The sequence below is a fragment of the Macrococcoides goetzii genome, from assembly GCF_002742385.2.
Lineage (GTDB): Bacteria > Bacillota > Bacilli > Staphylococcales > Staphylococcaceae > Macrococcoides > Macrococcoides goetzii.
The window spans coordinates 1-115343 of sequence record NZ_MJBI02000004.1 but is presented as its reverse complement, the minus strand read 5'-3'; the positions used below and the strand labels follow the sequence as shown (position 1 = coordinate 115343).

Annotated in this window: 124 protein-coding genes (1 of these 124 running past the window's edge); 82 read left to right on the top strand and 42 right to left on the bottom strand. The window is 34.8% G+C overall.

The features are described from left to right. The 5 genes from BFS35_RS10110 to BFS35_RS10090 all read left to right on the top strand — a co-directional run. Positions 1-444: the 3' portion of a heavy metal translocating P-type ATPase gene (locus tag BFS35_RS10110; RefSeq protein ID WP_099580910.1), read on the top strand. It extends 1632 nt beyond the left edge of the window; only the last 444 of its 2076 coding nucleotides appear in the window; its start codon lies off the left edge, out of view; the stop codon is at positions 442-444. 66 nt (positions 445-510) lie between these two features. After that, the gene (locus tag BFS35_RS10105) at positions 511-783 is read left to right on the top strand and encodes a hypothetical protein (protein WP_099580912.1); all 273 of its coding nucleotides are present in this window, start codon (positions 511-513) and stop codon (positions 781-783) included. Positions 784-813: 30 nt separating this feature from the next. Next, positions 814-1545 carry a membrane protein insertase YidC gene (gene yidC, locus BFS35_RS10100; RefSeq protein ID WP_099580914.1) on the top strand — a complete coding sequence of 244 codons (732 nt, stop codon included), beginning with the start codon at positions 814-816 and terminating at the stop codon, positions 1543-1545. A gap of 84 nt (positions 1546-1629) precedes the next feature. After that, positions 1630-2244, top strand: a complete 615-nt coding sequence (locus BFS35_RS10095) for a cyclase family protein (RefSeq protein ID WP_099580916.1) — start codon at positions 1630-1632, stop codon at positions 2242-2244. A 15-nt stretch (positions 2245-2259) separates the two neighbouring features. Next, on the top strand, positions 2260-3375 hold the full coding sequence (locus BFS35_RS10090; protein WP_099580918.1) for an FAD-dependent monooxygenase: 1116 nt from the start codon (positions 2260-2262) through the stop codon (positions 3373-3375). A 31-nt stretch (positions 3376-3406) separates the two neighbouring features. On the opposite strand, the gene BFS35_RS10085 is transcribed toward BFS35_RS10090, so the two are convergent. Beyond that, entirely contained in the window at positions 3407-3841 is a 435-nt protein-coding gene (locus BFS35_RS10085) for a DinB family protein (protein ID WP_099580920.1), read from the bottom strand. A gap of 72 nt (positions 3842-3913) precedes the next feature. On the opposite strand from BFS35_RS10085, the gene BFS35_RS10080 reads away from it, so the two are divergent. Genes BFS35_RS10080 through BFS35_RS10070 form a run of 3 tightly spaced genes read left to right on the top strand, consistent with a single transcriptional unit; the run spans position 3914 to position 6961 of the window. Beyond that, positions 3914-4423: a hypothetical protein gene (locus BFS35_RS10080; RefSeq protein ID WP_099580922.1), complete on the top strand. Its 510-nt coding sequence runs from the start codon at positions 3914-3916 to the stop codon at positions 4421-4423. Continuing rightward, positions 4420-6492 (top strand): HelD family protein, encoded by a 2073-nt coding sequence (locus tag BFS35_RS10075; protein ID WP_099580924.1) that lies wholly within the window; start codon positions 4420-4422, stop codon positions 6490-6492. The genes BFS35_RS10080 and BFS35_RS10075 overlap by 4 nt, the downstream gene beginning before the upstream one ends. Continuing rightward, positions 6485-6961 (top strand): DinB family protein, encoded by a 477-nt coding sequence (locus BFS35_RS10070; RefSeq protein ID WP_099580925.1) that lies wholly within the window; start codon positions 6485-6487, stop codon positions 6959-6961. Before BFS35_RS10075 ends, BFS35_RS10070 begins: the two co-directional genes overlap by 8 nt. An 11-nt stretch (positions 6962-6972) precedes the next feature. On the opposite strand, the gene BFS35_RS10065 is transcribed toward BFS35_RS10070, so the two are convergent. Next, on the bottom strand, positions 6973-7524 hold the full coding sequence (locus BFS35_RS10065) for a thioredoxin family protein (RefSeq protein ID WP_099580927.1): 552 nt from the start codon (positions 7522-7524) through the stop codon (positions 6973-6975). Positions 7525-7806: 282 nt separating this feature from the next. On the opposite strand from BFS35_RS10065, the gene BFS35_RS10060 reads away from it, so the two are divergent. Together BFS35_RS10060 and BFS35_RS10055 are read left to right on the top strand one after the other, a co-directional pair. Next, entirely contained in the window at positions 7807-8289 is a 483-nt protein-coding gene (locus tag BFS35_RS10060; RefSeq protein WP_099580929.1) for a hypothetical protein, read from the top strand. A 91-nt stretch (positions 8290-8380) separates the two neighbouring features. Then, the gene (locus BFS35_RS10055) at positions 8381-9610 is read left to right on the top strand and encodes an aminopeptidase (protein WP_099580931.1); all 1230 of its coding nucleotides are present in this window, start codon (positions 8381-8383) and stop codon (positions 9608-9610) included. Positions 9611-9721: 111 nt separating this feature from the next. Here BFS35_RS10055 and BFS35_RS10050 read toward each other — a convergent pair whose 3' ends face one another. The 4 genes from BFS35_RS10050 to BFS35_RS10035 form a co-directional block, all read right to left on the bottom strand. Then, on the bottom strand, positions 9722-10756 hold the full coding sequence (locus tag BFS35_RS10050) for a S66 family peptidase (RefSeq protein ID WP_099580933.1): 1035 nt from the start codon (positions 10754-10756) through the stop codon (positions 9722-9724). 117 nt (positions 10757-10873) lie between these two features. After that, on the bottom strand, positions 10874-11320 hold the full coding sequence (locus BFS35_RS10045) for an Hsp20/alpha crystallin family protein (RefSeq protein ID WP_158554298.1): 447 nt from the start codon (positions 11318-11320) through the stop codon (positions 10874-10876). A gap of 60 nt (positions 11321-11380) precedes the next feature. Beyond that, positions 11381-12034, bottom strand: a complete 654-nt coding sequence (locus BFS35_RS10040; RefSeq protein WP_099580937.1) for an HAD family hydrolase — start codon at positions 12032-12034, stop codon at positions 11381-11383. Then, positions 12034-13074: an NADH:flavin oxidoreductase/NADH oxidase gene (locus BFS35_RS10035; protein ID WP_099580939.1), complete on the bottom strand. Its 1041-nt coding sequence runs from the start codon at positions 13072-13074 to the stop codon at positions 12034-12036. Before BFS35_RS10035 ends, BFS35_RS10040 begins: the two co-directional genes overlap by 1 nt. A gap of 188 nt (positions 13075-13262) precedes the next feature. On the opposite strand from BFS35_RS10035, the gene BFS35_RS10030 reads away from it, so the two are divergent. Beyond that, the gene (locus tag BFS35_RS10030; protein WP_099580941.1) at positions 13263-14021 is read left to right on the top strand and encodes an NUDIX hydrolase; all 759 of its coding nucleotides are present in this window, start codon (positions 13263-13265) and stop codon (positions 14019-14021) included. A gap of 31 nt (positions 14022-14052) precedes the next feature. Here BFS35_RS10030 and BFS35_RS10025 read toward each other — a convergent pair whose 3' ends face one another. Then, positions 14053-15090 (bottom strand): C45 family autoproteolytic acyltransferase/hydolase, encoded by a 1038-nt coding sequence (locus BFS35_RS10025; RefSeq protein ID WP_099580943.1) that lies wholly within the window; start codon positions 15088-15090, stop codon positions 14053-14055. 120 nt (positions 15091-15210) lie between these two features. On the opposite strand from BFS35_RS10025, the gene BFS35_RS10020 reads away from it, so the two are divergent. Together BFS35_RS10020 and BFS35_RS10015 are read left to right on the top strand one after the other, a co-directional pair. Further along, positions 15211-15417 carry a helix-turn-helix transcriptional regulator gene (locus tag BFS35_RS10020; RefSeq protein ID WP_099580945.1) on the top strand — a complete coding sequence of 69 codons (207 nt, stop codon included), beginning with the start codon at positions 15211-15213 and terminating at the stop codon, positions 15415-15417. A gap of 11 nt (positions 15418-15428) precedes the next feature. After that, positions 15429-15803: a hypothetical protein gene (locus tag BFS35_RS10015; protein ID WP_099580947.1), complete on the top strand. Its 375-nt coding sequence runs from the start codon at positions 15429-15431 to the stop codon at positions 15801-15803. A gap of 226 nt (positions 15804-16029) precedes the next feature. Here BFS35_RS10015 and BFS35_RS10010 read toward each other — a convergent pair whose 3' ends face one another. Further along, positions 16030-17553 (bottom strand): M4 family metallopeptidase, encoded by a 1524-nt coding sequence (locus BFS35_RS10010; protein WP_099580949.1) that lies wholly within the window; start codon positions 17551-17553, stop codon positions 16030-16032. A gap of 248 nt (positions 17554-17801) precedes the next feature. Further along, entirely contained in the window at positions 17802-18179 is a 378-nt protein-coding gene (locus BFS35_RS10005; RefSeq protein WP_099580951.1) for a hypothetical protein, read from the bottom strand. Between the two features lie 131 nt (positions 18180-18310). On the opposite strand from BFS35_RS10005, the gene BFS35_RS13900 reads away from it, so the two are divergent. Both BFS35_RS13900 and BFS35_RS10000 read left to right on the top strand, forming a co-directional pair. Beyond that, a complete protein-coding gene (locus BFS35_RS13900) occupies positions 18311-18481 on the top strand; it encodes a hypothetical protein (RefSeq protein ID WP_099580953.1) in 171 nt (56 codons plus the stop codon). Positions 18482-18540: 59 nt separating this feature from the next. After that, positions 18541-19062 carry a type 1 periplasmic-binding domain-containing protein gene (locus BFS35_RS10000; RefSeq protein ID WP_099580955.1) on the top strand — a complete coding sequence of 174 codons (522 nt, stop codon included), beginning with the start codon at positions 18541-18543 and terminating at the stop codon, positions 19060-19062. Between the two features lie 37 nt (positions 19063-19099). Here BFS35_RS10000 and BFS35_RS09995 read toward each other — a convergent pair whose 3' ends face one another. Beyond that, positions 19100-20374: an LPXTG cell wall anchor domain-containing protein gene (locus BFS35_RS09995; protein ID WP_099580957.1), complete on the bottom strand. Its 1275-nt coding sequence runs from the start codon at positions 20372-20374 to the stop codon at positions 19100-19102. Between the two features lie 311 nt (positions 20375-20685). Here BFS35_RS09995 and BFS35_RS09990 point away from each other — a divergent pair, with 311 nt between their 5' ends. The 5 genes from BFS35_RS09990 to BFS35_RS09970 all read left to right on the top strand — a co-directional run bounded on the left by BFS35_RS09990 (position 20686) and on the right by BFS35_RS09970 (position 24257). Next, a complete protein-coding gene (locus tag BFS35_RS09990; RefSeq protein ID WP_096075873.1) occupies positions 20686-20865 on the top strand; it encodes a hypothetical protein in 180 nt (59 codons plus the stop codon). 1 nt (position 20866) lies between these two features. Continuing rightward, positions 20867-21679 (top strand): class 1 isoprenoid biosynthesis enzyme, encoded by an 813-nt coding sequence (locus tag BFS35_RS09985; RefSeq protein ID WP_099580959.1) that lies wholly within the window; start codon positions 20867-20869, stop codon positions 21677-21679. A 538-nt stretch (positions 21680-22217) separates the two neighbouring features. After that, on the top strand, positions 22218-22799 hold the full coding sequence (locus tag BFS35_RS13765) for a hypothetical protein (RefSeq protein WP_158554297.1): 582 nt from the start codon (positions 22218-22220) through the stop codon (positions 22797-22799). Then, on the top strand, positions 22796-23635 hold the full coding sequence (locus BFS35_RS09975; protein WP_099580962.1) for a sensor histidine kinase: 840 nt from the start codon (positions 22796-22798) through the stop codon (positions 23633-23635). The genes BFS35_RS13765 and BFS35_RS09975 overlap by 4 nt, the downstream gene beginning before the upstream one ends. A 10-nt stretch (positions 23636-23645) precedes the next feature. Next, positions 23646-24257: a response regulator transcription factor gene (locus tag BFS35_RS09970; RefSeq protein ID WP_099580964.1), complete on the top strand. Its 612-nt coding sequence runs from the start codon at positions 23646-23648 to the stop codon at positions 24255-24257. Between the two features lie 163 nt (positions 24258-24420). On the opposite strand, the gene BFS35_RS09965 is transcribed toward BFS35_RS09970, so the two are convergent. The 6 genes from BFS35_RS09965 to BFS35_RS09940 form a co-directional block, all read right to left on the bottom strand. Then, positions 24421-24822, bottom strand: coding sequence for a YolD-like family protein (locus BFS35_RS09965; protein WP_099580966.1), 402 nt, complete (start codon positions 24820-24822; stop codon positions 24421-24423). Between the two features lie 85 nt (positions 24823-24907). Further along, positions 24908-26149, bottom strand: coding sequence for an MFS transporter (locus BFS35_RS09960; RefSeq protein ID WP_099580968.1), 1242 nt, complete (start codon positions 26147-26149; stop codon positions 24908-24910). Positions 26150-26241: 92 nt separating this feature from the next. Further along, complete coding sequence (gene speB / locus BFS35_RS09955; RefSeq protein ID WP_099580970.1) at positions 26242-27093, bottom strand: agmatinase; 852 nt, start codon at positions 27091-27093, stop codon at positions 26242-26244. Next, positions 27077-27937 carry a polyamine aminopropyltransferase gene (speE, locus tag BFS35_RS09950; protein WP_099580972.1) on the bottom strand — a complete coding sequence of 287 codons (861 nt, stop codon included), beginning with the start codon at positions 27935-27937 and terminating at the stop codon, positions 27077-27079. The genes speB and speE overlap by 17 nt, the downstream gene beginning before the upstream one ends. A 13-nt stretch (positions 27938-27950) precedes the next feature. Next, entirely contained in the window at positions 27951-28376 is a 426-nt protein-coding gene (speD, locus tag BFS35_RS09945) for an adenosylmethionine decarboxylase (RefSeq protein WP_099580974.1), read from the bottom strand. A 2-nt stretch (positions 28377-28378) separates the two neighbouring features. Beyond that, positions 28379-29887, bottom strand: a complete 1509-nt coding sequence (locus tag BFS35_RS09940) for an aminotransferase class I/II-fold pyridoxal phosphate-dependent enzyme (RefSeq protein ID WP_099580976.1) — start codon at positions 29885-29887, stop codon at positions 28379-28381. A 207-nt stretch (positions 29888-30094) separates the two neighbouring features. Between BFS35_RS09940 and pglS the strand changes: the two genes are divergently transcribed. Then, entirely contained in the window at positions 30095-31126 is a 1032-nt protein-coding gene (gene pglS / locus BFS35_RS09935; RefSeq protein ID WP_099580978.1) for a 6-phosphogluconolactonase, read from the top strand. A 183-nt stretch (positions 31127-31309) separates the two neighbouring features. On the opposite strand, the gene BFS35_RS09930 is transcribed toward pglS, so the two are convergent. Together BFS35_RS09930 and BFS35_RS09925 are read right to left on the bottom strand one after the other, a co-directional pair. Continuing rightward, positions 31310-31579 carry a hypothetical protein gene (locus tag BFS35_RS09930; protein WP_099580980.1) on the bottom strand — a complete coding sequence of 90 codons (270 nt, stop codon included), beginning with the start codon at positions 31577-31579 and terminating at the stop codon, positions 31310-31312. A 171-nt stretch (positions 31580-31750) separates the two neighbouring features. Further along, positions 31751-32209 (bottom strand): nuclease-related domain-containing protein, encoded by a 459-nt coding sequence (locus BFS35_RS09925; protein ID WP_099580981.1) that lies wholly within the window; start codon positions 32207-32209, stop codon positions 31751-31753. Between the two features lie 93 nt (positions 32210-32302). Between BFS35_RS09925 and BFS35_RS09920 the strand changes: the two genes are divergently transcribed. Beyond that, positions 32303-33073, top strand: coding sequence for a carbon-nitrogen family hydrolase (locus BFS35_RS09920; RefSeq protein ID WP_099580983.1), 771 nt, complete (start codon positions 32303-32305; stop codon positions 33071-33073). A 455-nt stretch (positions 33074-33528) separates the two neighbouring features. Beyond that, positions 33529-36441, top strand: a complete 2913-nt coding sequence (locus BFS35_RS09915) for an SdrD B-like domain-containing protein (protein ID WP_099580985.1) — start codon at positions 33529-33531, stop codon at positions 36439-36441. Between the two features lie 57 nt (positions 36442-36498). Here the strand turns inward: BFS35_RS09915 and BFS35_RS09910 are convergent, their stop codons facing one another. Beyond that, a complete protein-coding gene (locus tag BFS35_RS09910; protein ID WP_099580987.1) occupies positions 36499-37869 on the bottom strand; it encodes an aldehyde dehydrogenase in 1371 nt (456 codons plus the stop codon). Between the two features lie 76 nt (positions 37870-37945). Between BFS35_RS09910 and BFS35_RS09905 the strand changes: the two genes are divergently transcribed. Then, entirely contained in the window at positions 37946-38908 is a 963-nt protein-coding gene (locus BFS35_RS09905) for a Gfo/Idh/MocA family protein (RefSeq protein ID WP_099580989.1), read from the top strand. A 99-nt stretch (positions 38909-39007) separates the two neighbouring features. Here BFS35_RS09905 and BFS35_RS09900 read toward each other — a convergent pair whose 3' ends face one another. Genes BFS35_RS09900 through BFS35_RS09890 form a run of 3 tightly spaced genes read right to left on the bottom strand, consistent with a single transcriptional unit; the run spans position 39008 to position 40813 of the window. Then, positions 39008-39277, bottom strand: a complete 270-nt coding sequence (locus BFS35_RS09900) for a GNAT family N-acetyltransferase (protein ID WP_099580991.1) — start codon at positions 39275-39277, stop codon at positions 39008-39010. Positions 39278-39295: 18 nt separating this feature from the next. Further along, the gene (locus tag BFS35_RS09895; protein ID WP_205757158.1) at positions 39296-40216 is read right to left on the bottom strand and encodes a manganese-dependent inorganic pyrophosphatase; all 921 of its coding nucleotides are present in this window, start codon (positions 40214-40216) and stop codon (positions 39296-39298) included. 39 nt (positions 40217-40255) lie between these two features. Continuing rightward, positions 40256-40813, bottom strand: coding sequence for a cysteine hydrolase family protein (locus BFS35_RS09890; RefSeq protein ID WP_099580995.1), 558 nt, complete (start codon positions 40811-40813; stop codon positions 40256-40258). Between the two features lie 102 nt (positions 40814-40915). Between BFS35_RS09890 and BFS35_RS09885 the strand changes: the two genes are divergently transcribed. After that, complete coding sequence (locus BFS35_RS09885) at positions 40916-42052, top strand: glycosyl hydrolase family 28-related protein (protein WP_099580997.1); 1137 nt, start codon at positions 40916-40918, stop codon at positions 42050-42052. Between the two features lie 12 nt (positions 42053-42064). Here the strand turns inward: BFS35_RS09885 and BFS35_RS09880 are convergent, their stop codons facing one another. Further along, positions 42065-43108 carry a nitric oxide synthase oxygenase gene (locus BFS35_RS09880; RefSeq protein WP_099580998.1) on the bottom strand — a complete coding sequence of 348 codons (1044 nt, stop codon included), beginning with the start codon at positions 43106-43108 and terminating at the stop codon, positions 42065-42067. 74 nt (positions 43109-43182) lie between these two features. After that, positions 43183-44346 (bottom strand): MFS transporter, encoded by a 1164-nt coding sequence (locus BFS35_RS09875; RefSeq protein WP_099581000.1) that lies wholly within the window; start codon positions 44344-44346, stop codon positions 43183-43185. Between the two features lie 145 nt (positions 44347-44491). Between BFS35_RS09875 and BFS35_RS09870 the strand changes: the two genes are divergently transcribed. The 12 genes from BFS35_RS09870 to BFS35_RS09815 all read left to right on the top strand — a co-directional run bounded on the left by BFS35_RS09870 (position 44492) and on the right by BFS35_RS09815 (position 57400). Then, complete coding sequence (locus tag BFS35_RS09870) at positions 44492-45949, top strand: nicotinate phosphoribosyltransferase (RefSeq protein WP_099581002.1); 1458 nt, start codon at positions 44492-44494, stop codon at positions 45947-45949. After that, complete coding sequence (gene nadE / locus BFS35_RS09865) at positions 45950-46774, top strand: ammonia-dependent NAD(+) synthetase (protein ID WP_099581004.1); 825 nt, start codon at positions 45950-45952, stop codon at positions 46772-46774. A 41-nt stretch (positions 46775-46815) separates the two neighbouring features. Further along, positions 46816-47382: a DUF2179 domain-containing protein gene (locus BFS35_RS09860; protein WP_099581006.1), complete on the top strand. Its 567-nt coding sequence runs from the start codon at positions 46816-46818 to the stop codon at positions 47380-47382. Continuing rightward, the gene (locus tag BFS35_RS09855; RefSeq protein WP_099581008.1) at positions 47372-47548 is read left to right on the top strand and encodes an NETI motif-containing protein; all 177 of its coding nucleotides are present in this window, start codon (positions 47372-47374) and stop codon (positions 47546-47548) included. Before BFS35_RS09860 ends, BFS35_RS09855 begins: the two co-directional genes overlap by 11 nt. A 193-nt stretch (positions 47549-47741) precedes the next feature. Further along, positions 47742-49037: an adenylosuccinate lyase gene (gene purB, locus BFS35_RS09850; protein WP_099581010.1), complete on the top strand. Its 1296-nt coding sequence runs from the start codon at positions 47742-47744 to the stop codon at positions 49035-49037. A 226-nt stretch (positions 49038-49263) separates the two neighbouring features. Further along, positions 49264-49566, top strand: a complete 303-nt coding sequence (locus tag BFS35_RS09845; RefSeq protein WP_099581011.1) for a YerC/YecD family TrpR-related protein — start codon at positions 49264-49266, stop codon at positions 49564-49566. 73 nt (positions 49567-49639) lie between these two features. Next, positions 49640-50347, top strand: a complete 708-nt coding sequence (locus tag BFS35_RS09840; protein WP_099581013.1) for a M15 family metallopeptidase — start codon at positions 49640-49642, stop codon at positions 50345-50347. 21 nt (positions 50348-50368) lie between these two features. Continuing rightward, the gene (locus BFS35_RS09835) at positions 50369-51265 is read left to right on the top strand and encodes a M15 family metallopeptidase (RefSeq protein WP_099581015.1); all 897 of its coding nucleotides are present in this window, start codon (positions 50369-50371) and stop codon (positions 51263-51265) included. 94 nt (positions 51266-51359) lie between these two features. Continuing rightward, positions 51360-52043: a heptaprenylglyceryl phosphate synthase gene (pcrB, locus tag BFS35_RS09830; RefSeq protein ID WP_099581017.1), complete on the top strand. Its 684-nt coding sequence runs from the start codon at positions 51360-51362 to the stop codon at positions 52041-52043. Between the two features lie 4 nt (positions 52044-52047). Then, complete coding sequence (pcrA, locus tag BFS35_RS09825) at positions 52048-54216, top strand: DNA helicase PcrA (protein ID WP_099581019.1); 2169 nt, start codon at positions 52048-52050, stop codon at positions 54214-54216. Between the two features lie 3 nt (positions 54217-54219). Next, entirely contained in the window at positions 54220-56202 is a 1983-nt protein-coding gene (gene ligA, locus BFS35_RS09820; protein ID WP_099581021.1) for an NAD-dependent DNA ligase LigA, read from the top strand. Positions 56203-56221: 19 nt separating this feature from the next. Then, positions 56222-57400, top strand: coding sequence for a CamS family sex pheromone protein (locus tag BFS35_RS09815; protein WP_099581023.1), 1179 nt, complete (start codon positions 56222-56224; stop codon positions 57398-57400). A gap of 424 nt (positions 57401-57824) precedes the next feature. On the opposite strand, the gene putP is transcribed toward BFS35_RS09815, so the two are convergent. Continuing rightward, entirely contained in the window at positions 57825-59354 is a 1530-nt protein-coding gene (putP, locus tag BFS35_RS09810) for a sodium/proline symporter PutP (protein WP_099581024.1), read from the bottom strand. Positions 59355-59528: 174 nt separating this feature from the next. Between putP and gatC the strand changes: the two genes are divergently transcribed. From gatC to BFS35_RS09790, 4 genes are all read left to right on the top strand, one after another. Beyond that, positions 59529-59828 (top strand): Asp-tRNA(Asn)/Glu-tRNA(Gln) amidotransferase subunit GatC, encoded by a 300-nt coding sequence (gene gatC / locus BFS35_RS09805; RefSeq protein WP_099581026.1) that lies wholly within the window; start codon positions 59529-59531, stop codon positions 59826-59828. Positions 59829-59831: 3 nt separating this feature from the next. Then, the gene (gene gatA / locus BFS35_RS09800) at positions 59832-61277 is read left to right on the top strand and encodes an Asp-tRNA(Asn)/Glu-tRNA(Gln) amidotransferase subunit GatA (protein ID WP_099581028.1); all 1446 of its coding nucleotides are present in this window, start codon (positions 59832-59834) and stop codon (positions 61275-61277) included. A 12-nt stretch (positions 61278-61289) separates the two neighbouring features. Beyond that, positions 61290-62717 carry an Asp-tRNA(Asn)/Glu-tRNA(Gln) amidotransferase subunit GatB gene (gene gatB, locus BFS35_RS09795; protein WP_099581030.1) on the top strand — a complete coding sequence of 476 codons (1428 nt, stop codon included), beginning with the start codon at positions 61290-61292 and terminating at the stop codon, positions 62715-62717. 165 nt (positions 62718-62882) lie between these two features. Beyond that, positions 62883-63686 (top strand): tyrosine-protein phosphatase, encoded by an 804-nt coding sequence (locus tag BFS35_RS09790; protein ID WP_099581032.1) that lies wholly within the window; start codon positions 62883-62885, stop codon positions 63684-63686. 46 nt (positions 63687-63732) lie between these two features. On the opposite strand, the gene BFS35_RS09785 is transcribed toward BFS35_RS09790, so the two are convergent. Next, complete coding sequence (locus BFS35_RS09785; protein ID WP_099581034.1) at positions 63733-64527, bottom strand: hypothetical protein; 795 nt, start codon at positions 64525-64527, stop codon at positions 63733-63735. Positions 64528-64851: 324 nt separating this feature from the next. Between BFS35_RS09785 and BFS35_RS09780 the strand changes: the two genes are divergently transcribed. From BFS35_RS09780 to BFS35_RS09765, 4 genes are all read left to right on the top strand, one after another. After that, positions 64852-65379, top strand: a complete 528-nt coding sequence (locus tag BFS35_RS09780) for a GrpB family protein (RefSeq protein ID WP_099581036.1) — start codon at positions 64852-64854, stop codon at positions 65377-65379. Between the two features lie 98 nt (positions 65380-65477). Further along, positions 65478-66929, top strand: coding sequence for a helicase HerA-like domain-containing protein (locus tag BFS35_RS09775; RefSeq protein ID WP_099581038.1), 1452 nt, complete (start codon positions 65478-65480; stop codon positions 66927-66929). Further along, entirely contained in the window at positions 66929-67117 is a 189-nt protein-coding gene (locus BFS35_RS09770) for a hypothetical protein (RefSeq protein WP_099581040.1), read from the top strand. The genes BFS35_RS09775 and BFS35_RS09770 overlap by 1 nt, the downstream gene beginning before the upstream one ends. A 12-nt stretch (positions 67118-67129) precedes the next feature. After that, complete coding sequence (locus BFS35_RS09765) at positions 67130-68086, top strand: diacylglycerol kinase (protein ID WP_099581042.1); 957 nt, start codon at positions 67130-67132, stop codon at positions 68084-68086. Between the two features lie 40 nt (positions 68087-68126). On the opposite strand, the gene BFS35_RS09760 is transcribed toward BFS35_RS09765, so the two are convergent. After that, complete coding sequence (locus BFS35_RS09760) at positions 68127-68945, bottom strand: glucose 1-dehydrogenase (protein WP_099581044.1); 819 nt, start codon at positions 68943-68945, stop codon at positions 68127-68129. Between the two features lie 112 nt (positions 68946-69057). Here BFS35_RS09760 and BFS35_RS09755 point away from each other — a divergent pair, with 112 nt between their 5' ends. From BFS35_RS09755 to BFS35_RS09720, 8 genes are all read left to right on the top strand, one after another. Next, complete coding sequence (locus BFS35_RS09755; RefSeq protein WP_158554296.1) at positions 69058-70869, top strand: 5'-nucleotidase C-terminal domain-containing protein; 1812 nt, start codon at positions 69058-69060, stop codon at positions 70867-70869. 79 nt (positions 70870-70948) lie between these two features. Beyond that, the gene (rlmD, locus tag BFS35_RS09750; protein WP_099581048.1) at positions 70949-72313 is read left to right on the top strand and encodes a 23S rRNA (uracil(1939)-C(5))-methyltransferase RlmD; all 1365 of its coding nucleotides are present in this window, start codon (positions 70949-70951) and stop codon (positions 72311-72313) included. A gap of 135 nt (positions 72314-72448) precedes the next feature. Then, positions 72449-72946 (top strand): hypothetical protein, encoded by a 498-nt coding sequence (locus tag BFS35_RS09745; protein WP_099581050.1) that lies wholly within the window; start codon positions 72449-72451, stop codon positions 72944-72946. A gap of 181 nt (positions 72947-73127) precedes the next feature. Continuing rightward, positions 73128-74459 (top strand): NtaA/DmoA family FMN-dependent monooxygenase, encoded by a 1332-nt coding sequence (locus BFS35_RS09740; protein WP_099581052.1) that lies wholly within the window; start codon positions 73128-73130, stop codon positions 74457-74459. A 149-nt stretch (positions 74460-74608) separates the two neighbouring features. Then, entirely contained in the window at positions 74609-74878 is a 270-nt protein-coding gene (locus BFS35_RS09735; protein WP_099581054.1) for a type II toxin-antitoxin system Phd/YefM family antitoxin, read from the top strand. Beyond that, positions 74859-75176: a type II toxin-antitoxin system RelE/ParE family toxin gene (locus BFS35_RS09730; protein WP_099581056.1), complete on the top strand. Its 318-nt coding sequence runs from the start codon at positions 74859-74861 to the stop codon at positions 75174-75176. The genes BFS35_RS09735 and BFS35_RS09730 overlap by 20 nt, the downstream gene beginning before the upstream one ends. 76 nt (positions 75177-75252) lie before the next feature. Beyond that, entirely contained in the window at positions 75253-76320 is a 1068-nt protein-coding gene (dinB, locus tag BFS35_RS09725; protein WP_099581058.1) for a DNA polymerase IV, read from the top strand. 15 nt (positions 76321-76335) lie between these two features. Next, complete coding sequence (locus BFS35_RS09720; protein ID WP_099581060.1) at positions 76336-76551, top strand: hypothetical protein; 216 nt, start codon at positions 76336-76338, stop codon at positions 76549-76551. A gap of 8 nt (positions 76552-76559) precedes the next feature. On the opposite strand, the gene BFS35_RS14135 is transcribed toward BFS35_RS09720, so the two are convergent. The 5 genes from BFS35_RS14135 to BFS35_RS09695 all read right to left on the bottom strand — a co-directional run bounded on the left by BFS35_RS14135 (position 76560) and on the right by BFS35_RS09695 (position 80595). Continuing rightward, positions 76560-77459, bottom strand: a complete 900-nt coding sequence (locus tag BFS35_RS14135; protein WP_099581062.1) for an exonuclease domain-containing protein — start codon at positions 77457-77459, stop codon at positions 76560-76562. Positions 77460-77543: 84 nt separating this feature from the next. After that, positions 77544-77717 (bottom strand): FeoB-associated Cys-rich membrane protein, encoded by a 174-nt coding sequence (locus tag BFS35_RS09710; protein ID WP_099581064.1) that lies wholly within the window; start codon positions 77715-77717, stop codon positions 77544-77546. Between the two features lie 11 nt (positions 77718-77728). Further along, entirely contained in the window at positions 77729-79723 is a 1995-nt protein-coding gene (gene feoB / locus BFS35_RS09705) for a ferrous iron transport protein B (RefSeq protein WP_099581066.1), read from the bottom strand. Continuing rightward, positions 79716-80027: a FeoA family protein gene (locus tag BFS35_RS09700; RefSeq protein WP_313017682.1), complete on the bottom strand. Its 312-nt coding sequence runs from the start codon at positions 80025-80027 to the stop codon at positions 79716-79718. Before BFS35_RS09700 ends, feoB begins: the two co-directional genes overlap by 8 nt. A gap of 64 nt (positions 80028-80091) precedes the next feature. Beyond that, positions 80092-80595: a ferritin gene (locus BFS35_RS09695; RefSeq protein ID WP_099581068.1), complete on the bottom strand. Its 504-nt coding sequence runs from the start codon at positions 80593-80595 to the stop codon at positions 80092-80094. A 175-nt stretch (positions 80596-80770) separates the two neighbouring features. Here BFS35_RS09695 and murT point away from each other — a divergent pair, with 175 nt between their 5' ends. The 4 genes from murT (at position 80771) to scdA (ending at position 84872) form a co-directional block, all read left to right on the top strand. Continuing rightward, entirely contained in the window at positions 80771-82090 is a 1320-nt protein-coding gene (murT, locus tag BFS35_RS09690) for a lipid II isoglutaminyl synthase subunit MurT (RefSeq protein WP_099581070.1), read from the top strand. After that, positions 82083-82811, top strand: a complete 729-nt coding sequence (gene gatD, locus BFS35_RS09685; RefSeq protein ID WP_099581072.1) for a lipid II isoglutaminyl synthase subunit GatD — start codon at positions 82083-82085, stop codon at positions 82809-82811. The genes murT and gatD overlap by 8 nt, the downstream gene beginning before the upstream one ends. Before the next feature lie 175 nt (positions 82812-82986). Further along, positions 82987-84126: a TIGR04053 family radical SAM/SPASM domain-containing protein gene (locus BFS35_RS09680; protein WP_099581074.1), complete on the top strand. Its 1140-nt coding sequence runs from the start codon at positions 82987-82989 to the stop codon at positions 84124-84126. A gap of 68 nt (positions 84127-84194) precedes the next feature. Beyond that, the gene (gene scdA / locus BFS35_RS09675; RefSeq protein ID WP_099581076.1) at positions 84195-84872 is read left to right on the top strand and encodes an iron-sulfur cluster repair di-iron protein ScdA; all 678 of its coding nucleotides are present in this window, start codon (positions 84195-84197) and stop codon (positions 84870-84872) included. Between the two features lie 29 nt (positions 84873-84901). On the opposite strand, the gene BFS35_RS09670 is transcribed toward scdA, so the two are convergent. Continuing rightward, positions 84902-85897, bottom strand: a complete 996-nt coding sequence (locus tag BFS35_RS09670) for an FUSC family protein (protein WP_099581078.1) — start codon at positions 85895-85897, stop codon at positions 84902-84904. Between the two features lie 167 nt (positions 85898-86064). Between BFS35_RS09670 and map the strand changes: the two genes are divergently transcribed. The 5 genes from map (at position 86065) to BFS35_RS09645 (ending at position 89628) form a co-directional block, all read left to right on the top strand. Then, complete coding sequence (map, locus tag BFS35_RS09665; protein WP_117946012.1) at positions 86065-86820, top strand: type I methionyl aminopeptidase; 756 nt, start codon at positions 86065-86067, stop codon at positions 86818-86820. 102 nt (positions 86821-86922) lie between these two features. Continuing rightward, on the top strand, positions 86923-87273 hold the full coding sequence (locus tag BFS35_RS09660) for a hypothetical protein (protein ID WP_099581080.1): 351 nt from the start codon (positions 86923-86925) through the stop codon (positions 87271-87273). Positions 87274-87288: 15 nt separating this feature from the next. Then, positions 87289-87984 carry a cell wall-active antibiotics response protein LiaF gene (liaF, locus tag BFS35_RS09655; RefSeq protein WP_099581082.1) on the top strand — a complete coding sequence of 232 codons (696 nt, stop codon included), beginning with the start codon at positions 87289-87291 and terminating at the stop codon, positions 87982-87984. Then, positions 87981-89003, top strand: coding sequence for a sensor histidine kinase (locus BFS35_RS09650; RefSeq protein WP_099581084.1), 1023 nt, complete (start codon positions 87981-87983; stop codon positions 89001-89003). The genes liaF and BFS35_RS09650 overlap by 4 nt, the downstream gene beginning before the upstream one ends. 1 nt (position 89004) lies before the next feature. Beyond that, positions 89005-89628 carry a response regulator transcription factor gene (locus BFS35_RS09645; protein WP_099581086.1) on the top strand — a complete coding sequence of 208 codons (624 nt, stop codon included), beginning with the start codon at positions 89005-89007 and terminating at the stop codon, positions 89626-89628. Positions 89629-89674: 46 nt separating this feature from the next. On the opposite strand, the gene BFS35_RS09640 is transcribed toward BFS35_RS09645, so the two are convergent. Genes BFS35_RS09640 through BFS35_RS09630 form a run of 3 tightly spaced genes read right to left on the bottom strand, consistent with a single transcriptional unit; the run spans position 89675 to position 91634 of the window. After that, on the bottom strand, positions 89675-90247 hold the full coding sequence (locus BFS35_RS09640) for a beta-class carbonic anhydrase (RefSeq protein WP_099581088.1): 573 nt from the start codon (positions 90245-90247) through the stop codon (positions 89675-89677). A gap of 19 nt (positions 90248-90266) precedes the next feature. Then, positions 90267-91295, bottom strand: coding sequence for a YihY/virulence factor BrkB family protein (locus BFS35_RS09635; RefSeq protein ID WP_099581090.1), 1029 nt, complete (start codon positions 91293-91295; stop codon positions 90267-90269). Between the two features lie 33 nt (positions 91296-91328). Then, entirely contained in the window at positions 91329-91634 is a 306-nt protein-coding gene (locus BFS35_RS09630) for a YtxH domain-containing protein (RefSeq protein WP_096075937.1), read from the bottom strand. A 180-nt stretch (positions 91635-91814) separates the two neighbouring features. Between BFS35_RS09630 and BFS35_RS09625 the strand changes: the two genes are divergently transcribed. The 4 genes from BFS35_RS09625 (at position 91815) to BFS35_RS09615 (ending at position 94171) form a co-directional block, all read left to right on the top strand. Then, complete coding sequence (locus BFS35_RS09625) at positions 91815-92012, top strand: DUF1128 domain-containing protein (RefSeq protein WP_099581092.1); 198 nt, start codon at positions 91815-91817, stop codon at positions 92010-92012. Positions 92013-92038: 26 nt separating this feature from the next. Next, positions 92039-93274, top strand: a complete 1236-nt coding sequence (locus BFS35_RS09620; RefSeq protein ID WP_099581094.1) for an aminopeptidase — start codon at positions 92039-92041, stop codon at positions 93272-93274. 55 nt (positions 93275-93329) lie between these two features. Continuing rightward, entirely contained in the window at positions 93330-93503 is a 174-nt protein-coding gene (locus BFS35_RS13895; protein WP_165983398.1) for a hypothetical protein, read from the top strand. 149 nt (positions 93504-93652) lie between these two features. Further along, a complete protein-coding gene (locus tag BFS35_RS09615; protein ID WP_099581096.1) occupies positions 93653-94171 on the top strand; it encodes an acyl-CoA thioesterase in 519 nt (172 codons plus the stop codon). A gap of 33 nt (positions 94172-94204) precedes the next feature. On the opposite strand, the gene BFS35_RS09610 is transcribed toward BFS35_RS09615, so the two are convergent. Together BFS35_RS09610 and yfkAB are read right to left on the bottom strand one after the other, a co-directional pair. Next, positions 94205-94723 carry a helix-turn-helix domain-containing protein gene (locus tag BFS35_RS09610; protein ID WP_158554295.1) on the bottom strand — a complete coding sequence of 173 codons (519 nt, stop codon included), beginning with the start codon at positions 94721-94723 and terminating at the stop codon, positions 94205-94207. 126 nt (positions 94724-94849) lie between these two features. Then, positions 94850-95974, bottom strand: coding sequence for a radical SAM/CxCxxxxC motif protein YfkAB (yfkAB, locus tag BFS35_RS09605; protein WP_099581100.1), 1125 nt, complete (start codon positions 95972-95974; stop codon positions 94850-94852). 134 nt (positions 95975-96108) lie between these two features. Between yfkAB and BFS35_RS13890 the strand changes: the two genes are divergently transcribed. From BFS35_RS13890 to BFS35_RS09570, 8 genes are all read left to right on the top strand, one after another. Continuing rightward, entirely contained in the window at positions 96109-96267 is a 159-nt protein-coding gene (locus BFS35_RS13890) for an SE1561 family protein (RefSeq protein WP_096075943.1), read from the top strand. Positions 96268-96278: 11 nt separating this feature from the next. Next, positions 96279-97658, top strand: coding sequence for a 23S rRNA (uracil(1939)-C(5))-methyltransferase RlmD (gene rlmD, locus BFS35_RS09600; protein WP_099581102.1), 1380 nt, complete (start codon positions 96279-96281; stop codon positions 97656-97658). 90 nt (positions 97659-97748) lie between these two features. Continuing rightward, a complete protein-coding gene (locus BFS35_RS09595) occupies positions 97749-98267 on the top strand; it encodes a type 1 glutamine amidotransferase domain-containing protein (RefSeq protein ID WP_099581104.1) in 519 nt (172 codons plus the stop codon). A 441-nt stretch (positions 98268-98708) separates the two neighbouring features. Beyond that, positions 98709-99428 (top strand): glycosyltransferase, encoded by a 720-nt coding sequence (locus tag BFS35_RS09590; protein ID WP_099581106.1) that lies wholly within the window; start codon positions 98709-98711, stop codon positions 99426-99428. Between the two features lie 57 nt (positions 99429-99485). Beyond that, a complete protein-coding gene (recX, locus tag BFS35_RS09585; RefSeq protein WP_099581108.1) occupies positions 99486-100280 on the top strand; it encodes a recombination regulator RecX in 795 nt (264 codons plus the stop codon). Beyond that, positions 100277-100597 carry a YfhH family protein gene (locus tag BFS35_RS09580; protein WP_165983397.1) on the top strand — a complete coding sequence of 107 codons (321 nt, stop codon included), beginning with the start codon at positions 100277-100279 and terminating at the stop codon, positions 100595-100597. Before recX ends, BFS35_RS09580 begins: the two co-directional genes overlap by 4 nt. An 11-nt stretch (positions 100598-100608) precedes the next feature. Then, on the top strand, positions 100609-102141 hold the full coding sequence (locus BFS35_RS09575) for an ATP-binding cassette domain-containing protein (protein ID WP_099581110.1): 1533 nt from the start codon (positions 100609-100611) through the stop codon (positions 102139-102141). A 9-nt stretch (positions 102142-102150) separates the two neighbouring features. Beyond that, on the top strand, positions 102151-103014 hold the full coding sequence (locus BFS35_RS09570) for a hypothetical protein (RefSeq protein WP_099581112.1): 864 nt from the start codon (positions 102151-102153) through the stop codon (positions 103012-103014). Positions 103015-103045: 31 nt separating this feature from the next. On the opposite strand, the gene BFS35_RS09565 is transcribed toward BFS35_RS09570, so the two are convergent. After that, positions 103046-104038: a metal-dependent hydrolase gene (locus BFS35_RS09565; RefSeq protein WP_099581113.1), complete on the bottom strand. Its 993-nt coding sequence runs from the start codon at positions 104036-104038 to the stop codon at positions 103046-103048. A 96-nt stretch (positions 104039-104134) separates the two neighbouring features. On the opposite strand from BFS35_RS09565, the gene mutY reads away from it, so the two are divergent. From mutY to BFS35_RS09540, 5 genes are all read left to right on the top strand, one after another. Further along, entirely contained in the window at positions 104135-105178 is a 1044-nt protein-coding gene (gene mutY / locus BFS35_RS09560) for an A/G-specific adenine glycosylase (RefSeq protein WP_099581115.1), read from the top strand. A gap of 72 nt (positions 105179-105250) precedes the next feature. Further along, positions 105251-105799: a nucleoside tri-diphosphate phosphatase gene (ntdP, locus tag BFS35_RS09555; RefSeq protein ID WP_096075953.1), complete on the top strand. Its 549-nt coding sequence runs from the start codon at positions 105251-105253 to the stop codon at positions 105797-105799. Positions 105800-105847: 48 nt separating this feature from the next. Continuing rightward, positions 105848-107593, top strand: a complete 1746-nt coding sequence (locus BFS35_RS09550; RefSeq protein WP_099581116.1) for an ABC transporter ATP-binding protein — start codon at positions 105848-105850, stop codon at positions 107591-107593. 60 nt (positions 107594-107653) lie between these two features. Continuing rightward, positions 107654-109252: an FMN-binding glutamate synthase family protein gene (locus tag BFS35_RS09545; protein ID WP_099581118.1), complete on the top strand. Its 1599-nt coding sequence runs from the start codon at positions 107654-107656 to the stop codon at positions 109250-109252. Between the two features lie 130 nt (positions 109253-109382). After that, positions 109383-109988: a DNA-3-methyladenine glycosylase gene (locus BFS35_RS09540; protein WP_099581120.1), complete on the top strand. Its 606-nt coding sequence runs from the start codon at positions 109383-109385 to the stop codon at positions 109986-109988. A gap of 28 nt (positions 109989-110016) precedes the next feature. Here the strand turns inward: BFS35_RS09540 and BFS35_RS09535 are convergent, their stop codons facing one another. Continuing rightward, a complete protein-coding gene (locus BFS35_RS09535; RefSeq protein ID WP_099581122.1) occupies positions 110017-111102 on the bottom strand; it encodes an FUSC family protein in 1086 nt (361 codons plus the stop codon). A 54-nt stretch (positions 111103-111156) separates the two neighbouring features. Beyond that, positions 111157-112455: a glutamate-1-semialdehyde 2,1-aminomutase gene (locus BFS35_RS09530; RefSeq protein ID WP_099581124.1), complete on the bottom strand. Its 1299-nt coding sequence runs from the start codon at positions 112453-112455 to the stop codon at positions 111157-111159. Between the two features lie 80 nt (positions 112456-112535). Between BFS35_RS09530 and BFS35_RS09525 the strand changes: the two genes are divergently transcribed. The 3 genes from BFS35_RS09525 to perR all read left to right on the top strand — a co-directional run bounded on the left by BFS35_RS09525 (position 112536) and on the right by perR (position 114543). Further along, positions 112536-112991 (top strand): peroxiredoxin, encoded by a 456-nt coding sequence (locus BFS35_RS09525; RefSeq protein WP_099581126.1) that lies wholly within the window; start codon positions 112536-112538, stop codon positions 112989-112991. Positions 112992-113003: 12 nt separating this feature from the next. After that, positions 113004-113954 carry an NAD(P)-dependent oxidoreductase gene (locus BFS35_RS09520; protein ID WP_099581128.1) on the top strand — a complete coding sequence of 317 codons (951 nt, stop codon included), beginning with the start codon at positions 113004-113006 and terminating at the stop codon, positions 113952-113954. Between the two features lie 130 nt (positions 113955-114084). Then, on the top strand, positions 114085-114543 hold the full coding sequence (gene perR, locus BFS35_RS09515; protein ID WP_099581130.1) for a peroxide-responsive transcriptional repressor PerR: 459 nt from the start codon (positions 114085-114087) through the stop codon (positions 114541-114543). Between the two features lie 27 nt (positions 114544-114570). Here the strand turns inward: perR and BFS35_RS09510 are convergent, their stop codons facing one another. Beyond that, a complete protein-coding gene (locus BFS35_RS09510) occupies positions 114571-114993 on the bottom strand; it encodes a YgzB family protein (RefSeq protein WP_099581132.1) in 423 nt (140 codons plus the stop codon). Positions 114994-115343 lie beyond the last annotated feature (350 nt).

The window sequence follows — 115343 nt, the reverse complement described above, 5'->3', positions numbered from 1 at the left end:
GCCGATGCAATTGGAAATACGTTATCCATCACACGTGTGCATTCAGAGTTGTTACCTGAAGATAAGTTGAAATTAATTAAAGACTATCAACAAAAGGGAAGTCACATTGCAATGATTGGAGATGGTGTGAATGATGCACCGGCACTCGCTCAGGCAGACGTAGGTTTTTCTATGGGTGGTGCAGCAACTGATACTGCGATAGAGACAGCTGATATTACATTTATGAAAGATGATTTAAGCGATTTACCGAAAGTGATTCGCCTCAGCAAACGTACATTAAATATTATCAAACAGAATATCGGATTTGCGTTAGGACTTAAATTAATCGCGATATTACTCGTTATTCCAGGCTGGTTAACGTTATGGATTGCGATATTTGCTGATATGGGTGCTACATTACTTGTGACTTTAAACAGCTTAAGATTACTAAGACATAAAGAATAGCTGATTATCATTTGCTTACAACGGCACTTATCATTATAATAAGTTTACTAATAGAAGGAGGTGGCTATGTTGGAACTGTTACTCAGTTTATTGAGTGAAGCATTATTGCTCAAATATATTACATTTCGTTTGTTGTATCTGGTACCATACATTGCTGCCTTCTTATTCGTATTATTACATTTAAAGCTGCAGTTACAAGTGGGTCAGAAATGGTCTTTAACTGAATGTGCTGGAAATGTTCTAGAACAAACAATTATTATTTTCTCACCTGTACTGAGATGGCGTATAAAGTGTTTATCTAAGATGAGCGATGAAGTAGAGGCTGCGCCTATATATTAATCAAACATTAATATATAGGAGGAGAAATATTTGAAAAGATTTTTTAGTGTACTTATCGTATTAACTTTGATTTTAAGTGGTTGCGGGGCACAAGATGACGGTTTGTTTCATAACGGCATCGTTCAACCATTTACGGATTTAATTACTTTCTTTGCTGGTTTCTTTGATGGCAGTTACGGTATGGGGATCGTACTAGTAACGTTATGTGTACGCTTTATGATGATGCCGATGATGCTGAGCACTGTTAAACAACAAAAGAAGATGCAGGCAAATATGAAAGTTGCCGGTCCAAAAATAAAAGAGATACAAGATAAGATGAAACTAGCGAAAGACCCAGAAGAAAAAAGCGTATTATCACAAGAACTTATGAAAATATACGGTGAACATCATATTAACCCAATGAACATGGGTTGCTTACCAATTATCGTTCAGATGCCGATATTGACCGGTTTATACTTTGCGATCATACACAGTAAATCAATTGCAGCACAAAGCTTTCTGTGGTTTAATCTTGGTAGTCCTGACCTAATGATGATGCTCATTGCAGGTGGACTATATTTTCTCCAGTCATGGATTTCTATACAATACATGCCGGAAGAAAGCCGTAAACAGATGTGGCCGATGGCGATAATGAGTCCATTGATGATTATATTCATCAGTTTCCACTCGCCAGCAGCATTACCGCTTTACTGGTCGGTTGGCGCAATTGTGTTAATCTTCCAGCAATTTATTTCTAATAAACTATTTAGTGATATTAAATAATGCATCCCTCACCTTAAAACTGTAAAAAGGCCGCGCCTACGTTATAATGTAAGTAAAGCAGACAGTTGAAGGTGAGGGTTTTTTATGTGGATTGATATTTCTCAGACATTAAAGCAGGATATTGCAACATGGCCAGGGGATCAGCCTTTTGTGTATCAGATGGATAGTCAGTTAGATGGTGAAACTGGTGCCAATGTAGGCAGTATTAAAATGAGCTTACATACTGGTACACATTTAGATGCACCTTTTCACTATGACCATGAAGGCGTAACGATTGATGAGATTGATATTAATCGCTTAATCGGTGAAGCGCAGGTGATCGAGTTAATCGATGAGGAAATTGTTACTCAGAAATTATTAGAGGACTTTGTGATCGATAAGCCAATTGTATTGTTTAAATCTGTATATAGTAAAGATCAAAGTGTATTTTTGGGAGACTTCATGACCTTTGAAAGTGCTGCCATACATTATCTGGGACACCTTGGTGTTGAAGTAATCGGCACGGATATGCCTAGTATAGATACAGTAGATAATGAAACCCTCGATGCACACAAAGCATGTTTAGAAAATCAAATATTGATTATAGAAAATTTAGAATTAAATAAAGTGAGAGTAGGGTATTATGATTTTATTGGGTTGCCACTAAAGATAGAAGCTGATGCCAGTCCAATTCGTGCAGTTGTAAGAAAGAAATTATAAGATGAGGTGAGTTACATGCGCATAGGTATTATAGGGGCAGGTATTGGCGGTTTAACAGCTGCGATTGCTCTAAAGTCTGCAGGACATGAGGTGGACATATTAGAAAAGCGCCATGTATTGAAACAGCTCGGTGTCGGTTTAGGTGTTGGCGGTAATGCTATACGTGCTTTGAAACAGTATGGAATAGACAAAGATATCCGTGCAGCGGGAAACCCGTTAATTGAATGCCAGTTTAGAACAGATAGAGATGAGTTATTAAATACACTGATACTCTCATTATCAGAAGAAGAAAATATAACGGTTCAGCGTGAGCAACTCCATGCTATTTTATTGCAGCATAATGATGCTGATATCCATTTAATAAAAGATGTTGTACGTATTAAAGACTTTAATAAACCAACTTTAATATTGCAGGATGGTGCCAAATATCAGTATGATTTAATTGTCGCAGCTGACGGCGTACATTCTAATATTAGACGACAGATGTTTAAAGACAGTGAAGCGATCTATCAAGGTTACACGTGTTTTAGAGGAACGAGTAAAGATGTAGCTGTTGATCATAATGTTGCGCTTGAGTACTGGGGAGAAACAGGTAGGTTTGGTATCGTACCATTGAAAGATAATCAAGTGTACTGGTTCTGCTGTATGAATGCCGAAGAAAGAGATACAGAATTTAGAAATTATAATAAGAAGAAACTGTTGCAATATTTTCAAGCATTTCCCGATACTGTGTTAGAAACGCTTGAAAAGACTGTCGGAGACCCTATTCAACATGATATTTATGATATCAATCCATTGAAGACATTTTATAAAGGTCGCGTTGTATTGTTAGGAGATGCAGCACATGCAACAACACCTAACATGGGACAGGGCGCATCACTCGCTATGGAAGATGCGGTGTGTCTAGCGAACCAACTCAAAAAGTATCCGATTGATGAAGCATTAAAAGCATATGATAAATTAAGTGTAAATCACACGAAAAAGGTGATTTTAAAATCACGTCAAATCGGTAAATCAGCACAACTTGAAAATAAAACACTTATTAAAGCAAGAAACAAAGCGTTAAAATTAGTACCATTATCATTTTTAGAAAAACAAACTTTCTTCTTAAGTCATCGTCATATCAATTGATACAAAATAAAAAAGCTCATCATGAGCTTTTTTATTTAAGTCTAGTTACTTTTAAATTTTGAATTTCCTGATCAAGATTGTTATCAAGCACTTCAAAGAAAGTCATTAAGAAACGAATTTTACCACGTAACTCATATTCATTGAAGATAAGTGGCATCACATCGTTAGGATGTACTGGATTTTGTTCGATTGCATAATCAATGTTATCGAAATAATTTTCTACATCAAAGAAATTTAACGTAGGTCCTTTTTCTTTGAATAGATCAAAATCACCGATTTGGTCTTTATGTTGATTTAAACCTTCATGATATGCGTAAGCGATTTGCAGTAAATTGTATTTGATGCTTTTAAACTTTGATCCAAAGTTATAGTTAAATTGAGACGCGCTTAATTTTTGGATTTGACTGAGTAGTTCATCTCTTGAAGATTTTACTTCTGTATAAATTTGATTATTATTATTGTTCATTCGGTTCACCTCACAGTTTGATAGTTACTTATACCCTGAAAGCATATATTTATGACATGAAAAGGAGAAACAATGCAAAATTCATTGATCAAAGAATTGAAAAGTTTATACACAGGTGAAGGTTTTTCAAGTGTGATGTTCTTTCTAATCTGGTTGTACTGTTGTTTCAATCATGAGTATCAGGCAATAGCAGTTAGTTTCCATGTTGCTTTTCCGCTCATAACGTTATGTTTTATGCTTGCTGTTGGTGCGTTCTTCTGGAAATTGATGTACGACGTAGTAAAGAAGCGTGGTAAGATGCATATGACGATTGAGCAGCAACGTTTGTTCATATTATTTAAGCGTGTATCTATTGTACTCATCATGATTTGTAGTATGCTATTTATCTATGCATTGATGGCAGGTGAGCAATATTTTATGATAAGTGCTTTTTTACTTTGCTTTGCGATTGTTGAATATATCAATTATTTTCATATACGATTATCCTATTTGACACCACGAGAATTTGGAGCGTTGCTTAAACATAGAAGGTTGAGACGGTCGCACTTAAATCGCATCATGCATGAGGAGGTTATAGATTGAACTTAAAACAAGTTGAAACGAAACATTTAGCAGCAGTACATGCTTTGATTGATATCATACAGAATAAATTAACCGGAGAGCTCACACAATCTACGAGTGAACTCATCGAAGAACGTCGCTTTGCGTTTGAAGAGCTTGGTACAGAAATTTCTGATGATGCACAGATAGAATATTCACAAGTTCTACCTTCTTTAAAATTACAGGAAGAAATTCAGGTTAACCGAAACAAGGCTACACAGCAGATCAATAAGATGAAAGACCGTCCTTATTTTGGTGCTGTAACATTAAATGATGATGCGCATGAAACAGAAAAGTTTTATATCGGATTAAATAGTTTGAAGGACCCTTCAACAGGAGATCTCATTATCTATGACTGGAGAACACCGATTGCCAGTACTTATTATGAGAACCAGCTTGGTGAAGTAAGCTATAATGTACCGACTGTCGGTACACAAGTCGTAGATGTGTTGTCACGTATTCAGATTGTAATTGAACATGGGCGCCTGTTAGATGTCTTCGATTCAGAAATATATATTGGTGATGACGCGTTGCAACATCTACTCGTTGATAGTGCAAAAGACAAGATGAAGTCTATCGTGACAACGATTCAGCAGGATCAGAATGCAATTATTCGTATGACTTCAAACCAAGATATTTTAGTATTAGGACCCCCGGGATCTGGTAAAACTTCGATTGCAATGCAGCGTATAGCATATTTAATTTATTTACACAGAAATAAAATGACAGCAGAACATATGCTGTTTATTACACCAAATGAGATGTTCGGTGATTATATATCTGATGTATTACCGGAGTTAGGTGAAGCACCGATTAATGCGACGAGCTTTTTCAGATTAAAAGATAAAATGAATCGTCGTCACTTTCATGTCGAATCATTATTTCAAAATATTGAACGTATGCGTCATGCAGATAATCACGCACGAGCGTTATTTAAAATTAAAAATAGTAAGTTACTGTTACAAAAGATGGATCAAAAGATTGCATCGATTGCAGTGAAAAATATTAAATTTAATATATTAACGATTGAAGGCACACCTTTTGTGACGAAAGAGCATCTCGCTTATTTATTTTATGATAAATTTGGTGAGTCTCCGATTGATGCACGCCTTAAAAAAATTCAGGTAGAATTACAGCCGATCTACGAAGAACACTTACAACAAGCTATAAAAGACAGAACGAAAGCATTAAAGAAAGTAACGCGATATATCGGTACAGACGAAGAAATCGAGATGCGTGCTAAACGTGAAAAGACGAAACAATATAAAGTGCTGAAACAATATATTAAAGATATACAGTTTATCAATATTGAACGTATTTATCTCAATATATTAAAGTCGATAGATCAGAAAGCATACGAAGCAACACATAATCAATTTAGAAACAAACAAATGTATTATGAAGATATAGCGCCATTGCTTTATTTATCAATTAAGATAAAGGGATTGCACAGAGAAAGTATGATGCAGCACATCATTATTGATGAGGTGCAGGATTATTCAGTCGTTCAATTAGCAGCAATTAGTGCAGTCTATCCTAATGCACGAAAGACAATGCTCGGAGATAGTAATCAAATTGTACATCCTGCAGTGACATTTGAATTACCAGATGACATTAATGTCATTCATTTAACAAAATCTTATCGCTCTACAGTTCAAATTACTGAATTTACGAAACGTTTAATAGGTAACAATGATACAGAGTCTTTAGGTGTTCAGGGAGACGATGTAATAGAACTGGATTACGAAGCGTTTGTTAATACTGTAGAAGCGTTACAATCTGAAAGTGTCGCCATTATCGCACGTGACGTTCAACATGCTAATAAGATAGCCCAGACTTTAAAGAGATGTACTTTATTAACACACGATCAATATACATTCACTAAAGGAAAAGTTATTATGCCGAATTACATGGCTAAAGGATTTGAATTCTCGCATGTATTTATTATCGGATTTAATCAATATGATCTGGAGCATGAACAGTTGCTGTTATATACAATCGCCAGTAGAGCGACACGTCATCTTTATTTAGTAGGTGATATCAATGATTAGTATTATAGAACCGATATTTAAGCAAATTGAATTTCAGGTAGAAAGTATAAAAATGCTTGCAAACAAAGTAGATATATTTATGTTAGAACAGGAAATCTATCCTGGAGGCAGAACTTGCTTTGAATTGCTGACACATATTGCATTGATACCTGAAGCTGATGTAATGATCATCAAAGGTGCAGGGAAGTCTGAAATGGATGATTATTATCATTACTGGCAAAAAGAAGTAACGTCAATTGAAGTATTTGAAGCGAGACTCGAACTCAGCATGAATATTCTGCATGATTTTTATAATCAACTGGAAGAAGATGAAATGCTTAATATGAAAATGACCTATTGGCAGACGCGTCAAACTTATTTAGACTGGTTGCTCGTTATTTTGACGCATTTAACGCATCATAGAGCTCAGCTGTATAGTTCGATTAAACAATTTGGTGATGATGAAGGATTAAGTAATTTATTTGAATAAAAAACAGCTGACTATTTTGTCAGCTGTTCCATAATTGATTCGTAAACTTCATTCCAGAATTCAGGTGTATTTTTATATTTTTCATGAATTTGATGGTGTACTTCTTTTTGTTTAGATTCAAAATGTTTATCATCTTTAGCAGGTAAATCTTTACGTAAATCCATAACAAAATTTTGAACTTTCTCAGCGCGTGGCCCCCAGTTTGTATATTCATTACCCGATTCATCCAGGAAGATAAATTTTGGAATAGAACGTCCACCATTCGTTAAATACTGATCCATTAAATCTAAGTTTGAATCACGTAAACTAATGCTTAACGGCATATCTGTCGCTTCCGCAATTTTCATCAGCACAGGTAAGTTCATCATCGCGTCACCACACCAATCTTCAGTAATAACGATGGCTTTTAAATGTTTGTCTTTTACAAATTGTAAACGTGGATCATCTACTGGTAATTCAAAAGTTTCATAGATTTTATGCATTTCTGCTTTATTTACTTCCATTTGGTTAATATATTGCTCTAAAGATAAGCCTTGATTAAAATATTCGATTAAAGTCGTCATGAGTGCCTCCTGTAAGCTTTAATAATATAAATGTATTATAACAATATCAGAATAATCAAACAAAAGATATTATTTTCATCAATTATATGAACGAAAGTTCATAAATATTACGGTATATACGGATGTTTACCATGATGTGAAGTGATACACTTACCTTAGCTAATAATTTTTCATACATGTAAGTCTTCTCTATGGGTAGTTTAACTACCCATCTTTTTTTATTTTCATCATTTGTAATTTTATGGTATATTGGTAGAGATAAAATAGGAAAGTGTGTGAAGTATGAAAAAATACGTAACAATTATTATCGTGCTCATACTAAGTGTTAGCATCGCATTATGGTTATATAACTATTGTACTACACCTGACAATGATTTAAGTGAAGAACGATTAGGTGATGTTAAAATAGGTGAAAAGTATGAAGAAAAAAATGAAGATTTTGTAAAAGACGTACGTATTCAGTTAGAAGGTAAAACATTTTATCGATCTGTTAAACATAGAGGATTTATCATAAGAAAAGATAACAAAAACAATCAAATCACAGCAGTTTCTTTATTTAAGAACCCTGCTGTTAAAACGAGTCGTGATATTACTATCGATAGCACGAAACAAGATGTTATCGATGCATACGGAGATACTTATAAAAAGTCGTTATTACCGAAACAACAGACACAGTTTCATTTTAAAGATAAAGAGCATCATATCGGCATGAAATTTGTATTTAGAAATGATTTGGTAAAAAGAATAGAAATATTTGCAGAGTAAGAGGCGACATGAGCGCCTCATCTTTTTTTGTTTCCATTTACTTCGGTTTCCGATATAATAGTATCAATAATGAGATTGAGGAGGAAATTATATGAACTATAAAGAAATTGTAAAAAAATATGCCGAGACTGTCGTAAGCGTAGGTTTAAATGTACAACCAGATCAAACAGTTGTGGTAACCGCTGATATTGATGCAATTGATTTTGTGCGTGAGGTGACAAAAGCGGCTTACGAAAAAGGTGCAAGAGAAGTTATTCAGAAACTAACTGATGGTCCATCATCTCAATTGAAATTTGAATATGCGCCAATTGAAGTGTTTGAACATATTCCGCAATATAGAATTGATGAAACGAATGATTTTGTACAGAATAAAGTAGCACATTTACGTGTCTATTCACAAACACCTGAGTTATTGAAAGATGCAGATCCGAACAAAATTGCTGCACAGGCAAAAGCGTTAGGTGAAGCGAATAAAGATTTCTCAAGAGCGGTTGGTCGTTATGACTTCTCATGGTGTATTGTAGGTTTCCCGAATGATAAATGGGGTGAACTTGTATTCCCAGAGCTCAAAGGAGAAGATGCAAAGTTAAAGTTGCTTGAAGCGATGATAAAAGCAGTACGTGTCGATCAGGATGATCCTGTCGCTGCATGGAAAGCACATAACGAAAACTTAAATAAAAAAGCACAGCAGTTAAATGAAAAAGCTTATGATAAATTACATTATAAATCATCTACAACTGACGTTGAAATTGGTTTAACGAAAGGACATGTGTGGTTAGGAGCGAGTGCGATAAACTCTGATGGCGTCGAGATTCAAGTCAATATGCCAACTGAAGAAGTGTTTACTTCACCAGATTATCGTCGCGTTAATGGTGTTATCGGTAATACACGTCCGCTTGCTTATCAGGGCGCAATTATCGATGACTTTAAATTAACATTTAAAGATGGTGTTGTAACTGACTTTGAAGCGGGTGTCGGTTATGACGTACTGAAGAATATGTTAAACAATGATGAAGGTGCACGTCGTCTAGGTGAAATTGCATTAGTACCAGATGATTCTCCGATTTCTAACTCGGGCATTCTTTATTACAATACGTTATATGATGAGAATGCATCTTGTCACGTTGCATTAGGACGTTCATTCCCGAATGCGATTAAAGATGGTAAATCTTTATCGAAAGAAGAGCTGATGGATAAAGGGTTAAATCAATCGATGATTCACGTTGACTTTATGATGGGTGGTAGTGATCTATCAATAGACGGAATTAAAGAAGATGGAACAGTTGAACCTGTATTTAGAGATGGTAACTGGGTAATTTAATTTTTAGTGGTTGAGTGGTCGAAATAAGTTATAATTCGCCCACTCAAGCAGATTTTAACTTCTAAATAATAGATGAGTGGGCGAAAAACAGTATTTTTCGCCCACTCATTTTTATTCTACCGCACTTTCAGTAATAGTAAATGTTCTATTATCGGCATCAATTACCGCATTCCGTCCATACGGCACAATACATTTCGGTTCATTATGTCCAAATGAAGCATTAAATAATACCGGTTTATCCTCATGTCCCCATTCTTTCATAATCTTCTGAACGACTTCTTTATATTCATCATATAAATGACCATTTTGAGGACGTCCAAATATAATCCCGTTAATACGGTCTAATGTACCTAACGCACCTAAACTACGCATAAAGTCTTCCATCAACCATTGTGGCATCAATACTTCAGAGGTTTCTAAAAATAATATCGCACCATCAAAGTCAGTTTCATCAGGATAGACATCAGTGCCACGTAAAGAGATCATTAACTCCAGACAACCACCGATTAACGGTCCGCTTGCCTGTCCTTTTCCATTTACTACTTCATATCCGGTATTATCAATTTTTTCACGGTCTATGAGTTCATTTTCTTTATCCCAGCGTAATCCGTGTTTGTATACAAAGTCTGATGTCGGAATGTCACCGATGATTTCATTCTGGGTTAGCGTCTTATTAAAATGATTTCGTGAATACTCTGGAAAAGCATTATTTTCAGCAAAATCTGTAAGTAATGACAAACCATAAAAACTTGAAAAACCAGCTTTTAAACAGACGAAATGTGTAAACGTTGAGTCAGAGTAACCCATAAAGATTTTAGGATGCTGACTGATAATCTCAAAATCCAGGTAAGGTAGTAACCGTACACTATCATCCCCACCAAGCGTAGAGATAATCGCCTTAACTTCAGGATCTAGAAATGCTGCCATTAACTCTTCAGCACGTGCTTTTGGATTTTCATAGTTAAATGCGAGCCCTTTTAACGCGTTAGGCATAACTTTTACTTTGTAGCCCATCTCTTCAATTCGTTTAATGCCAAGCGTTGTACGATGTTTCATCGTTGGTTCACCTGCTAAACCTGAAGATGAAGAAACTAGCGCAATCGTATCTCCTTTATTAAGACGTGCGGGTTTCTTAAGTTGAAGCATAATATCACCACTTTCGATAAAATTATCTCAATTATATCAGAAAATTTAGAATATAAAACGGAATATAAAAAATGAGTGACTGGAAAAGATTCATTTCCGGCCACTCATGCTATGATTTTATATTTCACTGTCTATTTTAATAGATTGTTTCGGTGCTTCCGTAACATGTAGCTTTGGTAACACGATATCTAACGTACCATCTTTTTTATAGGTAGCTTTAATTGCTTCCACCTGAACATCTGGTAAGTATAAAGAACGATGCATTGAACCAAATGAGCGTTCACGTTTAATATAGTTGTGTTCATTGTTCTCAACAACCGATTCTTCAAGACGTTTCGCTGTAATACTTAATGCATCATTTTGATAGTCTAATTGAATATCTTCCTGTTTAATACCTGGTAAATCTACATGAACTGTATAATCGTTATTTGTTTCCTTAATATCTAATTTAAAACTATGATTATATGCGTTATCTGCAAATTGACTGACAGATTTCGTTAACATTTCGTTTGCTACATCAAATACATTTTGTCCGCGAGAAAAGATACTATATTTGTTATCCATGTGCATCACTCCTATTGATTTGATATATTCATCATAACATTAAGGTCAAATATAGTCAAATTATTGAGTGTCATTTGTAATTGCATCTAATAAATAATCGACTGTTGCAATGGTATAGGTTGGTTGTGCCTGTTTAATCTCATCTGCATCTCCATAACCATAAAGCACACCAATTGTATCGATATTATTTTTTTGACCACCGATGATATCGTGCTTGCGATCACCGATCATGATGCAATCATCTCTATCGAGTCCGTGTGTATCAATGACATGCTGGATGACTTCTGCTTTATTAGTACGTGTGCCATCTAATTCACTACCGGTAATAGACTCAAAGTAATGTGCAAGGTTAAAATGTTCTAAAATCGGTACTGCAAAATGTGTCGGTTTACTTGTTGCGACGTACAGTTTTCTATCCATCGATTTTAATGCTTGTAATAGTAATGGAATGCTTGGATAAACTTCATTTTCAAACATTCCTTTATCGCTGAAATATTCTCGGTAAAGTTTAATTGCTTCTACATTATTGTCACCCGATAATTGATAGAAAGTCTCATAACTTTCATGCAGTGGTGGACCGATAAACGGAATGAGTGCTTCATTGTCCGGAGCTTCAATATTTAATTTTTTAAGTGAGTAGATAATACTATTCGTAATGCCGATATAAGGATCAGTTAACGTGCCATCTAAATCAAAAAGGATATGTTGATACATTAACGGATACCTCGTTCATATTGCATAGGCACATTAATATCATCGCGTAATGCTTTCACAGCATGCATTGCCCAGTATGGATCGTTAAGCATTCCGCGACCGACTGCAACTAGATCGGCGTCATTGTTTCGAAGTGTCATTTCAGCTGTTTCAGGTGCGTCTAAAATACCTACAGCGATTACAGGTACATCAAACTTTTCCTTGAAACGTTTTGCAAACGGGACTTGATATCCAGGATAGTTACCTGGTTTATCATTACCAGCGGGTGCTTCACCACCTGTAGAAATATGGAACATATCGACACCAGCGTTTAAATATTTCTCTGAAATTGTTAAAGCATGTTCTATATCATAGCCCCCATCCATATACTCTCGTGCAGAAATTCTAAAGATTAAAGGCATATCTTCCGGCATCACCGATTTCGCTGCTTTTATTACTTCAACACCGAACAATGAAAGATCTTTGCCATATTCATCGTCACGTTTATTGATACCAGGAGAATGGAATTGATGAATTAAGTAACCGTGTGCTCCGTGTATTTCAATTGCATCAAATCCAGCTTCAACAGCACGACGTACACTTTCTTTATATTTACCTACCATCGCTTTAACTTCCTCGTTTGAAAGTTCACGTGGATAACGCATTGGACCGAAGTCTGTAGGTTCTTCAACTGGTGTTGTAGATGATGAAACCGGTGTTTCAACGTCGCGTGCTTTTCGACCGGCATGTGCAATTTGAATAGCGGCTTTTGCGCCATTATTATGAATACCTTCTACGATATGTTTATAAGCTGGGATTTGTGCATCATCCCATAAACCGAGACAGTTTTTCGTAATACGACCTTCTGGTTCAACATTTGTCATTTCTACAATAATAAGCCCCGTTTGACCAACAGCACGTGATGCATAATGTACGTAATGCCATTCAGTAGGTGTTCCATCCTCTTTTGCTACAGAATATTGACACATCGGTGGCATGACGATTCTGTTTTTTAGTTCCAGGCCTTTAAATGAATAAGGGGTGTTTAATAAAGTTTTCATAATGATGCTCCTTTAGTTTTTTTATTTATTATAAAACTTCTAACGTGAGAATGATAAACATCTGTTTGAATAACTTTGCTGAATCGTATCATTAATTAAATATTAATTAAATTTACATTTTAGTTAAATGAAATATCATTTTAAATAACGTATAATGAAAGTAAGTGAAGGTAAAGGGTGTGTATGAGATGTTTGAAGTGAAAACAGAGATAAAAATAATTCCGGATGGCTACGAATCTACAAACCGCTATTTCCATAGACATGTATTAAACAATTATTTAGAGTTAGGTGTAACATTGGTCGGTCGATGGGTGAATGAGGACAGAACAATTATTACAGAGATTTGGGGATATTTAGACGAAAAGCATTATCGTGATTTCTTTGAACTCCGTAAAAAGACGAAACATTATCAAAATTCGTTACCGGATAAGCTCGCAAATGACAAGTGGATTATTTCAAAGAAAGATATGATTATAACACCGACTGGTGACTATAAGATGGACTTACATATCGTTTCTACAAATGTTCTCGTACAAAATGAAGAAGATGAAATATTGTTGGTTAGAAGTTTACATCGCAGTGATACGTTAGAATTACCTGGTGGTCGCTTAGATAAAGACGAAGATATGATCAGTGGTGCTGTGCGAGAAGTAAAAGAAGAAACTGGATTAGATGTTGCAATTAAAGGTTTATTATACAGTTCGCATAATAAAACAAGTGGGGTAGTCAACTTTACATTTCTAGGTGAAGTGATTGGTGGCACGTTACAAAATGGCGATGAAGAGACGACTGATGTTGGATTTTATGCTATCAATTCAGACAATATTTCGAAGTTTGTCACACGTAAAATTTCAGAAGACCGTATACTTAATGCGTTAGAGAAAAAAGCACAGAAATTTGATTTGTATGAGAATAATCCTTATAAAATAATTCAATCATTTAAATAAACCCTGAATCCAGCTGGATTCAGGGTTTTCATTATTCACTGGCAAAAGTAATATTGCTGTTGATTTGTCCAGTAAATGATTGTACAGGTAGCGGTTTACCATCTAACCAATCCTGGAAGTTTAACGTTGTTGGTGTGTTGTTGCCACCGAGTGCAAATTGGACGCTTAAATCTTTAGGAAAGTAACAACTTGTATGAATCGTACCGCTCCAGCTGGAATATAGTTCGCTGAATACACCAGCTTCAGGGTCATTCATTATTTTAAATGCATTAGCGGCATCCGTAGTGCGATTTGTCTGCGCCTTTAAGTTATGCATACGCATCTCTGAATCTGTTAGTACACGTCGATTCTCATGGGTTAATACCTCGAAATGATTTGTACAGTAATGATGTTCACGTACAATGATGTCGCGTGGTGTAGCTTCGACGATTTGCGTAATACCTTTTTTATCCAGCAGAATATAGCTGAAACTTGAACGATGGGGAATTTCCTTTAAGAACTGCACAGCGTCATCAACCGACTGACAACATTCAAGGATCATACGACCGATCATGTAGCATACGAAACCATCTCCGGGTACTTTGCGATGCATGAAATTATATCCCATCGTAAGACCGTGTTCGTTCATCCCGTCCATTCTACCTGTGATGCGAGAAACGGGTGCCATAGTCGCATAGCCGGAATCATTTGGCTGGAAAAAGGTGAAGCGACCATCATAAGTAGCAGGATGATAATCATAGTTTCTCACTAAATAATCTTCGGTGGTGAATACACTACATCCGCTAGGTTTAGCATATACTCGGTAATGACCGAAGTTCTGTATGATTTGCGTCATATCCATTTTGAGTTCAGCTTGTAAACCGAGCAGTTCCTCCCAAATACCAGGGGCGAAACGTTTAAATGCAGCTTTTGTTTCCTGAATATCTATATCGAAACGTGGGCGACGAATACGCCATTCACGCTCGCGATTCTCCATCATTAATGTTGTTTGAAGCCACTTTCCCTGTTCTAACCCGAAATCGAAATGACTCCCACGAAACTCTGTGATTACACTTTTAACTTGTTGCATTGATACACCTCCGTAAACACTATAGAGAAAGTATAACAAAGAATAAATAGAATGGATAATGTAAAGTTTACTTTACGTAAAGGAAACTTTACACTATAATAATATTGAAGAGGTGAGTGTATGAAGAATAAATTAGCTGAATTTAGAAAGTTACATGGATACTCACAGGAAACATTAGCAAAACAACTGAAGGTATCAAGACAAACAATTATTTCAATTGAAAAAGGGAAGTATAATCCATCATTACCACTTGGATTGATGATTGCTGAAGTTTTTAATGTAAGTGTTGAAGCAATTTTTATATTAGAAGAAAGTGACTATGAGTGAGGAGGATGCGTATGTTTAATCATTTAGAAGGCAATAGACCAATGTTATATTTTCTTGGTGCTGGTTTGTTACTGATGTCGTTATTTTTTATGGTTGTGATATTCGAGAAACCGGAATTTTATGCAATACAGTTAGTACTTGGCATTCATATGATTTTAATGGGAATACAAAATCGAGATGAATTGTTAGATGAACGCGTTGTCGCATTAAGCAATAGAGCATTTAAAACATCTTATATGGTGACACTATTTACAGGGATGATATTTTTTACACTTTATACGTTTGGATTAATCACTTTAAAAGCAGAAAGTGCAATTGTGATAATTTTGGCTGTAATGTCTTTATCTTTTTCAGTGAGTAATTTCATGCTATGGCGAAAATACTAGGAGGATGCGTATGTTTAGTAGAAGAAAGCTTAGTAGAGGAGAGTTGATTTAATGGCCCGATTCCAAGAGGGAACCGTGCCAAAACAAGTGAAATGGCCCGATTGCAAGAGCGAACCGTGCCAAAACAAGCAGAATGGCCCGATTGCAAGAGCGAACCGTGCCAAAACAAGCAAAATGGCCCGATTCCAAGTAAGAATCGGGCCATTATAATTTCTAAAATCAACTACTAGTAAACACCAACTGCATCCCAAGCTGCTTTAATAGTATTTGCTTCTGTTTGACCGTATAAGTCTAAAGCTGATTGGATTAATGCTTCTTTAGTATCTTTAAAGTTAGATGTTGATGTTAAGTAGTAAGATAATGCACGGTAATAAATTTGTTCTGCTTTTGATTTATCCATTTTTGTTACAGTATTGTAGAATGCTTTGTTAGGGATTCCTGAGTTGATGTGTACGCCACCCCAGTCACCGCTCTTAGTGTTAGGTAAGTATTGGAAGTCATCCATGTGTGATGGTTGATCATAAAGTTCTGGTTGAGAGAAACTACGTAATGCATCTCCAGCTCTACCTGGTGTATAAACATCTTCACCCATCAAGAAGTCTGGGTCTACAAAATAACCAAATACGTCAGACATAGATTCGTTGATTGCACCTGGTTCATTTTCATAAACAAGTCCTGCTGTGTGCTCAGTTACAGCATGTGTTAATTCATGTGCGATAATATCGTTAGCACCTGATAATGAAGTGAAAGTAACACCATCTCCATCACCATATACCATAGCTTCACCATTCCAGAAAGCATTGTTGTAATTTGAACCATAGTGAACTACTGAGTAGATTGGAGCTCCGTTTCCGTCATAAGAGTCACGATTGTGAGTATTTTTAAAGTAATCGTATACTACATCGCCATAATAATGTGCATCAACTGCTGCTTTTTGGCGTGAAGAAGTGAAGTATTTATCTGTATCTCTTACAATGTCAAAATTTGTTTGTGTGTTATATGCATCATAAGTTTCAATATTTCCAGTATGTGTTGTATCAGCGAGATAGAAGTAACTACCTTCCTGAAAGATATTTAAATTTTTAAATCTGTTATCGACACCGTATCCATAACCTGTTGTTGCAGCATCGAATAACATATTTTGTTTTTTGATAACTTCGCCTGTTTCAGCATCAATTTGTACGTGCCAGTTTGCTGCTTCAGGAGAAACGTAGATTAATTGAATATTGTATACATATTTATTTTTATCTGCATTAATTGCTACTTCAGCTTTTTTAACGACTTTGCGATTATCAAGATTTTTCACTTTATCTTTATCAGCACCGACAGCTTTGAATGCTAAATCAACCGCTTGATCTTGAGATAATTTTTGTGTGTTTGTTGGGTTCACTTCTTTTTGGTCAAGTTCACCATTTACATGAACGACTTGATTTTTATCGTTAACATGAATTTTAATTTCTTTATTTAGAGCTTTTTTACCGTTATTATGAGGCTTTAATGTATAGTGTGTGAATCCTTTATCGTCTTTTTCTACTTTTGTAATTTCATATTGTTTATAAAATTTCTTTGCAGCTTTGTCACCTGGTAAAGATTTTAAGAAGTTTTTTGCATCGATTTTAGATTGTACTTTTTGAAGGTGGTGAAGTGATTTGCTTGTTTCTGTTTTAGCAAAAGCTGTTTCGCCTTGAGTTAAACTTGCGAGTAAAGTCGATGATAATACGACAGCAGGTAAAATGTACTTTTTATTCATTGATAACACTCCTCATTCATCTAAAATTTAATTACAAGATTTATTATAAGGATTATCAATTTTAATACACTCGTATACACCGCAATTATTTTTACTCAAAAAAGTTAACATGAAAATATTGTACGCATCATATGGCTATTTCATAACAAAATTTATAATTTATATTGAACAAAACCCTTTATTTTTAAGAGATTTAACAAAATTAACAATTTATTAGATGTTAATTTTAAAAATTAAAAAAGATGCAGCTAATTATTAGCTACACCTTTTTCAACATATGCTCGGATCAATTTACGCTCTTTTTCTCCAACTGTATCAAATGTAAATATACATAATGCTGCTTTGTCTGAAACATTATAATGTTCATCACCACGAGATATTTTAATAATAACTACATTAGCTGCACCACGCTCAGTTTTATGCATTACATCAAATTGCCATTCCAAATTTAATCTTTCGGTTTCATCGAGATAACACTGTATACCTGCGATGAATTCATCATATCCTTTTTCATATTCAACACCGTCATCATAGATGATATTCGTTTGAACATTTTTATCGACGATTTCTTTGATTTTTTCAATATTGTTGTTCTGCCATGCAGCTAATAAATGTACGTGTGGCATTTGTCTCATCCTATCTTCTTTTTCTTATTTACACTATATCATAATCTTGAATATATAATGTTAATTATTTCATTCCATTTTATTCATGTGGTAAAATAAATTCAAAGAATTAGTAGAGGAGTGAAACACCGATGGAATTTGTTAAATCTCTATTCAAAGCAATCTTTATTACATTTTTAGTATTATCTGTTATTGTTACTGCTGGTGCAGCTTTATTTGTTATCAGCTTTAAGAAAGATTTTGAAGATATCGAACGTCGTACGAAAGAAATCGTTGCTAAAATTGAATCAGAAAATGTTTAAGACTCTGTAAATTGGAGTCTTTTTATTTTGTATAAAATAAATTTATCTGGGGTGTTCAATTGAGTCCATTACAATCTATTTCACAAGAAGAATTACATGGTTTAGAAAATATTCATTCAGAGAAGGAAATGTCACAGCTGATCCAATTGATGAGAAAACAAAGACCAGTTATTCATGATATCGTAATAGGGTGTAGTAGGAATAATCTTGATTTGATAAAAGCATATCAGTTTAAATTATTGTGGGAACAATTTGGAGGTTTAGATGGTACAGGCGGAACTGTGCTTGCAATTGTAAGCTGGAACCCACACTCATCTTCTTTTAATAAATATGTTAAACGTATCGCTAGGCACATACCAGATGGTTTCGTAGCAATCGGAGAAACTAGAGGTTTTGAACAAATTATGAGAAGGTTGCATCGTTTTACAGATGTAAAAGCAGATAGAACATTTGTATTTTCTTCTTTAGAATCTCAGCAGATGATTAATAGTGGTGGTATCTTTATCTTTGAAGGTATGCAAGGCACTTCAAAACTTGGTACTTATTTTTCAGTTCGTGATGGACTAATTCAAATTACATAAATTAAAACGCACATGCCATAAACATGTGCGTTTCTCATTAAATAATATCATCATCACGCTTTTTACGTGTGAAGTACAATAATGCAACACCTGCTGTAACTGTCATAAGACCAGCTAACGGTAATAATAAGCTCATTGCTTCACCAGTATGCGGTAAATATTGTTCTTCGTTGTTTGTGGAAGTATTATCATATGAACTTTTTTCAAAACGATTATCAGAAGCGTTATCAGATTGATCACTAGAATGGTTAGTATTGCTATTATTACGATAGTCTTTATAATTGCTGTCCGAAGCATAGCTGCTATCAGATGCATAGTCATCACTTGAAGTGTTTTGTTGTGATGTATCGTCCGATGTAAATGATGGACGTGTGTTTTCTTGACTTGTTGTCGTGCTGGAATAATTATTTGATGAAACATTATTATTACTTTCAGTGCTATAAGAACCATTTTCGTTACTTGTTGTACCAGACGTGACAGAAGCCTCACTATTACGTTTCATAGGATTTACTGTCGGTTGTTTTACTGGAAGCTGTGGTTTTACGTTACTACTATTAGTTGAATTATGTGTACGGTTTGACGCTCTATGTGTTGCCTCATTAGAGCTATCTTCTTTCTTACTTCTTGCAAGTAATGGTGGTATATCATCAGGAGATTTGCGAATCGTATCTTTTAATTGTGAATTTTTAGTTGTCGATTCAACAGAACGCTCTCGTTTAATCGGCTTTGTTTGTGCTTCAAAGATTAAAAATTTCTCTTCACCAGGTTCAATCTTTACATTATCTGTTTCCGTAGTTTTGTTGTAACTTACTTCATAGATCTTGTTTGGCTCAGTTGTATTAAAAGTTACGCTTCCGTTTGATACGTCAGCTTGATCAACAAGCTCTCCATCATATTTTAAATATACAGTGGTACCATCTTCTAGATTTGAAAATGAACGATCTACTGCATGAACTTTAATCGTTAGATTATCTTCTGGAAGAGGCGTTTCAGTCACCGGTATCTCTTCTGAAGAAGGTATAACTTCCTCGGGATTAACAACTTCGATATTATTCAGTTCACCAGGATTAATTTCATATTTTTGTCCGGCTATTTCAATCACTTTGATATCTTCAGCAATCACTGAATAACCATCATCTAAAGCAGTAAGAGGTTGTTCTTCTTCGTTTATATTGATACTAAAAGGAAAGTCTTTAATAGGTTCATCGTCTTTATCATGAAAATAAAGTACTGTTGGGGTTGCTTCGGCATGTGCTGGTGAAACTGTCGTGAGGGAAGCCATAATAGCAAATGATAAAAGTATTTTTTTCATATGGAACTCCTTTTTGCTTGTTGAATATATTATGACATAATTCAAATGCAAGTGCTATAGAGTATCCAATAATTCACAATTGATTTAGTAAGTTAAAACGTAATTTAAATTGTTTAATATATTGTCATATAAAGGGTGATTTTTCTTTGTTAATACCCATTAAATGGTTATAAAGTGAAAAAAGTAAATTGATTACAATGAAATAATATTGTAATTATTTTATATTTTTTTGAAAATTCTATCGAATTTTTTGAATATTTCGTGTATTATTATATTTGCAATATATCATTTAGTGAATGGAGGAAATTATTATGAGAGAAGAGTTAGAACAAGTTGTTTTAAAAATGAAAGAAATGAACTTATCTCTAGAAGAATTGTTAAACCAAAACAAAAATTTAGGATTTAGCGAAGACGTAGTAACAGTAATTGACTCTGCTGCCCAAAAACCACTTAAGTTCCAATCTTCAAAGTATTGGACTGGCGATTTCTAAAGTGATCGATCAATACATTTCGGAATTAATAAAGAAGTTAAATCTTTCTAGAGATTCCGAAGAGCAATTATTAGTTTATGTAACTAATAAAATCCAGCGAGATAGCTGGGGAAGTTATTACGAAACAATCAACAAATTATTTAATAAGGGAACACAAGCTGATATGCAAAGAAATTCGGTTGCTATTCAGCTTGTTTTTTGGGCTTTTGATTTAGTCGATGATGTTGTTGATGGAGATTACTTGTTAGAGTGGATATCTAGAGAGCAACAAATTCTTTTGTCTCATATTACTATGCTTCAAGCTATTCGTTTGTTTAATCAGGAAATTCAAGATGAGGTAATGGCACTTATTGTTGATGCAGGATATGCTGAATTTTTTGATGTAACATTTGATTTTAATGAAAATCCAAATATTTCTGAAGATGAATATATCAATTTAGTTACGCAAAAGTCAGGAAACTTAATGCGTTTGATTGGCTTAATCATTGATAAAGATAATGAACCGTTACAATATTTTATGCAAAATGTGGGAATAGCTGCCCAAATTAAGAATGATATTGATAGTATCTTATCTGAACACAAGAATGATTTTAATCAGAGAAAAATGTATCTACCATTGATTAAATATATCTTTTTTTCCGGGGATAAAAACCTTCAGTACTATTCACGAGAAAATATTTTACAATCGGGTTCACTAGACTACTGCAGATTGTTGTATAATTATTACGTTGAAAAAGCATACAGTATACTTTTAGATGCTTTTCCCGATAAAACTGAAGGAATAAGGAAATTAAAAGATGAATTCAATTTTTAGATTAAAACGTATGTCATTAACAGTCTATATATCTTTAATTGTTATATCATATATATTTCATTTAAAGTTTTTCTATGCTATCAAATATTCTATATTAACTGTACAGAATACTGATGATATGACAATTTTAATAATTTGTTCAGCTTGTTTTAACTTTTTCATAAGTATTGTCGTACTTCAAATATTTAATAAATTTGATTCATATGTACTTAAACATTTTTTTATACTTTGCATATTATTAGCTAACACTATATCTTTTTCATTTTATGATCCTTTGCTTAAAGGATTCGGAACAACCATGGAAATATTTTTACTGTTTTCTGTATTAGCTATGTTATCGAAGTTATTTAGTATCTATCCAGTATTCTCAAGGTCAAATAAACTAAATACATTTTTAAAACTCAATAATTATTTAATTTTTATCCTTTTCATTATTGCAATGATACTGAATGTTACACTTCAGAGAAGTGACTTTGTGTTATTTTCGTTTATTATGCTTATCACAGTTTGCATCATTTTATTGCTGAGTGTATTTTATGTGATTTTCTCAATCATTCGTAACTCACATGGTATGATTCGTCGTGAATTGTATTTTATTCTTGCTTCGCTGTTACTTAGTATCTTACCGATGTTTACGCTTAATTTATTTTTACATTTCTTTAATAGCAGTATTCCTTACTACTATTTATTACCGACACTCATTATTTTCCCATTGTATTTACTTTATTCATTCTGTAAATTCAAGATAATCGTTTCAGAATCATTTTTATCTATTGTCTTTGGATTGTTTCAGATATGGAATGTGTTAATGCTATGTTCAATGATTGTATTCTATGTATTTTTCCTTGAGCATCCAATGCTCATCACTGCAATTATCATCCATAGCTTATTGTTGGTTGGATGTGTTGCATTATATTACTTCCGTAACCGTTATGCTGTAAAATATCGTGCTGCAAATATTACAAACAATATCAACGAGAATATTTATGATACTTTAATTCAGAACAATATTCAGTTATCTAATTATTATTTATTTATTGAAACGCAGGACCAATCTGAACAGTATAAGTTCCAGCTGGGACGTTTAATTATGATGATATCATCTCTAAGACGCATATGATTTATGAGCGTTCAACGATTGCGATTAACCAGTTGCAGGATATTACCGTATATGTTCATCGTACTGCCGTAAATAATGCATTTATTGCCTTTCATACTTCAGAGGTTGAAAAGTTTAAATATCATGAATTTGTTCATTTATTAGAACAGTTTGAGTTCTTTATGAAAAACTATTCTACGAAGTTAATGGATGAAGATTATAAGAATCGTATTTATTTATCACATGCTGCACTTGAAGAAGAACGCGAACGTTTATCGCTTTTTTTACATGATGATATTTTACAGAATATTATTCTCGCATTGAATGAGACGAAGACTTTAGACAAAGATGGAAGTCGTGCGCATATTGAAGAGATTCTGGATGAATCAATCTATGCGATTCGTGAAGCATGTGAAGATCTATTTCCGGCAGATTTAGACGACTTTGGGTTAAATGAGAGTTTAAACAGTTTAATTCGTCGTCATCTGTATGAATCAATCATTGATATTCAGCTGGATTATCAGGAAAGCAACGTTATAATTGATAAACTCATAAAAATCAGCAGTTATCGTATGATTAAAGAATTGATCAACAATGCGATAAAACATGCCGATGCTAAACATATTAAAGTTGAAGTGGTTGAATCAATCTCATCTTTATCATTTAAAGTTTCGGATGATGGTAAAGGTATCCCGTATCATAACGTATCAGATATTTTAGTAAGAGGATCTAACAATGGGTTAAAGTACTTGATAAACCAGGTCAACTTGTTTGATGGCTCTGTAGAATTTTCGGTGTTTGACGAAAATGCATACAGACAAGGTCTTATTGTAAGTGTTACATTGCCGTTAGAATAGAGGTGGTTTCATGGTAAAAATTATTATACTTGATGACCATGAATTATTCGGTCACGGGGTTGCTAAGATTATTGAGGCGGAAGACGATTTGTCAGTGCTAAAAGTATTTACAGATCCGAATCTGCTTACACATTATATTAAAACGTTACAGCCTAATATTGTGCTGTGTGATATTAAAATAAAAGATGTGAATGGCTTAAACATCGTAAAGACGTATTCTAAAAAATATCCGAAAGTAAAGTTTATTATGCTCAGTGGGTACAACTTAGAAGAGTATAAGATTAAAGCTTATGAAAATGGCGCGGTTGGATTCATTTTAAAGGATGAATCTACGGATAAACTTGTAGATGGTATCCGTGCAGTGTATTATTTTAATCAAAATCTGAAGCATGACATGGTTTTAGCGAAACCTTTATTGAGTGATCAGGAGAAAGAGATTTTGCGTATGATTGCTAAAGATATGAAAAATCAGGAAATCAGTGAAGCTTTATTTATCAGTAAGCGTACAGTTGAATATCACATTACGAAGCTGATTCGAAAGCTTGGTGTGGAATCAAGGTTAGGTGCTGTAATTAAAGGGATAAAGCTGGGGATTATTGAAGAAAGTGAAACGAAAATTTAGAGGCTGGGACAGTAGTGTACTGCCACAAAGAAAAACCGGACAAAACTAATAAATCGCGCTTTGATTTATAGTTTTTGTTCGGTTTTTGTCGTAGGGGCAACTGCTGTTCTGCCGTTTAAGCTGTTAAACAGAAGAAGGCTAAGACTTCTGTATCACCTTCTTTTTAATGGGTGTAAATATTGATGATATCCATAAATGAAATAAAGAAAGTCTGATGATTACTTGTCACAGAACCGATGATAATGGCCGCCCATTGATCTATTTTCTCAATCGTCATATCGACAGACTGAATATAACCATCCATATAGTATTCGATTGTCACATCCTGATGTTTAGCAAGTGCGATGTGCAATGTTTCATTGATTTCCTGCATACGGTCTTCAGAAAGCTCTGGGCGTTCAACTTTATTTTGATTTTCTATTTGTCGTCGTACATCGGCGAATTGTTGTGGCATCGTAGCAAATGGTGCCCATTTAATCATACCGCGTCCTTTAGGAATGTTGCGATTCAGTTGCTCCGGTTCAACTTTTCTGTAATCAGTTTCGCCATAGATAGGGTGGATCATTGCCTCACATCCTTGTTCTTTTCTTTTATTATACGAACGTACGTTCTGTTTTTCAACAAAAATAAGCAGTGGAATTTTCCACTGCTTATTTGTTCGTTTTAAATTGATGTTTACCAGGAAGATTAAGCGCAGTGACAATCAGCGTCACACCCACAATGCCAAGCAGTGCGACATATACACTCATCATTACACTGTTTAACACAACACCCACGATTAAACCGGAACTTGCCACAAGTCCTGCACCGCTATAACCGAGCGAACTAAATGCAACATAGCTTGCGCGTGCATCATCAGGCATCAGTTTCGCCATATACACAGAATAAATCGGACTTTGAATCAATTCACCGATAGTTGCAAATAATATACATAGCATGAGCATCCACCACACTGTAATTGTATGCGTTAATGCATACCCGAATGTGTACATTAGTCCACCAATGACAAGCATTGTACGCTGATTAAATGGTTCGACGAGTTTGTTGACAAGAAAAGTAATCGTTACAACAAGTACTGTATTTTCAATGAGCATTAAACTCATCATGCGTACACCATCAATGTGTATACCGAACAAATCAATAGGTTTAAATACTTCATGTAAACGTACGCCAATATAATTGGTTAAAGCAAATTCAGCAGAGAAGATAAATACGGCAGCAGCAGTGAAAAGCACGAAGCGCGTATCCTTTAAAGCTATTTTATATTTACCGAATAGATCGCGCATCCAGTGCATATCAACGATGACTTTCTCTTTCTCGGTCGTTGGATCTTTTAGAAATTTGTAGAAAATAAACGTATTGATTAACATGATTGCAATGATAATGATAAAGAGTAGGAAACGATGTTCTTTATAAAATAGTCCACCAATTGCTGTTCCTATAGCAGTAGCGAGGTTATTAGACCAGTATGTCGTCACATAAACTGATTTTCTGCTAACTTCATCGGTAGAATCAATAATCAATGCTTCAAGTGCCGGGAAGATCATGGCACTTGGAATAGCGAGACACATAAAGATAATTGCCACAAACCAGGCAAGATTAATATCGGGATGAATGAAAATTGCCATCACAGTAAAAAGAATCGCAAATATAGTTTGTCCCCAGATGAGCTGTCCTTTACGACTGAAGCGGTCTGCAAAGTAGCCACCGACAAGATTACAAAGCAATCCGAAAATGACATTCAGTGACATGAGGATACCCGAAGTGACTTTGCCGAGTTCATCAGCAATATATAAAACCATGAAAGGCATAACACTCATTGACGCAGCGTGATCAAAAAAACCACAAATAATTCGCAGTTTAACATTAGATGGAAAGTCTTTAAACTTCATTATGGGATACCTCTAGTTGTTTTTATTCTTATTATATTTCATAATAATCTGAAAATATATATAAAAAAATAAGCTAGAACAAAAGTTCTAACTTAATTCGTAATTGAAAGCAATAGTTCACGTGCAACTTTCGCTGCAACAGCATTAGAAACGCCACTGTGGTCATATGGTGGTGACAATTCTACGATATCAGCTGCAACAACGTTCAGTTGTTCGAATACTTTAAATGCAGGTTCAAGTTCTTTATAAGTTAATCCACCAGGTTCAGGTGTTCCTGTACCAGGGAAGATTGATGGATCTAAACAATCCAGATCAATTGTGACGTATACTGGCGCATTACCGATAATGCCTGGTAAATCCTTTAATGTATCGATTGAGAATTTCTCAAGTACGGTATGTGTTTCGCTCCAGTCGAACTCTTCTTTTGTGCCTGAACGAATACCGTACTGATAAATTCTGTTATCGCCGACAAGGTCATGTATACGACGTACGACTGTCGCGTGGGATAATGGCTCTCCCATATAGTCATCACGTAAGTCTGTATGAGCATCAAGCTGCACAAAGATCGCATCCGGATACTTTTCAAGAACAGCACGCATAGGGCCAAGCGTTACTAAATGTTCGCCACCAATCATAAATGGCAGTTTCCCTGCATTTAAAATCGTGCGTGCCGTCTCTTCAAGTTCTTCTAATACTTTCACTTTGTTACCGATTGTAATATCGACGTCTCCTGAATCCATAATACGGACATCTTCCAGATCCTTGTTTAAGAATGGGCTATATGTTTCAAGACCGTAGGATTCAGACCGGATTGCATCAGCTGCAAAGCGTGTACCAGGACGGTTTGAAACCGTACCGTCAAATGGTGCACCATATATCACTGTTGTTGCTTCTTCAAATGAAGCTTCGCAACTCATATACACGTGTTTATTCGGTTGCATCATCGAGCATCTCCTTAACGAATGTTGGAAGAGCGAATGCACCAGTATGAATATCAGTGTTATAGTATTTAGTTTTTAAGCCAAGCGCGTTCCAGGCATCTAAGTCAGCATCTTTTAAAGGATCGAACTTCTTAGAAGCAAATCCGAATAACCAGTGACCAGATGGATAAGTCGGCATATGGAACTGGTACACACGTGTAATCGGGAATAAACCTTTGATTTTAGAGTGTGCACGTTTCATTTCATGTGCGTAACTTGGGTAGTAAGGTGATTCATGCTGATTAATTAATATACCGTCATCTGTTAATACACGGAAACAGTTGTTGTAGAAATCATGTGAGAATAAACCTTCACCAGGACCGATTGGATCCGTAGAGTCCACTAAGATAAGATCATAGTAACCATCTTCTTTGTTCTTCACGTATGCTAAACCGTCTTCAAATAATAAAGTGACACGTGGATCTTCTAGTTTCCCTGCAGTAATTGGAAGATATTCTTGAGATAAACGTACAACACGCTCATCAATTTCTACCATATCAATTTGTTCGATAGATGTGTAACGTGTTAACTCACGTACAGTACCACCGTCACCACCACCGATAACAAGCACTTTCTTGATGTTAGGATTTGTTGCCATTGCAACGTGTGTAATCATATCGTGATACACGAATTCATCTTTTTCGTTAACCATCATTAAACCATCTAAAGTGAAGAAAGTACCGAATTCTTCAGACTTGAAGAAATCAATTTGCTGGAATGGTGTTTTTTCAGTTAAGATATGTTCATTTGTTTTAATAGAGAACTTCACGTTATCCGTGTGATTTTCTGTATACCATAAATCTAACATGTACAATTCCTCCTTATTTAACTTCTACTTCAACAGGTTTGAATGATTCTACGATGATTTCACCTTTAGAATATTTGTGAATTTTATCAGCCATACCACGACCGATTTCATATGAATCAGAAAGTTCAGCTTTTAAAGCTTTTTGTAAGTAATCTTCTGCACGCCATGGGTCTACAGTATCACCACAAGTGAATACGTCAACTGAAGCGTAGCCATATTCTGGCCATGTGTGAATTGTTAAATGTGATTCTGAGATGATAACAGCACCACTTACACCGTATGGGTTGAAAGTATGGAAACAGCTTTCAACGATTGTTGCACCACTTACGCGGGCAGCTTCATTCATGATTTCTTCAACTTTATCATGGTCCTTTAAAATATCTTTGTCGCAGTTATAGTATTCAATTAAAACGTGTCTTCCAAGTGTAGTTAATTTCATTATTAAATATCTCCCTTATTATCAATTATAAATACTTCATTTTTGTTTTCTGCGCCAATCTTAATAATTGGCTGGTCGTTAATAAATTTCCAGTAGTCGATGACTTCCTGGGTGATCATTTCACCTGCCATCAGTATCGGAATACCCGGCGGATAGATCATTAAACTTTCTGCACAAACTTCGTTTAGTGCATCTTCAATCTGAACGACTTTCGTCTCAGAGTAAAAGACATCTCTTAAGCCCATTTTCTGCATCGGAATCGACATCTGCTTCAGAATCGGTGGAACGAAAGGTTTGTCTGGGTTAAAATGTTTAGCGCTAATATCTGAGAGTGCATCAAAGAGTTGATTCAATTCACTTTCATTATCCATAAATGACACAATTCCCATGACGATATTAGGTTCTGCAAGTTCCATCTGTATATCGTAGTCGCTACGCAACAAGTGATACACTTCAAAACCAGATAAATCAAGACGATGATCAATATAGATTGTCAGTTTAGTTTCGTCTAGCTGCTGGTGATATTTCCTGTTAAACTTTTCTGGTTCTAACATGTAGAATCCAGGAATTTTGTTGATGCTTTGTCGAAATGACTGAACGAGTGATAAGACATTGTTGATTTTCTCTTCGCCGTGCAGTGCTAAATGATGACGTGCGATATCAAGTGATGACATCAGCAGGAATGAAGCAGAGGTTGATGTCAGCATATTGATAATACTCTTTACTTTATGCTTATCAATGAGTTTGCTGTTAAACAAAAGAACACTCGTTTGAGTAAAAGAGCCACCTGTTTTGTGTAAGCTCGTTGCTGCCATATCGGCACCAGCTTCCATACTGGAAAGTGGAAGTTCATCTGAAAAGCGATAATGTGCACCATGTGCTTCGTCCACGAGAACAGGAATGCCGGCATTGTGCGCGATTGAAACAATTTCTTTTAAATCACTTACTGCCCCGAAATATGTTGGGTTCATGATGAACAATGCTTTCGCATCTGGATGTGCTGCAATCGTTTCGCGTACAGTTTCTACACTGATATTATGTGCAATTCCGTATTCTGTGTCGAATTCAGGTACCATATAAACGGGTGTAACATCAGCGAGAGCCATCGCATTTAAAACAGATTTGTGAACATTTCTTGGAAGTAACAGTTTATCTTTTGGCTTGAGTGTAGACAGAATCATTGCCTGTATACCAGACGTCGTACCATTTAATAAAAAGTGTGCTTCCTCTGCTAGAAACAAATCAGCCATCAAAGCTTGTGATTTCTGAATGACACTTGTTGGATGATCAAAGTTATCTAACGTTGGCATCGAATTTACGTCATGACGTAAAGTGCGCATGCCGTAATAGTTCAATTTATAGTCAGGGTCCAGTCCACGTTTATGTCCTGGAACATCAAAACTTGTAACGTGTTGTTCTTCGTACTCTTTTAAGGCCGTAAATAAAGGAGTCAATGCATGCTTTGCTTTATCGATATTATGAAAAGCCTTGGAGTAATATGTTTGAGTCATTGGCCACTCCTTAAAATTGGTAAAGATTTAAATATTAGTCTTACTTAACTATTAGTAATGTAAAACTGTCATTTATTAATACCAAACAAATTGTAATGTATTACTAAACTATAAGCAACAAAAACTTTTTTATTTTGATAAATTATTTTCAACTTTTCGCAATCTGAAAGTGATTTTGTTAAAATGAAATTAACAGGAGGCGATACAATGAGTGAAGTAAAAGGATTTATTGGATCATATACAAAACAAGACGGTAAAGGGATTTATAGTTTTACATTGGATACAGAAGAAAAGACGATTAAGACGGTAGAAACAGGATACGAAGTGTCTGGCTCAACATATATTCAACAACATGGTGATAAATTGTATGGTATTAAAAAAGCAGACAGCAATGCAGGTATACAGAGTTATCAAATTAATGAAGATGGGACATTAACAGTAATTAATGACAATTTATCATCTACAGATTCAGGGTGTCATATATGGATTTCTGAAAATGGGAAATATTTATTAGAAGCGGTTTATGGACCAGGTGTTGTAAGATTATATAAATTAGATGAAACGACTGGTGAAGTATTAGAATTAATTGATATTGCACAGCAAGAAGGAACGGGACCAAATAAAGAGCGTCAGGATCACGCACATACGCATTATATCCAGGAAACACCAGATGGCAAATATGCAGTTGCTGTTGATTTAGGAACTGATGAAGTGATTACATTTACTTTTGGCGATCATGGATTTAAACGTGTTGAAACGTTAAATGTAGAACCAGGTATGGGGCCAAGACATTTAATATTTAATGATAATGGCAAATATGCATATTTATTTACGGAGTTGAGCAATGAAGTCGTTGTATTGAAATATGAAGATGGGAAATTTGAAATGCTGGATAAATTATCATCTATTCCAAGTGACTTTACAGAAAACTCACAAGGAGCAGCAATTCGTTTAAGTCATGACGGTAAATATTTATATGCTTCCAACCGTGGACATCAATCTATTGCTGTATTCAAAGTATTAGGTGACGGTGAGAAGATTGAACTAGTTGAAATTGTAGGAACGGGTGGAGACTGGCCACGTGACTTTAATATCGATCCAAGTGATACTTTCCTTGTGTGTGCACATGAAGCTGATGGCGTATTGACGCTATTTGAAAGAGATAAGGAAACAGGAAGATTAACAATGTTAGAAAATGATAAACGTGCACCAGAAGGCGTATGTGTTCAATTTTTATAGAGATAATGATAATTCCTACCTCGAATTGAGGTAGGAATTTTTTTTGTATGGATTAGGATTCGAAATTGCTGAACCCCCAATTTCGAGGGTGGAGTTGATGCTGAAATTGGTGAATCCCCAATTTCGAGAGAGAAATTGATGCTGAAATTGGTGAACCCCCAATTTCACCATCAATTAAAGTTATTAACGATAAAATGTTAAAGGCCCATTCTTAAATATTTTATGATGTGTATTCAAATATGTACGTATCTTTTCGCTACTAATATGATTTTCTGTCCATTTTTTGACCAGATTCACGGTTAATCGCTCCATTGGATAAATTAAATGGATGTCTTCGATTGCTTTTTGTAGATAGTCATTACAGTTAACTTCTTTTTTACAAGCTAGACACTTAAATTTTCGATTCGAAACTTTTTCGTACTTTGCAACATGACAATGACATACAACGCCCATGCCTAAATCTTCAATATTAATACGCTTTCTAAAATTGAATTTTTCATCAGTGTATTGCAAATCTATTAATTTTTTAGCAATATGTTGATCGTATTTTCCAAAAGCATGGTGACTATTTTCTTTAATAACTCTAAAAATATCAAAATATTCTAATATATTATCATGAACTTGTTAACCATAAACTTTATAATCGGGATTAACAAATGTAGTGTAGTAGTTGAAGGGTAGGTCAATGTGGTTTTGTGTAAGAAGTATTTTAAATAATTTAGGTGTTCTAATTCTTTGTTCGTTTAATTTATCAATAGGTGTACCATTTAGAAAGTAGAATAGATTGTCTTTATAGCAGACATCACAGTACATATTTTTGATTTCAAATATAAATATTTGTCCGTTCATAATAATGAGCGCATCAATTTGAAAGTATTGTTTATTAACTAAAAATCTTAAATTGTTTAGTACTAGTCCATATTTGAGATTTTGCTTCACTATAGCATCAAAACTTCGTTCACCGTTAATTCCTTTTATCCGTGTATCAATCTCTTCATTATCTTCATAAGAAAGTTGAGCCCGAATACTTAGCTGCAGTAAATAGGATAATTCCATATCAAATTTTCTTTCTTTAATAATCATTAAAAATCTCCTTTATAACATTTCAATGATAAAATTATGGTATCAAAATAGTATTAAACACATGTAAAATAATTGTAAAAATGGAGTGATAATATGAAAATTGCGATTTATCAAATGGAGATTCTTCCTGGTGAACCCGAGAAAAATATTGAGAAAGTTGCAAATTGGTTATCGACACTCGATGACGTTGATATTGCTGTATTACCAGAGATGTGGAACACCTCATATACATTAGAGGAATTAGTAAATATAACATCTGAAGAAGGACAGCGAGAAATCGAAAAATTAAGTGAACTTGCAAAACAATATCAGATAAATATTGTTGGAGGATCAATTGCTGTGAAAGTCGAAGATAAGATTTACAATCGAGCAATTGTTATAAATAAAAATGGTGAACATATACATCAGTACGATAAATTACATTTAGTACCGATGCTGGATGAACCAAATTATTTAACACAAGGGAATAATATTTCAATTTTTGAAATAGATAATGTAAAGATGGGCGTTATAATTTGTTATGATCTGCGATTCCCTGAAATATCGAGGAAATTAGCTTTAGAAGGAATTGAAGTACTATTTGTTGTAGCAGAGTGGCCGATAGAACGCATCAGTCAATTTGAAAAATTACTCTATGCTAGAGCAATTGAAAACCAGGTTTATGTCATTGCAAGCAACAGTATCGGAAAGTGTGATGATACGGTATTTGGTGGTAAATCGATGGTGATAAATCCATTAGGAGAAGCCACTACAAAAATAATATTAGGGGAAGGGACAATTCAAGCAACTGTTAATATAGAAGAAATTAGAAATATAAGAACTAAAATACCTTTATTAAAAACACGCAGAGCAGATATATATTAGCACTTAATGTAAAAAAATTTCGGAAGATATAAAATGTCACAATTTAGACACATTTGAAGTAAATAATTCTACACAGAAATGATTATTTTTAACATATTTAATAATAAAGTGAATTAATCTGAAAAATATTATAAGAATATATTATTAAAATTAAATTTTATTCTTTAATATTTCATAATGATTGGTTTAACTGTTAAATTTCTATTTAATTGTTCTATAAATATGCAGTAATAATTAAAATGTTATTAAAATAAAGTTTAATGTAAAAATTTTCAAAATAAATAACTTGGTTTTGTAAATATAATACTTTTTCAAGAATACTGAAAATTATATTAATTTTAATCTTAAGCGATTTAATAAGGGTTTACTTAAGAAAATAAAGTCTATAGAATTAAAGTGTATAATGTGTTCATTGTAGCATTATTGCATGTTTTTATTTTAAAGGAGGATTTTGTATGAAAAAATCAAACAAAAGTAAATTAGATTTCCTTCCTAACAGATTAAATAAATTTTCAATCAGAAAATTTTCATCTGTGGGTACAGCTTCAATTTTAATTGGATCTTTAGTGTTTACAGGAAGCCAAGCAAGTGCAGCAACAGATGATACAACAACGACTGAAGCAGCATCAGAAGCGACATATACTATTGGAGATAAAACTTGGTATGATTTTAACTTAAATAATATGTATGATGCCGGCGAAGATAAAGGAATTGGTAACATTACTGTTATAGTTTCAGAATATGGTGGAGCTGAAGTAGCAAGAACTGTATCTGATGCAAATGGTAACTGGAGCATTTCAGGTTTGAAAGACGGAAAATATAAAATTAACTTTGTGGCACCTGATTTAACTTATCAGGGAGTACGTCAAAATGAACACGTTGGAACTGGTCAAAACTCAGTAGGTCCAACAGATGCATTATTTGAAATCAATGGAGCAGACAACTTTAATTTAGATCAAGGATATATCGTTCCTGGTTATAACGTTAATGACGATAGTAAAATAGATCCACCAACAACAGAAGCGCCAACAACAGAAGCGCCAACAACAGAAGCACCAACAACAGAAACGCCGACAACAGAAGCGCCGACAACAGAAGCGCCGACAACAGAAGCACCAGTTGAGGACACTGGCAACCATAAAATTGCTGGTCGTATCTTTGACGATCTTTTAGGCGCTAACGGTGAAGCGAACAACAACTTACGTGATGAAAATGAAAGTTTAGTGTTAGCTACTCCAGAAGAGTTAGCGGCTTTCAAAGTTGAATTACGTGATGAAGCTGGTAATATCGTTGCGGAAAAATCTTTAGATGCAACTGGTTACTATGAGTTTACTGGTTTAAAAAATGGTACTTATAATGTAACATTTAAAAACCCATTAACTTGGTCACCTGTTATCGCTAACGTTGATTTTGATGCAAGTGATGATAGAGACTCAGATGGTCCAACAGATGTACGTGTTGTAATTAACAACAATGATTCATTACATGTAGACCAAGGATATAAAAAAGGTGCAGGACATTCAGTAAATGATTTACCGGGTAACCCTGAACCACCAACAACAGAAGAACCACCAACAGTGGAACAACCACCAGCTACAACAGAAGAACCACCAACAACAGAAAAACCTGATACTGGTAAATATTCTTTAGGTGACAAAGTTTGGGAAGATAAATTAGAAGAAGATACTAAAGCACCAAATAATGTTCAGGATGCTGACGAAAAAGGTATCGAAGGTATTAAAGTAACTTTACATGACTATGCTGGTAACTTTGTAGGTGAAACTTACACAGATGCAAACGGTCAATACAGATTTGATAATTTAGCAAATGGTACTTACCGTGTTGATTTTGATACACCACTTGGCTGGTCACCAGTTATTGCTAACTTAGGAGACGAAGTTATTGATTCAGACGGTCCTGTAGCAGTTTTAGCTGATATCAATGGTAAAGACAATCTGGATGTAGACCAAGGTTATGTAAATAATGGTGGAGGCGGAGTAGTTACTCCAGTTCCAACGCCAGATCCAGGCAAACCGGAACCAACGCCAGAACCAACGCCAGACCCAGTTAGACCTGAAGGTAAATACTCTATCGGAGATAAAGTATGGTGGGATGATCAAGATAAAGAAGGCAACTTAGATAACTTACAAGATCCAAATGAAGCACCTGTTAAAGATTTAAAAGTTACAATTCGTGATGAAGCAGGTAACTTAATCGGTACAACTTATACAGATGCAAATGGTCATTATCAATTTGATAACTTACCAAACGGAACTTATATCGTTAACTTCCACAATCCATTAGATTGGTCACCAGTTATCGCTAACTTAGAAGCTGATTTACATGATGTAATCGATTCAGATGGACCAACAGATGTACGTGTAGTAATTAATGGTGCAAGCAACTTTGATGTAGACCAAGGTTATGTATTAAAAACTGGTTCTCCAGTTATCGTACCTCCAGGTGGCGGTGGAGAAGTAACACCACCAGTAACGCCTCCAGGTGGCGGTGGAGAAGTAACACCTCCAACAAAATTACCATTACCTCCAGAAGTATGTTCTGTCGTTTCTATCGGCGAAGGTACAGCTGGTAACTTATCTATCGGAAACAAAGTATGGTGGGATGCTAACCGTAACAACATGCAAGACGCGGGAGAAAACCCAGTTGTAGGATTACGTGTAACACTACGTGACTACTCTGGTAATACAATTGGTGAAACTTATACTAATGCTTGGGGAGAATATGCGTTCCACGGTTTAGCTGAAGGAACTTACCTCGTAAACTTCCACAATCCATTAGACTGGTCACCAGTTATTGCTAATATCGAAGCAGACTTACATGATGAAGTTGATTCAGATGGTCCAATCGATGTTATCGTAAACTTAAAAGATAAATCTAATGCTAATGTAGACCAAGGTTACTATGGTACTGGCGAAGCTGGACCAAGTTGTGATACTGGTATTACACCTCCTGGCGACAACGGTGGTGGAGATGATAAAACTCCAGTAACACCTCCAACAGATGGTGGTGGAGATGACAAAACTCCAGTAACACCTCCAACAGATGGTGGTGGAGATGACAAAACTCCAGTAACACCACCAACAGACGGTGGTGGAGATGACAAAACTCCAGTAACACCTCCAACAGATGGTGGTGGAGATGATAAAACTCCAGTAACACCACCAGCAGAAGGTGGTCAATTACCTGATGTTAAAGATTCAGAGAAAGCTACTGTAACTCCAGATAGCAATTTACCGGATACAGGTGAAGCGAACAATGCAGCAATTGCAACAGGTGCAGCAGCAGCATTATTAGCTGGTGGCGCATTAATCGCAGCTTCTCGTAAAAGAAGAGACGAAGAAATTTAATAAATAAACCTAAAAAGGAAGATCTCAAATTTGAGATCTTCCTTTTTCATTCATATATCATTTAAATATTTGTTTGACGTATCTGAATTTTCCTTTGTAAGGTGGAAACATAATACCGGATTCCAACTTCGTACTTTTTGTCATATATGCTTTTTGATGACTGAATAATTCAAATGTATATTTTCCATGGTAATGTCCCATACCTGAATGTCCCACACCGCCAAAAGGTAAATAAGGATTAGCGACATGCATGATTGTATCATTTACACATCCACCGCCAAATGATACACGTGTGAATACGTCTCTAATAAAATCATGATCATCGCTAAATATATATAATGCCAATGGTTTTTCATATTGCTGAATTGTTTCAAAAATTTCTTCTTTGTTATTGTAACCGATGATCGGTAAGATAGGCCCGAATATTTCTTCCTGCATCGATAAGTCGTTTAATCGAGCATCAATAATCGTCGGTGCTATATGCAATACATCTGCTTTTGAAGTGCCTCCAATAAGAATACGGTCATGTGCTTCATCAATCATTGCTGTTAAGCGATTGAAGTGCTGGTCGTTGATAATGTGACCATAGTCTTCACTTTCTAATGCATTTTTTCCATAAAACTCATTCAAGGTAGATTGCATCGCTTTAAGAAATTTGTCTTTCACTTTATTGTCAATCAATACATAATCAGGTGCAATACACGTTTGACCGGCATTCATGAATTTACCGAATGCAATACGTTCAGCTGCAACTTTAATATTAGCAGTATCATCTATGATAGTAGGGCTCTTTCCACCGAGTTCCAGCGTAACTGGTGTAAGGTGTTTACTTGCTTTTTCATAGACGATTTGTCCTACTTTTGTACTGCCCGTAAAGAAGATATAATCAAAGCGAACGTCCAGTAGAGCTGACGTTATTTCTTTTTCTCCTTGAATCACTTTTACGTATTCAGGTTCAAAGACTTCTTTCAAAATTTGTTCGATAACAATGCTTGTTTGAGGTGTATGTTCTGACGGTTTTACAACTACACAGTTCCCAGCTGCGATAGCACCGATTAATGGCGACATCACGAGTTGGAAAGGATAGTTGAATGGTCCGATGATAAGCACAGTACCATAAGGTTCATACATTAAATAACTTTTACCTGGAAATTGCATCATCGGCGTATTGATTGATTTCACCTTACTCCAGTTTTTGATTTCTTTGATATATGTAGAAAGTTCTTTTAACACGATGCCGATTTCAGTGGCGTACGCTTCAACTTTTCCTTTACCAAGATCGCTGTTTAAAGCATCGATAATATCCGTTTCATACGATTTTATAGCTTTTTTTAACGCTTTTAATTTTTTTCTTCTTACTTTAATCTGCTTTGTTTCGTGCGTTGCAAAATAGTCTTTCATCTTTTTGATATCTTCGTGAATATTCATGAAAATTCCTCCATTTAGCATTGTTAAGGTGTATACTAATTAATAAATAAACGATAAAAATTCCGGGGTGAAATAAATGAAATTTGGTCTTATCGGAACAAATTGGATTACTGATCGATTTATCGAGGCAGGTAAAACTGTTCCAGAATTTGAACTACATAGCGTCTATTCCAGAACGATTGAACGTGCGCAAAGTTTTGCAGAAAAACATCATATTCCTAACTTTACAGATGATATGGATAAATTGTTGAATGATGAAGCAGTGGATATCATTTATATAGCTACTCCAAATATATTACATCATCAACAGGCAATACAAGCAATGAATCACGGTAAACATGTTTTATGTGAGAAACCAATTGCCACAAGTGAAAAAAACTTTAATTTAATGTATCAGGCGATGGAAAATAATGATGTGTTCTTCATGGAAGCGATGAAAAGTATTTACTCACCATCTTTTATCAAACTTCATGAATGGATTAAAGAAATCGGAATCATTCGTCGTGCCAACTTCCACTATAATCAATATTCCTCTCGCTATGATAAATATAAAGATGGTATAGTAGAAAATGCTTTTAAACCTGAACTGGGAAACGGAGCATTAATGGACTTAGGTGTCTACACTATTAGTCCTTTAGTTAATTTATTTGGAATGCCTAAAACAATTCAAGCGACTGGCAAACTGTTGTCAACTGGCGCTGATGGGCAAGGTACGATTATTTGTAATCATCATTATATGACATCTGTACTCAGCTATTCAAAAATTATTGATAGCCATTTACCATCAGAGATTGTTGGTGAAGAAGGTATTATATTAATTGATAAAATCTCTGCACCAAATAAAGTTCAGAAGTTGAATCGCCATGGAGAAGTTATTGAAGAAATAGTGAGTGATGCACCACCTATGTCATATGAAATAGCGCATTTCATAGAAGCGATTAAAAATAAAGATTTTAAGGCGCTTAATTTAGAGACTTCACATCAAACAATGAAAGTAATTGATGAAGTAAAAAAACAAATTGGCATTTTAATAAAATAAGTTATTGATTATTCAGAAAATTTAAATTATAATAAAGCCATACCATTTTTTCATTCTTTCAAATATAACAAAAAGAGACGCACCCCGCGTCTCTTTTTGTTATTTAATCAGTTGTCTTAAGGCATCGTCACGTTCCATAACGATACGTGCATATGAACATAAAGGAATAATCTTTAAATTATTTGCCTTAGCATAATCTGTAACTTTTAATACTAATGCTTTAGCGATACCTTGACCACGTAATTTTGGATCTGTATATGTGTGGTCGATTACGATTGTGTCTTGTCCTGAAGGCTTAAAAGTGATTTCTGCTTCTGGTTGTGCTTCATCACCAATATAAAATTTATTATTTCCTTGAATAATTTCCATGACAAACACCTCTTCTATTTATGATAATACATCTGTAAGTTGAGGAACAACTTGTTTCTTACGAGATACAACACCTTCAAGTACAGCTGTGTTTTTATCTAATACTACATTGAATGCTTTTTCAACTGCTGCTTGTTGTTGTCCTAATGCTAACACTTTAGAGTTAGAATTTAAGATATCAGTAACAACAAGTACAAATAATGCATATCCTTCTTGTGCTGTTTCAGCATTGATAGCATTTTCTAATTCTTCCTGACGGCTTAATACTTCATCGATATCAACAGTATTCACTTGCGCGACACGAACTTCGTGCTCACCCATAGAGAATGATTTAGCATCGATGTTTAATAATTCTTCAGCTGTCTTATCAGCAGTCTTTGCACCAGCTTTTAACATATCTAATCCGTAAGATTGAATATCAACGTTAGCAATAGCAGCTAATTCTTCAGCAGCTTTAACATCTTCATCTGTACAAGTTGGAGATTTAAATAATAATGAATCTGAAATAATAGCAGATACCATTAAACCTGCAATTTCAGGTTTAATTTCAATACCATGTTCTTTATACATCTTGTTTAAGATCGTTGCTGTACAACCAACTGGTTCTGCACGGTAGTATAAAGGTCCTGCTGTTTCAAAGTTAGCAATACGGTGATGATCTACTACCATTAAGATATTCGCATCTTCAATGCCGTCAGCTGACTGTTGAAACTCGTTATGGTCGACTAAGATAACATCTTCACCATGTAAACGTTCGATTACACGTGGGGCATTTACATTGAAGTGTTTTAAAGCATATTCTGTTTCGCCATTTAAGTCACCTAAACGAACTGCTTCAATGTCTTTTCCTAAAGCTTTTTGTAAATCTTCCATTACTAAAGCTGATGTTACTGTGTCTGTATCTGGGTTTTTATGTCCGAAAGTTAAAATTTTCATAATAGTCTCCTTTTAGTATTATTCTTATCTATTTTATCATGATTAATTAATCTCTTCTACAGTCATGCCTAATACGTTCTTGAAGTGTTGGAGTGCATAACGATGACCTTCATCATTGAATGAAGCAACCGCGCGTTCATCGACTGACATTTCAAAGCCTAAATTATAACCTTCGACTGCTGTATGAAGTACGCAAATATCAGTGCATACTCCAGTAAGTTCGATCTTTTTTATATTTCTTTCGCGTAAAAGTTGTAATAAAGGTGTACCACTAAACGCACTATATCGCATTTTATCAATCCAGAATACGTTGTTATCATCTTTATCACGCAAATAGAGTTCGTGCAACTTACCATAAAGATGTCTGCCATCCGTATCTTTAATATTGTGCGGTGGGAATAATTTTGTTTCAGGATGGTAAGTATCATTTTCAAAATGTAGATCCATCAATACAAAAATCGGTTTATTGTTATCTTTATAGTCGTTCCATTTTTTAACCATTGCATCTTCAAGTGCAATCGCAGGTTCTCCGCACGTCAGTTTGCCGTCAAGTGCTACAAAGTCATTAGAATAATCAATAATTAATAAAGCTTCACTCATCTTCAGCGCTCCTTTAAACGTAAGTTTTAAATTTAGAGTATACAGCTGATTAAAACAGGGTATAATCGTAATTACATTATAAATGATTTGAAGGTGTTATAGATGAAAAAGATTAATATTAAAGATTTTGGTGCGAAAGGTCGCCATGTTCTTTTTGATACGATTGGCTTACAGCGTGCACTTAATCAGGCAAAAAAAGAGCCTGTAGAAGTATATATTCCGGAAGGGACATATTACATCGGTAAAGAATTAGTGATTTATGCACACACTTATTTACATTTGCATCCTGATGCCATATTGCGTCGTATGAGTCCTTTTGCAATGCTTAAAAACGGTAAGAAAAGTGAAGGATATAAAGGATACGATGGTAATGGCTATATTAAGATTGAAGGTGGAACGTTTGATCAATATGGTCATGTCCTAAATTTTAATAATAGTATTATGTCGCTTGGTCATGCGCGTGAAATTGAAATTAAAGATGTAACCTTTAAAAATGTTGTACAAGGGCATGCGATTGATGCGTGTGGTATCGACGGTTTTAAAGTGACGGGATGTAAGTTCCTCGGGTTTCGAGATGATAGTGGAGAACGTGCTTTTAGTGAAGCGATTCAACTAGATCTACAACTGAAAGACTCTTTCCCAAAGTTCGGTGAATATGATGGCACAGTGACAAAGAATGTCATCATTGAAGGTTGTTATTTCGGTAATTCTAATGAACCGATGATGAAACCTTGGAACAGAGCGATTGGTAGTCATGCCAGCACATATGAAATTTATTATGAGAATATCACTGTAAAAAATAATACTTTTGACAAGATGGGAGATTATGCACTTACTTTCCTAAAATCAAAAGTATTGCATGTATATGATAATACCTTTAATGACTGTAATGGTGGTATACGTTATTTAGCAACGAAGAAGGGGAAATATTCACTTGATTTATACGGGAGAGACCATGGTGCGCAAGCGGGGGAAATGACTGTTATACGTAACAATCATTTTCACTCTATCAATGATAAATACGCAATATTGTTTCAGAGTTACGATGGTAAGAAGAATAAAGATATCTATATCATCGATAATCAATTCAGTGAAGATAATACGTGTACTATTAAAATAGGTGCTGCGAAAAATGTCGTGTGTATGCAAAATAAAAACTTAAAGAAGATTAAAAAGATAGAAGTAGATGATTTTTATGCAGAAACGATAGCTAAAGATGAATCAATGGGTGAATTATAAAAGCAACGTGTCCTAATGAAACGGACACGTTGCTTTTTTCTTTTTATAATAAAAATTCGGTTCGTGATAAGTATTGTCGTAACCTTTGTGCCAATTATGAACAAGAGAAGGAGAAATCGGCGGAATAAGCCACGTCCAGTCTCCGGTTACTTTTCTATTATTTTCCGCTTCATTCTCTTCAAATTTTAGAAATTGTCTGCTGGCGTTGTAATGATCAACGATGGAATAGCCTTGCTGTTTATATGAGTGATAAACTGCATAGTTTAACTCAACGACGACTTTATCTCGCCAGTAACTCGTCGTTCTGCTTATATCTAAATCCATACTGCGGGCGATAGGCTCCAGTAAGTTATAACGATAATCATCTAGAAAATTACGACTTGCAATCTCACTTTCCATATACCAGCCATTAAAAGGACACAATGGGTAAGTAATACCGCCGATAGATAAATCCATGCCGGATATAATCGGTACAGCATACCAATGGAGGTCTAGCGCATTAAACTTCGGGAAATCAGGATGTTCAATACGTACTTCTTTTATAAGGTCGGGATGAATATCATATGTTTTGTATTGATTATTATAGCGATAGAGTAACGGTAGAAATTTTCCGAAATGTTTATAACCGGTATGTTCGATTAATTTTTTTGTATCACTAACAATTGGATCATCAGCATATCGAATAAGCTGATCGTTTAGCAGTTCGAAGTTAATGTTAGCCTGCTGATTAAAGATTGTGATCGTCGGAATAATTTTTCCGTTATTTGTTGCACGCTCGATATGTGTTTCAAGTGCTGTGAGATAGTCTTTTTCATCTCCTACATGGCGCATATCAACGACATTTAACTTATCCCATATAAGGCGACCGATACAGCGATTACTATTGCGCCAGGCAAGACGTGCACCATACGTCAATTCTTCTGTTGTATGTATATAAGAGCCGGTACGCTCGATTTCTTGTTGAATTGACAGTAATCTTTTATTAATCGTATCTTCTTCAATATTTAATTCATTGCCCATCTGTTTTATAAATGATTTAGCTTTTTCGAATAACAATTGTGTCACCTCACTTTTATTTATTCCTATTATTTCTATTCTACAATAAAAAAAGCCCGATTTGAGCTTTTTGATTAATCTGTTTGTAGTTGTTGTCGCTTTTTATAATCGTAAAGTGTAGCGCAGCTTATTGCGAGTAATATAAAAGCGATATAGCTAAAAAATTGTGTGTTATGAGATATTTGAATCACTAGTCCTCCTAATATCGGACCTAATATACTGCCGATGCTGAATATGAGACCACACATTAAATTCCCTGCAGGTAACAAATATTTTGGAGTGATCTCCGTCATAAATGTTACACCTAAAGAATACATTGAGCCGACAAAGATACCAGTAATAAAAAAGAGTCCGACTAACACATAGCCTGAGTGACTGAAGATCTGGCACATCATAAATAACAGCGCACCGATGAAAGTCACGATAGTAAGTAAGATATTACGATTCATATTATCAGAAATCATACCAAGGGGTACCTGAAAGATAATCGCGCCTAAACTAAACGCAGGTAAGATAATAATAATCAGATTAACAGGAATATCCTGCTTCATCGCATAAACAGGGAAGTTGCTATTGAGACATGCTTCCAATATGCCGTACATCATCGGAAATAAGAATGCAACCCAGCTCGTTTTCATTACTTTACCAAAATTGATGGTTGTTGATTTAAACGATATTTTTGAATGATTATCTTCTGGGAATTCATTTTTTAGCATAAATACAAGAGCACTCGCTGTAAGTGTGAATACGGCACTTAATAGAAACGGAAGGCTTGTATGTACTTCGTATAATTTAGCAAGTAATGGTCCTGCCATAAAGCCAAGTGAAAAGCTTAAGCCATAAAAAGAGATGATACGGCCGAGTTTATGCTTTGGTGTTGTTTCAGTAAGCCATGATTGTGTAGCAAAGTGGAGCATATTATCGCCGACACCAACAAGCAGTCGTAATATAAACCAGAATGTCATTGCTTTATACACTGGAAAAAGTGACATCGATATTGCAATAATGATTGCGCCAATGACGACAAGATTTTTGTAACCTACTTTTCTTAGCAGACCTTCTAAAAATAATGACGCTAAAAAAACACCGATATATAAAGATGATGCATGTAATCCATTGATAAAACTAGGGACATCATCACGTTCAAAGATGATGGCGATAAGAGGTAATAACATACCTTGTGTTAAACCTGAAATTGATACAATGATGGTAAGTATAATGAAATTTTTCTTAAACATAACGGCCTCCTTATTTTTGATTGTATCAGAATGCGTTGGCAATGCCTAAATGTAAGCGGTATGTTAATATGAATTTAATATATCAGTTCAAAGTGTAAAATAAATCATTAATAGATAATTATAAAATTGTTGAGGAGATGAAGCAATGTACAACTATGCTGACGATAGTCTAATGTTACATACAGATTTATACCAGATTAATATGGGTGAAACTTACTGGAACGATGGTATCCACGAGCAAACAGCAGTCTTTGATGTTTATTTCAGAAGTATGCCATTCGATGGTGGTTATGCAGTGTTTGCGGGTTTGGAACGTGTTATTAATTACGTTAAAGGATTCAAATTTTCTGAAACGGATATGGAATATTTAAAGACTTTAGGATATCAGGATGATTATCTCGCTTATTTAAAAGATTTAAGATTTACAGGTAATATCCGTTCGATGCAGGAAGGGGAAATCTGCTTTAATAACGAGCCATTATTACGTATAGAGGCACCATTAATTCAAGCACAGTTGCTGGAGACTGCAATATTAAATATTGTGAACTTCCAGGTGCTTATTGCAACGAAAGCAAGTCGTATTAAACAAGTTGTTGGTGATGAAATTGTAATGGAATTTGGAACACGACGTGCGCAGGAAATGGATGCTGCAATTTGGGGTACGCGTGCAGCATATATTGCTGGATTTGATTCAACAAGTAACGTTCGTGCAGGTAAGATATTCGGCATTCCAGTGTCAGGAACTCATGCGCATGCGATGGTACAAGCGTATGATGATGAATATATTGCGTTTAAAAAATATGCAGAACGTCATAAAAACTGTGTCTTCCTTGTAGATACCTTCCATACGTTAAAGTCTGGCGTCCCGAACGCAATTCGTGTGGCACAAGAATTAGGTGATAAGATTAATTTTGTCGGCATCCGCTTAGATTCCGGAGATTTAGCATACTTGTCAAAAGAAGCGCGTCGTATGTTAGATGAAGCGGGATTCCCGGATGCAAAAATATTTGCATCAAATGACTTAGATGAAGAAACAATTACTAATCTGAAGTTACAAGGTGCAAAGATAACTGCCTGGGGTATCGGTACAAAATTAATTACAGCCTTTGATCAACCCGCATTAGGTGCAGTTTATAAACTTGTTGCTATTGAAAATAAAGCAGGGCAATTAGAAGATCGTATTAAAATATCAAATAATGCTGAAAAAGTAACGACACCGGGTAAAAAGAATGTATATCGTATTATAAATAATCAGACGAAGAAATCTGAAGGTGATTATATTACATTAGATTTCGAAGACCCAGCTAAAGAAAAGCCGTTAAAAATGTTCCATCCGATCCATACATATAAACAAAAATGGATCAATGATTTCACAGCGAAAGATCTTCATGCAGACATCTTTGTTGATGGAAAGTTAGTCTACGATGTACCTACTTTAGAACAGTCACGTGAATATTTAAAAGAGAATCTGGCATTATTATGGGAAGAAACAACGCGCTATTTAAATCCTGAAGAATATCCTGTAGATTTAAGTACGCTATGTTGGGAAAAGAAAAATCAGGAAATTTATGAAGTATCTAAAAAAGTGAAAGAAGTGAAATAAATGACATTACAACAAGATATTATAAAGTCACTTTATGTTCAGCCCGAGATTAATCCCGAAGAGACTTATAGAGCTATCGTAGACTTCATAAAAGACTACGTTAAACAAAATCCATTTATCAAATCTCTAGTACTAGGCATTTCAGGCGGACAAGACTCTACTTTAGGGGGTAAACTATCACAAATTGCAGCAACTGAACTACAAAGTGAAGGATTAGATGTGAAGTTTGTTGCTGTTCGACTACCTTATGGTGTGCAAAAAGATGAACAAGATTGTCAGGATGCGCTTGATTATATCAATCCCGATAAAATTTATACAATAAATATTAAAGATGCCGTTGATGCGAGCATTGCGACATTAAATGCACAAGGAGTTACTTTAACGGATTTTCAAAAAGGCAATGAAAAAGCACGTGAGCGTATGAAAGCACAATATTCTATCGCAGCATTTCATAGTGGTATTGTTATCGGTACGGATCATGCAGCAGAAAGTATTACTGGTTTTTACACGAAGTTTGGTGATGGTGGCGCAGATATCTTTCCGCTTGCAGGCTTAAATAAACGTCAAGGTAAATCAATGCTTCAACTTCTTGATTGTCCAGAGCATCTTTATAATAAGGTACCTACTGCAGATCTTGAAGAAGATAAACCACAATTACCAGATGAAGTAGCACTGGGTGTAACATATACGCAAATTGATGATTATTTAGAAGGCAAATCAATCGATGCTGAAGCTGTTAAGAAAATAGAACAGCATTATTTAAGAACGCAACATAAACGTATGTTACCGATTACACGATTTTCTGTCCATGAAATTATTCAATAAAAATGGTATAGTGTGTTTGTAATAAAGCCAGGAGGATTGAAATGGATATATTAAGTAATCAATGGGCAGTTGTGGCACTAATATTTATTATTAATATTTTTTATGTCACATTTTTAACGATGCGTATGATATTAACTTTAAAAGGTTATCGTTATTTAGCAGCTGCCGTATCAGTAGTGGAAGTTATTATTTATGTAGTAGGACTAGGACTTGTCATGAACAGTCTAGATAAAATCGAGAATATTATTGCTTATGCACTAGGATTTGGTGTAGGGATTATTGTCGGAATGAAAATTGAAGAGATGATAGCTTTAGGTTATATTGTTGTCAATGTTACGACAGCAGAATATGATAAAGAAATCCCTCGTACGTTACGTGACTTAGGTTATGGTGTAACGCATTATGCTGCACAAGGTCGTGACGGAGAACGTTTAGTCATGCAAATCTTAACACCACGTAAATATGAATTAAAATTAATGGATACAGTAAAGAATCTTGATCCGAAAGCGTTTATTATCGCATATGAACCTAAGAATATCCATGGTGGATTCTGGGTGAAAGGTGTAAGAAGTAAACGATTACAGGCGTATGATGCAGATGAAATTTGAAGTAAGAGATAACGAGACGATTGCTGAATGTTTAGAACGTATGAAAGAAGCTGGATATACGCCGGTAAAAAGATTTCAGAAACCGATTTTCAGGGAAAATGACAAAGGTGAAATCGAAGTATATAAAGAACAGATTATCTTTACCGGCAAGAAGATAACCGAATGAATGAAATGGCAGACTGAAACACATGTTTCAGTCTGTTTTTATAAGCAAATATGAATGGGACATGGTAAAATATATATAATAAATGACTAGCTGTTACGTTTTACGAACTTTTTTGGTGCTCAAAATAATAATGTACGGATTTTGATTTTTTTGTTATACTACTATTGACTTTAAAAAACGGAGGAATTTATTCATGATTGAACGTTATTCAAGAGAAGTAATGTCTAATATCTGGACGGAGCAAAACAGATTTGAAGCGTGGTTGGAAGTTGAAATTTTGGCAAGTGAAGCTTGGGCAGAGCTTGGATATATCCCGAAAGAAGATGTTAAATTAATCCGTCAAAATGCACGTGTTGATGTAGAACGTGCGAAAGAAATAGAACTAGAAACGCGTCATGATGTCGTTGCATTTACACGCCAGGTTTCTGAAACATTAGGCGAAGAAAAGAAATGGGTTCATTATGGCTTAACAAGTACAGACGTTGTTGATACTGCATTAAGCTATATGATCAAGCAGGCAAATGATATTATTGAGGAAGATCTTGAGAAATTCATCGAAGTATTAAAACAAAAAGCTTTAAAGCATAAAACAACTTTAATGATGGGTAGAACACACGGTGTGCATGCAGAGCCTACTACTTTTGGTTTAAAGATGGCATTATGGTACATGGAAATGCAACGTAACTTAAAACGTTTTAAAGAAGTGCGTAAAGAAATCGAAGTAGGTAAGATGAGTGGTGCTGTTGGAACATTTGCGAACATCCCACCTGAAATTGAAGCTTACGTATGTGAGAAATTAGGATTAGGATGTGCTGAAATCTCTACACAGACATTACAACGTGACCGTCATGCATACTACATTGCAACATTAAGTTTAATTGCTACATCAATCGAAAAGTTTGCTGTTGAAGTACGTGGGCTTCAAAAGACTGAAACGCGTGAAGTTGAAGAAGCATTCGCTAAAGGTCAAAAAGGTTCATCAGCAATGCCACATAAACGTAATCCGATTGGTTCAGAGAACGTTACTGGTATCGCGCGTGTCATTCGTGGCTACTTAACAACAGCTTATGAAAACGTACCATTATGGCACGAACGTGATATTTCACATTCATCTGCTGAACGTATTATGTTACCAGACGTAACAATTGCGTTAGATTACATGTTAAATCGTTTCACGAACATCATCGATAACTTAACAGTTTACGAAGAAAATATGAAAGCGAACATGGAAAAAACTTTCGGCTTAATCTATTCACAACGTGTAATGTTAACATTGATCGATAAAGGTATGGTACGTGAGGAAGCGTATGATACTGTTCAACCGAAAGCGATGGAATCATGGGCAACGAAGACACCATTCCGTGAGTTAGTTGAACAGGATAGCAAGATTACTGATTTATTAACAAAAGAAGAATTAGATGAGTGTTTCAATGAAAATCATCATTTAAATCAAATCGATACATTATTCAAACGTGCTGGATTAGAATAACGTTTAAAAAAGAATCTCTTGAATCTCTTCGGAGATTCTTTTTTTAGTTCTTTTAAACTTTTTTTAACAATATTAAATTAAAAAGTAATTTACATTTTTTTAAAATTTGAATAAAATTATATTATACGTTTTTTTGTTAAATGATATAGAGTGATATACTGTATTGCTGTACTTTAACAATGTAATGCATTAAACTATAAGTACTAAAGTTTAAGGGGTGTTGATATTGCAAATCGAGAAAATTAAGGGGAAACAACTAGATGAATTGTTCGATGCAATTCTAACGCTGGAATCTCGTGAAGAATGTTATCAGTTTTTTGATGATCTTTGCACAGTGAATGAAATTCAATCTTTATCACAACGTCTACTTGTTGCTAAGATGATTAAACAAGGATATACATACGCTGCAATTGAAAAAGAATCAGGTGCATCAACAGCTACTATCTCAAGAGTGAAACGCTCTTTACAATGGGGAAACGATGCCTATACGATGGTTTTAGACAGAATGAATATCGAAACAAAATCTTAATTTCCAAGTACTGGGTCATAATTGATTCAGTACTTTTTTTGTCATATAATAGTAAATGAAATGAGGAGAAAATATGAAAAAATCGTTACTTGCTTTGTCAGCTATCTCACTAGCTGCCTGTAATCAAGGTGAAATCAATCAACAAACACATAAGCATTCAACACAGCAGACTGAAACGTCTTCAGAAAAAGAGACTACTACTTCTGATGGTTCTACTACAACACCATCAGACCATAAAAAACATCAAAAAGAAGTAAAAGATGGTATAACTTATATTGATAATATATTAATTGTGAATAAAGATATTGCCTTACCTGAGTCATACGCACCAGGCGAAATACAAGAAGCAAGACAAGCGATTGATCAGTTGATACAGCAGGGTAACACACAAGGTCTAAACCTAGTGTTACGTAGTGGATTTAGAAGTTATGCGACGCAAACTGAATTATATAACAATTATGTAGCACGTGACGGTCAAAGTAAAGCGGATACGTATAGTGCGCGTCCAGGGCATTCTGAACATCAGACAGGACTGGCTTTTGATTTAGGCAATACTGCCGGAATAGATGATTTTAAGGTTTCTTTTGAAAATACTGCTGAAGGTAAATGGATAAAGGAAAATGCTCAGGATTATGGTTTTATTATAAGATATCCGAAAGGGAAAGCAGATATTACCGGTTATCAATATGAACCTTGGCATTTGAGATATTTAGGTAAAGACACAGCTCAGAAAGTCAAATCAAGTGGATTAACATTAGAAGAATACCTTGGTTTGAAGTAGTTCGATATTAAGGAGAAACAAATGAAGAAAATATTATTAGCATCAGTGTTATTACTTACAAGCTGTAGTCTTCCGGAATCTATAGTTAAGCCTGAAAAAAGCGAAGAAAAAGCTGCTGACACAAAAGATACACAACAGAAAAATAAAGTAGTACAACAGAAAAAAGAAACATTGCAGAAAAAAAAGGTGCCAAAATACAATAAAGAAGTTAAAAATGGCGTGACATATATTAACGGGATTCTTATTGTAAATAAAAAAATTAGTTTACCACCAACATATAATCCTGGAGAAAATAAAAGTGTCAGAAAGATATTAAATAAGATGATCGTGGATGCTCAAAAAGATAATATGCATCTTGTTGTACGTAGTGCATATCGCAGTTATGCAGCACAGAAAGCATTGTACGATAAATTTGTTGCATTAGATGGTCAGCAAATTGCTGAATCATATAGTGCCAAACCTGGGCAATCAGAGCATCAGACAGGTCTTGCATATGATATCGGTTCACGCGAATCAGTAGCTAACATGAGTATTCAGTTTGGACAAACACCCGAAGGAAACTGGTTAAAAGAAAATGCACATAAATATGGCTTTATTATCCGTTATGGCAAAGATAAAACGCATATTACCGGCTACCGCTATGAACCTTGGCATATTCGCTATGTTGGGAAAGTTCATGCAGCAAAGTTATACCGCTCTGGTCAAACTTTAGAAGAATATTTAGGTGTATACAAAAAGCCGGTTGCGAAAAAAATCTCTCGAAAAGTAGCAACAACGGAACAACCAACAACTGAAGACACAACATCAGAAATATTAACCATAGAACAACCAATATCAGAACAACTTACGATAGAACAATCCATAACAGAACGACCATTAACAGAACAACCAACAATAGAAATTAACACCTCACAGTAGGTGTTATTTTTATGCAAACATATGTTTCGTTTTGCATTAAAAAATAACAAAAAAATGATATAATATTCATTATTATTATAAAAGGAGACACCTTATGTACGAGATTCAAGACTGGCAACATGTATTCAAGTTAGATCCTGCAAAAGAAATCAGCGATATTGATTTAGAACGTATTTGTGAATCGGGTACAGATGCAATTTTTATCGGTGGCTCAGATAATGTGACGATGGAAAATGTATTAGATTTAATGAGTCGCGTCCGCCGCTATCCTGTACCATGTGTATTAGAAATTTCAAATATCGAAAGTGCGATTCCAGGATTTGATCATTATTTAATTCCTTCAGTGTTAAATAGTGATAACGTTCATTTTCATAATGGTATGCTACACGAAGCGATTAAACAGATGGGGCATATGATGGATTATGACTTATTTACTATGGAAGGATATGTAGTGTTAAATCCGGAAAGTAAAGTAGCGAAGTTAACGCGTAGTAATACAGATTTAAATCACGACGATATTGCTGCTTATGCAGATATGATTGAGCAGTTGTATGGGTTGAAAGCGATGTATATCGAATATAGTGGCACATATGGAGATGTCAGTATGGTTAAGGCAGCCAAAGAAAGACTGATTCAAACGCGACTTATCTATGGAGGCGGTATTGATTCATTACAGAAAGCGCGTGAGATGTTCGAAGTAGCAGATACGATCGTAGTAGGAAATGTAATTTATACAGATATCAAAAGTGCATTACAAACAGTAAAGGTTAGGGGTTAATATTGTGAATGATTTATTAAAGAACATGAATGAAGAGCAACAGAATGCAGTGAAGACGACAGAAGGACCACTCCTTATCATGGCAGGAGCAGGTTCCGGTAAAACACGTGTTCTAACACACCGCATTGCTTATTTAATCGATGAAAAAGATGTATCACCTTATAAAATATTAGCAATAACATTCACAAATAAAGCAGCCAAAGAGATGAAAGAGCGTGTGAAGAATATTATCGGCGACGCATCAGACGTAATATGGATTTCAACGTTTCACTCGATGTGTGTGAGAATTTTAAGACGAGATATCGATAGAATAGGTATCGAACGCAATTTTACAATACTTGATCCGACTGATCAGCGTTCGGTCGTAAAAGATATACTGAAAAAAGAGAATATTGATCCGAAAAAATATGATCCAAGAATGTTTGTCGGTGAGATTTCTAATTTAAAAAATGAACTGAAAACACCTGATGAGGCTGAAGCGGATGCAAATGATTTTATGAGTGTCATGGTTGCAAAAGTGTATAAACAATATCAGGAGAAATTACTTAAAAACCATGCGCTCGACTTTGATGATTTAATTATGATGACATTAAAGCTATTTGAACGTGTACCGGATGTATTAGATTATTACCAGAATAAATTTCAATATATTCACGTCGATGAATATCAAGATACAAATAGGGCGCAATATATGCTTGTTAAGATGCTTGCTGACAAGTTTAAAAATTTATGTGTCGTAGGTGATTCAGATCAATCTATCTATGGGTGGCGTGGTGCAGATATTTATAATATTTTAAGTTTTGAAAAAGATTATAAAGATGCTAAGACAATATTTTTAGAACGAAACTATCGTTCAACGAAAAATATATTATTTGCTGCCAATGAAGTGATAAAAAATAACACAGAACGTAAGCCTAAAGCATTATGGACAGATAATGATCACGGTTCTAAAATTAATTATTATAAAGCACAGTCAGAACGTTCTGAAGCAGAATATATTGTATCTGAAATATTGAAGAAAAAGCGTGAAGGTTATGCTTTAAAAGATATGGCAATTCTATATCGTACGAATGCACAATCTCGTGTACTGGAAGAAACTTTGATGAAATCAAATGTTAACTATACGATGGTTGGCGGAACAAAATTCTACGATAGAAAAGAGATTAAAGATATTTTAAGTTATTTGAGATTAATCGCAAATAGTAATGAAGATATTAGTTTTACACGTATTATTAATACGCCTAAACGAGGCATTGGACCATCTGCATTAGATAAAATTGTAGCCTATGCTGAGAATAATGGTTTGAGTTATTTTGATGCTTTAGCTGAAGTTGACTTTATCGGTTTACCGAAAAAGACGACTGAAAAGCTTGTCCAGTTCTATAATATGTTAGATAACATTATGAAACAGCAGGAATTCTTGTCTGTTTCTGAACTTGCGGAAGAAGTACTTGAACAAACAGGTTATATGCGTATGTTAGAAGCAGAGAACACATTAGAATCTCAGTCTCGTATTGAAAATATTCAGGAGTTTATGAGTGTACCGAAAGATTATGAAAAAGAAACACCAGACGAAGAACAGTCACTGATTAATTTCCTGACGGACTTACAACTTGTTGCAGATGTTGATAATGCAGATTTAGAAGCAGGTATTACATTGATGACGATGCACTCAGCAAAAGGTCTGGAGTTTAAAGTGGTATTTATTGCAGGACTTGAAGAAACGATCTTCCCACATTCAAGAAGCTTGAATAGTGACAGTGAGATGGAAGAAGAACGTAGATTAATGTACGTTGCAATTACACGTGCTGAAGAACATCTCTATTTAACGCATGCAGATATGCGCAGTTTATTTGGGAGAACCCAGGCAAATAGAAAGTCAAGATTTATTACTGAAATTCCTGACGACATTTTAAATACACCGGCTAGACCAACGTACCCTAAAGGTGTGAAACGAGGACCCGCAAGACGTATGACGAGTACAGCGACTCAGCAAAATTCAGCACCGAGTGACTATAAAGTTGGTGATAAAGTTATGCATAAAGCCTGGGGAGAAGGTTTAGTAAGTAACGTTAGTGAAAAGAATGGTTCAACAGAACTTGATATTATATTTAAATCAGTTGGTATGAAACGTCTATTAAGTCAATTTGCACCGATTGAAAAAAAGGAGTAACCAATGGAAAAAAGAGTCCAGGAATTACATCAACTTTTACATCGATATAATTATGAATATCACGTATTAGATAATCCAACCGTACCGGATGCAGAATATGATAAGTTATTACACGAATTAATTGCTATAGAAGAGAAGCATCCTGAACTGAAAACTCAGGATTCACCAACGGTTCGTGTCGGAGCTGAACCTTTATCTAAGTTTGATAAAGTAAATCATGATACACCGATGTTAAGTCTAGGTAATGCTTTTAGCGAAGAGGATTTAATTGCATTTGATACACGTGTAAGAAATGAAGTAGGTAACGTAGAATATATGGTAGAGCTAAAAATAGATGGACTAGCTGTTTCGCTAAAATATGTGGATGGCGTCTTTGTTCAGGGATTAACACGTGGTGATGGAACGACCGGTGAGAATATCACTGAAAATTTAAGAACAATCTATGCGATACCATTAACGATTAAAGAACCGTTAACGTTTGAAGTACGTGGAGAAGCTTATATGCCGAAAAAATCATTTATCGCATTAAATGAACAACGCGCTGCAAATGGTGAACAATTGGCAGCAAATCCACGAAATGCTGCTGCAGGTTCATTACGTCAGCTTGATTCGAGGCTTGCCGCTAAACGTAAGCTTGATATCTTCTTATACAGTGTGAATGATCTGCGTGAGATCAATGCATCAAGTCAAAGCGAAGCATTAGATCGGCTTGATGAAATTGGATTTAAGACAAATCCTGAACGCAGATTATGTAAAGATATGCAGGAAGTTTTTGAGTATATAAAGCTCTGGACAGAAAAACGTGAAAATTTAGCATATGATATTGATGGTATCGTTATTAAAGTTAATAATTTAGCGAAACAGGATGAATTAGGATTTACCGCTAAATCACCGAAATGGGCAATTGCATATAAATTTCCGGCAGAAGAAGTTGTAACGACCCTAAACGATATTGAACTATCTATCGGAAGGACGGGTGTAGTAACGCCAACTGCGATTTTAGAACCCGTTAATGTTGCAGGTACGACTGTTGGACGTGCATCACTTCATAATGAAGATCTGATTCACGAAAAAGATATTCGTATCGGAGATTCTGTCGTTATTCGCAAAGCTGGTGAAATTATTCCTGAAGTTGTCCGTGTCGTACTTGACCGTAGACCTGAAAGTGCAACAACTTATCACATGCCTGAAGAATGTCCGTCATGTGGTCATGAACTTGTACGTATTGAAGGAGAAGTGGCATTACGTTGTATTAATCCGAAATGTGATGCGAAACTTGTAGAAGGAGTCATACACTTCGTTTCAAGAACCGCGATGAATATCGATGGACTTGGTGAACGCATTGTACAAAGCTTATATCAGGAAGGTATTATTCATGATGTTGCAGATATTTATAATTTAACACGTGAACAACTTCTACCGCTTGAACGCATGGGTGAGAAGAAAGTAGATAAATTACTCAGCGCAATAGAGGCTTCGAAATCCAATTCGCTTGAACGATTATTATTCGGTTTAGGCATTCGTCATCTAGGTGCTAAAGCAAGTCAAATATTAGCACAGGAATATCATACGATGGATCGATTAAAATCTGCTACAATAGAAGAGCTAACTGAAATAGATGATATTGGTCATAAAATGGCACAGTCACTTGTTACTTATTTGCAAAATGAAGATATTATTAATTTAATCGATAAACTGGCTGCGAGTGGCGTTAATATGACGTATAATGGACAGAAAAAAGAAGATATCGAAATTCATCCGGTATTCGGTAATAAAACCATTGTACTGACAGGTAAATTAAATATAATGTCACGTGGTGATGCAACGAAAGCACTTACTAATCTGGGTGCTAAAGTGACAAGTTCTGTAACGAAGAAAACAGATTTAGTCATTGCAGGTGAAGACGCTGGAAGCAAGCTTGAAAAAGCACAAACTTTAGGTATTGAAGTCTGGAATGAAACAATGATGATAGAAGCACTTAAGTAATAATAGTTAGGAGAAAAAGATGAAACGTTTAGGCTATTTAGTATTATCGACACTTATATTAGCAAGTTGTTCGAATTCTGAAACGACGACGAATGAGCAGAATAAAGAAAAAGAAGAAAAGCAAATTGCTACTGATATCCAAATTTCAAATGACTATTTTAGAACGTTATTACCGTTTAAAGAAAGTCAGGCACGTGGATTAACAAGTACAAATATGTCTAGCAGCTATAATGGAGAAGCATTTGAAACAGGTTTATTACGTATCAGTAAGAACGTTTTTTCTCCTGATGAATATTTGTATCGCGATGGCCAATTACTGACAAAAAGTGCTGTAGAAAGTTATCTGGAACCACAATATACAAAAGCTGAAATAGATAAGATGGACAAGGATGAACGTATTGAAAAAAATGCGTATGCCAACTTCGGTTTGAATCCTTCGCATAAAGGTGAAACAGATCCAACGAAGATTGCAAAAGAATCGCCAGCTTATTTATCGCATATTATTGAACAGGACTTCTTTACGGAATCAGACGCAAAACGTAAGAAAATTTCCGGAATGACAATCGGCCTTGCGATGAATAGTGTTTACTACTATCAAAAAGAAGCATATGGTGAAGTGTATAGTGAAAATTTAGATAAAAAAGAAGTTGAGAAAAAAGGGAAAGCAATGGCAGATGAGATACTATCTCGCTTACGTGTGAAACAGGAATTAAAAGATATTCCGATTACATTTGCAATCTTTATACAATCATCATCAGAAAGTATTACTCCAGGGAATTTTGTCTCTTACGCTGTAAGTGAGGAAAGCAGTAAGAAGATTGGAAAATGGAAGTCAGTAAATGAGAAGTATGTATTGCTACCTTCAGCTGATGCAGATAAATTAAATGAGAAATTAAATAATGATTATAAACAATTTAACGATCAGCTACAAACGTACTTTCCGAACTTTACACAATCAATAGGAACAGGTTATTTTGTAAACGATTCGATTAAAGAATTGAATATTAATGTGCCGCTTGATTACTTTGGTAAAGCAGAAGTAGTAGGGGTTACACAATATATTGCAGACTTAGCAATGAAGAATTTCAGTCAAGTCGATAATTTAGAAATCTCTATTGTAGATAACGATAAACCACTTGCGTTAATCGTGAAAAATAAAGGTGATAAAGAACCGACAATTCATGTATATCGTCAGTAAATTATAAAAAAGCCATTCAATGCGAAATTGTATTGAATGGCTTTTTTGTGTGAAATGAATTTAGGAAGGGTAAGTGTCTTCAAAAAAGATTTGAGGTCACTTCCTTAAAGGTGGTAGTGAAAATTATTGAGTAAGTGTCTTCAAAATAAATCTGAAGTCACTTCCTCAATAGTCAGCGATAAAAATAACGAGAAAGTGTCTTCAAAAAAGGTTTGAGGTCACTTCCTTAAAGGTGGTAGTGAAAATTAGTGAGGAAGTGTCTTCAAAATAAATCTGAAGTCACTTCCTCAATAGTCAGCGATAAAAATAACGAGAAAGTGTCTTCAAAATAGATTTGAAGCCACTTCCGCACCATATCATCTTACGAAAAGAAAAAGTGACCTCAAAATTAATCTGAGGTCACTTTCATATAAAAATATAATGATTAACTTCTAACAATACGTTTCATTTCATCAAATTCATCAATAATACGTTGTTCTGGCTTTGGTGTCATCAGAGATACTAATACAGTAGAAACGAAGCTGATGATAAATCCAGGAATAATTTCATAATATTCGAAGATGCCGCCATGAGATTTCATGAAGATCCAGAAGATTACTGTAATTGATCCTAATACCATGCCTGTAATTGCACCGTGCTTTGTTAAACCTTTCCAGTATAATGATAACAATACAAGTGGCCCGAATGCAGCACCGAATCCAGCCCATGCATTTCCGACTAAGTTTAAGATTGTATCATTTGGGCTCCATGCAATCGCACCGGCAACGACTGCTACAACAAATACTGAAATTCTTCCTACCATTACGAATTCTTTCTCACGACTTGTATCCTGTAAGCTAGATTTCGTAAATAACATGTAGAAGTCTTGTGTTAATGCTGAACTTGTTACAAGTAGCTGAGAAGATATTGTACTCATAATTGCTGCTAAAATAGCTGCTAAGAAGAATCCAGCAATTAGCGGGTGGAAGAGTACTTGACTCATTACAACGAAAATTGTTTCTGGATTATCTAATTTTGTGCCAGATTCATGAATAAAAGCAATACCTACTAATCCAGTTACAACAGCACCGATTAGTGAGGTTGCCATCCATGAGATACCGATACGGCGTGCTGCTGGTAACATTCTATGCGATTTAATTGACATAAATCGTACGATAATATGTGGTTGTCCAAAATATCCTAGTCCCCATGCTAGTAATGAAATGATTCCTACAGTTGTCGTTCCTTTGAAGATATCTAAGTTTGTTGGTTTTAATTCAACCACAGTGTCAAACACTTCTAAACCATTCAATTTCATAATCGCTACGATTGGTACTAATACTAACGCGATTAACATAATAACACCTTGGAAGAAGTCAGTTAACGATACTGCTAAATATCCACCGAACAAAGTATACAGAATAACGATACCTGCCGTTAAAATTAATCCGACATGATAATTTAATCCGAATGCACTTTCAAATAATACACCACCTGATACCATTCCGGCATGTGTATATAATGTGAAGAACACGACGATTACTAAACCTGAAATAATTTTTAAGATACGTGTATGATCACTCACACGCTTTTCAAAGAAATCCGGAATAGTAATTGCATTGTCTGCAAGCTCTGTGTATACGCGAAGACGTGGTGCAACTAATATGTAGTTAAGCCATGCACCGAACGTTAATCCAATTGCAATCCATGCTGCTGAAATACCTGCTGAGTATACTGATCCAGGTAATCCCATTAACATCCATCCACTCATATCAGCAGCACCTGCTGATAATGCTGTAACTAAAGCACCAAGATTACGACCGCCAAGCATATACTCATCTAGTGTGCTTGTTGATTGCTTATAGGCGTAATATCCGATGCCAAGCAATATCAGGAAGTAGACAGCAATCATGACATATGTCATCCATGTTGCTTCGATTTTTACGTTTTGAAACGTATTACCTAATAAAAACATTATTATCCCCCTTTATACCTTTTATCCCTTTAATACATTAAATCAGAATATTTTGTACACTTTATTATAAGTCCTTTTAAAGCGTTTTCATAGATAATTTTTAATAATTTTAGATTTTTCTTAAAAAATTTGATAAAATTTAAGGATGATATAAAGTTCAGGAGGAATACATTCATGTCAAAAGTAACAAACGAGCAGGTAAAGCACGTTGCACATTTAGCACGTCTTGAAATTACTGAAGAAGAAGCAGCAAAGTTCAGCTCTCAATTAGAAGCAATTCTTAACTTTGCAGATCAATTAGAAGAGGTTGATACAGACAATGTTGAACCAACATTCCATGTGTTAGATCTTCAAAATGTATTGCGTGAAGATGTTGCAGAAAAGAGTTTAACACAAGAAGAAATCTTAAAGAATGCGCGTAGTACTGAAGCGGGTCAATTTAAAGTACCATCGATTTTAGACGGAGGAGAATAACAAATGTCATTAAGATATGAATCTATAGAAAATTTAACGAAATTGATTCAAGAGAAAAAAGTAAAACCTTCTGAATTAATTGAAGAAACATTTAAAAATATTAAACAAACTGATGCAACAATCAATTCTTTCTTAGCATTAGATGAAGCTGTCGCTATGGATAAAGCGAAGGCGATGGACAATCAGGAACCTACGGGCAAACTATTCGGTATTCCGATGGGGATTAAAGATAACATCGTGACAAAAGATTTAGAAACGACTTGTGCATCAAAAATTTTAACAGGTTTTAATCCTGTATATAATGCGACGGTTATGAATAAGTTAAATGCGGAAAACGGTATTGTTGTCGGAAAATTAAATATGGATGAATTTGCAATGGGTGGATCAACTGAAAACTCATTCTATAAGAAAACTGTCAATCCGTTTGATCATTCTGCAGTACCTGGTGGTTCTTCAGGTGGATCTGCCGCTGCTGTTGCAGCTAGTCTAGTACCATTTTCTTTAGGTAGTGATACTGGTGGATCAATTCGTCAGCCAGCGTCATACTGTGGTGTTGTCGGTATGAAGCCAACATATGGTCGCGTATCGCGTTATGGTTTAGTTGCATTTGCATCTTCTCTAGATCAAATCGGTCCGATTACAAGAAATGTTAAGGATAATGCAAAAGTATTAGAAATTATCTCTGGACACGACAATATGGACTCTACAAGTGCGCCGGTAGAAGATGTTGACTTTTCTTCTAATATTGAAAAGGACATTAAAGGTTTACGCGTTGCAGTACCTAAAGAATATTTAGGTGAAGGTGTGTCTGAAGAGGTGCGTACTTCAGTGCAGAATGCGATTAAAGAACTAGAAAAAATGGGTGCTGAAATTTCAGAAGTTTCGTTACCAAATTCTAAATATGGTGTAGCAACGTATTATATTCTTTCTTCAAGTGAAGCTTCAGCGAACTTAGCACGTTTCGATGGTATTCGCTACGGTTTTCAGGCAGAAGGTGCTAAAAACTTAGAAGAGTTATACAAAAAGACGCGTCAGGAAGGTTTCGGCGATGAAGTGAAACGTCGTATTATGCTGGGGACGTATGCTTTAAGTTCTGGTTACTACGATGCTTATTATAAAAAAGCTCAAAAAGTCCGCACGTTAATTAAACAAGACTTCGAACGCGTATTTGAAGCATACGATGTTATTGTTGGACCTACTGCACCAACTGTTGCATTTGATATCGGTGCTCAAATCAATGATCCTTTAACAATGTATGCGAATGATATTTTAACAATTCCAATTAACTTAGCAGGATTACCATCAATTTCAGTACCTTGTGGAGAAGCAAATGGACGTCCAATTGGTTTACAGTTAATCGGTAAGCCGTTCGATGAGAAAACATTATACAACGTTGCATATAACTACGAGCAAGTATTTAATATGTCTGAACGTTATCAATCATTATAAGGAGAATATACTATGCATTTTGAAACAGTAATCGGACTTGAGGTCCATGTAGAACTTAAAACAGAATCAAAAATGTTTTCGGCTTCTCCTGCACATTTCGGAGCAGAACCGAACACAAATGTTAACGTGATTGACTTAGGATATCCAGGTGTATTACCTGTTGTGAATAAAACTGCTGTAGACTGGGCGATGAGAGCTGCTATGGCATTAAACATGGATATTAGAACATCTACGAAATTCGACCGTAAAAACTACTTCTATCCAGATAATCCAAAAGCTTATCAAATCTCACAATTTGATGAGCCGATTGGTGAGAATGGATATATTGATATCGAAGTCAACGGTGAAACGAAACGTATCGGTATTACACGTCTTCATATGGAAGAAGATGCTGGTAAACTCAGCCACAAAGACGGTTATTCATTAGTCGATTTAAACCGTCAGGGAACGCCTTTAGTAGAAATCGTATCTGAACCAGATATCCGTACACCAGAAGAGGCATATGCTTACTTAGAGAAATTAAAAGCAATCATCCAATACACTGGTGTATCTGACGTACGTATGGAAGAAGGATCACTAAGATGTGATGCCAACATTTCACTTCGTCCAGTTGGTCAAGAGAAGTTTGGTACGAAAGCAGAGCTAAAAAACTTAAACTCATTCTCTTATGTTAAAAAAGGGTTAGAGCATGAAGTGAAACGTCAGGAAGAAGTTTTACTAAATGGAGGAGAAATTCTTCAGGAAACACGTCGTTTTGACGAATCTACTGGTAAAACAATTCTGATGCGTGTTAAAGAAGGTTCAGATGATTATCGTTACTTCCCTGAACCGGATTTAGTACCTTTATTCATTGATGAAGCATGGAAAGAGCGCGTGCGTGCTTCTATTCCTGAACTTCCCGATGTACGTAAAGCGAAATATGTTTCAGAATACGGATTACCTGCATATGACGCACACGTATTAACATTAACGAAAGAAATGTCAGATTTCTTCGAAGCTATGATTGCTTTAGATGCAGATGCTAAACTTTCTTCAAACTGGTTAATGGGTGGCGTAAATGAATATTTAAACAAAAATCAAAAGGATTTACATGATACGAAATTAACACCAGAGAATTTAGCTGAAATGGTTAAATTACTTTCAGACGGTACAATTTCTTCTAAAATTGCGAAGAAAGTATTCGCCGAAACGGTTGAAAGTGGTAAAGCACCGAAAGTGATTATGGAAGAACAAGGATTAGTTCAAATTTCTGATCCTGAGCAATTAAAAGCATTCGTTACGGAAGCTTTAGATAACAATCCACAATCAATCGAAGACTTTAAGAATGGTAAAGGCAAAGCGACAGGATTCTTAGTTGGTCAGATCATGAAGATTTCTAAAGGACAAGCTAATCCGCAAATGGTTAATAAAATTCTTAAAGAAGAATTAGAAAAACGTTAATATATTTATTTTCAGCTCTAAAAATAGGACAATATGTGCCTATTTTTAGAGCTTTTATAATACAATGATAGTTAAGCGTAATAATAAATAGTTAAAAAATAATTGACAATTATTATCAAATTGATACTATTATTTTAATGAACTTAGGACGAGGAGAGAAATAGAATGATTGATATTCATAACCATATATTATTTAGCATCGATGATGGTGCACAAACAAAGGAAGATATGCTTGATATGGCAAGAGCAGCACATGCAGAAGGCATAACTGATATTATAGCGACACCCCATCATAAAATTGGTGTATACGAAAATTTTGGTCCGAAAATTAAGGCTTTGACAGAAGAAGTGAATACAATCATTGCTTCTGAAGGTATACCAGTAAAAGTACATCCTAGTCAGGAAGTAAGAATTTATGGAGATGTTGTTGAAGATTTAAAAAATGGCCAGGCTTTAACTTTATCTGAAGATAGTCCTTATGTGTTAATTGAATTTCCTTCGCATGAAGTACCAATATTTACAGAGCAATTATTTACGAAGATGGCTTTAGAAGGATATATTCCAATTATTGCGCATCCTGAACGTAATGCTGAGTTGCAGAAGAATCCAAATAAATTGGCTGAACTTATAGAACTTGGTGCGCTAGCTCAAGTTACAGCAGGTGTAGTATGTGGTCAATTAGGTGAATTTAGTAAGCAGTGTGCTGAAATGATGATGGATCATCGTTTAATCCATATCGTAGCGAGTGATGCGCATAATGTAACATCTAGAAACTATTATATGAATGAAGCGTATGAAGCAATTGCCGAGAGATATGGCGATGAAGCCGTTAATAAGTATAAAGAAAATGCCCAAAAAGTGTTGAAGGGTGAAACGATTCGTTATGTCAGTCCAATTGAAGTAGAGAAAGAAGATAAAATTGAGAAACCTGTAAAGAAAAAGAAAAAGAAATTTCTGGGATTATTTTAAATACAAAAAAGCTTGTCTCCAAAATTATTGGAGACAAGCTTTTTAACTATTCAACTTTATCATTAAATAAATAATCTGAAATTGATGTTACCCATCTTGCTACACCACGATCTGTCAATAACCCATCATCTACGTTATAATAATCTTCAATTGCCTTATTATTCGGCCATTTACTAGATTGATTCACATAGAAAAATTCGTTATTTTGACTACCGAAATAATCTGCTTCTGCTTTTTGATATTTAGCAAAATTAGAATCATTATATTCAGGTCTTGTACCAATGATTACGACAGGCGTATCATCGTTACCTGCTGCAGAATAGATACTTTCAACCGTTGCGATGTGATCGTTTGAAGATACATCTTCAGAGAAATCGTTTAAAGTTAATGCATCTAATATGACTAAGTCAGGTTTCGTTTTATTAATTTTATCGATACTTACTGTTGAAGAAGAACCAGATACTTCTACTTCATTCACTTTAATATGATCATCAGAAGCATATGCTAATTCATCTTTGACGGTCGTGTTCTCGTCAGAAGTTTGATACGGTGTAGAAACCAGCGTGATATTCATAACTTTCTTATCTTTAACTGCATTGTTATAGATAGACTGGAAAGTTTTATTTTTGAATAGATTTGTGTTCGGTTTCTTGCTTGTATCTTTTTTTACTTCTTTTTTCGTCGTGTTATCTTGTTCAGCATAGTAATCTTTACCGCTTTGCTCAGAGATTGCTTTTTCTCTAGCATCAGAGTCAGTTACACGTGTTTCCCAGAATGTATAACCTACTGCAATTAGAATAACTGCTGCAACGATATAAATCCAAAATAATAAATTCTTCATTGCGAATTGTTCCTCCATCTTTATTCAATACTAATATAGTAACAAAAAACTGAGAAAATTTATACATACAAGTACTATTTGATAAATTTTTCTTTAAGATATATACCCTAAACATATACAGTTAAGACATAAAAAAAATAAAATTTTAAGTTTAATACTACTTTTTTAGGATAATATAAGTAAATATATTTCACATCTGCAAGTTAAGTTGTGAACATTACAAATTGGAAAATGATTAAAATGAGATAGTAATACTACAATTAATATGGTAAAATATCTCTATATAAGTGTCGATAGTATCATTTCCCGAATCGGAGGATATTTATGATTGATTATACGCCATGGAATGAAAAAGATTATCATCAGATTTTTATCCATGAGGCAAAAGAACTGATAGAAATTTTCAGAAATGAAATCGTTGAACTTCATCATTTTGGAAGCACTTCAGTGAAAGATTTACCTGGTAATCAGACGATAGATATATTACCAATCGTAAAAACTTTATCACAAGTGAGTTTATATAAAGATAAGATGGAGGCTATCGGTTATAAAGAAGTTGAAGTAAAAGAGATGACTGATGAACAGTGCAGGCTCTTTGTAGCAAAGAAAAATCAACTGACGTTCTATGTAACGATGATTGAAAGAACAAACTTTAATGCAATTACAAGAAGACTCGCATTAAGAGACTATTTACGTGAACATAAACTTGAACGTCTGGCATATGCCAAATTTAAGATGAAACAAGCAGTGCAATATAGAAATGACTTCAACACTTATAATGTAACGAAGAATGACTATATTTTGAAATTAGAAGCAAAAGCACTTCGCTGGTATGAAGCGAAAAGAGGTTAAGCATTATGCTTAGCCTTTTTTTATGTCAAAATTGCATAATATATAGATTATTGTAAAATAAAAAGTAACGATGCAAAACAAAAAGGGTAGGGATATGGATGACGTCAGTAAATATTGCGAAAAATACGAATGATATAACTTTACAATTACAAATGGCAAATCGTCACGGATTGATAGCCGGTGCAACGGGTACAGGTAAAACCGTCACATTAAAAGTTTTAGCAGAACAATTTTCAAAGTCAGGTGTACCGGTATTTTTGGCAGATATTAAAGGGGACCTGGCAAGTATTGCTGAACCGATGACGATAAATGAAAAAATTGAACAACGATTAAAAGACTTAAATATTACAGATTACCAACCGAGAAGTTATCCTGTTCGTTTGTGGGATATATTTGGCGTTGATGGCGCACCAGTTAGAGCTACGATCTCTGAAATGGGACCGATGCTTTTAGCGCGTTTATTAGAATTAAACGATACGCAATCTGGTATTTTAGATATAGCCTTTAAAATTAGTGATGATAATGGATTATTGCTATTAGACTTAAAAGACTTGCAATCTTTACTGAAAGAAATGGCAGATAATGCATCTGTTTATAGCAGCAAATATGGAAATATTACAAAACAATCAGTAGGAGCGATTCAACGCAAACTGTTATCATTTGAATCACAAGGTGCTGAGAACTTCTTCGGTGAACCTGCGTTAAATTTAACTGATTTTATGGAAGTAAGTGCTAACGGTGAAGGTATTATCAATGTGCTTATGGCGAATAACTTATTTACAAAACCCGTACTTTATTCAACTTTTCTTTTATGGTTATTAACAGAATTGTTTGAGGAATTACCTGAAGTGGGTGATCTTGATAAACCGAAACTTGTATTTTTCTTTGATGAAGCACATTTATTATTTAAAGATGCACCAACGTCATTTATTACGCAAGTAGAACAGGTTGTTCGCCTTGTCCGTTCAAAAGGTGTTGGCGTGTATTTCATTACCCAAAATCCGATAGATTTACCTGATGAAGTTTTAGGACAACTTGGTAACCGTATACAGCATGCGTTACGTTCATTTACACCTAGAGATCAAAAAGCAGTGAAAAGTGCTTCTGAAACGTTCAGACAAAATCCAGACCTGGATGTTGCAGCTGTTATCGGGGAATTAAAGACAGGTGAAGCATTAATATCATGTTTAAATGAAGAGGGTCAACCTAGCATTGTAGAACGTGCCTTTATTCGACCACCTGAAAGTAAGATAGGTGTTATCGATAGTACCGTTAAACAAACTGTCCTCGCAGAAAATCCTTATCAAACGAAATATGGCACAGCAATTGACCGAGAAAGTGCGTATGAAATGTTACAGGAAAAGTTTACACAAATAGAAGCAGAAAAAGAAAAAGCAGCAGAAGCTAAATTACAAGCTAAAACGGTTAAAGCTGAAAAAAGAAAACCAAAATCAGAATTACAAAAAGTTGCGACAAGTGTACTTACTAGTGTTGGCAGACAAATCGGTCGTGAAATTGTACGAAATATATTCGGCGGGAGAAGAAGATAATGAAAAGTGGATGGATTTATATTATACTCATCGCAATCAATATTTCATTGGTAATAGTATTGATGACACCTACTGTTCAGAATAACGAAATATTTATTAAAGGTGTACAAGTATGTATCGTGATTGTGACATTTATTTTATTTAGAATGTATCTGAGAGAACGTGGATTTTTAAAAGAGAAGAAATAGGTGGTGTGCTTTTTGAGAAAAAGAGCGAGAATTATTTACAATCCTACATCTGGACGAGAATTATTTAAGAAGTCATTAGCAGATGTGTTAATTAAACTTGAAGATGCAGGATATGAGACGAGTGCCTACGCAACAAAAGCAGAAGGTGATGCGATACAAGCAGCACGACAAGCTGTAGAAGATCGCTTTGATCTTATTATTGCGTCGGGTGGTGACGGGACGATTAATGAAGTAATAAACGGTATTGCTGAACAGGAATACCGCCCGAATATCGGTGTAATACCGATGGGTACAGTAAATGATTTCGGTAGAGCATTACTCATTCCGAAAGATATTTTACAAGCTGTAGATGTAATTATAGAAGGAAACACCGTACCGGTTGATGTAGGTAAGATGAACAATCGTTATTTTATCAACATTGCAGGGGGCGGAAAGATTACCGAAGTAAGTTATGAAGCACCAAGTAAACTTAAAACTGTCCTTGGACCTTTAGCATATTATATTAAAGGGTTAGAGATGCTGCCGGAAATAAAAGCGACGGATATTCGTATTGAATATGATGGTAAAGTCTTCAGTGGAGAAGTCATGTTATTTTTAATCGGTTTGACAAACTCAGTAGGTGGCTTTGAAAAGTTAGTACCGAATGCATCGATAAATGATGGCTACTTTACATTATTATTTTTAGAAAAAGTAAATTTTGCTGAATTTGGACATGTCTTCTCACTTGCTTCACGTGGTGATCACATTAAACATCCGAAAGTACATTATATAAAAGCGAAAGATATTAAAGTATCATCTTTTGAAAAAGTACAGCTCAATGTTGATGGTGAGTTTGGCGGTATACTACCGGCTCATTTTGTAAATTTAGAGCGACATATCAATGTATATAGTCAGTTAGATAAGATTCATCCGGATAAAGAAAATGAGATTATCATTCAATATAAACAAGACCTTGAAAAAGAAGAATAAAGTAAAGACTGCTCTCTCAATTAGAGAAAGCAGTCTTTATTTAAATTTCATCTGTAAAGGATTCTAATAATGCATCATATTCGAAATTACGATGTGAAGGATAAAGGCTGAGTCCACCATCTGCCACAATCGTTTGACCTGTAATATATTTACTTTCTTTGCTGGCTAAAAATGCAGCCACACTAGCAATTTCCTCTGGTTCGGCAACATAACCCATAGGAACAAATAAATCAGCATCTCGTTTTGCTTCAGGTGTTTTAAAGTTCTCGGCATTGATCGGTGTATTGATACTGCCAGGAGCAATATTATTAATACGAATTTGAACGCGCGCATATTCTAACGCTAAACTTTGCGTCATTAATTTTACCCCACCCTTACTAGCGCTATAGTGAGCGTAATGTGGCCATGGAATGATTTCATGAACACTTGAAATATTAATGATACTGCCTTTAAATTTGCGATCCATAAAATGCTCTAATGCCAGTTGACAACCGATAAATGTACCACGAAGATTAACAGCAATTACTTTATCAAACTCATCAATTGGCATCGTATGGCTCGGTATATCAGACTGAATACCTGCATTATTTACCATAATGTGAAATGCACCGAAATGATCTATGGTCTGTTTCACTAAACTTTCCATTTCGTTTTTGTTTGTAGTATCTGCTCTTATTGCAAGTGCATCGACACCAATCTCTTTTACAATATCGACAAGTGCATTTGCTTCATCCTCACGAGAACGATAGTTGATAACTACGTTGATGCCTTCTTTTGCAAAGCGAATTGCTGTTGCTCTTCCAATACCTGATGCTCCACCTGTAATAATAGCCACTTTTCCTGTTAAATCGTTATACATGAAGTCACTCCCTTTTTGTTTCAATACCCGTAAATTAAAAGATTAATCTATGATAGAAAAAATGACAATCTATTCAATTTCTAATAAAATAAATGTGAAAGGTGGCGCACATATGTATAGATTATCGATTTTAGCAACGACAGATACGCATAGTCATATTAGTTTATATGATTATTTTTTAGAAAGTGATCTGAAAATTAATGGATTAATACTTGCCGGCAGTAAGATTGAAGCGATAAAAGCAGCTAATGAAAAGGCTGATGTTGCAACAGTTGTTGTAGATAATGGTGATATACTGCAAGGAAATATTATGGCAGATTACGCCGCAGAAATGCGTCCTGACATTCATCCGGCAATTAATATGATGAATGAGATTGGCTATGATGCCGGTACATTAGGTAACCATGAATTTAATTATGGACTAGAGTATTTAGATAAAGCCAATCAGCAGGCATTGTTTCCATTAGTCAATTGTAATGTGAAATATATCAATGGTGACTTCGTTGTTGCGCCTTTCCATATCGTTGAAAAGTCATATAAAGATGGTACGACGGTAAAGATCGGTATAACAGGCGTCGTACCTGAACAAATTATGAAATGGGACGAAGACCATTTATCGGATCGAGTAATTGTTGAAGACATGTATGACGCATTGTATCAATATAGCAATCAGTTAAAAGCATTTGGTTGTGATATTGTTATTGCATTGATGCATACTGGATTAGATCAGGAGCAATTAGAAAATATGAAAGGGATTGAAAATCAGGTATATCGTCTGGCACAGATTGAAGCAGTTGATACTTTTGTGTTTGGTCATACACATCAGCAATTCCCTGGACCTGATTATGTAAATATTCCGGAAGTCGATAATGAGAGTGGACGTGTATTTCATGCTTATGGCGTCCAACCTGTATGTTTTGCAAGCCATCTTGGAAGAATAGACCTTGCGCTTGAGAAAACAGAACAAGGCTTTAAGATTGTGAACGGTAAAAGTAGCGTCATCGAATTAAAATCAAGTGATGTGGAGATTAATACACATTTTATAGATGTGAATCAAACTGCGCATCAGGGTGTGTTAGATTACGTAAAACAACCCATTGGCATGACTAAGCGCCATCACGATAGCTATTTTGCGCAAGTTGGTACGAGCACTGTTGTAGAAGTCATAGCTAAAGCAGGTAAATATGCAATTGAACAAATGATTAATAATCATCAGCTCAAACTAGCAAGTACAAATATTATATCAACAAGTGCACCGATAAAAGCCGGAAGAGATGGCGTAAATGATTATATTGAAATTGACAGTGGTGAATTAACACTTAAAGATGCAATTAATATTTATCGCTTTCCAAATAAGATGTCAGCAGTAAATGTCTCTGGTCGCGTCTTACGAGAGTGGGTTGAATGGAGCGTATCATGCTTCAATACAATAGATAGTGAATATATGCTTAAAGATAATAAATCAACATCACCTGGATTTCCAAGTTACAACATGGATATCTTCTATGAATTAAACTATTGTATAGACTTATCACGTGAAGCACGGTACAGTAGTGTAGGTGAGAAAATAAATGACACGTATCGTATAAAAGATTTAACCTATTTAAATCAACCTGTAACGGATGATCAGCAATTTACAGTACTAACGACTGATTATCGTACAAATTTTTGTCCAATATTAAATGATGCATCAGTGACGAAGATACAGTTGGAAGATATTGAAATTAGACAAATTATTATTGAATATATCAAAAGATTTGGGGTTGATTTCCAACCAACAAGACCATTTACGTTTTTACAGGATGGGATATATAAATTTAAATCAAGTCCAAAAGGATCAGCATATTTGCAACCAGGGATTACACCAACAGAAACATACGACGATGACTATTTAATTTACGAACTTAATACAGCATTAACCTAAGGATAGGACGATACCTTAGTAACACATTCGAAATCATTGTGTCTTATCAATATTTTGAAATAAAACAATAGGAGAAAATATGAAACAAATTAAATTTAACAAAAATGACGAATTACAAGGGACAGTAGTAGACTTAACGCATGAAGGATCTGGTGTTGTTAAGATTGACGATTATCCATTTTTCGTTGAAGGCGCATTACCAGGAGAAGACGTGACGATTAAAGTGATGAAAGTCGGTAAGACATTTGGATTTGCACGTCTTGTGTCAGTTCAAAATGAAAGCCCAGACCGTGTTGCAGAGAAAGATATCGTTGGCCGACAAATTGGAACGATGACATTGCAGCATTTATCGTATCCAGCGCAATTAAAGTTCAAACAACATTTAGTAGAAAGCGCGTTTGAGAGATTAGGCAAGTTTAAGGGCGTAAAAGTTGCTGAGACTGTAGGGATGGAAGTGCCTTATGAATACCGAAATAAAGCGCAGATTCCTGTAAGAAACGTTAACGGCATGCTTGAGACAGGATTCTTCAGAAAGAACAGTCATCAACTTGTGCCAGTTGAGAATTTCTATATTCAGCATAAAGCAATCGATGCAGCGATTGTGAAAGTAAGAGATATATTACGTAAATATGATATTGTACCTTATAACGAGCGTAACCATAACGGTGAAATCCGTCATATCGTCGTTAAACGTGGCCATTATACAGGACAATTAATGATCATATTAGTGACGAATAAAAAACGCCTGCAAAATATCGAATCAATTACACATGATATTGTAAACGAAATCGAAAATGTTGAAAGTGTTGTATTAAACTTTAATAACCAGGAAGGTAACGTGATTTTAGGACGTAACAATACAGTACTACACGGTACGCCGTATTACACTGATAAGATGTTAGGACTAGAATTCAGAGTATCACCAAACTCATTCTTCCAGGTCAATACACCACAAGCTGAAGCGTTGTATCAATTAGCTTTAGAAGCAGCAGATTTAAATGGTACTGAAACAGTACTAGATGCGTATTGTGGCATTGGGACGATTTCTTTAGCATTAGCACAGCAGGCGAAACAGGTCTATGCGATGGAAATTGTGCATGAATCAATTAAGATGGCGAAACAGAACGCTAAGATGAATGGCATTGATAATGTACATTTTGAGACAGGTGCAGCAGATGAAATCCTGCCGAAGTGGAGCGAAGAAGGCGTTAAGTTTGATGTAGCGGTTGTTGATCCACCACGAAAAGGATTAGACGATGACTTTATTCAGACATTAATTGCACAAAACCCTAAAAAGATCGTCTATGTCAGCTGTAACCCGTCAACATGTGCCCGTGACTGCCGTAAATTTGCAGATGCAGGATACAAGTTAGAAACAGTAAAACCAGTCGACTTATTCCCGCAAACGCCGCATGTAGAGTGTGTCGTTAGACTTACGAAGTAAGCATTTTTTATTAAAGCCTTGTTATCAAGGCTTTTTATTTTATTGAACTTTAGATAAAAACTAAATATAAAATCTTAACAAACGGTTCTTCTATTCTATAAAAATACACTTGATAATCTTTTAAGGAGAGAAACTATGAATATAATATTAAAAAGTACGTTCAAAAAATATGAATCGATGTCAGAGATACTAGTACCTAAACTTGTAAAAATTTTGTTGAATCTTGATAACCTTGAAAAAGAGATTTATGAGCGAAGTAAAATAGAATTAAGTGAATACCAAGATGGTTATGGAAACTTTAAAGAAGAATATCATCCGAAATCTAAAGCACTATTCAAAGAGTTAAATGAAAAGCATCATGAAATAATTAAAGATAATGTTAGCGAAAAACTTAAGTCGATCAGTTATGGGGGCAGTTACGGCAAACCAAGCGAATATTTTTATATTCAAGATGATAATCTGGATATCTACTTTACAATGCGAAAAAAAGATATGGCTACTATTGTAATTTATTATGAATATGCTCTTAAAAAGAAGCATAAATTTATTTTTAGATTGATTGATAACAAATGGTTAATTGATGAGAAATATTACGGCTTTAGTGATAAGTCATGGTATAAAAATGGTATATAGAAATAATTATTTTAGATATTAATAAATAATTCTGAAATACTTATTGATTAAAGCTCTTCAAATGGGATTTTTTATTGAAAAATTTTTATAGGAAATTTGTATAAGTAATGTGAATTGATTTAAAGTAGTCAGGCTTTATCATGTAGCTACTAAATAATTTATGAATGATAAAGGAGAAACGATGACAAATAATAAACAGATGTTGTTAGGTTTAGGATTTACCGGTACGTTTGGTACGAACGGAAAGGCCTGGATGAGTGAAGATGTTGATATAAGAACATATCCTGATATTGAAGCGGATATTCGCTACGCACAGATGGCTGAAAAGGGTAAATTTCAATTTATCTTTATCGGTGATTTTCCTGGCGCAGTCCCAAATGATAACCGTGATGTACCAGGTATGACATTAGAACCGATTATTACTTCTACTGCTATATTAAGAGCTACAAAGCATATTGGTGTTGCCAATACTGTACATACGCAGTGGAATACTCCATATACAGTAGCCCGTCAATTTAAAGGTCTGGATTTAATGAGTGGTGGTCGTATTGCCTGGAATGCAGTAACTGGTTCCAGTCCTCAAGTCGCTGAAAACTTTGGCGTAACATTATTGGATCGACAAGCACGTTATGAAAGTCATTATGAATTTGTTGAGATGGTACAACATTTCTGGGGGACTTGGGGTAAAGATGCGTTGAAAGCGGATAAAACGCGTGGTGTATTTGCTGATTATAATCAAGTTAAAAAAGTATATTTAAATGGTAGATATCATCAGGCAAATGGTGCATTACCGATGCCACCATCACCACAAGGTCAACCCGTAATCTTCCATTCTGGTGGTTCTCCAGCAAGTATTGCTTTTGCAGGACGTTATGCGAATGCGATGATTGGTGAAGTATGGACGATTGAACAGGGAATTGAAACACGTAATGCTTTACGCCAGGCAGCAATAGATGCTGGTAGAAATCCGGATGAGATTAAATTTATTGCAGGATTAATGCCGGTTGTTGCAGATAGTAAACGAAAGGCATTAGATCGTCATGCCAAATTTATGGACGAAAGTTTAGTCTATCAACGTGTTCAACACATTAGTATGGTTTTAGGTATTAGATTATCACCAGCAGATTTAGAAAAGCCGATTCCTCATGAACTTCTAGATAGAGTAGAGATTGATGCATACTCAGATCCTCGCATTGAAAATGTATTAAAAGTTGCACGAGAAGGTTGGTCATTGCGTGATATTATCTATCATTCTGTTATTGATTATCATCCAGTAACTTTAGGTGAGGCGAAAGAAACAGCAGATCATTTATCAGAATGGTTTGAAGCGGGTGCAGCAGATGGTTTCTGGATTATACCAGATGTATTTGAAACAGATTTAGCACGATTTGTAGATGAAGTTGTTCCAATTTTACAGGAACGTGGTGTCTTCCATAAAGATTATGAAGGAAATACGTTGAGAGAACATTTAGGTGTACCGTATCAATATGGTTTAGATGAGCGACTGAAATAAATTTATTTGCACATTCCTTTATGGGTTTGTGCTTTTTTGTTTTTTTGAAAATAATATATCTTTAAACTGAATTATTTTTATATTATTACACCATTTAAATTATGATATAATTAAGATAAAATTATGATATGAAAAGGGTGTATATATAAATGAAAATTAGACCAGTATCAGACTTAAGAAATAAGTTTGCAGAAATAGAAAAGGATGTTATCAAAGAAGATGCCCCTGTGTTTCTAACTAAGAATGGTTATGGAACAATGGTGTTAATGAGCATTGATAAGTATTCTAAGTTAGCTGAATCCCATGAGGCATATTTATTAGAATCAGAAGTAATTGCAAGAACAACAAAAGAAAGAATGACACACGAAGAAGTATTTGGTAATTTAAAGGAAAAATTGAATGGAAAAAAAGAGATATAAAGTAACTTACTTATCTACTTTTTACAATGACCTTTCAGGTATAATAGAATATTTTCAAAATGATTTAAAAAATAATTTAGCTGCAGAAAAATTCTTAGATAATGTAGAAAATGCTATATTGAAAAGATCAAAAACACCTTTGATATTACCACCAGTTTATAAAAATACTATGTTAAACTTATGTTTTTATCGCATTATAGTATCAAATTATTCAATATATTATGTTGTTAATAATGATAAGGTAGAATTCCGAAGAATAATTCATAATAAAAGAGATATCAAAACATCTCAACTATGACAAGCAAATCACTAATTATCTTCTCCCGCACTTTTCATATATAATGAAAGTACTAGAAAACTAAAGAAGTGATAATATGGAAAGAAGAATTATTCACATTGATATGGATGCTTTCTATGCACAAGTTGAGCAGCGGGATAATCCTGACCTTAAAGGTAAACCTGTTATCGTTGGTGGAAAGAGTCGCAATCGTGGTGTTGTGGCAACGGCGAGTTACGAAGCGCGTAAATTTGGTGTGCATAGTGCCATGCCTACTGCTCGGGCACATCAGTTGTGTCCAGACGGCTATTATGTAAGTCCTAGATTTGATGTATATAAAGATGTATCGAGTCAAATTATGTCGATATTTAAAGGCTACACTGATATTGTACAACCAGTATCACTAGATGAAGCGTATTTAGATATAACACATCTTGTACGTAAAGATCTTGGTGCAAGTCAAATTGCAGCTTTTATTAAAAGAGATATTATGACTGCTACAAATCTAACGTGTTCAGCTGGTGTTTCTTATAATAAATTTTTAGCGAAGATTGCCTCAGGTATGAATAAGCCAAATGGTTTAACAGTTATCCATTACGAGAATGTTGAACAAATATTAGCTGAACTTCCCATCGGTGAATTTCCTGGTGTAGGGAAAGTGACCGAAGAGAAGATGCTCAGGCTAAAGATAATGAACGGCAAAGATTTACGTGATAAATCTGAACTTGAGTTAATTGAATTATTCGGTAAGAAGGGTAGTAGTTTATATCAAAAAGCTCGTGGTATTGGCTCTGACATAATAAATATGGACCGAGTAAGAAAATCAATTGGCAAGGAATCAACATTTTCTCACGATGTTCAGGATGAAGCGTTTATTTTACAGACAATGCGTACACATTCAGAAAAAGTAGCATTAAAACTTCAGGATTTAAATAAAGTAAGTGATACGATTACCGTCAAAATAAAAACTAGTGACTTTGAATCACATACAAAGCAAACAAAAATAATAGACTTTACAGATCAAGCTGATACCATTTATAATACAGCTGTGTTATTATATACTGACCTAAAAGAGGAGTTTAACAATATACGTTTAGTAGGCGTCTCTGTGGGTAATTTAAAAAATAAAGTGTATGAAAATCTAACAATATATGATTTTCTTTAGAAATGAGGAAGTATTATGAAATTTAAATTTGCTATCATTGGTATAACTGCACTTCTCATTATGATGTATATTATGGAAACGGTAGAACACGGTTTTAAGGTGTTGCCGCTTATCGGTATTATTTTAGTTGCAGGATTTTTATTCTGGATTGATCATAAATTAGAACGACCAGTGAACCGTCACACCATTAAAAAGACTATCAAAAATAACACGACTACTCATAAGAAGTAGTCGTGTTGTTATATTGATTGATAAAAAGCAATCATCTGTTGTAATTTATCGTCGTTCATAATTGTAATGTCGTGTCCTAAAGCAATCTTATTTCGGACAACACCTTCTTTTTTGGAAGGTTTATCGTTTTTTTGTCTTCCTCTGATTAATATGTCTCCCTGCTCGATATCATCTGTGTAACTACCACCGTTATCAACGATATACTGCACAATATGTTTTCTTGTTTTATGTAGTGTTCCTGTAATTGCAATTTGTTTATTATAAAAAGGATGACTTTTGTCAATGACTGCTGTAGTAGATTTTATACTGCTTAATTCTCGATGATAGCGTGACATGCTTTGGTTTTTCGTAGTAGTTGAAATGCTTTTGATATATTTTTTTCGGCGTTTCGTTGAAAAGTATTCTTCAAGGTCTGAATAATGTTTCAGCAATCTTACTGTAATCATTGCACATGCCTTAGCATCATTTAAGGCATGATGATGTCCGTGGAAATCCAGTTTATAATAGGCCATCATATTCTTTAAACTATAGCTATGATTCTTTATTGTATCTCTTGCCATGATGACCGAACAGAAATATGGTAGTGTCGGCATATCGAAATGATATTTTTTTATAGAAGCATGTAATACTTTCATGTCAAATTGCGCGAAATGTGCAACGACCGGAAGATCACCGATAAAATCGAGCATATATGGGTAAACATGTTCAAAGGTTGGTGCGTCCTGAACGTCATCTTCATGTATACCGTGGACCTGAATGTTAGATGCGCTAAAATAAGTTTCAGGATTTACTAATGTATAAAAAGTTTCAGTCATCATATTATCGATGACTTTTACCATACCGACGCTACAAATTGAAGCAGGATTCCCATTAGCTGTTTCAAAATCTAATGCTATAAATGAATTCATATCTTTTACCTCGATTAATAATTATGATGTATTTTAACATGTATTACGCAAAGAAATAACTAGACTGCCTAATAGGCAATCTAGTTATTTCTTTACATTATCAAAATTAATTTGATGCAGATTATCACAACCACAGCTGTCGTTTAGATCACAACTGTTGCACTTACCGGCTTTAGATTTCTTAAAGAACTTATAAAGCGTATAAGTTGCATATCCAAATATTAGAACGAACAGTAATACGTTGATAAGTATTGACATAAGTTTTCCTCCTAAAGAAATAATCTGCCGATTTGATATACAGCCATCGTTAATAAATACGCAGTCGCGATAGGATATAGCATCGCTATAAAAGTCCATTTCCATGATGACGTTTCTTTACGAATTGCAGCAACTGTTGATAGACATGGTATATAAAGTAATATAAAAAGCATAAATGCATACGCAGTAAGCGGTGTAAACTGTGCGTGAATCATAGACACAAGCGCATCGTCTTTTACTGCATAGATAATGGCCATCGCACTTACGATAACTTCTTTTGCTAGAAATCCCGGAATAAGTGTTGCGCCTGCCTGCCATGAACTGAATCCAAGTGGAATTAACAGTGGTGCAATAAATCCTCCAATCATCGCTAGGAAACTGTCATCAACATCTACATTTAATCCTCCTGGTCCTGCATAATTGAGTAGCCAGATAAGTACAGACCCACCAAAGATAAATGTACCAGCTTTCTTAACGAAGCCTTTTCCTTTTTCCCATGTACTTCTCCACAGTGTTTTAAGTGAAGGAAGACGATAAGGTGGCAACTCTACAATAAAGATGGAAGTATCGTTTTTGAGCACTGTCTTCGATAAAATAAAGCTTACCATTAACGCTACGATGATACCGATTAAATAAAGGCTGAGTACTACAAGAGCCTGATGTTCTTTGAAGAATACACCGGCAAATAATGCGTATACTGGTAATCTTGCAGAACATGACATAAACGGTGCAATAAGTATCGTTGTGAGTCGTTCTTTTTCTTCTTCGATGCTTCTAGCGGCCATAATTCCAGGAACATTACAGCCGAAACCAATAATCATTGGAATAAATGATTTACCGTTTAATCCAAACATCTCCATTACACGGTCCATAATGACAGCGATACGCGCCATATATCCTGAGTCTTCAAGCAAAGAAATAAAGAAGAATAATACAAGGATTTGTGGTACAAATACTAATACACCACCAACCCCAGCAATAATACCATCCGTCACTAAGTCTTGCAGGAAGGGCATAACGCCAAGTGATTGCATAACATTTTTCACGGTGTCCGTTAAAGGGCCTGCAAAGAAGCTATCAAGTTGGTCTGAAAGTGGGGTACCGATCCACGTAAACGTCGTCTGAAAGATCAGCCACATTAATAATAAAAATATCGGTATACCAAATATACGATGTGTGACAATGCGATCTAGACGTTCTGTAAGAAATTGCTTATCTTCATCAGGATATGTGACAACATCAGTTAGTACTTGCTCAATGAACTGTATACGTGCGTGATGGATACGTGACTTAACACTTGTAGTGAGTTCATTTTCCAATTGGCTTCTGAGTGGTATCATTTGTTTAAGCGTATCTTGATCTAAATAAGATTCAACAACCGGATTACCCAATATAAATTGAACAGCAAGGAAACGATAATGTTTTCGTTCAAGTGATAAATTATCAGGTAATATTTGAATAATTTCCGCTATTGTTGATTCAATCGGTGCATCATACGTTATTTTAAGCGGACGGTTAGCCGATAATGTATCATCCAGTGCATGTAACACATCTGTTGAACCTCTGCCTGTTCGTGCCACAACTGGAATAATCGGTGTCTTCAACTTTCTCATTAATAAATCAATGTTAATATGGATACCACGTTTTGTTGCAACATCGACCATATTTAATCCAATCATCATCGGTGCACCGTATTCCATAAGCTGTACAGTTAACAGTAGATTACGTTTCAGTTGTGCGGCATCGATTATATTAATCATACCTTCAAAATGTTCATTTAATAAAAAATTTGTTACCACTGTTTCATCTTTAGAAAGAGGTAACAAATCATAGATGCCTGGTAAATCAATAAGATTACCTGTCTTATTCTTTAAAGTACCCATCTTTTTCTCAACAGTGACGCCGCTCCAGTTACCGACATACTCATAACTGCCTGTCAGTGCATTAAACAGTGAAGTTTTCCCTACATTTGGATTACCTAGTATACAAAATGCTCTACTATTCATGAACTTGCTCCAGCATGATTTTACAAGCATCACAATTGCGGATACAAACATGTTGACCATTGATATCTAAAGTGCAGGGACCTTTAAATAAACTTTTTTGTCGCACTTTAATTTCACTACCTTCCGTGAAACCTAATGCATGTAATCGATGCATCACCATCGCATTGTCAAATAACATCGATTTTATTTTATATGTTGTGCCGAGTGTAGCATTTGCGACATGAATCATTATGACACCTTCTTTAATTGATTGATATTGATTATCATTTACGACTAGCTTATCATGCCATTTTATATAATACAAGTAGGGGATTACCCTGCTTTTGACAAAATAAAAACACCTCATAAGAGGTGTAGAGAACGACTGATTATTCTTCTTCACTAAAGTTACGTTTACCTAGTTCTTTCTCATATAAATATAATGCATTTGCATCGTCTTTAATACGTCTGATGTAATCGATATGTTTTTTAAACATCGCTTCTTCCTCAACCTGTTCGTCTAAGAACCAGTTTAAGAACGAGATCGTTGAGAATTCCTTATCATTCTTAGCAAGTTCCGCTAAATTGTAAAAGTTTGCAGTCACTTGTTGTTCTTGTGCAAGTCCTGCTTCAAAGGTATCTAAAACACTTGAAAATTCTGTATTTGGTGCAGGGATTTCTGAGAACTTGGCATGTTGATCGCGGTCATTTAAATAATTATAGATTTTTGTACCATGGAATCTTTCCTCAGCAGCTTGCTGTTCATAAAAGTTAGCAAACCCGTCATAACTTTCTTTAGCACAATATGCAGCCATTGCCATGTATGCATGTGCTGCTGCGAATTCCTCGTTCATCTGTTTATTTAATGCGGCAGTCAATTCTGTTGATAACATAGATATTCCCTCCAATTTTAAGATAAATTCATTATAATATAATGTAAAAAGATTAGATAATAATATCCATGGTATGGAGGGGAAGGTTTTATAGTCTTTATATTTATTCGCGACAAATATTTATACTAATTATTTATGAAGTGATATAATAAATTGTTGAAATTAGGAGGTTACTATGAAAAAATTTGCTGCTAAAAATTTAGCGAAAGCTGCACGACGATTAAGCATCATGGCTGGTAAACGCGGTACAGATTTGCCAGGTCAGATTGCGCGTAAAATTGATCCGCAAATATTAAAGAAACTAAGTGCCGAAGTTGATGAAGTGGTCTTTATTTCAGGAACAAACGGGAAGACGACGACAAGTAATTTAATCGGGCACACATTGAAACAAAATAATATTAGCATTATTCATAATACAGAAGGTGCTAATATGGCTGCCGGTATTACATCAAGCTTCATCGTACAATCTTCAAAAGATACAAAACTTGCGATTATTGAGATCGATGAAGGCTCTATTCCGCGTGTATTAAAAGAAATGACCCCAACAAAGATGGTGTTTACGAATTTCTTCCGTGATCAGATGGACCGCTTTGGCGAAATAGATATATTAGTCGATAGAATCGCTGAAAATATAAAAGGACGAGGGATAGAACTCATCTTAAATGCAGATGATCCGTTTGTTTCACGCTTAAAGATTGCGAGTAACAAAGTGACATATTATGGTATGAAAGATCATATTCATAACTTTGAAGAAAGTTCAATGATTGAAAGTAAATACTGTCCAAATTGCGGTAAAATGCTGCATTATGATTGGATTCATTATAATCAGATTGGACATTATTCTTGTACGTGTGGTTTTAGTCGAAATACACCAAAATATGAAGTTGAAGCATTAACTGAGACACCATTCTTGAACCCGACGATTAACGGACATACTTTCAATATGAAGATTGCAGGCGACTTTAACGTCTTCAATATTATTGCAGCTTACGCAGTTTTACGAGAACTCGGATTAAATGACAAATCGATTGAAAAAGGATTTTTAACGTACACAAGCGATAATGGGCGTATGCAAAACTTCGAAAAAGGAAACAAACAAGCCATTATCAATTTAGCGAAGAATCCAGCTGGATTGAATGCGAGTCTATCTGTCGGGGAAAAAATTGAAGGTGCAAAATCATATTTAATCGCATTAAATGATAATGGTGCAGATGGACGAGACATTTCGTGGATTTGGGATGCTGATTTTGAAAAGTTAGCACGTCAAAATATACCTTATATTATGTGTACAGGAAATAGAGCTGAAGAGATTGCATTGCGATTGAAGTATGCTGAAATTGATGCTGAAATTCATGTGAATCAAAATATAAAGGAAGCGACGCATACAATACTAAAACGACCTGAGTACCCAGTATGTATTCCAAACTATACATCTTTAGAACCGATGCATCAGGCATTAAATCAATTCTTTGAAGGAGGTAAAGGAAATGAATAGAGCTATCGAAGTATTTCACTTTATGCCGGATAAGTTGAATTTATATGGTGATATCGGAAATATTATTGCTTTGAAACAACGTGCCAAATGGCGCGGACTGGAAGTAAACGTTACAGATATTAATACAACACAAGGCATTAAGATTAGCGATGCGGATATATTGTTTATCGGTGGAGGGAGTGACCGTGAACAAAAGATTGCAACTGATGATCTGTTCCGTGTTAAAGATGATTTTAAAGCAGCAATTGAAGACGGTATGCCAGCACTAACGATTTGTGGTGGTTATCAATTTTTAGGTGAAAAATATATTACGCCAGATGGCCAGGAATTAAAAGGACTGCATATTTTAGATTTTTATACTGAATCTAAGAAAGATCGTTTAACAGGAAATATCGTGATTGAATCTGAAACATTCGGTCAAATCGTTGGATTTGAAAATCATGGTGGCAGAACATATCATGATTACAATACTTTAGGGAATGTTGTCAGTGGTTATGGTAATAACGACACGGATAAAAAAGAAGGTATTCATTACAAGAATTTATTAGGAACGTATTTACATGGTCCGATCTTACCTAAAAACCATGAGATTACAGATTATTTATTGAAACAAGCATGTGAGCGTATCGGTATGGCATTTCCTGAAGTGCGTCTCGATAATAGTGTGGAAGAAGCGGCTAAACAAGTTATTGTAAAGCGATTAATGGAAGACAAGAAATAAAATATGAAATTGTTATGGGGCGATTCTATTGTGGAACCGCCCCGTTTTTATTGATTTGGGCCGATTCAGAGAGCGAACTGCCCAAAAATCTTGTGACAAATTATCAAACTCTTTAAAAGATATATTTTAAATATATCTTTTAGGTGTATAATCGACTTATAAGTTTCGGGGAGGGATTTGTTTGATAGATTATAACGAGAAACCATTTATCGTCATCTGGGAAGTAACACGTGCTTGTGAACTACATTGCCTGCATTGTAGAGCTGAAGCACAAATTAATCGCAATCCATATGAGCTAACGACGGATGAGGGTAAAGCATTGATTGATGATATTGCACAGATGAACGGACCAATGCTTGTATTTACCGGTGGCGATCCTTTGATGAGAGAAGATATTTTCGAATTGTCAGCTTATGCAGTTGAAAAAGGTGTTCGCGTTTCTATGACACCGAGTGCCACACCAAATGTCACAAAAGAAAATATGCAGCGTGCAAAAGATGTCGGTTTATCTCGTTGGGCATTCAGTATAGATGGACCGAATAAACAAATCCACGATCATTTCCGAGGTACAGAAGGTAGCTTTGATTTAACAATGAACGCAATTCAATATTTAAAAGAATTAAAGATGCCATTACAAATTAATACGGTGATTAGTCGCTATAATATTGATTATTTAGAAGAGATGGCTCAGATGGTTGAAGATTTAGGTTGTGTACTTTGGTCAGTATTTTTCTTAGTTCCTACGGGTCGAGGAAAAGAAAGTGATATGGTCACACCAGCACAACATGAAGAAGTATTTCGTTTCTTAAATAAATTACGTAAGACAGCTTCATTTGGCATTAAGACAACTTCTGCACAACATTATCGACGCGTCGTGCTTCAGGAACAGATTCGTGAGATGAAAAAGGCAGGGACGTTTGATGCAATTAAATATGAAGACAGTTTAACAACGATGGATATCAATACAATTGATGGATTAGGTCGTGCCCCTAAAGGTGTCAATGATGGAAATGGCTTTGTATTTGTATCACATTTAGGACACGTTTATCCGAGTGGCCTGCTTCCTGTTTCATGTGGAAACATTCGACAAAAACCACTCAGTGATATATACGTAAACTCTCCAATATTACAAAACTTACGTAACCCTGATCTATTCAAAGGTAAATGTGGCATGTGTGAATTCAGATATGTATGTGGGGGTTCAAGAAGTCGTGCGTACGCCGTAACAGGAGATTTAATGGAATCAGAACCTTTCTGTGTATACCAGCCTAAAGCCTGGATACAGCATCAAAGAAAGTTGAAAGCAGTTAATTAAAAAAAGTAAAAATGATTATAAAAAATGAATCAATAAAAAAATTTAAAATTAATCGGAGGAAAAAAAACATGATCACTAAAGAAATGCTTGTTTCAGATATCGTAAAACAATCGCCTAAATCAGCAGATATTTTTAGAAGTAACCGTATCGATTTCTGCTGTGGAGGTAATATCCCGTTATCAGAGGCTATCAACGAAAAAAGTAAGCCACTTGATGCATTGTTAGAAGAAATTAACGCTTTAGATAATGGTAGTGATGGAACACTTGATGTACAGTATTTAGATAATGCAGCGCTTATCAATTACATTCAAAATAAATATCATAAACCACTTGCAGAAGAATTTAAGAACTTAATGCCTTATGTAACGAAAGTAGCAAAAGTGCATGGTGAACGTCATCCACATCTCATAGAACTAAAAGAACTCACACTGAAGCTACGTGATGAATTATTAGATCACACTAAAGATGAAGATGACAATGTATTTCCACTTGTCATCGAATATACAAACAATCCGACAGATGATTTAAAGACTAAACTTGCACCTCATATTGCTGAACTTGAAACAGAACATGACGGTGCAGGTAATATTTTAAAACGCATGCGTGAAATGACGTCCGACTTTACACCACCGATGGATGCTTGTGGTACATTTAGAGTTGTATACCAACGTTTAGCAATGCTTGAACGTGATACGTTCCAACATGTACATCTGGAAAATAACGTATTGTTTGAAAGAATTAAATAGATAAACAAACAAAAAGAAACAAGTCGTAATTAGACTTGTTTCTTTTTATTTGGATGATCAGCAAGTAATCTATTGATCATCAGCAGTTCATAAATGTAATGACTTTTCATTTGATTATCATCAAATTCAGTTAAATGCTTCACGCTATTTTTAAGTAAACTCAGCGATGATTTGTCTGGATGGTAAGTGCGATCTTTACCGAATGATTCAAATGCTTTCATAAGTTCATTGAGTGCTTCCTTTTCTTCTATTGTCATTTCAAAGGTCGTCCCATTTGGAATGAGTATCATATGGTTAATATGTAACTGAATGAGACGGTTAACATCCAATCGATGACGTAACTTAGTCAATTCGTACTCAATTTCTAAATTTTTATGAAAATGCAATTCCTCTTTTTCGTATGCCAGTAAAGTATCAATCTTTGCGATTAATTTATTTGTTTGCTCCATCATTGGCAATGTGCCGCTTAAATCAGCAAGATTAGCATTGATTTCAGTCGAACGCCTTACAAGCATCGACATTAACTTTGATTCTAAAATATCCATAAGACTCGCGATCTGCGTATGATACTTTGGTGGTAATACAAAGAAATTGACGACGGTAGCTGTCGTTAAACCGATTGTTGTCGTTGCTAGCCTTGAAAAGAAGTTAAACGCAAAATCCTGATGAATATTAGGAACCATAGCAACTGCAGTAAGACTGGCAACAAGCATACCATCATATAACTTTAGTTTATAGCAAACAAACAAAGTCAAGGTTGCTGCAATACTATAACTTAAAGCACTATCTCCTAAAAAGTATGTACTCATTACAGCGATAAACGCACCTAAAATCGAAGCGGGAAACCTTACAAATGCTTTCTTCAAAGAAGCTCGCGCTGTTGGTTCTATCGATACGATTGAGGTAATTACTGCAAATATCGGTGGTAAATTAAAAAACTGGCATATTACTGCAGTTAAAAAAGTTGCAAGCCCGGTTTTAATCGTGCGGGCACCGATTAATTTTTTCGTCCATTTTATTTTCATTTCATCATTCCAATTTTTAAAAGTAGTATACTGCATAATCTTTGTTATAATAAACAGTGACGAATATATGATATGTTTATTAAACAAATTAATCAATACCTACGTATGAAATTAATCGATATTTGCGCATATCATATGCATAAATTTAAGTGAAAGAAGAGATAACAATGATCGTAACATCAGAAAAAGATTTACAAGGACTTAAAGAAATTGGACGTATCGTAGCAATTATACGCGACGAACTGAAGCATCAAGCGAAACCTGGTATGACAACGAAACAACTTGATAATATTGCAAAAGAGCTTTTTGAAAAGCATGGTGCTCAATCAGCGCCAATCACTGAATATGACTTTCCAGGATACACATGTATTAGTGTAAACGAAGAGGTAGCACATGGTATTCCAGGACCACGTGTTATCAATGATGGAGATTTAGTAAATGTCGATGTTTCAGCTTGTAAAGACGGATATTATGCAGATACAGGTATTTCATTTGTTGTAGGTGAAGTAAATGACCCTATGAAACAAAAAGTAGTGGATTGTGCTGAAATGGCATTTAATGAAGCGATGACAAAGATTAAACCTGGTGCGAAACTCAGTAATATCGGACGAGCAGTCAATGCGACAGCACGTAAAAATGGCTTAACGGTTATCAAAAACCTAACAGGACATGGTATCGGCAAAAGTTTACACGAAGAACCAAAGCATATTATGAATTACTATGATCCAATGGACAAAACTTTGTTAAAAGAAGGTATGGTATTAGCTGTTGAACCATTCATCTCTTCTAAAGCAACCATTGTTTCTGATGGTAAAGATGAGTGGGCATTTGAGACGAAAGATAGAAGTTTTGTCGCACAAATCGAGCATACACTAGTAGTCACAAAAGATGGTCCATTACTACTTACAAAATTAGAAGATTAATCCTACTACTTTAGTTGTAGTTAATAATCATTCCACAGACGCTTATATGTTTGTGGAATTTTTTTTATAATGATGATACTACGGAACGAATGGGGTATGAATATGCAAAAGATAAAACATTACTTAAACAATACTGTCAAAGCCTGCGTTCAGAACTTTATGTACTTTAGAACGGCATCTGCCTATAAACGATTAGCCGATATTAATGGATTGAAAAATATAAAACAAAATGAAATGATGCAGTTAACATCTGAAAAAGAACAATTACAAACTGCGCTTGAAACACATGAAATTAAACCGACAGAACATTTAAAGAACAATCGTCAACCATTAATCAATAAAATCAATACGATTGATAATGATATTGATGAAATTGAATCATTACTGTTAAACTTAGAAGAAGAAAAAAGAAATATACAATATGAAATATTATTATTATCCAATGTAAAATAAAGAGGAAGTGTATATGTGAAACAAATTGTTAGTTCAGAGTTATTAATCATCTTTTTTACATTGATATTGTTATCGAACCTGTATTATATATTCTTTGTGAAAATTGGGATGCTACTTGTTATTGTTGCAGCAATTGCATTGATTTACTTAAGCCAGAACATGAAAGAAAATCTGCGCGGGCTTATCATTTTGTGGATTGGACTAATCATGTTGATGTTTGGCTTATTATCTAATCCATATACTTTAATCGTCTTGTTTAGCTTCATTATTATCGTTGCAATCAGATATATTATCTATAAACGTCAGCCGATGAAAGTCATCCAGACAGAAAATAATAAGATGATCATCAATAAACAATCTTTGTTTAGCTTTCAATCAACGCCAGACAAAGTGTATAAATTTGAAGACATTAATCTGCAGCACGCGATTGGGGATTTAAATATTGATTTAAGTCAGGCAGCAAATCTTAAAGAGACCAATATTGTAGTTGTACGCAATATGATTGGTAAAACGACAATTACTGTACCTTATCACTACCAGGTTAAAGTGGATTATACAACGATGTACGGCCAACTTAATATTCAGGATGCGTATACTAAGAAGGCACGAAATGAACGTTTGACCTACGAATCAGATGCATATCCTAATAAAGTAGTAATCAAGCTTTTTGTATCATCAATCGTCGGAGATTTAGAGGTGCAGTACCGATGAATAACTATACGAGAATGATTGGTTCTTTATTGATACTTACTTATAGTCTTGCAGTAATATTTTTCGTGCTTGACCGTATTTTTGTTAATATCATCTACTTTCAAGGTATGTTTTACACACAAATCGTTGGTGTTCCGGCTATACTTTTTTTAAATGTGATCGTAATACTTGCCTGTATTATTATGGGTTCGATACTTGCATATCGTCAGAATGAACAGTATACAGATATTCAGGAAATGATATCGCGTCTTGGTGACGGTGAGAAGATTACACTGGATAATTTAAATCAAGATTTAGAAGTTATTGAAATCATGAAAACTTTAGAACATGTAAGTATAATCATCGAAGAAGTTAAACGTCAAAATCAGCTTGTGATCAATGATGTTCATACATTAAACGAAGAGACGGTAAAGCAAATTGTTGAAGAAGAGCGTCAGCGACTTGCAAGAGAATTACATGACTCTGTAAGTCAGCAGCTTTTTGCTGCAAGCATGATGCTATCCGCTTTAAAATCAGTAAATCATGCTGAACAGGTACGCAAACAACTTAATCTATTAGAGAAAATGCTTCATGAATCACAATTAGAAATGAGAGCGTTGCTATTACATTTAAGACCAGTCGGATTGAAAAACAAAACGTTAGAACAAGGATTAATTCAGCTTATTAAAGAATTGAAACAAAAGATACCATTAAATATCAATGCGGATATTGAAGAGATTAAACTTGAAAAAGGTGTAGAGGATCATCTTTTTCGAATTGCTCAGGAATCCATTTCCAATACGTTACGACATGCCAAGGCAGAGCATATTACGATTGAATTATTTAGAACAGGTAACCGTGTTATATTGAGAGTGACAGATGATGGTCGAGGTTTTGATATTAATCAAATAGACGATACAAGATACGGTTTACATACGATGAAAGAAAGAGCCTTAGAGATTGGTGGTACTTGTCACGTTATTTCAGCACCACAGTCAGGCACGCGAATAGAAGTAAAAGTCCCAATCAAGGAGGAATAACATGCGCATATTATTTGTAGATGACCATGAAATGGTTAGAATCGGTATTTCAAGTTATTTATCAATGCAGGAGCATATTGAAATTATCGGAGAAGCAAGTAACGGCAAAGAAGGGATAGAAAAGACCTTAACGCTGTCTCCGGATATTGTATTAATGGACATGGTTATGGATGAAATGGATGGCATTGAAGCAACAATGCAAATTAAAGCCAGGATGCCTAAAGTAAAAGTGATTATGTTGACAAGTTTTATAGAAGACAAAGAGGTTTATCGTGCACTCGATGCCGGTGTTGATAGTTACATATTGAAGACGAGCAGCGCTGAAGAAATTCGTGATGCGATATATAAAACTTATGCTGGTGAATCCGTATTTGAAAAAGAAGTAATGGCGAAGATGAGATATCGTCTGAATCAAAAAGCTGAACTGCATGAAATGCTTACTGAACGTGAAAAAGAGATTCTTTTACTCATTGCAAAAGGTTATTCTAATCAGGAAATCGCTGATGCAAGCCATATTACAATTAAAACAGTTAAGACTCATGTGAGTAATATTTTGAGTAAATTAGAAGTACAGGATAGAACACAGGCAGTCATCTATGCATTTCAGCATGATTTAATTGAATAAAAGAAGAGTGAAATGCTGTAATTAGCATTTCACTCTTTTTAAAAGGTTATTTTTCTACATGATCATATCCATTAACAAGTAATTCTACTTCACCTGTATGCGGTTCGATTACGAGGCCGTGCACAGGTACTGAGCGATCGAATAGTGGGTGGTTGTATACGAGTTTAACGTTTTCTTGGACGTTTTCATAAACATCGTTAAATCCACCAAGGAAGTGATCGACATCAATACCAGAATGAATGATTATATCCATCACTTCTTGTTTGATACCGCGGTCTTTCATCGTTGATTTTACTTTTTCAACGTCAAGGGAGCCCATACCACAATCCTTATGACCCATAATAATGATTTCTTCAGCACCTAATGCATATATACCGACAAGTAAGCTACGCATTGTAGATCCATAAGGATGAGTAATTGTAGCACCGGCATTTTTAACAGTCTTAACATCACCATTTTTTAAGCCAAGTGCTTTAGTAGATAACTCCTGTAATCTTGTATCCATACACGTTAATAATACTGCTTTCATAGCAGGGACTTTAGAAGTCGCATACTGCTCATAATCTTTGTTCTCTACAAAATTTTTGTTGAATTCAAGCATACTGGATAATAAAGTCAATGTAATCCCTCTTTCACTATTATTGCTGAGATGATAGTTTCTTCTCATGTATTATAGCATTAATTTGAGATCCGATAATAATGATAAACCCAGTTAAATATAACCATAACATTAAGACGATAACCCCTCCGATACTACCGTATGTTTTAGAGTAGTTACCAAAGTTACTTACATAATAACCGAATAAGAAACTTGCGCCAATCCATGCAATTGTCGCAAATAATGCACCTGGAATTACAGATTTAAACATTAATTTTACATTTGGTGCAATTGCATAAAGTGTTACAAACACGATAAATGTAATGATTAATGGAAGTACCACTTTAATTAAAGAGAAAACCCATTTAAATTGCGATTCTAAACCGAACTGACCGAATAAATAGTTACCGATTTGTTCACCGAATACTGGTAATGCAAGCGCAACACCAAATACAACAACCATAACTACAGTAAATAATACACTTAATAGTTTAGCAACGATTGGATTACGCGCATCTTCAACTTCGTATGATACATTGAAAGCATTCATTAACGCAGTCATTCCGTTAGATGCTGACCAAAGTGCAGCGATTAAACCGAATGATAGTAAACCTCCGTTTGCATTTTTCATGACATCGGTAACAACTTCTGTAATCATCTTTGAAGTTTCTCCTGGTGCGTTCTTTGCAATCATATTAGTGATAGTATCAGGAGATACATTAAATAACGGTATTAATGTTAGTAAGAAGATTAACATTGGGAATAAAGACAGTAAGAAATAATAAGCAAGTTGTGCTGATAAACCAGCAGCATCATCTTTACCAATTCTAAATAATAATTTGTTAAAGAAATTGCCATCATGTTTATACTTAGCAGGCTTATTAATTTTAGAAACATATAACGTTTCATTTTCTTTTTTTGCTTGTTTTGATTTAAAGCGTTGACTATTTACAAAATATTCATCTTCATTAGACAATTTATTTTTGTCTTCAGCCTCTAAATTATTAGACTCAGGACCTTTAGCGGCCTGAGTCAGAAATTTAGAGGTGCTTTTTTTATCTTTCGACATATTTCCACCTCATTATTAAATTGATTTAAGCAATTATCCGTTTGGTCCAGAAATTTTCTTTTGGTTACGCTTTTGAATGAATGTATCTTTTGCATCTAAAATAGCACGTTCTAATTCTGGGTTATTACGACGGATTTCATCGATTGTTTCTTTCCAGTATAATAACTCATCTTTTAAATTTTTAGCTTTCGCTTTTGTAGATGGAGCTGGTGTGATACCGTTTTGTTTTGTTGATTGTACTTGATTTTTAACCGAACTACGTGTCTTTTTATCAATCATTGATACTGCGGCACCGATAATAGCACCAGCAATTGTTGCAGGGATTAATTTGTTATTCATAATTTTTCTCCTCCTAAGTTGTAAGAAATGGTGTTTTCACACCTATTAATTATTATATAGCCATTTGCAGAGATTGATAAACAAAGAAATATCAAAAATACAAAAATTTTATATTATTCATTTTTTGAATAGTTTGATAAAATAGATTTTGTATGAAATTTGAAAGAGAAGGTGCTATTGATGAATAAAGAACAAATGGTAAATGAAATCATTCAAAAGTTAAAATTAGTAAATGTCGGTGTTATAAAGCCTGAATCTATTGACGATAACAAAATTGATGAATTAAGAGAGATACATGAGATGGTAACAAAAAGAAACAGCTTTTCTCCAAGTGAGATGAGTGCGTTAACAGATGCATTAGGACAACTAAGAAAATAATATTTATACAGAAAAGGGGATAACACATGAGTTACAACAAAGAAGAAAAATTACAAAAATACGCTGAATTACTTGTCAAAGTCGGAATGAACGTTCAAAAGGACCAACGTGTATTTATTCGTGCAACAGTTGACGCAAAAGATTTTGTTCATTTAATCGTAGAAGAAGCTTATAAAGCAGGATCAAGTGACGTTAAAGTATCTTATGCTGATGACCGTCTGGCGCAATTAAACTTCCAGTATCGTGATCAGTCTGCATTTGAAAAAGTACCACAATATTTAATCGATGAGCGTATGGATTACGCGAGAGACTACGCAGCTCAATTAGCATTAATCTCTTCAAGTCCTGAAAATTTAAAAGATGCAGATCCTGCGAAAGTAGCAGCTAATATGAAAGCTTACGGCGCTGGATTTAAAGAATATATGAAGATGATGCAGTCAGACCAGTTCTCTTGGACAGTTGCAGCATATCCATCACCAGCATGGGCGAAATTAGTATTCCCTGAATTAGAGGAAGCTGAAGCGTTCGATAAATTATTAGATGCTATATTAGAATCTGTACGTATGAATGAAGCAGATCCTGTTCAGGCGTGGGTTGAACATAATGATAATCTGCATGCTAAAGCAGACTACTTAAACCAAAAAGCTTATGTGGCATTGCATTATACAGCACCAGGAACTGACTTAAAAGTTGGACTTCCGAAAGGACATATTTGGAGTGGGGCTTCTAGTATCAATAAAGATGGTACGTCATTCATGGCAAATATGCCGACTGAAGAAGTATTTACGGTACCTCATAAAGATGAAGTCAACGGTACAGTATCCAGCACATTACCGTTAAGTTATGGTGGAAATATTATCGATGAATTTACTTTAACATTTAAAGATGGTGTTGTAGTTGAATATGATGCGAAAGTTGGTAAAGACATTTTAGAAGGATTATTAAACTCAGATGAAAATGCAAAAAGATTAGGTGAGGTCGCATTAGTTCCACATGATTCACCAATTTCAAATTCAAAGATCCTTTACTATAATACTTTATTTGATGAAAATGCATCTTGTCACTTAGCATTAGGTTCTGCTTATCCTTTCTGTATCGAAGGCGGTAAGGAAATGAACGATGAAGAGCTAGCAGCACACGGTTTAAACAATTCAATTACACATGAAGACTTTATGATTGGCTCTGCGGAAATGAATATTTCAGGTATTACAGCAGACGGACAAGAAGAAGCAATCTTTGTAAATGGAAATTGGGCGTTTTAATTTTTAAAATAAAGTGATATGATTATATTATTATTGATATAAGAGGAGGATGGTCATGTCAGTACCTATGATGTGGTTAGTAGTTATCGCATTCTTATTTGTGATCTTTACTTTCGGTGGATTTATTATGATGACGTTAATCAATGCATTTGATTCTAGAGAATCAGATATTATTGATACACCTGAAGAAGCTTTAGAAAAGAAAGTTTTTGCAGACGATTTACATTAATAACTTTTAAAGAGATAGATTTCTATCTCTTTTTATTTTTTGTGCTAGTGACAAAGAAAAAATACTGCTAGCGCATAACAGAATCAAATCATGCATATACTAAATTAAACTTTAATCATTACATAAAGTAATAGAATAGAGGTATGACGATGACAGAACGATTAAAAAAGACGATGAATGCATCAAAGACAGTTAAGACGAAACAAATCTTTCCGACTGATACGAACCATCATAATACATTATTCGGCGGAAAACTCATGGCTTTAATTGATGATGTGGCAAGCATTGCGGCAACACGACATTGTGCACGCTCAGTTGTAACGGCAAGTACAGATTCAGTTGACTTTTTAAAGCCGATACGTCCTGGTGAAGTAGTGACACTCGAAGCGGTCGTAACTTATACTGGTACATCTTCTCTAGAAGTATGTGTGCAAGTCATTTCAGAAAATGTAATTCACCAGACAAAACAGTTAGCTGCAATTAGTTTCCTGACTTTTGTAGCACTGGATGAAGATAATAAACCGGTCGTTGTACCTGAAGTCATTGCAGAGACTGAAGATCAAATTTGGCTGAATGAAACAGGAAGAGAACGTGCAGAATTTCGTAAAAGCAGAAGAGATAAAAGTAAAGAACTATTAAATTTCTTCGAGAAAAATATTGAAGTATAAAAAAACGAATCCGGATTGATTTCCGGATTCGTTTTATTGTTTATGTATCTCATTCACTACAAGAAATTCAACAGCTTCATCAGTAAAGTTGTACCAGTAATGAGGTTCGTGTGCATCAAACATATAAGATGCGCCAGGCTGTAATTCTAAACGTTTCGTACCAACAGTAAGTGTCAAAGTTCCTTTGATACAGTAAATAAATTCAACACCAGCATGTTGACTTGAATCATCCTGACTCGCACCAGGCTGTAATACAACGCGAATCGGTGTAAATGCGCCAGGTACGCCGTTTGATAAGTTTTGATATGTAAATGACTTCGTAAGTTCTGAAGCATCAACTTCTGTCTTTTCAACAGTTGTTGTATGGAAGAAATAGCTTGGATGAATCTCTAAAGCATCTGCAATCTTTCTAAGTGATGCCATCGTTGCGCTACATTTATTCGTTTCTAACTGTGAAAGAAAAGCGATAGAAACGCCAGTTTCATCCGATATGTATTTTAAAGTTTTATTCTGCTTCTTTCGAATTTCTCTTATCTTTTCCCCGATTGTCATATGAATAACACCCCTAAAATATACTTTATATATCATTATACATGAAATTTAACATCAAATAATAAGAATATTTCAAAAAAACTAATTATTAATAAAAAAGACCTGCAAGAGGTCTTTTTGGTGTCACTATTGATTCATTCTGATTTCATTTGCTTTAAAATCGACATTGGGGTAATACATATTTTTAACAAGTAGATTTGGTCCTAAACATTTCACTTTTGGACAATGGCAATTAAGCGATTGATTGAGTTCACTAATCTTCCATTTATCATAGATATCTTGTAGTGGGGTCGCAATAATATTTTCAATTGTGCCCGTCTCATCGCCAAAGTCGGTTACAATAACGTCACCTGTAAATACGTTGACATTTAATCTTGAACGACCATCCGGATCGTTACGAACTGTAACATTTTTAGCTTTATTCACTTCATCCAGGAATAACAAATCATCTTTATCGAATGAACATGGGAGGATAGGTAACGTCCCGAATAACATCCAGGTTTCCTGATCTCTAAATGAAAGAAGCTTTCTGATTGCAGCTTTCGTTTCTTCTGTTGTCAGAACATTTAAGTCACTTGCAAAGTCAGATGGGTACATAGGATGCACTTCATGACGTGCACATTTCATATCATTTACGATTTCATTATGAATCTTTTCAAGATAAGGTAGCGTGCTTTTGTTGAGCATCGTCTCAGCTGAGACGAACATACCTGCTTCAGATAATTTGCGTGAATTCTCAATCATCTGTTCATAGAGCTTATAACGTGCAGCAAGTGGGGGTTTCTTATCCATTACGTGGAAACCAACTTCTGCGAATTCATCGATTGTACCCCAGTTATGAGAAATATGCATGACATCAACCAAGTCAATAATTGGTTCATAACGATCGTAATTAATCGTTAGATTTGAATTCATTTGTGTATAGATACCACGGTTCTGAGCATATTTTAATATTGGAATAACTGTTTCTTTAATTGATTTCTTTGAGAACATCGGCTCTCCGCCTGTAACACTTAAAGTAGAGAGATGTTCAACTTCATCCAGCCTTTTGAAAATGGTCTTCATATCAATTGTATCCGGATCTTTTAATTGCAATGTATAACCGACAGCGCAATGTGCACAACGCATATTGCATAAAGTGGTCGTTGTAAATTCAATGTTTGAAAGTTTCGTTTCACCATATTTTTCAACGTCGTTATATGCTTCCCAAGGATCATTGTGAATTGAAATTTTGTCTTTCAAATGTATCATTTTTAGCCTTCTTTCCAGTAATCGTCTTTTTCTATTATGAACGTGTGAGAATGTTTGTCAATAATAAATACATTGAAAGTTTAAGGAATCTGTTACATAATGAATACATTCATAGAATAAAAAAGGAGCACATTATGACTAAAGATTCTTTAGAAGAAATTAAAGTAAAATTAAATGATTTTATGGAGACGATTGATTCAGTAGACCCTGAGACAACAGATATTCATGATATCGATGAATGGTTAGCGTTACTTGATCAGTTAGAACAGAAAGTAAAATCTATTCAACAATAAGGAGATAAGTTATGGCAGATATACAAGTAAAGATCGGTCAGCAGTTTCCTTTAACAATTAAAAGACTCGGTATAAACGGCGAGGGAATAGGATATTTTAAAAGGAAGATTACATTTGTTAAAGGGGCATTACCTGGCGAAGTAATCGTGGCACAAGTTACAGATATTAATCATAAATATTTAGAAGCGAAGATGGTTAAAATACGTGAAAAATCAAGAGAACGCGTGAAACCACCTTGTAATGTATTTGATCTTTGTGGTGGATGTCAATTACAGCATCTTTCATATAACGGACAATTGAAATATAAAAAACAGATCGTTGAAGATGCTATTACTAAATACGCACCTCACGTTAAGCTTGATTCCATTAAAGATACTTTAGGCATGGCTAATCCATTTGGTTATCGAAATAAAAATCAATTTCCTGTGGAGAAATCAGGACGAAAAATTCGTGCAGGTCTATATAAAGAGCATTCTAATACTTTGATTGATTTACATGAATGTATCGTACAAGATGATCGTACAATGAAGACGACTAATGAAATCAAGAAGATTATGAGTGAATTAAACATTGAAGTTTGTAAAAATCCATCTCGTGAAGTGGGCGTAAGACATATTATTACTCGTGTGGCACTCGCTACAGGAAACTTACAAGTAGTCTTCGTAACCAATACACGTGATTTAAAGAAACAAGACTTGTTAGCCGAACGTGTGATGCGCTTACCAGGTGTTAAAGGTGTTGCATTAAACATCAATAAAGAGAAGACATCGATTGTAATGGGAAATGAGACAATCGTTATTGCTGGTGATGAGACGATTCGTGAAACGTTACAAGATCACGTGTATGACTTATCAGCAGAAAGCTTCTTCCAGTTAAATCCGAAACAAACCGTTGTACTTTACAAAGAAGTAGAACGTGCGGCAGGATTGACAGGCAAAGAAAATGTCGTTGATGCATTCTGTGGAACAGGTACGATTGGTATTTGGTTAGCGGATAATGCGAAAGAAGTGCGTGGTATGGATACAAATGAAGATGGAATTGTTAATGCTATCTATAACGCTACAGCAAACAATAAAGATAACTGTAAATTTGAAATTGGTGATGCATCAGATAAACTTGATGAATGGATTAAAGACGGATTCTATCCGGACGTTATTACAGTAGATCCTCCAAGAACTGGCTTATCTGAAGAAACGATTCAACTAATCAATGAAATTAAACCGAAGACGTTCGTCTATACAAGTTGTAATCCATCAACACTTGCGAAAGATTTAGCACATTTAACGAAAGCGTTCCAGGTTGAGTACATTCAGCCGGTGGATATGTTCCCACAAACAGCGCAAGTAGAAGCAGTTGTGAGACTTGTACGAAAAAGAAAATTAGGGAAATAACAGTTACATCCATAGTAATTTGCTATGGATGTTTCATCATTTTTAAGACGGGTAAATAATACTATAACGATTTTAGGAGGAATTTATATTATGACTAAGAAAATCGCAGTAGTATTAGACAATTTATTTGAAGATGTAGAATTTACGAGCCCGGTTGAGGCCTTTAAAAAAGAAGGACATGAAATTACTGTTATCGGTAAAGAAGCGGGTAGCACAGTAAAAGGTAAAAAGGACAATACAGAAGTAACGATAGATAAAGCAATCGGTGATGTTAAACCTGAAGACTTCGATGCGTTATTAATCCCGGGTGGATTCTCACCAGATATGTTACGTGGGGATGAGCAAGGACGATTCGGTGAATTTACAAAAGCATTCGTTTCAAATGAAAAACCTGTATTCGCCATCTGTCACGGACCACAGTTATTAATCGATACAGATTTATTAAAAGGTAAAAAGTTAACAAGTTATTTATCTGTACGTAAAGATTTAGAAAATGCTGGTGCAACAGTAGTAGACGAATCAGTTGTTGTAGATAGCAATATCGTAACATCACGTACACCTGATGACTTAGAAGACTTTAACCGTGAATCATTAGCATTATTAAAATAGAATAGATTTTTTACCAGCTGGCATTTGTTGGCTGGTTTTTTTGTGCTAGCGATAAACGTAAAATATCGCTAGCAAGTAACGAAAAAGAACCGAAAACAAAGAGATGCTAGCGACAAACGTAAAATATCGCTAGCAAGTAACGAAAAAGAATCGAAATCATAAAGATGCTAGCGACAAACGTAAAATATCGCTAGCAAGTACCGGAAAAGAATCGAAATCATAAAGATGCTAGCGACAAACGTAAAATATCGCTAGCAAGTAACGAAAAAGAACCGAAAACAAAGAGATGCTAGCGACAAACGGAAAATATCGCTAGCATAAACATCAACATCAACATCACCTCATACATCCCAAGACTGATTTTATACACATCCTGCTTCTTTTAATTCCAAACATTTAATCGTGGTGGTAAGATGAATTTAAGAAAAGAGGTGCATACAGTTGAAAAGAAAAAAACGTGGATGCGGTTGTGGTTGTTTTTCTATTTTACTAATTCCATTACTATTAATTATGTTATATGTCGGTTTTAATGTATATAAAGGCTTTCAAGTCGATATCGGTGAACTTCGTACAATTGAGCAACAGGAAACTTATGTTGCCACACAAGATATGCAGCCCTATGTGAAAAATGCTTTCATCGCTGTTGAAGATAAACGCTTCAATACACATGATGGAGTGGATTGGTTTGGAACTGGACGTGCAATACTAGTGTCTATTAAGAACGGAGAAGCGTCACAAGGTGGGAGTTCAATCACCCAGCAACTTGCGAAGACTTACTTCTTTAATAATGAAAAGTCTATTTCACGAAAGATTAAGGAAGTTGTTGTCGCAAAGCGTATTGAGAATAATTTCACGAAAGATCAGATTATGAGTTATTATTTGAATTCCATTTATTTTGGAAATAATCATTATAATATTGAAACTGCTGCAAACGCAGATTTTAATGCCAGTACACATAAAGAAAATCAATATTACCCTCAAATAACAGTACTCCAAAGTGCATTACTAGCAAGCAGTATTAACGCACCATCTGTATACCATCCAGAAGCTTATCAATCAGACACTGCTTTAAAGACACGTACAAAAGAAACACTACAAAAGATGCTGGATCAGAAATTTATTGATCAAACGCAATATAATGAAGCTGTAAGTGGGTTATAATATGTATAAGATTAACGCTAAATATTCATTTAGCGTTATTTTTATGGAGGTTTTATGATGGAGAAAAAAATCACCAAAATAGAAGTACAGAAAAATAATAAAGAACGCTTTAACTTATATATCAACGGTGAATTTTTCGCAGGTATTGATGCTGCTACTTATGTTCATTTTAATCTGAAGAAAGATTTAATACTTACAGACGAAATGTTGATTAAAATCGGTGAATATGATGGATATCGTGTAGCGATCAATAAAGCAATTCAGTATTTATCCTATAAGAAGCGTACAGAAAAAGAAGTACGAGATTACTTGACGAAGTTAGAAGTAAATCCACAGGCAACTGACAAAGCAATCGAGTATTGTAAAGTAAATGGTTATATTAATCACGAAGATTATTGTATTAGCTTTATGAATACAATGATAAATACGACTGATAAAGGTCCGGTTATCTTTGCTCAGAAATTAAAGGAACTTGGTATAGAGCAAAATTTAATCGATAAGTATTCATATCAATTCGAAACTGAAGTTACCAAAGAAAGAATAGATAAAATTACCGCTAAAATAACAAGAAAGTACGAAAAAAAGCAATCCGCACGTATGATTCAGCAAAAAATAATGCAAACTCTGATTCAAAAAGGTTATAATTTGGATATTGCAAATGATGCATTAAAAAATGTTAAAATAGATACAAATGAAGATGCACTACAAAAAAATCTTGAAAAAGAAGTTAATCGTTTAGCGCGTAAACATGAAGGTTTTGAACTGAAGCAAAAAGTCATTCAAAGCATGATGAGAAAAGGTTTTGAATACGATATAATAATAGAACGTTTAAAGGATAGTGGACTCGAGTGAATGAGAAAAAATTAATCGAAATGAATGAACATGAATTACGTGAGATTGTCGGTACTTATCGTGAAAAAGCAAGAAAAGCTGAAACGATGGGGATTGTAAATGAATATGAAGTCTGGATGCGTAAAGCTTTAATTGCAGAGAGCTACATGGTTGATACAAAAAAGGTTGAAATCGGTAAAGTATATCAACTGATCGGAAATCAAAAAGAATACTTTAAAGTTGAGCGTATTAAAGGCGTATTTGCGTGGGGATTCAGATTAGGTTCCCAATTAGATGAAGAAGGGATACCTTTGGCACTGTTACAGCTTGATGCTTAAGGAGAATAAAAATGTCAAATAATATTTTAGTAAGACTGGTAAATGTAACAAAATACTTCCGACATGTCAGCGGATTCTCAAAGTTTAGAGATATTATTATGCCGGAATCTAAAAATCATCATGTTGAAGTAAAAGATGTTACGATCCATCTATACAAAGGAGAAATTTTAGGTTTAATCGGAATACCCAACTCTGGGAAATCTGTCATCGGTAAATTAATATCAAAAGTTGTTGAACCAAATGAAGGACGTGTAAAAAACGATCATCCGACTTTTTTAGCGAGTCATAACCATATTCTTGATGGAGAATCATCCGTTAAGCAACTGATTGAATCTATCTTCTTATCATATAATCTTCCATTAAATTCATTTAATGAAAAACGTAAACATGTTCTTGATTTTAGTGGTTTAAAAGATCAGGAGAAAAAATCAACGAATGATTTAACAACATCTGACCGCTCTAAGTTAATGATAGCATTAGCATATTTTTTAAAGCCAGAAGTTATTATCTTTGATGATTTATATCAACATCTTGATGATGTTTTTAAAGAAAAATTTGGCATGGTGATTGATTTACTTGTTAAGGAAGGCAAATCAATCGTATTAATTGAGTCAGATATTGACTTTATTAATTCTAAAGCAAATTATATTACCTGGATGAGTCATGGACAGGTGAGGAAGTCTGGTACGCCAGCTGAAATTATTCCACTATATCATACATATATTAAAGAATATAATAGTTGTCGTAATGAGAGTGAAAGAGAACTATTTGACTTGAATTATAAGATGGGCAGATCTCTTGATCATGATGAAGGAGATAAATTAAGTCGTATCAAACGTTATGGTGGGGTTATTGTAGATGAAAGTCTACAAAAGCTGCTTACAACGAGTGCGCTAATATTGTTTGGTATTGCCCTCATGTTCGTATTATTACTGAATAATATCGGTGTACCAAGTAAAATTACTGCTACTGAAGAAAATAGTATCGTCGAAAAACCGAAGAAAGAATATATTGATAAGTATGCATTCGGTGTAACAAATAAGGAAACGAAGCTTACAAATAAATCTAAAGATATTAAGTTACCAGGCAATACAGTACTAACAATCTCCGGCTTGAACGAAAAAGTTTATAGAGTAGATTTTGCAGGCAGCGCAATGGATGTTAATAAAAAAGATATTACTTATATCAATCCAGCTGCATTGTATGATGAGCATACGTATAGTGAGCTTGAAGATTATATGTATGGCAATTATGTTAACTTTAGAGAATTCTTTAATGGGTACTTAGGCAAAAGTCATGCAACAATCAATAAAGAGTTGTATCCAGAAACAAAAGATAGATTTAAAGTTAAATTAACAAAGAATAAAATTAATCTGCACTTTAACGATACGAATCATATGAATGGTATTAGTTTTCCGATAGAAAATGCAGCAGGTTTAAAAAAGAAATTTGGCATTCAAACAGATGAATGGATCGTAAAAATTGGAGAAGGATATGGCATTGCAGACTTTTCGAAGAATGAATGGCTATATATTCAGATGTAGGTGTGAATCATGAATGAATTATTAAACACAATCAAATATATTCCACATACAATTAAAAATGCATTAATTGAGATTTACTATAATCAAAAGCTTTATTCTATCTGGTTATTGATTAATTTACTATTAATCGCTGCGACTTTCTTGTTGCTTAATATTACCGAGAGTCTGCCAATCGAAAAATTATCTAAAGTGTGGTCGCTTTCTGGTTATTTAGTATTCTTCTGGATCGCATGTTCTGTATATTTTTCGATGAAGATGCTACAGACAAGAGGATTTATGCTAAATATTACAAATACACCGACGTATGTATTAACGACGGTTCAGATTATTAACTTTTTCTTGTTGTTTATATTATCTTTATTGATGCTGTTGCTTATTTCAGCGACAAACAAAGTAGAGATGGATACAAGCTTTCTGTGTATATTGTACTTTTCATTGTTAACATTTTTATTATTGATGCCAATATGTACGTTACTTGCTTTAACGTCACATTTAATTCGTAATATGCGCTGGATTATCATAGGCATTTTAGCAGTTATTTTTATTAGTGTGCCTATTTTATGGATTCCATCAGATTTACCTGAACTTGTTGTAAACATATTAAAGCTTAATCCATTTTATTTTGTAGTGAATGGTATTGAGGAGTCTGTTGTATTAGGAACAACACCTTTTCTTAATTTACCGAGCCAGATGATCTTCCTTTTCGAACTAATATTAATCTACATGTGGTTTAGCTATCTTTACAAAATTCTAAAGGATGAAATCAATGTCAATAAATCTGTGATGTCTGATAATGAAGATAACTTTAAGCATAAAGACAATAAACTGAACGTAAAAAATATTAAATTCGGCAAAATAAAAAATAAAAAGTAAAAATAGAGTAAAAGATGCAGTCCTGCATCTTTTACTCTATTATTTTTACGCGGCCACGTAATAATTTTTTTTGTAATTTATCTTCAGAGAACACCCATCCGGTATAACTATGAGTTACCTTGTAGTTACTATCTAATCCTAATATGGCTACAAAAGAATAGTGTCCTTTCTTTAAATAACGTAAATCAATAAAACGCAGTTCATAGCCAGTATCTGTTTTTGTGACTGTCCAGCGGTAAATTGAACTGAAATTAATAAATGCTTTAAAATTAGGGTCATTCTTTGCATACTGCATATATTTTGCTTCAGGAAAAGGTATGCGTTTAAAGCGATCATTAAAGTTAACCGAACGCTTATAGCTACGACCAATATAATCATGTGTGTTTGTCTGGATGGCGACACGCCATTCAAAGAAACGTATCGTAGGTGCTACGAAAGTTTTGATAATGCTTTCATCTTTCGGTATTAATTTGATGGCTGCACGTTTAATCGATTGTTGAAGTATACGTCTAATGATATAGTAGATTACTAGTATAATAATTAAGCTTGTAAAGATATAAACGGGATTACCACCAAAGTACCACAAAGTGATTGCACCAATATGCAGTAAGAAAATGATGGGATCAAACGTATTGATAATGCCAATTTGAATCCATTTCTTCGTTAGCGGTCTTAGTGCCTGCGTCCCATAAGAATTAAAAATATCGACAAATACGTGCAGAAAGACGGCAATTTGTGCCCATAACCATATATGGAAATATTGATTTTCTTTAAAGATAAAACTCACTAATATTGTAATGAGGATTGGCCACATCAATGTAAATGGAATTGAATGTGTAATACCTCTATGGTTATTGATATAGACGGCATTATTTTTAAATTTTAACACTGTATCAATGTCAGGAATCTGACTTCCGACCATTACTGTTGTTACGATAGCAGGGTACATTGTTGTAACTGCCGGATCAATCGTTGATAATCCTGCAAGTGCAACGCCCATAACGACATGAGTAGCTGTATCCATATGAATCATCCCTTTCATATACTATTATAAGCGAAATTTCATAGAAGCATGAACGAAATTAATCGAATTAACAATAAATTTAGAAAGTTGGTTGTTATGAAACATAAAGCAACGTTTAGTAAAGATTTATTAAAATGGTTTGAACATAATAAAAGACAGATGCCGTGGCGTGAGACGAAAGACCCATATAAAATATGGTTATCTGAAGTCATGCTGCAGCAAACACAAGTAAACACAGTTCGTGCCTATTACACAAGATTTATCGAGCGGTTCCCGAGTGTTGATATACTTGCTGAAACACCCATTGATGAGGTTGCAAAATATTGGGAAGGTTTGGGCTATTATTCACGCATTAGAAATTTTCATCAGGCAATTCGTGATGTAAAAGACAATTACAATAGTGAAGTACCAAATGACCCATCTACATTTCTCTCATTGAAAGGTGTTGGTCCATATACACAGGGCGCTGTAATGAGTATTGCATTTAATCATCCATTACCGGCAGTGGATGGCAATGTATATCGTGTATTTGCAAGACTTGATAATGATCACTTTGATATATCTAATTCAAAAGCACGACGTCATTTTGAATCGAAAGTAATGGAAGTGATGCCGGAAACAGCAGGTGATTTCAATGAAGCGTTGATGGAACTAGGGGCAACGGTGTGCACACCAAAGACACCATTATGTATGCTTTGTCCCGTTCAAAGTCACTGCGAAGCCTTTGAAGAGGGAAATGTATTGAATTTACCAGTTAAGTTGAAAAAAGTTAAGAAAACAGTTCAGCAATATAAAGTTCTGATTATTCAAAAGGATGGACAGATCATTATTGAACAGCGACCTGAAACAGGATTACTTGCTTCGATGTGGCAGTTTCCGATGTTTGAAATGGATACACATGTCAGTGATATTGAAGAAAAAATGGATATGTCATTGTTTATTGAAGACACACCGATCGTTAAGACGAAACATCAATTTACACATTTGGAATGGCAGCTGGAAGTATATCTTGCACATACGAAAGATATCATACCTGAAAACTATCAACTCATTTCAGTTGAAGACAAAGATTTATATAATTTTCCGGTATCGATGACTAAAATCTTTAATTATTATATTGATAACAATCATCAAGTTTAATTTCGTTTATTGAGGCCTTTATTATGTTATAATTTAAAATGCAAATATTATAAATTATAGGTGGTGTGGAATATGGTCAAAGAATCCATACCAAATGAAGGCCAGAATGTGCAGATACAAAGTTATAAACATAATGGGAAAATCCACAGAGTCTGGTCTGAAACAACGATTTTAAAAGGGACGAATCATGTTATCATTGGGGGTAATAATCGCACGCTTGTAACTGAAAGTGACGGTAGAACATGGGTTACAAGAGAACCAGCTATCGTGTATTTTCATTCAGAGTATTGGTTTAATGTTATTTGTATGTTTAGAGAAGATGGTGTGTATTATTACTGCAACTTATCATCACCATTTATTTATGATACAGAAGCCATTAAATACATTGATTATGATTTAGACATTAAAGTTTATCCTAATGGTAAGTATCACTTATTGGATGAAGATGAATATGAACAGCATATGAAACAGATGAACTATCCAAAAGAGATTGATGAAATCCTGAGGCGAAACGTTGATATTTTGCAGCAATGGATTGAGAGGAAAAAGGGACCATTTGCGCCGGATTTCATAAAGGTCTGGCAAGAGCGTTTTCATTTCCAGAAAAGAATGAAAGATTAAATCAACCTACTTATTAGGTTGATTTAATTTTGTTAAGGGAGTTTTTATATGATAAAACGGTATATGCAGTTTGTTAAACCATACTGGATGTTGATTATTTTAACCATTGCCATCGGAATTCTGAAGTTTGGTATTCCGTTACTGATCCCATTACTGATTAAATATGTGATCGATGATGTCATCAGTAATGGTGCCATGACAATTGAAGAGAAAAAGTCAGCATTGATGAATGCGATATTAATCTTCGGATTTATCTTCGTGGTCATTCGTCCGCCGGTAGAGTATTATAGACAATATTTAGCACAGTGGACAAGTAACAAAATATTATATGATATTAGAAAGAAACTTTATAAACATTTACAGGCACTTAGTGTCAGATTTTATGCTAACAATAAAGTTGGAGAAGTTATTTCACGTGTTATTAACGATGTAGAGTCAACGAAAGACTTTATCGTTACTGGATTGATGAACGTCTGGCTGGATTTAGTAACAATCATCATCGCACTTGCAATCATGTTTACGATGGACGTGAAATTAACATTAATTTCATTGATCGTCTTCCCATTCTATATGTTTAGTATCTATTACTTCTTTGGTAATCTCCGCAAATTAACGCGTGCACGAAGTCAGTCTCTAGCGGAAGTACAAGGTTTCTTACATGAACGAGTACAAGGGATGACTGTGATAAAGACATTTGCAATTGAAGAGGAAGAGAATGAACGCTTTAATAAACGCAATAAAAATTTCCTGAAGAAAGCAACTGACCATACGAAATGGAATGCGAAAAGTTTTGCAGTCATTAATACAATTACGGATATCGGACCGCTACTTGTCGTAGGGTTTGGTGCATTTCTAGTGATCGAAGGTAATTTAACGGTCGGAAGTTTAGCAGCTTTTATCGCCTATCTCGACCGTTTATACGGACCGCTACGTCGATTAGTATCTTCGTCAACAACGCTGACACAAAGTTTAGCTTCGATGGACCGTATGTTCCAGCTCTTTGATGAGCCATATGATGTCAAAGATGAACCGCATGCACGTGATATCAAGGTTCAGCATGGTGACATTACATTTAAAAATGTAGGATTTAAATATAATGAAGATGATGAAGAAGTGTTACATCATGTCAATCTAGACATCAATAGCGGTGAAACCGTTGCATTTGTTGGTATGAGTGGTGGCGGAAAGTCGACGATGATCAGTTTAATACCAAGATTCTATGATGTGACTAGCGGTGAAATTGAAATTGATCACGTACCTTTAAAGGATTATTCAATTGAAAGTTTAAGAACACAAATTGGTATGGTCATGCAGGATAATATACTGTTCTCTGAATCAATAAGAGAAAATATATTACTCGGTAAACCAAATGCGACAGAGGAAGAAATGATCTATGCAGCAAAACTTGCGAATGCGCATGACTTTATTATGAGCTTACCAGATGGTTACGACACTGAAGTTGGTGAACGTGGTGTTAAATTATCTGGTGGCCAAAAACAACGTGTAGCTATTTCTCGTGTATTCCTGAAGAATCCACCGATATTAATTCTGGATGAAGCGACAAGTGCACTTGATCTTGAAAGTGAAGCGGTTATTCAGGAAGCGCTGGAAACATTATCGAAAGATAGAACAACCGTGATTGTCGCACACAGACTATCTACGATTACACATGCAGATAAAATTGTTGTGATTCAGAACGGTGAGATAGTTGAAATTGGAACGCACCAGGAATTAATGAACAACCGCTCACACTATTATAATTTATATTCAATTCAGCATTTAGAAGCAGAATAGTGTGGAGTGTTTGAGCCCTCTATTGTATGATATATATATTATACATAGGGGGTATTTTTTGTGGATTTGTTACAAACCATTCAATTGATTGTGGATACAATTCTTTTGATACTGATACTGATTGTTGCGATTGGGGTATTTTCACTTATATTTGTGGATAAGAAGCAAAGTCAGCATAGTATTTTAAGAAATTATCCAGTGTTAGGGCGTGTCCGTTATTTCTTTGAGAAGATTGGACCAGAAATGAGACAATATTTAATTCAGTCAGATAATGAATCGACACCTTTTTCAAGAAAAGATTATTTAGATGTTGTAAAAGCAGGGAAATATAAATCACGTATCGGCGGATTCGGCTCAAGACGTGACTTTAATGCACCAGGATTCTATATTCAGAATTCAATTTTCCCGAAACAACCAAACGAACTTGCTATTGATCAGGCAGAAAAGATAGATACGAAAGTTTATAAACTGGATTCAGAAGGGTTATTCTCAAGAAAAGAGCATCGTGAAAGTGAAGTTGTAGATCCATATCTGCTTTCTGATGAACATGCTGTTGTACTTGGCCAAAACTGTAAATATCCATTTCATGTAAAGCGTTTAATCGGTCAATCTGGAATGAGTTATGGCGCACTTGGTAAAAACGCCATTTCTGCACTGTCAAAAGGTTTAGGTCTTGCACGTACTTGGATGAATACGGGTGAAGGTGGTTTAAGTGATCATCATTTAAGCGGTCATACAGATATTATCTTTCAAATCGGACCTGGCTTGTTTGGAGTTCGTGATGAGGATGGGAATTTCAGTGAAGAACAGTTTATGAAAAAAGCACATAATGCGTATGTAAAAGCATTTGAGATTAAACTTGCGCAAGGAGCAAAGACACGTGGGGGTCACGTTGAAGCAGATAAAGTAACTGAAGAAATAGCGATGATCCGAAACGTTAAACCTTATACGACAATTAACTCACCGAATCGATTTACATTTATGGAGAATAATATTGATTTATTACGTTTCGTAAAAAGACTGCAGGATTTAAGTGGTAAGCCGGTTGGATTTAAGATGGTTGTCGGTAATTTAGATATGCTTTATAGTCTTGTTGCAGATATGAAGGAAACGGGTATCTATCCTGATTTTATTACTTTAGATGGTGGTGAAGGCGGTACAGGTGCCACTTATCAGGAATTAGAAGATACAGTAGGATTACCATTATTCTCTGCATTACCGATATTAAATGCAGTACTTGTGGAGAATGGTCTGCGTGATAATATTAAGATTATTGCTTCAGGTAAGTTGATTACTCCAGATAAAGTTGCGATTGCGCTTGGTCTTGGCGCAGACTTAGTTCAAGTTGCACGTGCGATGATGATGAGTGTCGGATGTATTATGGCACAACAATGTCATACGAATGATTGTCCTGTTGGAGTAGCAACAACTGATCCGGATAAAGAGAAAGGTTTAGTTGTAGAAGAAAAGCAGTATCGTGTTACCAATTATGTTATCAGTATGCATGAAGGTTTATTTAATCTTGCTGCTGCATGCGGCGTTGAAAGTCCGACACAAATTACAGCGAAACACTTGTTATATCGTACTGAAAATGGTGAGATTATCACTGGTGAGCAGTACGTAAATAGAATGTATAAAGCTTTAAAAGAAGCAGTTTAATTATAAAGTGATAAACTCAATATGGGTTTATCGCTTTTTCTTTATTTATTAGAATGATTTCTTAATTGAGTCTAAATTAAATTTGCATATCAAGATATTGTAAGGGTAAATGAAGAATGAGGTGATATTAATGGATTTAACATTTCTTAAGGATGACACGCTTTTAGCTGCAAAAAATTTACTCGGTAAAAAAATTACTACAAAAATAGACGGCAAGCTTACAAGCGGCTATATAACTGAAGTAGAAGCCTATTTAGGAGAAGATGATAAAGCTGCACATGCTTATCAATTACGTCGTACGAAAAAAAATGAAATGATGTATCGAGAATACGGTGGTGTATATGTCTACACGATGCATGGACATCACTGCATGAATTTTATAACACGTGATGCTACAAGACCAGAAGGAGTATTGATAAGAGCGATTGAACCTGATGAAGGGATAGATACGATGATTGAGCGTCGGGGCAGAGCAGTAAATATAACTGATGGTCCAGGAAAATTAACACAAAGTTTAGGTGTTAAGCGCGATTTACATAATGGGACACGGTTAAATGAAGGACCTATTCAGTTATCTGAAGGTAAGGTGCCAGCGCAAATAATAGAAAGCAAACGCATCGGTATCGATAATAAAGAAGAAGCAGTAGAATATTTATATCGATTTACTGTAAAGGGCAATCCTTACGTTTCAAAAGACAGGGTTAAACCTGAAGAGAAAAATGGCTGGAAAGCATAAATTAAAAAAGCAGTCGAAAGACTGCTTTTTAATAATCGATATTTTCGTTTGCTATCGTGATCTTTTTATCTTCTTTATGGTATTTATAGAAACTATGTGTGATGCGGTCGAGATGTTCTAATCGGTCTCGATAATCAAAAATAGTACCGATAACAATTAAAACATGTTCTTTACTATATTCAGGTGATTGCTGTTGTTCAATTTCTTTTAGAAATGCATCAAGAATATTTTCTTTAAACGCTTCGTTAATCATGTAGTTATCATCAATTTTAGTCGCTGGAACTTTTTGAGTTACGCGCATTAAAATTTCCTCGTGTATCGTCATTAATTCATCAAGCTCAAATTTAATCTGAACTTTTAACTCTTCGGGCAAATGTATAATATCATTTTCATAGCGATGTAATTTTCGCAAAACATCATGTGCACGTCGTGTCGCTAAAATGATTTCTTTAAAAATAATTTTTTTCCTGATGTTACGAATACTTCCTTTTTTTGAATACGCACGTTCTTCTTTATATAAGTTATATTGCTCTTCCACTTTTTCGATTCTGCTTCGAATATCATCGATGTCACGTTTTACTGCATGAAATTCTGTCGAACCGTTAATTTCAAGTCGAATCCATTTAAAGATATCGCTACTGATATTCAAACAGTTATAATACATCTTCGTTTCAAACTTAGGTGGCAGGAACAATGTATTCACGACAAAGGCACTTACTACGCCGATCATAACAAAAGTGAATCGGTAGATAGCTGATAAAAAGAAATCGCCATCCTGGTGATCCATTATGATGAGCTGTGTTACGACGGCAAGACTCGTTACATGAGATAAGTTTAATTTTTGTAATACTGATATTAAAATTATCGATGTGATACCGATAATAACGATATGAAATCCGAATAAATGTGCCATAATAACTGCTAATACTGCGCCGATTAAATTCCCCTGAAACTGTTCGATGATTGTCTTAAAAGATCGATAGACGTTTGGCTGCATAGCAAATAATGCTGAGATACCAGCTACGATTGCACCAGGTGCATTAATTGCATGTGCGATGAATAAAGAAATGATGATAGCGATGCCGGTTTTAAAAATACGTGCGCCTAATTTCATTTGTTAGCTCTACCTCATTATTTGATTGATAGTACACTTATACATGAATTTTAATTATTTTTCAACCGTCATTGACATAAATGCATTTTCTACTGCTTTTAATGTCTCCTGAATATCTTGTTCTGTATGTTCAGTTGTAATAAACCATGCTTCATACTTCGAAGGTGCTAAGTTAATCCCTTGGTTCAGCATCAATTTAAAGAACTTCGCAAATGCTTCACCGTCAGTGTTTTCTGCCTGTTCATAGTTGACAACTTTTTCATCGGTAAAGTAGATGGTCATTGCACCCATTAAACGGTTGATTGTTGCACGAATATTATATTTTTTGATAAGTGCTAACATACCGTCCTCTAATATTTTACCAAGACGGTCTAGCTCTTCATAGACACCATCTTGTTTAATGACTTCAAGTAACGCAATACCTGCCTGCATACTTAATGGATTTCCTGCCATCGTACCTGCCTGATATGTTGGTCCGAGTGGTGCCACATGTTCCATTATGTCTTGACGACCACCGTATGCACCAATTGGTAATCCTCCACCGATGACTTTACCGAAAGCAGTTAAATCGGGTTTTACCCCTAAAAGATCCTGAGCACCACCATACATGAAGCGGAAAGCGGTAATTACTTCATCATAGATTACTAAAGCACCATGTTCATGGGCGATATCATTTACTGCTTGTAAAAATCCTTCTTTCGGTTCAACGATTCCAAAGTTACCGACAATCGGTTCAACTAATACTCCGGCAATCTGATCACCGAAATGGTGGAAGGCTTCTTTAAATTGTTCAATATCATTAAAAGGAACAGTGATCACTTCTTGTGCTACACTCTTTGGTACACCAGCTGAGTCAGGCGTACCGAGTTGTGACGGACCACTACCTGCAGCAACAAGTACTAAATCAGAGTGGCCGTGATAACAACCGGCGAATTTAATAATTTTATCGCGTTTCGTGAATGCGCGTGCTACTCGGATTGTTGTCATTACTGCTTCGGTTCCAGAGTTTACGAAACGGACCTTTTCTAAAGAAGGGATCGCTTCTTTCAGCATTTCAGCAAACACAACTTCGTGTTCAGTCGGCGTACCATATAATACACCATTTTCAGCTGCACGCTTAATCGCTTCAGTAATATGGGGATGTGCATGTCCTGTAATGATAGGTCCATATGCTGCTAAATAATCAATATATTTATTACCATCAACATCGTAGAAGTATGCACCTTCACCACGTGCCATTACTACTGGCGCACCGCCGCCAACTGCTTTATAAGAACGCGATGGTGAGTTTACGCCACCTAAGATTGCTTCATTTGCACGTTGCTGTATTTTTTCAGAATTTGTAAAATTCATTTTATCAACCTCTTTTTGTTTAGTATTTTCGTCTACTAGTCTATCATAGAGTTAATAAAAATTTGATTAGGAGGATTAATATGTTGAAAATTGGAGATAATTTACCTGCATTTGCAATGGAAAATCAAAATGGAGAAGTTGTAACAAATGAGTCGTTACTTGGCCAAAAGACGGTATTATATTTTTATCCTAGAGATAATACACCGACATGTACAACACAAGCTTGTGATTTTAATGATCATCTTGAAGATTTGAATGAACTGGGTGCAAAAATTTACGGAGTGAGTGGGGACAGTAAAACGAAACATACGAATTTTATTAAGAAGCACAATTTGAAATTTGATTTACTTGTTGATGATAACTATCAGTATTCAGAAGCACTTGGTATTTATCGTTTGAAAAAATCATTTGGCAAAGAAGCAATGGGTATTGTAAGAACTACGATTATTCTGGATGAAGATAACAAAGTTATTGCATATTTTGATGGTGTTAAGGTGAAACAACAAATGGATGATATTCAGTCAGTTTTACGATAAGGAGAGAAAGCTATGAAAGTGATTTCTACGATTGATCTAAAAGAATTGATAGACGAATTAAGAGAACAATATCCAGAACATCAATTTATCCAGCGTGAAGGATTTGATCTTTTAACAGATGAAGATATTCAAACGATGGAAGTCATCATTACTTATGATTCTAAGCTGAATGAAACAATTATCAATAAAGCGAAAAACTTAAAATGGATTGCATGGTATGCAGCAGGTGTTAATAAATTGCCACTATCCCTTATCAATGACAAAGGAATCACATTAACTAACGCGCGTGGAGTGCATAAAATCCAGATTTCTGAGTATATATTCAGCTATATTATGACGGATTATAAAAATGTAATTCCTTACTATGAACTACAGCAAGAAAAAGGATATAAAACAAAGATTCGTCATAAAGAGTTATTTGAACAAACGATTACCTTTATCGGAACAGGTGAAATCCCGCAATATGCAGCACATATCGCAAAAACTTTCGGTATGAAAGTGATTGGTCTTAATACAGATGGTAGAAAAATCTCGGGATTTGATGAAGTATACGCAATCGATGACAGAGCAAAAGCGTTCGTTCAGTCAGATATAATTGTCAATGTATTACCAGAGACAGACAAAACGATAGATTTACTAACGATAGAAGATTTTCAGAAGATGGGCGAGGATGCTTTATTTATAAATGTCGGAAGAGGAACAATTACAAAAGAAGAAGTACTTATTAAAGCTTTGCAGGATAAAATTATTAGAAAAGCATGTTTAGACGTTTACTATAATGAACCACTTGAACCGACAAATCCACTTTATGCATTAGACAATGTTATTATGACACCGCATATTACTGGGAACAGTGTTCATTACAACCGACGAGCAACAGAAATCTTTAAGAAGAATTTGTCTGTTGGTATAGAAAACGAAGCGGATTTTGTGAATAAAGTCGATGTTTCAAAGGGGTATTGAGATCATCGATAACTGCAATAAATAAGCGAGATACATAGGACTATCATTACATCCCGAAATTGTCTATTTGACATTTTTGAAAAAAAGAATGTAAAATAGAATTAATATAAAGTAGGAAAGGGGTGTTATGATGTCAGCTGAAATGAATATGGAACATATGCTTGACGATGCGATTCAAAGTTTACGAAAAACTGGCGTGAGAATAACACCGCAAAGACAGGCAGTACTTAGATTTTTAATCGAATCTAATAGTCATCCTACTGCCGATGAAATATATAAAGCGTTATCTCCACAGTTTTCGAACATGAGTGTAGCAACTGTCTATAACAATTTAAAAGTTTTTAAAGACAGCGGTTTAGTTAAAGAACTCACATATGGAGATGCAGCAAGTCGTTTTGATTTTGAAACAGATAACCACTATCACGTTATATGTAGTGAATGTGGTAAGATTACTGATTTCCACTATCCTAGACTTGATGAAGTAGAGAATATCGCTCAACATATTACAAGCTTTGCAGTGACACATCATCGTATGGAGATTTATGGTGTATGTCCAGAATGTATGAACAAAAAAGGAAATCGCAAATAGCGATTTCCTTTTTTGTTATTAAATATTCTACAAGTTACTATCGTTATTAGTTTCTTGTTTTTCTTTTTCTTCTAATACTTTACTCTTTCTTGCGTTGTTATAATCTTCGTTAAATTCTTTTCCTTCTAATGTAGGATCTAACGTAAGTGGCTGGTTGCAGTTTGCACAAATATCAGCACGACCTAACATTTTAGTATAGTGCTCACAGTTTGGACAACGCACCTGAATGGTCTTTGTTGAAAGCATTCCAATCCAGAAATAAACAACGAAACTAATTAAGAAAAGAATCGTTCCTAATAATAAGAACAGAGAAAAGATCAGTTGACTATGGTAAAAGTAAAAGATTGCAGAACCGATATACATAACGATCATTGCCAGGAAGATTAAGCCGAGTGCCCATGAACGGATGCGATTAATCTTGCTTGTCGGTTTTTTATTGAATAATTTCAAACCATCATCTCCTATATAATACTGAAAAGCATTATATCATATTAATAAATGATTATCTCACTTAACTGTATATTCTTTATAAAAGTACAGAAGAAACAGATTGAATAAGTACTAAGATAAAATAATATCATCAAAGGAATTACTATAGTTTACATTAAAAACTAAATAAAGATAAAAAAATTGATAAAAGGTATTGACGAAAGTAATCCATCTTGATAAGATATAAAAGTCGCTGAAAACAAGTGATGCACAGCTTTAAGACATCGAAATTAACAAAGTGAAAAAGTGTAAAACTTGCACTTGAAACTATGTTCATAACGATGTAATATAATAAAGCAAGAAAGATTACT

Excerpts from the sequence above, each read along its gene's own strand:
- BFS35_RS10105 (WP_099580912.1), top strand. The coding sequence starts at position 511 with ATGTTGGAACTGTTACTCAGTTTATTGAGTGAAGCATTATTGCTCAAA.
- BFS35_RS10095 (WP_099580916.1), top strand. The coding sequence starts at position 1,630 with ATGTGGATTGATATTTCTCAGACATTAAAGCAGGATATTGCAACATGG.
- BFS35_RS10090 (WP_099580918.1), top strand. The coding sequence starts at position 2,260 with ATGCGCATAGGTATTATAGGGGCAGGTATTGGCGGTTTAACAGCTGCG.
- BFS35_RS10085 (WP_099580920.1), bottom strand. The coding sequence starts at position 3,841 with ATGAACAATAATAATAATCAAATTTATACAGAAGTAAAATCTTCAAGA.
- BFS35_RS10080 (WP_099580922.1), top strand. The coding sequence starts at position 3,914 with ATGCAAAATTCATTGATCAAAGAATTGAAAAGTTTATACACAGGTGAA.
- BFS35_RS10070 (WP_099580925.1), top strand. The coding sequence starts at position 6,485 with ATGATTAGTATTATAGAACCGATATTTAAGCAAATTGAATTTCAGGTA.
- BFS35_RS10065 (WP_099580927.1), bottom strand. The coding sequence starts at position 7,524 with ATGACGACTTTAATCGAATATTTTAATCAAGGCTTATCTTTAGAGCAA.
- BFS35_RS10060 (WP_099580929.1), top strand. The coding sequence starts at position 7,807 with ATGAAAAAATACGTAACAATTATTATCGTGCTCATACTAAGTGTTAGC.
- BFS35_RS10055 (WP_099580931.1), top strand. The coding sequence starts at position 8,381 with ATGAACTATAAAGAAATTGTAAAAAAATATGCCGAGACTGTCGTAAGC.
- BFS35_RS10050 (WP_099580933.1), bottom strand. The coding sequence starts at position 10,756 with ATGCTTCAACTTAAGAAACCCGCACGTCTTAATAAAGGAGATACGATT.
- BFS35_RS10045 (WP_158554298.1), bottom strand. The coding sequence starts at position 11,320 with ATGGATAACAAATATAGTATCTTTTCTCGCGGACAAAATGTATTTGAT.
- BFS35_RS10040 (WP_099580937.1), bottom strand. The coding sequence starts at position 12,034 with ATGTATCAACATATCCTTTTTGATTTAGATGGCACGTTAACTGATCCT.
- BFS35_RS10035 (WP_099580939.1), bottom strand. The coding sequence starts at position 13,074 with ATGAAAACTTTATTAAACACCCCTTATTCATTTAAAGGCCTGGAACTA.
- BFS35_RS10030 (WP_099580941.1), top strand. The coding sequence starts at position 13,263 with ATGTTTGAAGTGAAAACAGAGATAAAAATAATTCCGGATGGCTACGAA.
- BFS35_RS10025 (WP_099580943.1), bottom strand. The coding sequence starts at position 15,090 with ATGCAACAAGTTAAAAGTGTAATCACAGAGTTTCGTGGGAGTCATTTC.
- BFS35_RS10020 (WP_099580945.1), top strand. The coding sequence starts at position 15,211 with ATGAAGAATAAATTAGCTGAATTTAGAAAGTTACATGGATACTCACAG.
- BFS35_RS10015 (WP_099580947.1), top strand. The coding sequence starts at position 15,429 with ATGTTTAATCATTTAGAAGGCAATAGACCAATGTTATATTTTCTTGGT.
- BFS35_RS10010 (WP_099580949.1), bottom strand. The coding sequence starts at position 17,553 with ATGAATAAAAAGTACATTTTACCTGCTGTCGTATTATCATCGACTTTA.
- BFS35_RS10005 (WP_099580951.1), bottom strand. The coding sequence starts at position 18,179 with ATGCCACACGTACATTTATTAGCTGCATGGCAGAACAACAATATTGAA.
- BFS35_RS13900 (WP_099580953.1), top strand. The coding sequence starts at position 18,311 with ATGGAATTTGTTAAATCTCTATTCAAAGCAATCTTTATTACATTTTTA.
- BFS35_RS09995 (WP_099580957.1), bottom strand. The coding sequence starts at position 20,374 with ATGAAAAAAATACTTTTATCATTTGCTATTATGGCTTCCCTCACGACA.
- BFS35_RS09990 (WP_096075873.1), top strand. The coding sequence starts at position 20,686 with ATGAGAGAAGAGTTAGAACAAGTTGTTTTAAAAATGAAAGAAATGAAC.
- BFS35_RS09975 (WP_099580962.1), top strand. The coding sequence starts at position 22,796 with ATGATTTATGAGCGTTCAACGATTGCGATTAACCAGTTGCAGGATATT.
- BFS35_RS09970 (WP_099580964.1), top strand. The coding sequence starts at position 23,646 with ATGGTAAAAATTATTATACTTGATGACCATGAATTATTCGGTCACGGG.
- BFS35_RS09965 (WP_099580966.1), bottom strand. The coding sequence starts at position 24,822 with ATGATCCACCCTATCTATGGCGAAACTGATTACAGAAAAGTTGAACCG.
- BFS35_RS09960 (WP_099580968.1), bottom strand. The coding sequence starts at position 26,149 with ATGAAGTTTAAAGACTTTCCATCTAATGTTAAACTGCGAATTATTTGT.
- speB (WP_099580970.1), bottom strand. The coding sequence starts at position 27,093 with ATGATGCAACCGAATAAACACGTGTATATGAGTTGCGAAGCTTCATTT.
- speE (WP_099580972.1), bottom strand. The coding sequence starts at position 27,937 with ATGTTAGATTTATGGTATACAGAAAATCACACGGATAACGTGAAGTTC.
- speD (WP_099580974.1), bottom strand. The coding sequence starts at position 28,376 with ATGAAATTAACTACACTTGGAAGACACGTTTTAATTGAATACTATAAC.
- BFS35_RS09940 (WP_099580976.1), bottom strand. The coding sequence starts at position 29,887 with ATGACTCAAACATATTACTCCAAGGCTTTTCATAATATCGATAAAGCA.
- pglS (WP_099580978.1), top strand. The coding sequence starts at position 30,095 with ATGAGTGAAGTAAAAGGATTTATTGGATCATATACAAAACAAGACGGT.
- BFS35_RS09930 (WP_099580980.1), bottom strand. The coding sequence starts at position 31,579 with ATGGGCGTTGTATGTCATTGTCATGTTGCAAAGTACGAAAAAGTTTCG.
- BFS35_RS09925 (WP_099580981.1), bottom strand. The coding sequence starts at position 32,209 with ATGATTATTAAAGAAAGAAAATTTGATATGGAATTATCCTATTTACTG.
- BFS35_RS09920 (WP_099580983.1), top strand. The coding sequence starts at position 32,303 with ATGAAAATTGCGATTTATCAAATGGAGATTCTTCCTGGTGAACCCGAG.
- BFS35_RS09915 (WP_099580985.1), top strand. The coding sequence starts at position 33,529 with ATGAAAAAATCAAACAAAAGTAAATTAGATTTCCTTCCTAACAGATTA.
- BFS35_RS09910 (WP_099580987.1), bottom strand. The coding sequence starts at position 37,869 with ATGAATATTCACGAAGATATCAAAAAGATGAAAGACTATTTTGCAACG.
- BFS35_RS09905 (WP_099580989.1), top strand. The coding sequence starts at position 37,946 with ATGAAATTTGGTCTTATCGGAACAAATTGGATTACTGATCGATTTATC.
- BFS35_RS09900 (WP_099580991.1), bottom strand. The coding sequence starts at position 39,277 with ATGGAAATTATTCAAGGAAATAATAAATTTTATATTGGTGATGAAGCA.
- BFS35_RS09890 (WP_099580995.1), bottom strand. The coding sequence starts at position 40,813 with ATGAGTGAAGCTTTATTAATTATTGATTATTCTAATGACTTTGTAGCA.
- BFS35_RS09885 (WP_099580997.1), top strand. The coding sequence starts at position 40,916 with ATGAAAAAGATTAATATTAAAGATTTTGGTGCGAAAGGTCGCCATGTT.
- BFS35_RS09875 (WP_099581000.1), bottom strand. The coding sequence starts at position 44,346 with ATGTTTAAGAAAAATTTCATTATACTTACCATCATTGTATCAATTTCA.
- BFS35_RS09870 (WP_099581002.1), top strand. The coding sequence starts at position 44,492 with ATGTACAACTATGCTGACGATAGTCTAATGTTACATACAGATTTATAC.
- nadE (WP_099581004.1), top strand. The coding sequence starts at position 45,950 with ATGACATTACAACAAGATATTATAAAGTCACTTTATGTTCAGCCCGAG.
- BFS35_RS09860 (WP_099581006.1), top strand. The coding sequence starts at position 46,816 with ATGGATATATTAAGTAATCAATGGGCAGTTGTGGCACTAATATTTATT.
- BFS35_RS09855 (WP_099581008.1), top strand. The coding sequence starts at position 47,372 with ATGAAATTTGAAGTAAGAGATAACGAGACGATTGCTGAATGTTTAGAA.
- purB (WP_099581010.1), top strand. The coding sequence starts at position 47,742 with ATGATTGAACGTTATTCAAGAGAAGTAATGTCTAATATCTGGACGGAG.
- BFS35_RS09840 (WP_099581013.1), top strand. The coding sequence starts at position 49,640 with ATGAAAAAATCGTTACTTGCTTTGTCAGCTATCTCACTAGCTGCCTGT.
- BFS35_RS09835 (WP_099581015.1), top strand. The coding sequence starts at position 50,369 with ATGAAGAAAATATTATTAGCATCAGTGTTATTACTTACAAGCTGTAGT.
- pcrB (WP_099581017.1), top strand. The coding sequence starts at position 51,360 with ATGTACGAGATTCAAGACTGGCAACATGTATTCAAGTTAGATCCTGCA.
- ligA (WP_099581021.1), top strand. The coding sequence starts at position 54,220 with ATGGAAAAAAGAGTCCAGGAATTACATCAACTTTTACATCGATATAAT.
- BFS35_RS09815 (WP_099581023.1), top strand. The coding sequence starts at position 56,222 with ATGAAACGTTTAGGCTATTTAGTATTATCGACACTTATATTAGCAAGT.
- putP (WP_099581024.1), bottom strand. The coding sequence starts at position 59,354 with ATGTTTTTATTAGGTAATACGTTTCAAAACGTAAAAATCGAAGCAACA.
- gatC (WP_099581026.1), top strand. The coding sequence starts at position 59,529 with ATGTCAAAAGTAACAAACGAGCAGGTAAAGCACGTTGCACATTTAGCA.
- gatA (WP_099581028.1), top strand. The coding sequence starts at position 59,832 with ATGTCATTAAGATATGAATCTATAGAAAATTTAACGAAATTGATTCAA.
- gatB (WP_099581030.1), top strand. The coding sequence starts at position 61,290 with ATGCATTTTGAAACAGTAATCGGACTTGAGGTCCATGTAGAACTTAAA.
- BFS35_RS09790 (WP_099581032.1), top strand. The coding sequence starts at position 62,883 with ATGATTGATATTCATAACCATATATTATTTAGCATCGATGATGGTGCA.
- BFS35_RS09785 (WP_099581034.1), bottom strand. The coding sequence starts at position 64,527 with ATGAAGAATTTATTATTTTGGATTTATATCGTTGCAGCAGTTATTCTA.
- BFS35_RS09780 (WP_099581036.1), top strand. The coding sequence starts at position 64,852 with ATGATTGATTATACGCCATGGAATGAAAAAGATTATCATCAGATTTTT.
- BFS35_RS09775 (WP_099581038.1), top strand. The coding sequence starts at position 65,478 with ATGACGTCAGTAAATATTGCGAAAAATACGAATGATATAACTTTACAA.
- BFS35_RS09770 (WP_099581040.1), top strand. The coding sequence starts at position 66,929 with ATGAAAAGTGGATGGATTTATATTATACTCATCGCAATCAATATTTCA.
- BFS35_RS09760 (WP_099581044.1), bottom strand. The coding sequence starts at position 68,945 with ATGTATAACGATTTAACAGGAAAAGTGGCTATTATTACAGGTGGAGCA.
- BFS35_RS09755 (WP_158554296.1), top strand. The coding sequence starts at position 69,058 with ATGTATAGATTATCGATTTTAGCAACGACAGATACGCATAGTCATATT.
- rlmD (WP_099581048.1), top strand. The coding sequence starts at position 70,949 with ATGAAACAAATTAAATTTAACAAAAATGACGAATTACAAGGGACAGTA.
- BFS35_RS09745 (WP_099581050.1), top strand. The coding sequence starts at position 72,449 with ATGAATATAATATTAAAAAGTACGTTCAAAAAATATGAATCGATGTCA.
- BFS35_RS09740 (WP_099581052.1), top strand. The coding sequence starts at position 73,128 with ATGACAAATAATAAACAGATGTTGTTAGGTTTAGGATTTACCGGTACG.
- BFS35_RS09735 (WP_099581054.1), top strand. The coding sequence starts at position 74,609 with ATGAAAATTAGACCAGTATCAGACTTAAGAAATAAGTTTGCAGAAATA.
- BFS35_RS09730 (WP_099581056.1), top strand. The coding sequence starts at position 74,859 with ATGGAAAAAAAGAGATATAAAGTAACTTACTTATCTACTTTTTACAAT.
- dinB (WP_099581058.1), top strand. The coding sequence starts at position 75,253 with ATGGAAAGAAGAATTATTCACATTGATATGGATGCTTTCTATGCACAA.
- BFS35_RS09720 (WP_099581060.1), top strand. The coding sequence starts at position 76,336 with ATGAAATTTAAATTTGCTATCATTGGTATAACTGCACTTCTCATTATG.
- BFS35_RS14135 (WP_099581062.1), bottom strand. The coding sequence starts at position 77,459 with ATGAATTCATTTATAGCATTAGATTTTGAAACAGCTAATGGGAATCCT.
- BFS35_RS09710 (WP_099581064.1), bottom strand. The coding sequence starts at position 77,717 with ATGTCAATACTTATCAACGTATTACTGTTCGTTCTAATATTTGGATAT.
- feoB (WP_099581066.1), bottom strand. The coding sequence starts at position 79,723 with ATGAATAGTAGAGCATTTTGTATACTAGGTAATCCAAATGTAGGGAAA.
- BFS35_RS09695 (WP_099581068.1), bottom strand. The coding sequence starts at position 80,595 with ATGTTATCAACAGAATTGACTGCCGCATTAAATAAACAGATGAACGAG.
- murT (WP_099581070.1), top strand. The coding sequence starts at position 80,771 with ATGAAAAAATTTGCTGCTAAAAATTTAGCGAAAGCTGCACGACGATTA.
- gatD (WP_099581072.1), top strand. The coding sequence starts at position 82,083 with ATGAATAGAGCTATCGAAGTATTTCACTTTATGCCGGATAAGTTGAAT.
- scdA (WP_099581076.1), top strand. The coding sequence starts at position 84,195 with ATGATCACTAAAGAAATGCTTGTTTCAGATATCGTAAAACAATCGCCT.
- BFS35_RS09670 (WP_099581078.1), bottom strand. The coding sequence starts at position 85,897 with ATGAAAATAAAATGGACGAAAAAATTAATCGGTGCCCGCACGATTAAA.
- map (WP_117946012.1), top strand. The coding sequence starts at position 86,065 with ATGATCGTAACATCAGAAAAAGATTTACAAGGACTTAAAGAAATTGGA.
- BFS35_RS09660 (WP_099581080.1), top strand. The coding sequence starts at position 86,923 with ATGCAAAAGATAAAACATTACTTAAACAATACTGTCAAAGCCTGCGTT.
- BFS35_RS09650 (WP_099581084.1), top strand. The coding sequence starts at position 87,981 with ATGAATAACTATACGAGAATGATTGGTTCTTTATTGATACTTACTTAT.
- BFS35_RS09645 (WP_099581086.1), top strand. The coding sequence starts at position 89,005 with ATGCGCATATTATTTGTAGATGACCATGAAATGGTTAGAATCGGTATT.
- BFS35_RS09635 (WP_099581090.1), bottom strand. The coding sequence starts at position 91,295 with ATGTCGAAAGATAAAAAAAGCACCTCTAAATTTCTGACTCAGGCCGCT.
- BFS35_RS09630 (WP_096075937.1), bottom strand. The coding sequence starts at position 91,634 with ATGAATAACAAATTAATCCCTGCAACAATTGCTGGTGCTATTATCGGT.
- BFS35_RS09625 (WP_099581092.1), top strand. The coding sequence starts at position 91,815 with ATGAATAAAGAACAAATGGTAAATGAAATCATTCAAAAGTTAAAATTA.
- BFS35_RS09620 (WP_099581094.1), top strand. The coding sequence starts at position 92,039 with ATGAGTTACAACAAAGAAGAAAAATTACAAAAATACGCTGAATTACTT.
- BFS35_RS13895 (WP_165983398.1), top strand. The coding sequence starts at position 93,330 with ATGTCAGTACCTATGATGTGGTTAGTAGTTATCGCATTCTTATTTGTG.
- BFS35_RS09615 (WP_099581096.1), top strand. The coding sequence starts at position 93,653 with ATGACAGAACGATTAAAAAAGACGATGAATGCATCAAAGACAGTTAAG.
- BFS35_RS09610 (WP_158554295.1), bottom strand. The coding sequence starts at position 94,723 with ATGACAATCGGGGAAAAGATAAGAGAAATTCGAAAGAAGCAGAATAAA.
- yfkAB (WP_099581100.1), bottom strand. The coding sequence starts at position 95,974 with ATGATACATTTGAAAGACAAAATTTCAATTCACAATGATCCTTGGGAA.
- BFS35_RS13890 (WP_096075943.1), top strand. The coding sequence starts at position 96,109 with ATGACTAAAGATTCTTTAGAAGAAATTAAAGTAAAATTAAATGATTTT.
- rlmD (WP_099581102.1), top strand. The coding sequence starts at position 96,279 with ATGGCAGATATACAAGTAAAGATCGGTCAGCAGTTTCCTTTAACAATT.
- BFS35_RS09595 (WP_099581104.1), top strand. The coding sequence starts at position 97,749 with ATGACTAAGAAAATCGCAGTAGTATTAGACAATTTATTTGAAGATGTA.
- recX (WP_099581108.1), top strand. The coding sequence starts at position 99,486 with ATGGAGAAAAAAATCACCAAAATAGAAGTACAGAAAAATAATAAAGAA.
- BFS35_RS09575 (WP_099581110.1), top strand. The coding sequence starts at position 100,609 with ATGTCAAATAATATTTTAGTAAGACTGGTAAATGTAACAAAATACTTC.
- BFS35_RS09570 (WP_099581112.1), top strand. The coding sequence starts at position 102,151 with ATGAATGAATTATTAAACACAATCAAATATATTCCACATACAATTAAA.
- BFS35_RS09565 (WP_099581113.1), bottom strand. The coding sequence starts at position 104,038 with ATGGATACAGCTACTCATGTCGTTATGGGCGTTGCACTTGCAGGATTA.
- mutY (WP_099581115.1), top strand. The coding sequence starts at position 104,135 with ATGAAACATAAAGCAACGTTTAGTAAAGATTTATTAAAATGGTTTGAA.
- ntdP (WP_096075953.1), top strand. The coding sequence starts at position 105,251 with ATGGTCAAAGAATCCATACCAAATGAAGGCCAGAATGTGCAGATACAA.
- BFS35_RS09550 (WP_099581116.1), top strand. The coding sequence starts at position 105,848 with ATGATAAAACGGTATATGCAGTTTGTTAAACCATACTGGATGTTGATT.
- BFS35_RS09540 (WP_099581120.1), top strand. The coding sequence starts at position 109,383 with ATGGATTTAACATTTCTTAAGGATGACACGCTTTTAGCTGCAAAAAAT.
- BFS35_RS09535 (WP_099581122.1), bottom strand. The coding sequence starts at position 111,102 with ATGAAATTAGGCGCACGTATTTTTAAAACCGGCATCGCTATCATCATT.
- BFS35_RS09530 (WP_099581124.1), bottom strand. The coding sequence starts at position 112,455 with ATGAATTTTACAAATTCTGAAAAAATACAGCAACGTGCAAATGAAGCA.
- BFS35_RS09525 (WP_099581126.1), top strand. The coding sequence starts at position 112,536 with ATGTTGAAAATTGGAGATAATTTACCTGCATTTGCAATGGAAAATCAA.
- BFS35_RS09520 (WP_099581128.1), top strand. The coding sequence starts at position 113,004 with ATGAAAGTGATTTCTACGATTGATCTAAAAGAATTGATAGACGAATTA.
- perR (WP_099581130.1), top strand. The coding sequence starts at position 114,085 with ATGTCAGCTGAAATGAATATGGAACATATGCTTGACGATGCGATTCAA.